Origin of the sequence: Paraburkholderia sp. HP33-1 (genome assembly GCF_021390595.1) — a bacterium.
Classification (GTDB): Bacteria; Pseudomonadota; Gammaproteobacteria; order Burkholderiales; family Burkholderiaceae; genus Paraburkholderia.
The window spans coordinates 1,826,672-1,942,014 of record NZ_JAJEJR010000001.1 but is presented as its reverse complement, the minus strand read 5'-3'; the positions used below and the strand labels follow the sequence as shown (position 1 = coordinate 1,942,014).

The following is a 115,343-nucleotide window of genomic DNA, read 5'->3' as shown; positions in this document are numbered from 1 at the left end:
CTTCAGTGAGTTGCGCAGCCGCAGCCGCTTCCGTTTAGGCGCTGCAGTCTCGATTGCGGCTGTTTCGGCGCTTTCTGCGATTTCGGCGCCGCGTGCTGCCGTGAGACGCGCGACGGCTTCGGCGGTGGCCACTGCCTGTTCGTCCTGCTCTGCCGCGAGCGCGGCGGCGACGCCCGCGGGAAGCAGCGGCGGGGGCGAATCCACGGCATCTGCCGCGCCGGCAGCCCCGTTGGCCGCAGCGGCGTCGCCAGACGCAGCGGCACCATCCGTCTCGTGCGCTTGCAACGACATCGGCAGGGCAGCCCGCGCATAGCGCGTACCGCGCGCGACACGCTGCAGAGCCGCGTTAAGCGCATCGGGCGCGCGCGGCGCGCGCAGCCGGTCGACGATACTCGCGGCCTTGACCTGCTCGCTGGTCGCGCCGAAGCTCAGCACCGCGCGCCGCATCAGTTCACTGACGCTGATGCCCAGATCCTCCGCGGTCGCGGTAATCGCACGTTTCTGCGCGGTCGTGACGAATACGACGATCCGCTCGCTGGGCTTGGACATGATCGACTCGCAGTATTGTTGGCATGGGCGGGTCGGCGCGTGCCTCCGGATGCGGTGTCGGAACCCGTCATTGGAGCTGCCGCTGGAACCCGCCGATGGGGTCGCCGTCGCGCGCATCGACCTGCTCGGGCGCGCGGGGTTCATCATATGACGAGTTGCGCCGTCACGGAACAAGCGCAGCGCGAAAATCCCGTGACATCAATGAGTTGTAGTGTTTGCGGGCGGTTTGTCCACAGCCCTTTCAACAGAAAATGTTGATAACCCCGCATAAGCCGCGTATCGCGCCCAAGCTGCACCGCGCGCTGCCCGAAATTACAGGCACTGACTAGAAAAAGGCGGTCCGCGAAGGGAATTCTTACAAAAAAACTGCGTTGGACCGCTGCCGATTTCTTTTAAAATGCGCTGTTACGTTGCGCCGGACATGGTCCGAGGCGTGCCGTGCGGCCGGCCGGGGGCAAGGTCCGCAGGGCGGCGTACGTCCCGGCCAGGATGTCGAACACGACCCATGCGCGCGCCGCGCGCGTGCAGACAGGCGCTCCGTTGCGGGCCCATTATTCCAGTCATGCCAATCATCAAACGACCGCATTCCTCGAACTCTCCGGCCGGTGAAGACCGGGACTCCCACCAAGGCACGCCTCCACGCAACGCCGCTTCGCGCGACGCCGGGCGCGGCCGTCGCTCGATCGGTGCGTCGCTCGTGCTGTGGTTCTTCGGCCTGATCGCGACCCTTGTCGTGGTCGGCGCGCTGATCCTCGGCTATGCACTCGTCGTGATGGGGCCGCAATTGCCGTCGCTCGACGCGTTGACCGACTATCGCCCGAAAGTGCCGCTGCGCGTCTATACCGCGGATCACGTCCTGATCGGTGAGTTCGGCGAGGAGCGGCGCAGCCTCGTGCGCTTCCAGGACATTCCCGACCAGATGAAAAAAGCGGTGCTCGCGATCGAGGACTACCGCTTTTACGAACACGGCGGCGTCGACTTCGTCGGCATTCTGCGCGCCGGTTTCGCCGACCTCGCGCACGGCGGCGCGTCGCAGGGCGCGAGCACGATCACGATGCAGGTCGCGCGCAACTTCTTCCTCTCCAGCGAGAAAACCTACACGCGCAAGGTCTACGAGATGCTGCTCGCCTACAAGATCGAGCGCGCGCTGACGAAGGACCAGATTCTCGAGCTGTACATGAACCAGATCTATCTGGGCGAGCGCGCGTACGGCTTCGCGGCGGCCGCGCGCGTGTACTTCGGCAAGGACCTGAAGGACATCACGCTGGCGGAGGCTGCGATGCTCGCGGGTCTGCCGAAGGCTCCGTCCGCGTATAACCCGGTCGTCAATCCGAAGCGCGCGAAGATCCGTCAGGAGTACATCCTGCGACGCATGCTCGAGCTGAACTACATCACGCAGCAGCAGTACGACCAGGCTGTGAAGGAAGAAATTCACACGAAGAATCCGGGCAACGAGTACAGCGTGCACGCCGAGTACGTCGCCGAAATGGTGCGGCAGATGATGTACGCCCAGTACAAGGACGAAACCTATACGCGCGGCCTGAACGTGACCACGACGATCGACTCCGCCGATCAGGACGCGGCATATCGCGCCGTGCGCAAAGGCGTGATGGACTACGAGCGGCGCCACGGCTATCGCGGACCGGAAGGCTTCGTGCAGCTGCCCGAGGCGGGCGACGACCGCGATCAGGCGATCGACGACGCGCTGACCGATCACCCCGACAACGGCGAGATCATCGCCGGTGTAGTGACGGACGCGAGCGCGAAACAGGTGGTCGCGCAACTGGTCGACGGCACGCAGGTGACGGTATCGGGCGACGGCCTGCGGTTCGTCGCCGCGGCGTTGAGCCCGCGCGCGAACGCGACGCTGCGCATCAGGCCGGGCTCGATCGTGCGCCTCGTCGCCGACGACAAGGGCAACTGGCAGATCACGCAGTTGCCGCAGGTCGAAGGCGCGCTGGTCTCGCTGACGCCGCAGGACGGCGCGATTCGCGCGCTGATCGGCGGCTTCGACTTCAACAAGAACAAGTTCAACCATGTGACGCAGGCGTGGCGGCAGCCGGGTTCGAGCTTCAAGCCGTTCATTTACTCGGCGTCGCTCGAAAAGGGACTCGGCCCGGCGACGATCATCAACGACGCGCCGCTGTACTTCCCGCCGAGCACACCGGGAGGCGACGCATGGGAGCCGAAGGATGACGACCAGCCCGACGGTCCGATGTCGATGCGCCTCGCGCTGCAGAAGTCGAAGAACCTCGTGTCGATCCGCATCCTTTCGTTCATCGGCACCAAATACGCGCAGGACTTCGTCACGCAGCGCTTTGGCTTCGACGCCGACAAGACTCCGCCGTATCTGCCGATGGCGCTGGGCGCGGGCCTCGTCACGCCGTTGCAATCGGCGGGCGCGTACTCGGTGTTCGCGAACGGCGGCTACCGGATCAATCCGTATCTGATCAACGAAGTGACCGACGCGCGTGGCGTGGCGATCTCGCGCGCGCAGCCGCTCGTCGCCGGGCGCGACGCGCCGCGCACGCTCGAGCCGCGTAACGCGTACATCATGAACAGCCTGCTGCATTCGGTCGCGACCGCAGGTACGGGGGCGGGCACCAACGTGCTGCATCGCTCGGACCTGCACGGCAAGACCGGCACGACCAATGACGCGAAGGACGGCTGGTTCGCGGGCTATCAGCAGTCGCTGGTGGCGGTCGCGTGGATGGGCTACGACCAGCCGAAGAGCCTCGGCAGCCGCGAATTCGGCGCGCAGCTCGCGCTGCCGATCTGGGTCGAGTACATGCAGCGCGCGCTGCGCGGCGTGCCGCAGGCCGAGCCGCAGCAACCCGACGGCGTGACGGTGATGGACGGTGAGCTGTTCTTCAGCGACAAGCTGCCGGGGCAAGGCTTCGTCGCGAGCATCGGTCTCGATTCGGGCAATCCGATGGCCGGCGCGACCGACGCGCTCGGCGGTGTCGGGCCGGCCGGCATGACGCCGCCGGTCGTGCCGCCGCCGAGCGTGTCGACGACCGAGAAGAAGCAGATCATGGATCTCTTCGAGTCGAACAAGCCTTGATGTCTTTGACAATGCGTGCGCGGTTGGCTTCGGCAGGCCGCGCACGGGTTGAACCCTCCAGGTCGGATTCCTGACCAGATTCTTCTTTGCGCGCTGCGTGCGCGAATTCATCGGTGTCTGAAAATCATCCGTCGCCCATTCCTTGTCCTCCCGTTGCCTGTTAATTTGGCAGGCTATTTAACGGTCTACCGCGCAAGAGCCCGCAAAGCGTCGCGCTTGGTTCATAACAGGAAGAAGAATGGGCAACAATCGTTACACATACGGGATACACACGGGCCTGACTCCCCCTGAACTTTTCTTCTATGTCACTCTGGAGGAGGCGCGCAAGGAGCTTGGATTGACGGATCTGGCGGGCGTGGCGGCGATATTGCTTGGTCAGGCAGACGTCCCGGTATCGGGCAAGGTCGCCGGGGCGACTAAAGGAACCTCCGTCGCATCAATGGTGTCACGGCGCGTTTTGCCGAATCGCGTGGCGATGCGCTTGCCGATGATTACGGGTGTCGGTCTGCGGGGGATGAAAATTGCATTCACTCGAAACCTGGGCGCTTGGGTCGGTCGCACTATTCCGATCGTCGGCGAGGTATTCATGGCGGCCGAGGCATTCCAGATTCTGCGCCGATCGATCACGGCTTATAACAGACTCGTTCAACCGGCGGATCGGGTGTTGGGATGAGCGATGATACTTGGGTGAAGTTTGAAGCGTTTGCCCGTGAAGAACTGGGTCGGCCATTGTTTGGCGGGCAGTTGGAGCTGAAGCCTGAGACCCGCCTGGAGCAGGATCTCGGTGTGACGGGACAGGACGGTGCGGAGTTCATCGAGAACTGGGCGAAGGAGTTTCACGTCGACGTCGCTGGTTTCCCGTTCCGCCGATACTTCAGCCCGGAGGGGCAAGCGTTGCTATCGTCATTCCTCGGGCTGTTCTCGAATCGGCTCAGGCGCGAGCCGCTGGTCCCATTGACCCTTGGCATGCTGCTCGAAGCAACGCGCCGAGGTCGGTGGGATACCGCCGAAATCGAGGCTGCCACGGGCAGGCACACTTGACGAACGGCCACGCATATTTGTTCTGCCGGCGCATGAACCGACCTTTCGTTGACTCGGTTGCTCCGAAATTGCTTCCCCGCGGAACGCGCAAGGCAAAGCGATTCGCTTCAAGCACTTAGGCGCTTCGCCCCAGGGTTATCAACAAGTCTGTCAACACAAACTGGGGATAACGTTGAGGCATCCCAGGTGCTTGCGCGATAGACAAAGCCGTCTCGCGGCACCCGCTGTGCGATTTCGCGCCTCATCGACAAATCCTCGCGCGCTCAATGCGTTAGCCCGTTTTTCAGATAGTTTTCAACAGGCTCATCAACACGAACTGGGGATAAGTGCGCCGCATTCCATACGGAATCCCAGGTTTGGTTGGATGCGCGATTGGGCCGTCGCCCATGTACAGGACAACCTGTCGTGGAGTGTTTATTTGATCGGTGCCTATCCGGGCAACGACTTCAAACAGAACGGCGACACACTCATGTCTTTGTCCATATGCGAAATGAATGACGGTGTGACATGAATGAGAATGAAACCTTGACGCGCCGCCGTTTGGTGGCAGTGGCACAGGCCATGTTAGCCGGCGATCTATCGTTTCTTGAGGCGGGCAGCGCAGGTACTCGCTCTTCACTGAACACGCTCGAGGTCGTGCGGACCCTCATGTACGCAATGAAGGGAATACTTCCGCTCCTCGTCGGAAGCTTCGTTATCAGCGCAGCCGCGGCGGACAAACCATTTTCAGGCAAGTTTGATGGAACAGGCCGAGCGTGTTCGGGATCGCTTGTAGTACGCCCCAGAACCATCGAATGGAATTCGGCGTTCAGTGTTTGCAAGCCAGTGCAATACGAGGTGCTCGAACAGAATTTTGGCGGTAAGCACAGACGAATTGTTTTTCGCCTTAAGAAGCGCAGCAGTCAATGCCGCTTCGAGGTCGTGGAGATTGAACACGCGAGCGGTTATAACTGGAACGTAAGTGGCTATCGATCCGTGGAAGAATTCCAGAAGAGAGGCCTGGCCGACTGGAGCAATTCTCCGTTGCCCGAGCGTCAGGTCTTGTCGTGCTTGATGGTGGGGCCGAACTGATAGGGTTCCGTCTTAATTGGATGCGGTTGTGTTCGTTGTACCGACAGACTCAGAAGCAGAAGCAGAAGCAGAAGCGGGAGCAGAAATAGCCGCCCCCGAAGCGCCCGGCGCACCGCCCTGATCGACCGGCGGATTCCCCATCGCCTGAAACAGCGCGGCCGTATCGGTCAGCCGCGCGCTCGTATAGCGGATCTCGTCGAGCTGCGCATTGCGCCATTGCTGCTCGCTCGAACGCGTCGACGCGACGGGCAGCGCCCCCAGCCGATAGCGTGCCGATGTCTCGTTGAACACACCTTGCGCCGAGCGCGCGGCGACGTTCGCGGCATCGAGCGACTGTGCGTCGTGCTCGAGCGAGGCGAGCGTATCGGCGACATTCTGGAACGCGGCCAGCACGGTCTGCTTGTATTGCGACACGCTCGCCTCGTACGTGTGCTGCGCCGCGCGGCGCTGCGCGACGAGCGCGCCGCCATGAAACAGCGGTTGCGACAGCGCCGCGCCGATGCTCCAGATCGCCCCCGCACCCGACACCGCGACCGGCCAGCTAAAGCCGCCTTGTCCCATCGACGCGGACAGCGACAGGCTCGGGAACATCTGCGCGGTCGCGGCGCCGACATCGGCCGAGGCGGCCTTCAGCGCGGCGTCGGCTGCCTGAATATCGGGCCGCGTGCGCAGCAGCTCCGACGGCACGACGACCGGCACCTGCTCGGGTACATGCAGTTGTGCGAGATCGATGTCATCCGGCGCGGCATCGGGCGTGCGGCCGAGCAGCACCGCGAGCGCGTGACGCGTCGTCAGCCACTGTTGCCTCAGCGCCGGCAGACTCGCCGCCACGCTCGCCGCGCTTTGCTGCGCGTTCAGCAGATCGGCATGCGATACCGCGCCGAGCTCAAAGCGTCGCCCGGTATCGCGCGCCTGATCGTTGGCGAGGGTCACGAGCCGCTCGGTCGTGTCGATCTGCGCGTGCAGCGCGGCACTCGTGATCGTCGCGGTCACGATGTTCGCGGCAAGCGCGCGTCGTGCCGCATCGAGCTGGTAGACCTGCACGTTCACGCGCGCGGCGAGCGCCGCGTTCGCGAGACGCGAGGCGCCGAACAGATCGAACGTGTAGTGCGCCTGCAGTTGGCCGACGAACACGTTGTACAGAAACGTGTTGGGTCCGATCTCGGGAATCGCGAGCGCGCGATTGCGGGTGACCTGGCCGCCGGCGTCGATGGTCGGCAGCAGCGAGCTGCCGATCTGCGCGCGCAGTTGCTCGCGCGCGGCGGCGAGACTGCGGTCAGTTGCGGCGAGCGTCGGACTATTGCGCAGGCCTTCGTCGACGAGCGCGTTCAGCGCATCCGAGCGGTATAGCTTCCACCATTCGGGCACCGGCTGCGCGCCGCTCACGAACTGCTGCGTGACGCCTTGCGCGGGCACGGTTTGCGTCGGCAGCGCCTCGGCGCCGTAGTGCGCGGGCTGCGGCATCGCGGGCGCGTCACCGTTTGGCCCGAACGAGCAGGCCGTGAGCATACAGGTGAGGCTCGCGATGCTCGCGGCAATCGTGGTACGGACCAGCGCGTCGAAGCGTGCGCGTTGAGAGAGGGCAGAAATAGTCATGCTCGTACTCATGCTCAGTTACCCGTGTACGGGGCGCCGGAACCGGTCGGCGCGGGCGGCTCGCGCTCGTCGGTGCGCACGCGGAACGACGCGGCGTACAACGCGGGTAGATAGAACAGCGTCAGGATCGTCGCGCTCGTGATGCCGCCCATCAGCGCGGTCGCCATCGGCCCGAAGAAGTTCGAGCGCAACAGCGGGATCAGCGCGAGCACGGCGGCTGCGGCGGTCAGCGTGATCGGCCGGAACCGCCGCACGGTCGCGCCGACGATCGCATCGAAACGCTTCTGCCCCGACGCGATGTCCTGCTCGATCTGATCGACGAGAATCACCGAGTTGCGCATGATGATGCCGAACATCGCGATCACGCCGAGCATCGCGACAAAGCCGAATGGCTTGCCGAACAGCAGCAAGGTGAGCACGACGCCGATCAGGCCTAGCGGCGCGGTCAGCACGACCATCAGCACGCGCGCGAAGCTCTGCAGCTGGATCATCAGCAGCGTGAGCACGGCGATCACCATGATCGGCAACTGCGCGTAGATCGATGTCTGGCCCTTGCCGCTTTCCTCGACCGAGCCGCCGATCTCGATCCGGTAGCCGACCGGCAGCGACGCGCGGATCGGGCCGAGCACGCGGTCCACCGCATGGGTGACGTCGATGCCTTGCGCGCCGGCCATGACGTCTGACTGTACGGTGATGGTCGGCTGACGGTCGCGCTCCCAGATCACCCCGTATTCGAGGTCGTTGCGCAGATGCCCGAGCGTGCCGAGCGGCACCGGGCCATTCGGCGTCGGCATCGCGAGCGCGGTCAGCTGCGACGGGTCGACGCGTTCCGCGCGCGGCGCGCGCAGATCCACGCTGATCAGTTTGTCGCGCTCGCGATACTGCGTGACGGTGTACCCGGACATCGTCAAGGCGAGGAAGCTGGAGATGTCTTCGGAAGTCACGCCGAGCTCGCGCGCGCGTTTCTGGTCGATCTCGAAGCGCGCCGAGCGCTCGGCGGGTTCGTCCCAGTCGAACTGCACGTTGCGCGTGCCGCGATTCGCGCGCATCGTCGCGGCCACCCGTTCGGCGATCGAGCGCACGGTCGCGATGTCGTCGCCGCTCACGCGGAACTGCACCGGATAGCCGACCGGCGGCCCGTTCTCGAGGCGCGACAGGCGCGTGCGGATCGCCGGGAAGTTGTTGAATAACTCCGGTTCGAGCCACTGCGCGAGCTTCTCGCGATCCTTGACCGACTTCGCGGTGATCACGAACTGCGCGAAGTTCGGCTGCTGCAATTGCTGATCGAGCGGCAGATAGAAGCGCGGCGCGCCCGTGCCGACGAAACTGACCGTGTGATCGATCTCGGGGCGGCCCTGCAGCGCTTTTTCGAGGCGTTGGGCCTGACGCAACGTGGCGTCGAACGACGCGCCTTCGGGCAGCCGCACGTCCACCAGCAATTCCGGCCGGTCCGAGCTCGGGAAGAACTGCTGCGGCACCAGCGAGAAGCCGGCCATCGCGATCACGAACAGCAGCACGGTGATCGCGAGCACGACGAAGCGCCGCTCGATGCACCAGCCGATCCAGCCGCGCAGACGCGTGTAAAAGCGCGTGTCGTAGATGTCGTGCTCGTGGTCGTCGGGCTCATGCGCGTGGCGTTTGCGCTCCGGCAGCATGTGATAGCCGAGCAGCGGAATCAGCACGACCGCCGCGAACCACGACGCGATCAGCGCGATCGCGGACACCTCGAAGATCGAGCGCGTGTACTCGCCGGTGCTCGATTTCGCAAGCGCGATCGGCAGGAAGCCCGACACGGTCACGAGGGTGCCCGTCAGCATCGGAAACGCGGTACTCGTGTACGCGAAGGCTGCGGCGCGCGCGCGGCTCCAGCCTTGCTCTAGTTTCACAGACATCATTTCGACCGCGATGATCGCATCGTCGACGAGCAGGCCGAGCGCGAGCACGAGTGTGCCGAGCGACACCTTGTGCAGACCGATGTCGAACAGGTACATGCACAGTGCGGTGACCGCGAGCACCACCGGAATCGAGATCACGACGACCATCCCCGTGCGCACGCCTAGCGAGACGAGGCTCACGATCAGCACGATCGCAACGGCTTCGGCGACCGCTTCGAGGAAGTCGTTGACCGAGCGCGCGACCGCGTGCGGCATGCTCGATACTTCCACGAGATTCAAACCGACGGGCAGTGCGGCGCGCAGTTGGGTCATCTGCTGATCGAGCGCGCGGCCAAGGCGGATCACGTCGCCGCCCGGCTGCATCGTCACGCCGATGCCGAGCACCGGCTTGCCGCCGAAGCGCATCTGCGTGACGACCGGGTCGTCGTAGCCGCGCCTGATCGTCGCGATGTCGCCGAGACGGAACGTGCGGTTGTTGATGCGGATCAGCATGTCGGCGAGCGCGTTGACGTCGTTGAACTGGCCGCTCGGACGCACGAACACGCGGTCGTCCTTGGTGGTCAGCGTACCCGCGGGCGCGATCGTGTTCTGCGCGTTGATCGCCTGGCCGAGCTGCTGCGGCGAGATGCCGAGGCGCGTCAACTGCGTGTTCGCGATCTCGATGAAGATGTGCTGATCGGGGTCGCCGAAGTAATCGACCTTGCCGACGCCCGGCACCCGCAGCAGCACCGTGCGCAGCTGGTCCGCGTAATCGTGCAGTTGCGCGGCGGAAAAGCCGTCGCCTTCGAGCGTGTAGATGTTCGTGTAGACGTCGCCGAATTCGTCGTTGAAGAACGGGCCCTGGATGCCCGGCGGCAAGGTCGACGCGATATCGCCGACTTTCTTGCGCACCTGGTACCACGTCTCGGGCACCTGGCTCACTGGCGCCGAGTCCTTCATCGTAAAGAAGATCAGCGATTCGCCGGGGCGCGAGTAGCTGCGCACGAAGTCGATATACGGCGTTTCCTGCAGCTTGCGGCCGATGCGGTCGGTCAGTTGATCCTGCACCTGGCGCGCGGTGGCGCCTGGCCAGAACGTACGGATCACCATCACGCGGAACGTGAAGGGCGGGTCTTCGGACTGCGCGAGCCGTGTGTACGCGAGGATGCCGAACGCGGTGGCGAGCGCGATCAGAAAGACCACCAGCGCCTGATGACGCAGCGCCCACGCGGACAGGTTGAAGCGTCCTTCGTCGTGCGCTGTGCTCATGAAGCGAAGTCCTCGGGATGCAGCGGCGCGATCACGCGGACTTTCTGGCCGGCGCTCACCGTGTGCACGCCTTGCAGCACGACACTTTCACCATCTTTCAGGCCATCGCTCACGATGAAGGTGCGCTCGTAGTAGCGCGTGACCGTCACGCGACGCAGCTCGAGCGTATTGTCCGCGGCTCGCACGACCCAAACGGCCGGCTCGCGCCCCTCGTGGAACAGCGCGGTGACCGGCAGCGTGAACATGCCGCGCTGCGCGGCCGCCTGAGCGAGCGGCACGGCTGGCGTGACGTCGGCGGTCATGCCGAGACGCACCTCGGCGCCGGCATCGATCAGCGTCAGACGCGCGCGCCACGTGCGGCTTTGCGGATCGGCGGCCGGCGACAGCTCGCGCACGCGCGCGTTGAACTTGCGACCTGCCAGGGCCGAGAGCGTGACGCTCGCGTTCTGGCCAACCGCGAACGCCGCGAGGGCGCTTTCGGGCACGTCGCACAGCACGTCGACGTCGCCGCTCCATGCGAGGTTGTAGACGGCCTGACCCGCCGACACGTTCTGGCCCGTGTCTGCCTGTTCGGCCGTGATGACGCCCGCATGACCGGCGACGAGCGTCGTGTACTGCAACTGGTTGTTCGCGAGCGCCGCCTGCTGCTGCGCCTGATCGCGCTGCGCGAGCGCGGATGCGTACGCGTTGGTGGTCTGTTCGAGCTGCGCCGGCGCGATCAGGTTCTCTTTGGCTTGCGCCTTGTCGCGTTCGAGCTGCTGTTGCGCATAGACGAGGGTGTGCTGCGCGGCGTCGAGTTGCGCCTGCGTGGCGGCGGCGTTTTTCTGCGCATCGGCCGGGTCGAGCAGCGCGACGACTTCGCCGCTCTTCACGGTGTCGCCGAGCCGCACGCGCCGCTCGATGATCTTGCCCGCGACGCGAAACGACAGCGGCGTCGAGTAGCGCGCCTGCACTTCACCGGGCAGCGACGCTGCCTGCAGCGCATAGCCGTCCGCATGCATGGCGAGCGCGACCACCGGGCGCGGCGCGGGCGCCGCGGCTTCCTTCTTCGAGCAGGCCGCGAGCGCGAGCGCGCCTGCCAGCGCCAGCGCGCACGTTTGTCTGGAGAAACCGCGGTGGGGGGATGGAGGAGACTGCTGGCGCATCGCAGACGATGCGGGAGAACCGGGACGCTTCACAATTACCCCAACTGGAGACAGCGAACGAACACGGCAAGCCGCGCGGCCCGCCAGCGAAGACCTGCACACCGTGTCATGCAATTGGCATACAGATATGGCTTTGAATGATGAAGCGCATTCTAATACACTCCTGTATTTGAATGTCTACGTGAATTCGAATTCTTTTCGATGCTAGACTGGCGGCCATGAAACGGCAAAGACTAACGAGAGAGCAGAGCAAGGACCAGACGCGGGAGCGCCTGCTCGATGCTGCGCAGGCCACTTTCATGAAGAAAGGCTTTGTCGCGGCGAGCGTCGAGGACATCGCGGCGGCTGCCGGCTATACGCGCGGTGCGTTCTATTCGAACTTCCGCAGCAAGACCGAGCTGTTTCTGGAGCTGTTGGGGCGCGATCACGAAGCAATGCAGGCGGGCCTGCACGCAATCTTTGAAAATGCGGCGTCGCGCGAGGAAATGGAGGCGCGCGTGCTGCGCTATTACAGCTCGCTGCATCGCGAGAACAAGTGTTTTCTGCTGTGGGTCGAGGCAAAGCTGCTCGCGGTGCGCGACGGGCGCTTCCGGCCGCGCTTTAACGCGTTCATGCACGAGAAGCTCGAGCAATTGAGCGCCTATGTGCGCGAGTTCTCGGAGCGCGTGGGCACGCCGATGTCGATGCCGCCCGAGCAGCTCGCAATCGGTCTGATAGGCCTGTGCGACGGCGTGCAATTCTTCTACGCGGTCGATCCTCAGAATGTGCCGACGGAGATGGCCGAAATGGTGCTGGCGGGGTTTTTCTCGCGCGTGGTGTTCGGGCGCGATGCGTGAGAGTTGGCGTTAAGCCTGGATGCGCAAACGCGCGACCTTGGCGGATCGCGCGTCAAATTCGGCGAAAACCAGAAAAATCAGTCGATCGGAAGTTGCGCGCAGGCCGCGGCGGCGGGCGCCGCGCAAGCGAACGCGTATTGGCTGCTGTAGCTGAGGAACTTCTCCCCGGCGTGCAGCGCGGCCTTCATATCCGGGCAGCGCTCGTAACCGATATAGGCCGAACTTGCGGCGGCCGACCAGCAAACCAGCGAAAACGCGATTTTTTCCAGCAGATGAAAACGATGTGGCATGGCGGTGTAGCGGTCATTTCCTTTGGCCGCTATGGTACCAGTAGACTAGGGTTTATACCTAGTCAAAATCCGCAGTAGACGCCTTGATCGTGGCGCGATGGACACGCCGCGTCGAACCTGACCGGAATGTCATGTCTGGGTCAGGGTTGGGACATGTCGGCTCGATAGAATCGGTTGCATAGGGCAAGCCCGCGCGCGCCCATGCCGCGCGGGTCGACACAGGCGCCAACGGATGCGCCGGCCCGGCTTTACCGAGGCAGGAGTCGTCCCATGAATCAACTGCAGTCGATGCGCGTGTTCGTCAAGGTGGCCGACCTCGGTAGTTTCGTCGGCGCGGCGGGCGCGCTGGACCTGTCCACGGCGGTCGTCACGCGGCACGTCGCGGATCTCGAAGCGCGGCTCGGTACGCGGCTGCTGAACCGTACGACACGGCGTCTGTCGCTGACCGAATCCGGCGCGACCTACCTGGAGCGCGTACGCCACATCCTCGCCGACCTCGAAGGCGTCGAGCAGATGGTGGTGGCGCGCAATCACGAGCCGGTCGGCACCCTGCGTATCGTTGCGCCGGTCGTGTTCGGACTGCATAGTCTCGCGCCGGTCGTGCAGTCGTACGCGGCGCGCTACCCGGACGTCGTGCCCGATGTCACGCTCGCCGACCGCCACGTCGATCTCGTCGAAGAGGGTTTCGACGTCGGCATTCTGGTTGCGCGGCCTATGCGCGGCGCGAGCATCGTCACCCGGCGGCTGACGACGGGCTATATGACGGTCTGCGCGACGCCCGACTATCTGGCGCAACACGGCACGCCAGTGCGCCCCGAGGATCTGTCGCGGCATTCGTGCCTGAGCCGGCCGGCCGAGCAGGGCGGCGGCGAGGAACGCGCGTTCATGGGTCCGGATGGTGAGGTGCGGGTGCGGCCGACCAACGCGATCGCGGCCAACAATGCCGAGATGCTGCGGCAGTTCGCGCTGCTGGGCATGGGCGTGGCGATCCTGCCGAGCTACCTGATCGGCCGGGATCTGACGGCGGGGCGGCTCGTGCGCCTGCTCGACGACTACAGTCTGCCGCCCATCGAAATCACGATTGCGTATCCGAGCCGGCTGCATCTGCCGGCGAAGGTGCGCACGTTTATCGACCATCTGGTCGAGCATTTCCAGCCGGGCAGCAGGTTGGTGCAGGATTCTCGCGGCGAGGCGCAGGTGCGGGCGGTGGCGGAGGTGACCGGGTCCGATGATCTGACTGCGCCTGACATGGCCGACCACGCGCTCGAAAGCCGCGGCACGACGCGCCGTCTGACGCGTGTGCCGCGCACGCGGATCGCGGCGTCGGGGTTCTAACGTGTGTGGTGGCGCGCGGCGCGTCTAGATTCCCAAGCCGGGACCATAATTGCCGCCGATCAACCGCGTGACCGACTCAATGTCGACATAATCCTGCTCCGGCATGCCATCGAGCATCGCCAGCACCTCGTTGCTCGCGCCGGCTTCGCGCGCCGCGTCGACGAGCGCATCCTTGTTGGTCGGGAATTCGACTTCGCCAAGAAGATCGGCGATCTGCAGATCGATCGATTCGCCGGGGAGGTCCGAGGCTGTCATTCGCGTGCTCCTGTTGTGCTCAAGTTAGTCAAGTTGTTATTACCGCCGCGAAGAGCCAGGGGCTGGTCGCAGTGAGCCTCTCGCAGTCCCGCGCGGTGCAGCGCCCGTCCTCAGGTGGTCAGATGCTCGTTCTGCCCGGTCAGGCTGCGCTCCAGATGCCGGGACTTCGGCAGCGCAATATGGTCCCATTGCTGCGGATGGTTCTCGTCGATGCTCGAGACGTCCGGGGCCGGCGGCGCGACCGGCGCGGCGTTCGCGCGTTGGTCAAACCTGGTGGAATCCGCGCTGTCCGGGGCGGTATGGACCGGCGCGGCAAAGCACGAGGCCGACAGCGTCACCATGGTCAACAGTGTCGAGGTTTTCATCGCCCGACCTCCTAAAGCTCATGCGGCGCTGACAATGGAGCAAACCCTGAGCCGTCCCGCGTCGAAAGGACGGTGCAAGCTACCGGCCGCGTGTCGCTGTGTGGCCCATGCTCTTTACATCTTAGATGGCAAATTCTGCAACGCGCGCCCATTTGCGGCAACACCATATTGCGTAGGCTCCATGATGGCACCAACGGCCCACACGCGTTAGCGCAGCACGTCGAAGCGCGTCCATGGCCACGAGGGGCGGTCGCGCATATAGCCGTTCAGCCAGTTCCACTGCGGATGCCGCTTCATGAACGCCTGCGCGTCGAACGGCCGGCCGCATGGATGACCCCAGCGCGCGGTGAACGCCATCTCACGCGCCATTTCGCTGTCGACCACTTTGCCGTCGTTCGCGCCCCACGGATTGAACGGCCCATGATCGGTGCCGCCGAAGCGCGCGTCGTCGAGCTCCAGATGCCCGCAGATCGTGCGCGAGCACGGATTGTCGTTGCGATCGAGATAGACGTCGTGATGATCGGCGATCATCTGCTTCGCGAGTTCGACGTCGATCCTGCCGCGATGCATTTCCTCGAGCTGCATGAAGCGCAGACGCCGCGCACCGTTCTTGCGCACGTCGGTATAGTCCTCGCCTTCGCCGATGCATTCCTGGTTGCGGATCTTCAGATCCGTCGCGGTGTTGTAGCCACTGTAGAAACCGTTCTTCGTGGTCTCGAAGCCGGAGTAGTGCAGCCCGAGTTCGTAACGCGCGATCTCGCCGGTCTTCGTGTCGCCGAGCAGCCAGCTGTTCGCGTAGCCGCCGTTGTTCGCGAGCGAGAACATGTCGCACCATTCCTTGATGCTGTTCGCATATTGCGACGCGCGCCGCGAGCGATAGAACTCGGGCGCGCCGGCCGCGTTGTAGCCCGCGAAGCTCGAGATCGTCGTTTCGGTGATCATCAGGCCGGCCGCCGTGACCCAGAAATCGGTCAGGCTCGAGATGCAGCCCGGCAAGCCCTGCATCAGGATGCGGTTGCCGCGGTCCGGCACGATGTCGAACACGACGTTGAACGCGTCGCCCGCCGCGTAGCGATCCCACGAGTTGTGCGCCATCACGATGCGGCCGTCGCGCGTTGCGTTGCCGGACGCGATGAACGCACTGCAATGATGGCCGCGCCGGCCGCGCCACAGTTTTGCGCCCAGCTGCGGTTGCTGCTGCGCCGCGTGCGTCGGCCACCAGCTTTGCAGCAGATCCATGTAGCCGTTCCACGCAAGCACTTCGGCGAACGGCAGCTTCGCGCCGTCGGCAATGCCCTGGATTTCGTCGGCGAATTCGGTGTCGAGCTTGCTCGCGAACTGGCTCGTCGCGGCGTTGACGAAGACGTCGAACTCCTCGCCGGTGTCCCACTTCGCGAGATAGCGCGCGGTGCGGATCGCGTTCCTGATTTCGTCGGCGAGCAACTGGCCGTGCTGCTCGCCGCGATCGTACGGCTCGCCTTCGATATGCACGAAAATCCAGCCGGCCTGATCGCGGCGTACGGCCTCGGGGTCCGGTTCGCTCATCTTCGCTCCGACGATACGGTGCTCGCTGTTGCTGCGCCCATGCTGGCCTCACGCGTGCCGGCCGCATGAGCGGCCGGCACTCTGTCCATTGTAGAGAATCCGTACGGCTTTGCACTGCGCCCGCGAAGAGCTCGTGCGCGGACCTTGGGCGACTGTTCTAGCGCGACGGATTCATGCGGAAGTACGCGTCGAGCAGCGACGTCTTGTAGACGACGCCGGCGAGCTTCGGGTGCGCGGTGCTTTCGATCACCGGCAAGCGTTCGCCCTGGAACGCCATGAAGTGCTGCAAAGCGTCGCCGAGCGACATGTCCGGCGTCAGCACGTCGAAATGCGGCTGCAGATAATCGGCAGCGGTCTTCGTCGAGGTGTCGCGCTCTTCGAGCAGGTCGGACGTGATGTCCTTCAGCGCGACCACGCCGAGAAACGCGCCCGAGTCGTTTGCGACATACAGATACTTGACCGGATATTCGAGGAACACGCGCGTCATGTCGTGCACGGTCGCGTTCGGCGGCACGACCGTCTGCGCGGGGCGGATCAGCTCGCGCATCTGCGTCGCGCGCAGACGTGAGCGCTCCTGCTCCTCGCGATTGCGGCGCAGCGTGATTTCGTACATCGAGGTCTTGCCGATCGCACGCGCGATGAAATACGCGACCACGCACGACAGCATCAGCGGCAGCACGACCTGATAGCTCAAGGTCATCTCGAAGATCATCAGGATCGCCATCAGCGGCGCCTGGGTCGCGCCCGCGAGGAACGCGCCCATGCCGACCATCGCATACGCGTAGGCGGCCGACGTCGCATCCGGCCACAACGCGTGCATGCCCTGGCCGAACAGCGAGCCGACCGCCGCGCCGACGAACAGCGTCGGCGTGAACACCCCGCCGACCGCGCCGGAGCCGGCCGTCGCCGCGGTTGCCGCGAGCTTGCAGACGAGCACCAGCACGAGCGCGGACCATGTCCACGGCGAATGCAGGATCGAGTTCACGACGCTATAGCCGTTGCCCCACACCTCGGGCTCCGCGACCGAGATGATGCCGACCACGAGACCGCCGAGCGCCAGCCGCATCGGCAGCGGCACGGGCAGTTTGCGAAAGGCCGCCTTCGACGCATCGAGCAGCCGCAGGAACTGCGGCGCGGCCGCGCCGCACAGGGCGCCGAGCGCGACGAACAACAGCACCTCGAGACCGGTCACGGCCGGAAACTCCGGCATCTCGTAGGGCGGCTTGTAGCCGGCGAACTCGCGCATCGTGATGTTCGCGACGACGGCCGCGACCAGCACCGGCCCGAAGCTTTCCATCGCAATCGAGCCGAGCACGATTTCGGTGACGAAAAACGCGCCCGCGATCGGCGCGCTGTAGGCGGAGGTGATACCGGCCGCCGCGCCGCATGCGACGAGCAGGCGCAGCCGCGGCGGATCGAAGTGGACCCAGCGACCGATCAGCGACGAGGCGAGCGCCGCCAGCTGCACCATCGGACCTTCACGGCCGATCGAGCCGCCGCTCGCGATCGTGAACAGCGACGACACGCTGCGCCACAGGCTCAGGCGCACCGGCACGACGCCGTCGCCGATCGCGACGGCTTCCATGTAGTCGGTGTGCCTGTTGGCGTCGGCGTGGCGCTGCGCGATCAACAGAAACACGCCGGCGACGAGGCCACCGGCGGCCGGCAGCCAGATGCGCATGGTCCACGGCAGGCTGCGAGCCAGTTCGACGAAGCTGCCGGACTGGCCGGTCATCGCCAGTTGCAACAGTTCGATGCACCTGCGAAACACGACGGTCGCGAACGCGCCGGCGATGCCGACCACGACCGACCAGACCAGCATCGTGTGGGCTTCGGAGAGGCGGAAAACGCGTTGGGCGCGGGTGCGCAGCTTCAGCAGGAATGAAAGCACGTCGACGGTTCGAGGCGTGAAGGAGGGTTGAAAAAAACGCGCGACGACAGCCGCGCGCCCGCCTCGAATGGCGGGCGCGCGGTAGCGGGCGGGCGGGGGCGGGCGGCGCGGTTCAAGTCGCCGCCTTGTCGAGTTCAGGGTAGTGCCGGAAGATGCAACTTTCGTTATGGCCGATGCGCCGGTCCGAGTCCAGATACGCGGCGATCTTCGGTCTGGCGATCACGTTGTCGTGCAGCGCGGCGAGCCGCGGATAGTGCTCGCCAAAGCGCTTCAACGCGCGCGGAAACGCGTACAGCAGACCGTCGATCAGCTGGAACATCGACAGGTCGACGTAGGTCAGTGTGTCGCCGACCATGAAGCTGTCGCCGGCCGGATTCTGGGCGAGCACGCGCTCGAAGTACGACATGAACTTCGGAATCCGATGGTCGATGAAATCGTGCGCGCGCACCTTCGCCGCGTCTTTCTGATCCTCGTAGTAGCGGCCGCTCGCGAGCGGATGGTGGGTGTCGTGCGCTTCGGTGACGACGTCGGCGATCGTTAGCTGCAGGGCGTTTGCGACGTAGCGCAGGCTGTCGATCGCGGGCGCGAGTTTCAGCCGCGGGCCGAGATAGAACAGGATGTTGGCGGTCTGGGAGATCACCAGATCGCCGTCTTTCAGGAACGGTGGCGCGAACGGCGGATACGGCTCGTCGGGGCTTTGCATCACCGCCATCATCGCTTTGGTGCCAAGGCCCTTCGAAGCCTTGCCGCGCGTGACTTCGACATAGTCGACACCGGCTTCTTCCAGCGCGAGCCGCACGAATTCACCGCGGCCTTGCAGGCCATCCCAGTAGTACAGTTCCAGGCTCATCGATCGATCCTCATTCCGGTCGCCCGGACGCGTCGCGCCAGCGCGGTTTCATCGCTGCGAGCGGACGTCGCGCACGGGCGGGTTTTGGGAGCAAAGTTCGCAGCAACGAGTATGCCGTGTGATCGGCCGGGATGGGGCGCCAGAAAGCGCAAAACCCCGCGCGCGGCGGGGTGTCGGGCAAGGCGGGGAAGCCGGCGGCGGCTTAGCGGAACAGGTGCTGGACGGTCCATGTGATGCCCAGACCGCCGGCGATCAGCCACACGTACAGAATCAGGCCGGTGGTGAGCGCACGCGGACCCGCTTCGCGAATCTGCGAGATGCGCGTTTCGATGCCGAGTGCGGTCATTGCCATCGTCAGCACGAAGGTGTCGAGCAGGTTCAGCGTCGAGGTGGCGCTTTCCGGCAGCACGTGCATCGAGTTGATCACGACGCAGGCGAGGAAGCCGAGCGCGAACCAGGGGATCGCAAGCTTGCGCGGGGCCGCGCCGTCCGCGCTGCCGTTCTGGGAGCCGCGCGCCGCACGGTTCACCCACAGGCCGACCACCAGCAACACGGGCACGAGCAGCATCACGCGCGTCATCTTGACGATCGTCGCGATGTGCGTCGCTTCCGGGCTCACGTTGCTCGCCGCGCCGACCACCTGCGCGACCTCGTGGATCGTGCCGCCGAAGAACAGGCCCGCGCCGACCGTATCGAGATGCAGCCAGCCCGCTTTGAACAGCACCGGGTACAGGAACATCGACAACGTACCGAACAGCACGACGCTGCCGACGGCCATCGCACTCTTGTGCGGCTTGGATTGCAGCGTCGATTCGAATGCGAGCACCGCGGCCGCGCCGCAGATCGCGCTGCCGGCCGCTGTCAGCAGCGCGGTGTCGCGATCGAGCTTCATGATTTTCATGCCGGCCCAGGTGCCGATCACGAGCGTGCTGACGACGATCAGCACCGACTCCGCGAGACCGGGCAGACCGACGTGCGCGATTTCCTGGAGGCTCACGCGCAGTCCAAAGAACGCGACCGCGATACGCAGCAGCTTGCGCGCGGAGAAGTTGACGCCGGCCGCCCAGCTGGCCGGCATGCCGTCACGCAGCGCGTTGCCGTAGATCGCGCCCGCGACGATACCGACGATCAGCGGACTCAGGCCGAGGCCGGCAATCGCCGGAATCTGCGCGATGCGCGTGACGGCGGCGGCGAACAGCGCGACGAACAGCACGCCGTTGAGCTGCCCGCGGGTGGACAGCGCGGGAGAGGCGGCGGTAAGCGGGACGGTGGGTGTGGACATGATCGGATGCCTGACTTCGTGACTGACTGCATGGGCAGCAACGGGGCTAATCCTAAATTAGATATATCGATATGAAAAATCATGATTTAGAATGTGAAATATCGGCTCAACGGATACTTAATCGAGATGACCCCGGATCAACTTATAACGTTCGCTGCCGTCGCCGAACATCGCAACATCAGCCGGGCCGCGGTGGCGCTGCATCTGTCGCAGCCGGCGGTGTCCGGCCAGTTGAGGCAGTTGCAGGACGAGTTCGGCGAGCCGCTGTATCAGCGTGATGGCCGCGGCGTGCGGCTGACGCCCGCGGGCGAGCAGCTCGCCAGCTATGCGGCGCGGCTGCGCGATACGTGGCGGCAGGCGCATGCCTATCGCGACGCGCTGCGCGGTCTCGAGCAGGGCACCTTGCGGATCGGCGCGAGCACGACGCCGGCGAGCTACCTGCTGCCGTACCTGATCGCCGAATTCCATCGCCGTTTCCCGGACGTGACCGTCCATACTTCCCACGGCAACACGGCGGAGATCGTCGGCGCGCTCGGCTCGGTCGATATCGCGATGATCGAGGGCCCGGCCGGCGCCGATCTGCCGCCGGACACGCTCGTCCATGCGTGGCGCGAGGACGAAATCGTCGCGATCATGCCGCGCTCGCATCCGCTTGCGCAGGCGGACAACGGCGGGCGCGCCGAACTGGTCGCGTTCGGCGCCTATCCGCTGGTGCTGCGCGAGGAGGGCTCGGGCGTGCGGCAGACGGTCGAGCGCGAATTCGCGCGCGCGGGCGTGCCGATGCGCGTCGCGCTCGAAATTGCGGGAGTCGAAGGGGTGAAGGAAGCAGTGCGGGCCGGCATGGGCGTCGGCTTCGTTTCGGCGATGTCGATGCGGCACGAGGACGGCGCGCTCCGTCTGCTGTCGCTGAGCCCGCAGCCGCTGACGCGGCGATTGTCGATTCTGGTGCCGCATGCGAGCGCGCCGTCGCGAGTGGTGGAGCAGTTTCTGGCGATGTGTGTCGCGGACGAAGCCGGCTGAATCGCGCCTGGGGATTTCCTCTATGGTGCGTGATGGCTGTCCCGCGCACTATTCGCACATCGCGGCGCCTCGGCGCTTTTTTTCGAAGCGCGTTTGGAACCGGTTCCAAACGCGAGTTTTACGACAGAAATGAGCGAATTCAACATGGCTGATGCAGTGGAGATCGTGATCGTCGCCAGCGCGTTCGGTATGAACGCGGTGCGCGCCGACGGCCATCTGAAATGGGCCCAGGCGGCAAAGCGTGCCGGCGCGGCGGGTTTCGAAGTGCGCCGCGAACTGTTCGCGAGCCACGCGGACGCGGAACCGCAACGGCTGCGCGCGCTCGGCGCGGCGCTGGGCGATCTCGGCCTGTGGTCGGTGTTTTCGACACCGGCATCGCTGTACGCGACGCACGGCCAGCTCGATACCGACGCACTGGGTCTCGCGCTCGATGAAGCGGCCGCACTCGGCGCGCGCTTCGTCAAGCTGCAACTCGGCGGCTTCGCTGGCGAGGCGGACGGCGCGGCTATCGCTGCGCATGTCGCGAGCGGGACAGGCAGCGCGGCCGACGCGCATCCGCGGCTCGTCGTCGAAAACGGGCAACTGGCGCAGGGCGGCTCGCCCGCGCAGTTCGTCGGGCTGTTCGACGCGCTCGCACGCGAAGGCCACAAGGACGTGCTCGGCATGACCTTTGATATCGGCAACTGGGCGTGGCTCGACGTCGCGCCGCTAGAGATCGCCCCACAGCTCGCGCCGCACGTCGAGTACATCCACTGCAAGACCACGGCGGGCGAGGGCGCGCGGCGCTTTGCGCTCGCCCCGGCCGAGGGCGACACGCAATTCCGCGTGGTCCTCGAGCGCCTGCCGCGCAACGTGCCGCGTGGCATCGAGTTTCCGTTCGACGCGAGCCGGATCGACGCGGATGCCGCGCGTTGCGTGAGCTGGCTCGCGCGCGTGTAGACACGCGACACAGCATCACGAAGCGGCATATCAGATGCACCACCAGGAGCCCAGCATGACCCACCCGTACCCCGCCCTCGACGTGATCACGTACGGCGAGGCCATGGCGATGTTCGTCGCCGCCGAAACCGGCCCGCTTGCGGGCGTCGGGCACTTCACGAAGCGCATCGCCGGCGCGGACCTGAACGTCGCCATCGGCCTCTCGCGGCTTGGCTTCAGGGTGGGCTGGATGAGCCGCGTCGGCGACGATTCGTTCGGCCAGTACGTGCGCGACACGCTGACGAAAGAGAGCATCGACCAGCGCTGCGTGAGCACGGATGCGCGCTATCCGACCGGCTTCCAGCTGAAGTCGAAGAATGACGACGGCAGCGACCCGGCGGTCGAGTACTTCCGCAAAGGAACGGCGGCGAGCCATCTGTCGCTCGACGACTACGTCGCCGATTACGTGCTGCCCGCGCGTCACCTGCATCTGACTGGCGTCGCGCCGGCGATCTCGGCGAGCTCGCGCGAGCTGGCGTTCCACCTGGCCCGCGAAATGCGCGCGGCAGGAAGGACGATCTCGTTCGACCCGAATCTGCGCCCGACGCTGTGGCCGTCGCGCGCGGCGATGGTCGAAGGCGTGAATGCGCTGGCCGCGCTGGCCGACTGGGTGCTGCCCGGCATCGGCGAGGGCGAGATTCTGACCGGCTACACGCAGCCGGAGGACATCGCGAAGTTCTACCTGGCGCGCGGCGCGCGCGGCGTGATCGTCAAGCTCGGCGCGCACGGCGCGTATTACCGTACCGCGACCGACGCCGCGACGATCGCAGGCCAGCCGGTTGCGAACGTCGTCGATACGGTCGGCGCGGGCGATGGCTTCGCGGTCGGCGTGATCAGCGCGCTGCTCGAAGGCCGCACGCTCGCGCAGGCGGTCGCGCGCGGCAACCGGATCGGCGCGCTCGCGATCCAGGTGATCGGCGATTCGGAAGGTTTGCCGAGCCGCGCCGAACTCGACGCGCTCGAGCTGGCCGAGGCGCTGGGCGTCGCGAGCGCGACCTGACTTTTCATCATTGATTCGGGACGACGCCGTCCAGGGAGACTTCCATGACCTCATCGCTTGCGATTCGCCGCTGGTGGACGATCATGCCGATCGTGTTCATCACCTACAGCCTCGCGTATCTCGATCGCGCAAATTTCGGCTTTGCCTCGGCGGCCGGTATCAACCAGGATCTCGGCATCAGCAAGGGGCTCGCGTCGTTGATCGGCGCGCTGTTCTTTCTCGGCTATTTCTTCTTCCAGATTCCGGGCGCAATCTACGCCGAGCGCCGCAGCGTGAAGAAGCTCGTGTTCTGGAGCCTCGTTCTGTGGGGCGGCTGCGCGGCGCTGACCGGGATGGTCAGCAACATCCCGTCGCTGATGGCGATCCGCTTTTTGCTCGGCATCGTCGAAGCCGCTGTGATGCCGGCGATGCTGATCTTCATCAGCAACTGGTTTACGAAGCGCGAGCGCTCGCGCGCGAACACGTTCCTGATTCTCGGCAATCCGGTCACGGTGCTGTGGATGTCGGTCGTGTCAGGCTATCTCGTGCATTCGTTCGGCTGGCGGCAGATGTTCATCGCCGAGGGCGTGCCCGCGATCATCTGGGCGATCTGCTGGTGGTTCCTCGTGAAGGACAAGCCCGAGCAGGTGTCGTGGCTCACGCAGCAGGAAAAGGACGCACTCGCGCAGACGCTGCGCGCCGAGCAGGCCGCGATCAAGCCGGTGCGCAATTACGGCGAGGCGTTTCGCACGCCCGCGGTCATCAAGCTGTGCGCGCAGTATTTCTGTTGGAGCATCGGTGTGTACGGCTTCGTGCTGTGGCTGCCGTCGATCCTGAAGAACGGCGCGCAGCTCGGCATGGTCGAAACCGGCTGGCTGTCGGCGCTGCCGTATCTGGCCGCGACGATCGCGATGCTTGCAGCTTCGTGGGCATCGGATAAACTCAACCGCCGCAAGGTGTTCGTGTGGCCGTTCCTGCTGATCGGCGCGATCGCGTTCGCGGCGTCGTACGGGCTCGGTTCGACGCATTTCTGGGTCTCGTATGCGCTGCTCGTAATCGCGGGCGCCGCCATGTATGCGCCGTACGGGCCGTTCTTCGCGATCGTGCCGGAACTGCTGCCGAAGAACGTCGCGGGCGGCGCGATGGCGCTGATCAACAGCATGGGCGCGCTCGGTTCGTTCGTCGGCTCGTACGTGGTCGGCTATCTGAACGGCGCGACCGGATCGCCCGCGGCATCGTATGCATTCATGAGCGTGGCGCTGGTCGCCGCGGTGATCCTGACGCTCGCCGTCAAGCCGGCCAGCACCGAACAACGCGACCCCGCTCGCCCCACCGTCGCAAGGAAAATGAGCTGATGAAGAAGATCGTCGCCTGGAAGTCACTGCCCGAGGATGTGCTCGCGTATCTGCAACAACATGCGCAGGTCGTGCAGGTCGATCCATCGCAGCATGATGCGTTCGTCGCGGCGCTGCGCGATGCCGACGGCGGCATCGGCGCGAGCGTGACGATCACGCCCGCGATGCTCGAAGGCGCGAGCCGGCTGAAGGCGCTCTCGACCATCTCGGTCGGCTACGATCAGTTCGACGTCGACGACCTCACGCGCCGCGGCGTCGTGCTCACGCACACGCCAGACGTGCTGACCGAATCGACCGCCGATACCGTGTTCTCGCTGATCCTCGCGTCGGCGCGGCGCGTCGTCGAGCTGGCCGACTGGGTCAAGGCGGGCCAGTGGCGCACGAGCATCGGGCCCGCGCAGTTCGGGCTCGACGTGCAGGGCAAGACGATCGGCATCGTCGGCCTGGGGCGGATCGGCGGCGCGGTCGCGCGCCGCGCGGCGCTCGGCTTCAACATGAAGGTGCTGTACACGAACCGCAGCGCGAATCCTCAAGCGGAACAGGCGTATGGCGCGCGGCGCGTCGAACTGGCCGAGTTGCTCGCGCATGCCGATTTCGTCTGTCTGCAGGTGCCGCTCACCCGAGAGACGCGGCATCTGATCGGCGCGGCCGAACTGCGCGCGATGAAGAAGAGCGCGATCCTGATCAACGCGTCACGCGGCGCGACCGTCGATGAACCCGCGCTGATCGAGGCCTTGCGCAACGGTACGATTCACGGCGCGGGCCTTGACGTGTTCGACACCGAACCGTTGCCGGCCGACTCGCCGTTGCTCTCGATGCCGAATGTGGTCGCGCTGCCGCATATCGGCTCGGCGACGCACGAGACCCGTCATGCGATGGCGCTCAACGCGGCCGAGAATTTGGTCGCCGCGCTTGACGGCACGTTGACGACGAACATCGTCAATCGTGAAGTGCTGGCGAGGTGAGTCGCGGCGCAGCGCGCGACCTGCCGCTTCTCTACCGACACGAGCGATGAGCGAATGAGCACGACCCCGCCCAGCACGCCACCTGGTACGTCACCCCCGGCGACGCGCCGTGCGACGATCACCGATGTCGCGCGCGAAGCCGGTACCGGCAAGACCAGCATCTCGCGCTATCTGAACGGTGAGATGAGCGTGTTGTCGCCCGAGCTGCGCGCGCGCATCGAGGCCGCGATCGCGCGGCTCGACTATCAGCCGAACCAGATGGCGCGCGGCCTGAAGCGCGGCCGCAACCGGCTGATCGGCATGCTGCTCGCCGACCTGACCAATCCGTACTCTGTCGAAGTGCTGCAAGGCGTCGAGGCCGCGTGCCACGCGCTCGGCCTGATGCCGCTGATCTGCCACGCGGCGAACGAAGTCGAGATGGAGCGGCGCTATCTGCAGTTGCTGACGACGTATCGCGTGGAAGGCGTGATCGTCAACGCGCTCGGCGTGCGCGAGGAGACATTGCGGCCGGTCGGCGGCAGCGGGATACCGGCGGTGCTGGTCGATCGACGGGTGGAGGGACTGGTCGCCGACATGGTCGGTCTCGACAATGGCGCCGCCGCTGAACTGGGCACGCGGCATCTGCTCGAACAGGGCTTCGAGCACATCTGGTTCGTCGTGCAGCCGTTCGAGCAGGTCAGCTCGCGGCAGCTGCGCGTCGAAGCGTTCGATCGCGCGATGCGCAATGCTGGCCGCGCGCGCGGTCATACGCTGGTGCTCGATCTCGCCGACGCGGACGCGCTCGGGCGTGGCCTCGCGGAGCTGGATCGTGCGATCGACGCATCGAGCGGGGACGGTGCCGGGCTCGCCGGCGCATCACCACGCGTCGCGCTGTTCGCGGCCAACGCACCGGTCGCGTTGCGTCTCGCGCTGCATCTGAAAGCGCGTTATGGCGAGCACTGGCAGACCCGCGTCGCGCTGCTTTCTATCGACGACCCGGATTGGGCCGAACTCGCCGGCATCACGACGATCCGTCAGCCGACCTACGACATCGGTTATCGTGCGGTCGAATTCCTGCACGAGCGCATCGAAGGCGTGCAGACGGGCGCGCGCGACTGCCTGCTGCCCGGTGAGCTGATCGTGCGTGCGTCCACGGCGCGCTGAGATTGCGAACGATCCGCGGGCAATCTGCGATCATTCGGGGTTGCGGCGCGCAGCGGTTGCGCGCCGGGGATCGCACGGAACACCCGCAAGGATACTCATGGTCGTCGCACCGCTTACCCTGGCGAGCTTCGCGCTCGCCACGCTCGTCATCGCCGCCTTACCGTTTCTGATTTACCGGCAGTTGCGCCGGCCGCTCGCGCTCAGGCCGCGCGACGCGATAGCGGGTGTCGCGGTGTTCGCGCTGTTCGCAATGGTGATCGAGCGTGCGCTGAATGACTATCTGCTGCGCGGCAACGAGACGACGGCGGCGTTCCTTTCACAGCCGCTGGCGTTCGTTGTCTACGGTGCGCTGGCCGCGGGCATCTGCGAGGAAGTGGGGCGGTTCGTCGGGATGCGGCTGCTCGTGAAGCGCGCGGCGCGGCGGCCGGCGGTGCGCGGAAAGGCGAACGCAGACTCGAACGCCGGCGTTGATGCCAGCGCGGGCACTAGCACCGTTGCCAGCACGACGGCCAACCCGCGCACCGCCGCCTTGCGTACCGACGATGGCGCCGCGCTCAGCTACGGCCTCGGCCACGGCGGCGCGGAAGCTTGGATGGTCGGCGTGCTCGTGCAGTTGCAGTGGCTCGTGTTCGCGGTCCTCGAAAACCGCGGCCGGCTCAGCGATTACCTTGCCAATCTTCCGCCCGAAGCGGTGATGCGCGTGCATCTGATTCTCGCGAGCCTGACGCCGCAACTGGCCGGCATTTTCGCGCTCGAACGCATCGCGGCGCTAGTGTTCCAGATCGGCCTGTCGGTGCTGATGTGGCGCGGCGTGCGCGCCGGCTCGCGCGCCATCCTGCCGGTTGCGATCGTGGCGCATGCGCTGATCGACGTGCCCGCCGCCATGACGCAGGCGGGGCTTCTGCCGCTCGCGGCGGTCGATACGATCTATGCGGTGGCGGCGGTGTTCGTCGTGGGGCTGCTGATACGGATTTACCGGCGGCCGGACGCGGCGTGACCGGATGGGGGCGCGGCCGCAGCCACGCGCCTCGCTATCCCTCGAGCCTTTCTCTAAAATGCGCCTACGTTTCAGGATCTTTAATTCCCGGCAGCCTTCATGGAAGCTTACCAATACGACTGCGCGCATCCGGAGTTCGAAGAGCTCGCGCGCGTCATCAGCGATCTGTTTCCCGAGCAGACGCAGTTCATCGAGCGTGCGGCCGACGACGGCACGCCCGCGCTGACGATTCACTGGGTAGCGATGCGCTTCGGTTCGACCGCGCGCCGTATCGTGATGACGGTCGCGATCGCGCCGGCGGCGCTCGCGCGTTATCGCGCGATGCCGGCGCGGCTGCGTGGCCGCAGCTTCGCGGTATTGCGCGCGTACGTCGAAGCGAGCCTGGGCTCGCTCGAAGAAATGTACGCGAACGGCGAGGCGGTGCCGCGCGAAGTCACGGTGGATCTCGGCGACGAGTTCGCGTGACGTAGGGTAGAAGCAGTTTCAATCCGCGAGGCGATAGACCTTCTCAAAGCGCGCGGCCTGCACGACGCCATAGTCGCCGGGCGCGTACTGCATGACCCAGTCGCCGGCCGCGCCGTTCAGCACGTCGCCGCCGCCGGCCGAGCGCGCGAGCGAGAAGGCCTCGTCCATCCGGCGAGCCAGCACGACCGCCGGGCGGTTGCGATAGGCACCGGCTTCGCCGTGCGCGAGCGCGGCATCGGCGGGCACGTACTTCGGGTCGAAACGCTCGCGCGACACGACCCAGCGGTCGCCGGTCGAGCCGGTGATCAGCGCGTCGCCGCGCACATAGCGGTTCGGGCCTTCGAGGCTCATCAACTGGCCTTCGGCGGCGGCGAATTCGACGCTTACCGTTTCGTCCTTGACGACGCGTTGAGCGTGCGGATCGTCACGCAGATCGAGATTCCTGAGTTCGGTCATGAAGCGGGGGAAGTTAGGGGGATGGGAGGCGTTGCGGTGAGGCTCGTCGCGTTGCGGCGATCGTGTGCCGAGTCGCCGGGACGGATAGCCGGTCCAGACACCGCGCACCCGAATCATGCCAGATGCATGGAGCGGGCGGGGCGTTTTGAGAGGCGGAAGAGCGGTGGGGCCGAAATCAATGACGTCCGACCGGAACCGCGCCCGCAACGCGGCAATCTCTGCTGCGGGCGCGTCCTTTCGTTACGGCTTCTCGGTGGCGTCGCTAGCGGCATCGGCCGCGGGTTTGCCGCCGTTGCCATGGTGGCCGCGATGATGACCACCCTCGGGGCCGCCCCGGTGGAACGTCGCGTCGGCGAGTTTCTTCTGCTCCGGCGACAGGCTGCTATACAGCGGATCGAACGCATCGACGAGCTTCTTCATGCCGTCCGCATGCGCCTGCGCGATCATTGCGTACTGTTTCATGTCGTCGAGCGCGCTCACGTTGGTGGCCTCTTTGCGCTGCTGGAACAGCTGGCTCATCGTCTCGCCGTTGCTGCGCATGACGTCGGCGAACGTCTTCCATTGCGCTTCCTGAGCAGGGGTGATCTTCAGTTGCGAGTGCAGATAGGCGATGCGGTCTTCGACGTTGCGTTCGTGGCCGGCTTTAGCCGCCGAGGCCGAGGCCGCGGTGTCCGGCGCCGCGGCCGGCGCGGCGGTTTGGGCGAACGCGCCGCCCATCGAAACGGCCGTAGCCAGCATAACCAGTGCTTTTTTCATCGAAACTCCTGATGTCTGTTCGTATTGAGACCCGGCGCGCGGCGGGCGGGCCGCCTCGCGTCAGCGGCGAATAGCGGCGCACGGCGACGCGGCTGCCGCGTTCGCCCGTCGCCGCTATTAGTAACACGATATCCCTACAATCCGGTTCCTGTGCGACAAACGCTTACAACCGAAACGAAAGGGAAACGGCTCGCGACTCACCGGCGTTTGCGCCGAGCTATTGCGCCGCGGCCGCTCCACAGTGTGCCTTGCACCTGTTACCGCACACCGTGACACAGCGCCGCTGCCCGCGCAGACGCGCGATAATCCGCGACATTCCAGACCAACTTCCTTTCCCCTTCGATGAGACCTCCGCGCCTCGACCAGCTCGACGACCTCGACCGTAACCTCGTTGCATTGCTGCAAGCCAACGCGCGTGAAAGTGTCGCGAATCTCGCGCGGCAGCTCGGCGTCGCGCGCACGACCGTGATCGCGCGCATCGCGCGGCTCGAGCGCAGCAACGTGATCGCCGGCTACAGCGTGCGGCTTGGCCAGGACGTGCTCGATTCGAGCATCGTCGCGTATGTCGGCATCATCATCGCGCCGAAGCACGGGCCGGCCGTGCAGAAGCGCCTCGCCAAAATGCCCGAAGTGCAACTGCTGTGCGCGGTGAGCGGCGAGTTCGACTATGTGGCATGGCTGCGCGCCGATTCGCCGGAACGGCTCAACGATCTGCTCGATCAGATCGGTGGGCTCGAAGGCGTCGAGCGGACCACGACGTCGATCATTCTCGCGCGCAAGATCGACCGCGGTACGGTCTGAGTCCGCGCTTCTTTGTGAGTCCCTCGTTAGCGCCTTTTTTACGATTTTTCGACGAATCGTTTGGCCGGTTCGTCAAAACGTCGAACCTGATGGTCATACCGCAGCATTTTGCGCGTATGAACTGTTTTTGCTTCTTCCTACACTGTCGTTCAAGGGTTCGGCCCGCAGGCGCCGCGCGCAACGCGCGGCCCACTTCCCAAGCTCAGAGACAGCACAGATAACAAGGAGAAGCACATGAAAGTAGCGATCGTTGGCGCAGGTCTGATCGGACACACCATTGCCCATATGTTGCGCGAGACGGGCGACTATGAAGTCGTCGCGTTCGACCGCGATCAGCACGCGCTCGACAAGCTCGCCGCCCAGGGCATTCCGACGCGCCGCATCGATTCCGCCGACGCCGCCGTGCTGCGCGCCGCGATCCAGGGCTTCGACGTGCTGATCAACGCGCTGCCGTACTACCTTGCGGTCAGCGTCGCATCGGCCGCGAAGGGCGCGGGCGTGCATTACTTCGACCTGACCGAGGACGTGCGCGCGACGCACGCGATCCGCGCGATCGCCGAAGATGCCGATCACGCCTTCATGCCGCAGTGCGGTCTCGCGCCGGGCTTTATCGGCATTGCCGCGCACGAGCTCGCGAACCGCTTCACGGAAATCCGCGACGTGAAGATGCGCGTCGGCGCGCTGCCCGAATTTCCGACCAATGCGCTGAAGTACAACCTGACGTGGAGCGTCGACGGCCTGATCAACGAGTACTGCCAGCCGTGCGAGGCGATCCGCGACGGCCGCACGCAGTGGGTGCAGCCGCTCGAAGGACTCGAGCATTTCTCGCTCGACGGCACCGAGTACGAAGCGTTCAACACGTCGGGCGGCCTGGGCACGCTGTGCGAAACGCTGTCGGGCCGCGTCGAATCGCTCGACTACAAGTCGGTGCGCTACCCGGGCCATCGCAACCTGATGCAGTTCCTGCTGGAAGACCTGCGTCTGTCGAGCGACCGCGATACGCTGAAAACCATCATGCGCCGCTCGGTGCCATCGACCGCGCAGGACGTCGTGCTCGTGTTCATCACGGTGAGCGGTATGCGCGACGGTCAGCTCGTGCAGGAGGTGTTCACGCGCAAGATCTTCGCGAAGACCGTTTGCGGCGTGCCGATGAGCGCGATTCAGATCACGACCGCCGGCGCGATGTGCGCGGTGCTCGATCTGTTCCGCGAGCGCAAACTGCCGCAAAAGGGCTTCGTGCGCCAGGAGCAGGTGTCGCTCGGCGATTTTCTGGAGAACCGCTTCGGCAAGCTGTACGAAGGGCAGTCGCTGGAGGCGATGGCGACGGTTTGAGGTTCAGGTTGCGATCATCCGCTACGGCGTCGCTGGGCGGGCTGTTATCACTCAGCCACGATCCGCGCAACGAGCGCTTCGTAGTCTGCCGGCGTCGGCGCGGTATTGTCGAACGTGAGCAGACCTTTGCGGCTCGCGCCGCTCGGCACGAAGCGGCGCTGCCGGTAGTCGTCCCAGTGCGCGAGCTTGTACGCATCGTTGGGATCGGCGCGCGCGACGATCCGTTGCCGCGCCACGTCCTCCGACGTCTGCACCCACACGACGCGCAGGTTCACGTCCGGCGCGACGCCCAGCCACGCATGATCGAACAGACGCCGCTCGCGCACCTCGCGCGAGAGCGGGCCGACGACCAACGCGCTGACGCCAAGTTCGAGATTGTCGCGCGCGGTGTCGATGAGGCCGCGATACTCGGGCTCACGTAGATGCTGGAGGAACAGGGGACTGTCGCGATCGTTCGGATCGCCGGTCAGCATGCCCATCGCGGCCGCGCTGTAGCGGCCGTACAGCGTGTCCTTGTCGAGCAGGCAGAAGGGGGTGCCGCTCGCTTTCATCAGCGGGCCGAGCAGCTTTTTCGCAAGCGTCGTTTTGCCCGTGCCCGCATGGCCGCAAAAGAAAACCAGCAAACTCACGCAGGCTTGTCCTCATGTGGTGCTGCGGCGGCATCGGGGCGCGGGTCGCGCGCGAACTTGCCGTTGGTCTCCAGCCACATCACGTTGATGATGCCGAAGGCGAGCGCCACACCCACGCCGAGAATCCAGGTGAAATACCACATCGCAGTCTCCTTGATCGTGCGGCTACCTTTGCGGCGATCATGAAGGGGAACGCCGCGCCACGCAAGTGGCGCGGCGCCAGGATCGGCGCACCCGGCTGGTGCCATAGTCGCGCGTTGCTATCATGCGGGACATGTGAACGCCGGACCACGGGAGAACCAGCATGCCGGTGCGCCTGTCTTGCCGCGGCCGAGCCGCACGGATTGCCGGGGCCGCACGCTGCGCCAGCCTGGCCGCATGCGTCGTGCTCACCGCGTTCACGCTGGCCGGCTGCGAATCGACCCCCGCCGAGCCGGTGCCGTTCAAACCGGTGCCGGCCGAGCGCATCGTCAGACAGGGCTATACGCAACCGGGGCCCGGCCTCGTCGCGGTGGACGTGCGGCGCGAGCGTTCGCGCGACGTGATCGTGCGGTTCCGCAACGCGCTCGTTTATCTCGACGGCGAGCGCGTGACCGACCTGATGAACGGCGAGCACGTGGTCTTCTATCTGCCGCCCGGCGCGCATCGGATCGGCGTCTCGACGCAGTTCGATCCGGTCGTCGAGCTGAACTTCATGGTGACGGCCGACCCGCGCTACACGAACCGCGCATCGGTCACGTTCAACGACGATCATCGCATCGGCCTGCAGCGGGTCGCGCAGTAGCGTGCGGCCGCTCATTAACAATCGGATACCCGCGGCTTGCGCATCGCGCCTTAACATGGCGGCTGATGCAAGCCGTCTGGAAGCGTGCTTGTCCGTCCACCAGAGACCCGCCGCCCGTCTTACGCAATGCTTTCGCGAGAGAGCGGCGCGGTCTGCTTCTGTATGCAAGGTAATCCGAACATGCTGATCAATTGTGCCGCCTATCAGGACGGCCGGAAACTTGCTGACATCGATATCGACAGCATCAGCGACTACGTCGCGCGGCCCGAATGTTTCGTCTGGGTCGCGCTGAAAGACCCAAGCCCCGACGAACTCGCGGTGATGAAAGACGAGTTCAATCTGCACGAGCTCGCGATCGAAGACGCGCAGCACGGCCATCAGCGCCCGAAAATCGAGGAGTACGGCGATTCGCTATTTGCCGTGATGCACACGGTCGAGATGGACGAGCAAGGCGAACTGGTGATCGGCGAAGTCGCTGTGTTCGTCGGCGCCAACTACGTGCTGTCGGTGCGCCGCGGCGCGCGCACCGGCTTTCAGAGCGTGCGGGCACGTTGCGAGCGCGAGCCGCATCTGCTGACGGAGGGCTCGGCGTTCGTGCTGTACGCGCTGCTCGACGACGTGGTCGACCGTTATTTCCCGGTCATCGAGACAATGAGCGCTGAGCTCGAAGCGCTGGAAGACCGCATCTTCGACAAGAACGATTCGGCCGCCTCGCGCGAGATCATCCAGGACCTGTACACGATGAAGCGCCGGCTCGTGAGCATGCAGCACCATATCGTGCCGTTGCAGGAGGCGATCGGCAAACTGACGGGCGGGCGCGTTCCGAGCATCTGCGCGAGCATGCAGGAGTACTTCCGCGACGTCTATGACCACCTCGACCGGATCGCCAGGAACATTGAAGGGCGACGCGAAATGGTCGTTACGGCGGTGCAGGTGAACCTCGGCATGATCTCGCTCGCCGAGAGCGAGATCACCAAGCGGCTCGGCTCGTTCGCGGCGCTTTTCGCAGTGCCGACGATGATCGCCGGCATCTACGGGATGAACTTCGAGCGCATTCCCGAGCTGCATTTCAGGTACGGCTATCCGGTCGTCCTCGCGGTGATGCTGGCGATCGACTTCGTGCTGTATCGGCGATTTCGCAAGGCCGGCTGGCTGTAGCGCTCGCACCTTTGAACTTGCTCGAAGTTTCGCTTGCGGCGCGCTCGATACCAGGCCAGCATAAACGGCCTGTGCGTCGCGCCGCGTGCGGCGCACAGGCGATATCGACTGCACGGACTGAGCGAGGAACCCTTGCCACACGCTGCCCGGATCGATCGAGCGCATTGCGGTGCCACGGAAGTTGCGCGCCGGTGCATTGCAACACCGCGATTCGTTGACATTCCGAAAGGCTTGCACCGAGAATAGCCCTCGCAAACGTTTGCGCAGCACAAAAAATACGGCTCGCCCGTGAGCCTGAAAACCTGGAGATACGCATGAGCCATCGAACCCGCCGTCGCATTCTTGCCGCCGCAGTTCTCGCCACCGCCTCCGCTGTCCTGCCTTTTTCCGCCGCCTACGCGCAGAACGCGCCGGCTCATAAGCCCAAGGTCGCGCTCGTGATGAAGTCGCTCGCCAACGAGTTCTTCCTGACCATGGAGACCGGCGCGAAGGACTATCAGAAGCACAACCCCGACAAGTTCGACCTGATCACGAACGGCATCAAGGATGAAACCGACACCGCCAACCAGATCCGCATCGTCGAGCAGATGATCGTGTCGAAGGTCGACGCGATCGTGCTCGCGCCGGCCGATTCGAAGGCGCTCGTGCCGGTCGTCAAGAAGGCGGTCGACGCGGGCATCATCGTCGTCAACATCGACAACCGGCTCGATCAGGACGTGCTGAAGTCGAAAGATCTGAACGTGCCGTTCGTCGGCCCTGACAACCGCAAGGGCGCGCGCATGGTCGGCGATTACCTCGCGAAAAGCGTCAAGTCCGGCGATGAGGTCGGCATTCTCGAAGGCGTCTCGACCACCACCAACGCGCAGCAGCGTACCGCGGGCTTCAAGGACGCGATGCAGACAGTCGGCACGAAGGTCGTGTCGGTGCAGTCGGGCGAGTGGGAAATCGACAAGGGCAACGCGGTCGCGTCGGCGATGCTCAACGAATATCCGAACCTGAAGGCGCTGCTCGCCGGCAACGACAACATGGCGATCGGCGCGGTGTCGGCCGTGCGTGCGGCCGGCAAGCAGGGCAAGGTGCTGGTGGTCGGCTACGACAACATCAACGCGATCCATCCGATGCTGAAGGATGGCCGCGTGCTCGCCACCGCCGACCAGTTCGCGGCGAAGCAGGCCGTGTTCGGCATCGATACCGCGTTGAAGGCGTTGAGCGAAAACAGGAAGCAGTCGCAGTTGTCGGGCGTCGTCGAAACACCGGTCGTTCTGGTGACGAAGGACACCCTTAAATAAGTGCACGGCGCCCGGCTTTCGTTTTTATTCAACGAACGCTCAAGAATCCCACCGCGCCGCCGTTAATCCCAGAGATAAGCGTCATGACGGCGGCTCGCGTGGTGAGAGGAAACGCGAGCCATGAGCACCTGCGCATTTCGCGCAGTGGACCGGCATGACTCGTGGCAGCCCGGAGCGGTTTGCCGTGCGGCAAGCGCCGCGGGCCGCCCATGTGCCACGAAGGCGCCAGAAGCGCCATGCAACCAGGAGCGCGATGGATTCAACCGACCACGACGCCTTGCCTGTCGTGCTGACCGTCAGCGGTATCGGCAAGACCTATGCGGAACCGGTGCTCGCCGACGTGTCGCTGTCGCTGCGAGCGGGAGAGGTATTGGCGTTGACCGGCGAGAACGGCGCGGGCAAGAGCACGTTGTCGAAGATCATCGGCGGGCTGGTCGAGCCGAGCGCCGGCACGATGCGGCTTGCCGGCGCGCCGTACGCGCCCGCGAGCCGTACCGAGGCCGAGGCGCTCGGCGTGCGCATGGTGATGCAGGAGTTGAATCTGCTGCCGACGCTGTCGGTTGCCGAGAACCTGTTCCTGAACCGGCTGCCGCGCGCGGGCACGTTCAGCTTCGGCTGGATCGATCGTCGCAGACTGCGCGAGAACGCGCGCGAGGCGATGGCGCAGGTCGGGCTCGATGCGATCGATCCCGACACGCTGGTCGGCGAACTCGGCATCGGTCATCAGCAGATGGTCGAGATCGCCCGCAACCTGATCGACGACTGCCGCGTGCTGATCCTCGACGAACCGACCGCGATGCTGACCTCGCGCGAGGTCGATCTGCTGTTCGAGCAGATCGATCGGCTCAAGGCGCGCGGCGTTGCGCTCGTCTATATCTCGCACCGGCTCGAGGAGCTGGCGCGCGTGGCCGAACGGGTCGCGGTGCTGCGCGACGGCCGCCTCGTGCAGGTCGACGCGATGGCGAACCTGACGAGCGAGCAGATCGTCACGTCGATGGTCGGCCGCGAACTCGGCGAGCATATCGATCTCGGCGAGCGCAACATCGGCGCGCCGCTTCTGAAAGTGGAGCGTCTCGCGCGCGGCAAGGTCGTGCGCGACGTGTCGTTCGAGGTGCGCGCGGGCGAGATTTTCGGCGTGAGCGGCCTGATCGGCGCGGGCCGCACCGAGTTGCTGCGGCTCATTTACGGCGCCGATCCGAAGGACGGCGGCAGCGTGTCGCTCGCCGCGACGCCGGGCGCGCCGCCCACGCCAGTGCCGATCGACTCGCCTGCGGACGCGGTGCGCGCGGGCATCGCGCTGATCACCGAAGACCGTAAGGGCGAAGGCCTGCTGCTGCCACAACCGATCGCAGCCAACGTATCGCTTGGCAATCTCGGCAGCGTCGCGCGGCACGGCGTGGTCGACGCGAAGCGCGAGAACGCGCTGGCGCTCAAGCAGATCGCCGCGATGCGCATTCGCAGCTCGGGGCCCGCGCAGATCGTCGGTGAACTGTCGGGCGGCAACCAGCAGAAAGTCGTGATCGGCCGCTGGCTCGCGCGCGACTGTCGCGTGCTGTTGTTCGACGAACCGACGCGCGGCATCGACGTCGGCGCGAAGTTCGATATTTACGGCCTGATGGGCGCGCTCGCTCGCGAGGGGCGCGCGCTCGTCATGGTGTCGAGCGATCTGCGCGAGCTGATGCTGATCTGCGACCGGATCGGTGTGATGTCCGCAGGCCGCATGACGGGCGTGTTCGAGCGCGCGAGCTGGAGCCAGGATGCGCTGCTCGCGGCCGCGTTCGCCGGCTACCGGGGCCGCGAAGCGCTCCTGCACACGCACACCGCCGACGAAGCAGGGAGTCTGTGATGACCGATCAATCGTGGCGCGATGCGGCTGGTGTCAAACAGGGCGGCAAACAGGGCGGCAAGCAGGGCGGCCAGCAGGCTGGCGCGCCGGACGCGCCTCTTGTGACGCCGCCCGCCGACCCGTCGGCGCCGCTCGCGAGCGGCAAGCCGGCCGGCACGCGGCTCGGCTTTTCGAACTACCTCGGACTCGCCGGCGCGCTGCTCGCGATGATCGTGCTGTTCTCGCTGCTGAGTTCGCACTTTCTGACCTACGACACGTTCAGCACGATCGCGAACCAGATTCCGGATCTCGTCGTGATGTCGGTCGGCATGACCTTCGTGCTGATCATCGCGGGAATCGATCTGTCGGTGGGTTCGGTGCTCGCGCTCGGGGCGTCGGTGGTCAGCGTCGTGACGCTGAAGTGGGGCTGGGGGCCGGCCGCGGGCGCGTTGCTCGGTGTAGCGGTCGCGGCGCTGACCGGCACCGTGACCGGCGCGGTGACGGTGGGCTGGCGGATTCCGTCGTTCATCGTGTCGCTTGGCGTGCTCGAGGCCGCGCGCGGCCTGGCGTATCAGATGACCAATTCGCGCACCGCGTATATCGGCGATGCGTTCGATTTTCTGTCGAACCCGATCGCGCTCGGCATCTCGCCGGCCTTCCTGATCGCGGTCGCGGTGATGGTGATCGCGCAGCTGGTGCTGACGCGCACGGTGTTCGGTCGTTATCTGGTCGGCATCGGCACCAACGAGGAAGCGGTGCGGCTCGCGGGCGTCAATCCGCGGCCGTACAAGGTCATCGTGTTCGCGTTGATGGGCGCGCTGTCGGGACTCGCGGCGCTGTTCCAGATCTCGCGGCTCGAGGCGGCCGATCCGAATGCGGGCGTCGGCCTGGAGCTGCAGGTAATCGCGGCGGTCGTGATTGGCGGCACGAGTCTGATGGGCGGGCGCGGTTCGGTGATCAGCACGTTCTTCGGCGTGCTGATCATTTCGGTGCTGGCGGCTGGCCTCGCGCAGATCGGTGCGAACGAGCCGACCAAGCGGATGATCACCGGCGCGGTGATCGTGGTGGCGGTGGTGCTCGATACGTACCGCAGCCGCCGCAAACGCGCCTGAGGTGCGCGCTGCGGCGCAACGATGAATGAATGAGTGTGGTCTGTCTTCGATGAAGAGGTCCGGCGGATCGCCAGGCGGCGCGGCCGCAGGGAACAACAGACCGTGACGGTTTTGCACGGGATCGGAGTAAGTGCCAAAGCACTAACTCGGATCGACAGCGATGAGACTGCATGGGACCCGAGTAAGTGCTAAAGCACTAACTCGGATCGACAGGAGAGCAACAGGTTATGGCGACGATCAAGGATGTGGCGGCCGTGGCAGGTGTGTCGTTTACGACGGTATCGCACGTCGTAAACAACTCGCGGCCGGTGTCGGCCGATGTGCGCGCGAAAGTCGAGCACGCGATCCGTCAACTGCACTATGTGCCGTCGGCGGTCGCGCGTTCGCTGAAGGCGCGCTCGACCGCGACGATCGGACTGGTGGTGCCGAACAGCACCAACCCGTATTTCGCGGAGCTCGCGCGCGGCATCGAGGACGGCTGCGCGCGCAACGGCTACTGCGTGTTCTTCTGCAATTCCGACGACGACCCCGCGAAGCAGCGCAACTATCTGCGCGTGCTGCAGGAAAAGCGCATCGACGGGCTGATCGTCGCGTCCGCCGGCGACGACGCGGTCCTGGCGCAGACGCTTGCCTACTCGCGCGAGCCGCTGGTCGTGGTGGACCGCAACATCGAAGGGATCAACGCGGACCTCGTGCAGATCGATCACGAGAAGGGCGCGTATCTGGCCACGCGGCACCTGCTGGAGCTCGGGCATGTGCGGATCGGCTGCATCACGGGGCAGGTGCATACCGCGGTCAGCGCGATGCGCGTGCACGGCTTCATTCGCGCGATGGCCGAGTGCGGCATCGAGATTCCGGCCGATGCGATCGTCGAAAGCGATTTTTCGGGAGCGGGCGGATACCGCGCGGCCGCGCAGTTGTTCGACACGGTCAGGCCGTCGGCGATTTTCGCGGGCAACGACATGATGGGCATCGGCGCGCTGCGCGCGGCGGCTGAGCGCAATATCAGCGTGCCGCGCGACTGCTCGATCATCGGTTTCGACGATATCGAACTGGGCCGCTTTACGTTCCCGGCGCTGTCGACGGTCGGGCAGTCGGTGCGCGCGCTCGGCGACACGGCCGCGCAAACGCTGATCGAGCGCATCGCCGAGGCATCGTCGAATAACACCGCGCGGGCGCCGGCGCGCCGGCACGTGGTGTCGCCGCGGCTGATCGTGCGCGAATCCACCGCGACATGGGCGGGCGACGTGCACCGAGATCTGGCGGCTTGATGGGTTGCAGGAGGGACGCGCGCGCGGGATAGCAACCCCACCCGCCGCGCAACGGAGGACACTCAAGTGGCAAGCAACGATGTGCGCGCACGCGTGACGGTGGTCGGCAGTCTGAACATGGACCTCGTGGTGCGCTCACCACGTCTGCCGCAGCCGGGCGAGACGCTGGCCGGCCGCACGTTCGCGCAGGTCGCGGGCGGCAAGGGCGGCAATCAGGCCGTTGCGGCCGCGCGGCTCGGCGCTCAGGTGTCGATGCTCGGCTGCGTCGGCGCCGATGCGAACGGCGCGCAACTGCGTGCGGGCCTCGAAGCGGAGCGGATCGACTGCGCGGCGCTCGAAACTGGCCGCGAGCCAAGCGGTGTCGCGCTGATCGTCGTCGACGACGCGAGCCAGAACACCATCGTGATCGTCGCGGGCAGCAACGGCGAGGTCACACCAGCGACGATCGCGCGGCATGAAGCGACGCTCGCCGCCGCCGCTGTCGTGATCTGCCAGCTCGAAACGCCGCCCGAGTCGGTGCGCGCGGCGCTCGCCGCGGCGCGGCGGCTCGGCAAGACCGTGATCCTGAACCCGGCGCCCGCCACCGGACCGTTGCCGGCCGACTGGCTGCCGCTGATCGACTACCTGATTCCGAACGAACTCGAAGCCGCCGCGCTGAGCGGCCTGCCCGTCGACTCGCCCGACGACGCCGCGCGGGCCGCCGCCGCGCTGCGCGCGGCCGGCGCGCGTAATGTGCTGGTCACGCTCGGTGCGCGCGGCGTGCACGCGGCGCTCGAAGGCGCGGCCGCGACGCTGTACGAGGCGCCGCGCGTCGAGGCGGTCGACACGACCGCGGCCGGTGACACCTTCATCGGCGGCTTTGCTGCGCAGCTCGCGCAGGGCGCGAGCGTCGAAGCGGCGATCCGCTTCGCGCAGCGCGCCGCCGCGCTATCGGTGACGCGCGCAGGCGCGCAGCCGTCGATTCCGACGCGCGCCGAGGTCGACGCTTTCAGCTGATGCCGTCGCGGCGTTAGCACGCTCGCACGCTGCCTGAACGAACTGTTGCGCCACCGCGCTGCTGGGCAACTCTCCACTCTCGCGCCACGACCAAACCCCCGCCGCTGCTACATCAAAACGCGTGCTTTGACAAGTCACTCAGCGTTGCCCCAAAGCGCCGCGGCCGCACGCGTCTCCAGTCAATTCTCTTTCAACGTCTTTCAACGTCATTGTTCATACCTTTTAAATGCTTCAAGTCTCTGCGAGTACTGCCGTAAACAGCAATTAGAGCGTTTGTTCAAAAAAGCGCCGGACTCGAAACACGCCGCCCAACCCTGCGCAGGCAGCCTCTCAGTCAGTACGGAACACAGGACCAAGCATGTTGAATAAAGGCATCACGATCAAGGCGCGAATCGGTCTCACGATGGCGTTCCTCGCCGCGTTGCTGGTCGCGATCAGCGTTTTCGGTCTGTTCGGCATGAGCCGTTCGAACGACGCCTATATGGACACGTACACCAACGCGATGCCGAGCGCGGTGAACATCGGCAATGCGGAAATGTACGCGGCGCGCGAACGTCTCGCGCTCGACCGCGCCGCGTTCGAGGTCGGCACGCCGGATGCGGCGTCCACCGTCGAGCGCGCGCGCATGCTCGGCGGCACGTCCGAGATGTGGTGGAAAAAATATCTGGATCTGCCGCGCAACGCGGACGAAGACCGGCTCGCGCAGGACGTCGCCGCGAAGCGCAACACACTGCGTCAGAAGCTCGATGCGTTTGCGGCGGCGATCACGGCGAACGATCAGACGAAGGTGGTCGAGGACGCGAAGAATCTGCAGGTCGCGTTCAACGACCTCGTCGGCTCCGACGACGCGCTGCGCAAGTTCCAGTTCGATTCGGCCAGCCAGGGTTACGACTCCGCGCAGAGCAACTTCGAGATGTTCCGCATCGTCAGCACCGGTGCGCTGGTGGTCGGCGTGATCGCGGCGGTGCTTTCGTATCTGACGCTGAGCCGCGCGATCGCGCGTCCGCTCGGCGCAGCGCTCGGCCTTTTTGACGCGATCGCGGCCGGTGATTTGCGTCGTTCGGTGAGCGTGACGTCGCGCGACGAAATGGGGCAGCTGCTCGAAGGAATCGCCAGAATGCAGCGCAGCCTCACCGAAACGGTGCGCAGCGTGCGCGGCGGCAGCGAGTCGATCGCGACCGCGACGCGGCAAATTGCGGCGGGCAACATCGACCTTTCTTCGCGGACCGAGGAGCAGGCGTCCGCGCTGCAGGAAACCGCGTCGAGCATGGAGCAGCTGACCGGCACCGTGCGCCAGAACGCGGACAACGCCCGCCAGGCCAGCGCGCTAGCGGCCAACGCGTCGGAGATCGCCAACCGGGGCAGCGCAGTGGTCGGCCAGGTGGTCGGCACGATGGGCGAGATCAACCAGAGCTCGGCGAAGATCGCCGACATCATCTCGATCATCGAGGGCATCGCGTTCCAGACCAACATCCTCGCACTGAACGCGGCGGTCGAGGCGGCGCGTGCCGGCGAGGAAGGGCGCGGCTTCGCGGTCGTCGCGGGCGAGGTGCGCAGCCTCGCGCAGCGTTCGTCGGCGGCGGCCAAGGAGATCAAGGAGTTGATCGATACGTCGGTCGAGCGCGTGCACTCGGGCTCGGCGCTCGTCGATGAGGCCGGGCGCACGATGAGCGAGATCATCGGCGCGGTCCAGCGCGTGACCGACATCATGGGCGAGATCGCGGCGGCGTCGGAGGAGCAGAGCGGCGGCATTGACCAGGTGGCGCGGGCGGTCACGCAGATGGACGAGGTAACACAGCAGAACGCGGCGCTCGTCGAGGAAGCGGCGGCCGCGGCGTCGTCGCTCGAGGAGCAGGCGGGCCGGCTGCGCAGTGTGGTCGCCGTGTTCCAGGTCGACGACAGCGGCCGCGGCGCTCACGAAGCGTCGTCGGCGCCCGTCGCGCCGACGCGCGTGGTCGCCGCGAGCCCGATCGCCACGCGCGCGCGCAAGCTCACGCATGGCACGGCGCGGGCGGCTGCGCCGGCCAAGGCATCGATTCCGGCCACAGCCGCGGCCGCTGTTGCGCCGCAGGCGCTGGCCGCGCCCGTGCGCGCAGCGGCCAGTTCCGCGGCGACGGCCGGTGGCGATCAGGAATGGGAGACGTTCTGAGATTGCTCAGGTCCAGGTGAACATGGGCGGCGGCGCTGTCGCGCGTTAGGTGATCTGACACGCCGCAGCTCGGCGCAACATCCGTTCCCGATTGCGGTCTTGCTGTCTGGCGCATGCGCCGCGCAAGCGTCGATCGTTTCGCAAAAAGCCGCGCATGCATCCGCATGCGCGGCTTTTTTACGGCGTGCACACGATTTAACGTTTGCGCGCCATTGGCTTTTTGCCGTCGCGCGCCGCGATCCGGTACATTGACGGGCACGGCCCCGATCCGCGTGCGCGGCGCGCGCCTGCCCGCACCTCGAACAGGTGGCTCCCTCTTATCGCCAAGCCCTGTGAACCCCGCCATGAGCCAGCCACAAAGAACCGACATGACGCGATACGACCTTGCGCAACACCTCGTCGAGGCGCGTCGGCAGCATCGTCCGATTGATGCGCCCGCGCCCGACAGTCTGCCGCCCGATGCGGCGACCGCCTACGCGATCCAGCAGGCCGTGATCGTGGGCCTCGGCGAGTCGACCGGCGCGTGGAAGATCGGCGCGAAGTCGCCGGGCGGCGCGGCCTCGGGCGCGCCGATTCCGGCCTCGCTGGTGGTGCCGTCGCCGGCGCGGCTCGCGCATGACGGATTCTTTCGCGTGCTGGTCGAACTCGAGATCGCGTTCCGCTTCGATGTGACGATCGAGCCGCGCGCCAAGGCGTATGCGCGCGACGAGGTGCTGTCGAAGCTCGGCGCCGTGCTGCCGGCCATCGAGATCGTCGACAGCCGCTTCGCCGAGTGGCCGAACGTCGCGCCGCTCGCGCAACTGGCCGACGCCCAGAACAACGGCGCGCTGGTCACCGGTCATCCGGCCGTCTATGCGAGCCTCGCGCGCGGCTTCGACTTCGTGTCGCCGGAGTTGGAGCTGAGTCTGAATGGCCATTCGCTGCTGCCGGAAGTGACCGGCAATCCGGCGGGCGATCCGCGCGAGCTGCTCGTGTGGTTCGTCAACCATTGCGCGGCGATGGGCATCACGATCGAGCGCGACTGGACCTTGACCACGGGTTCGTATGTCGGCGCGCACAAGATCGACGAGCCGGGCATCGTGCGCGGTCACATCGACGGACTCGGTGAAGTGGAAATCGAATTGACCTGACCGATGCGGCGGCGGTTGTTACCGCAAATTGCGACGCAACATTGCAGACGGCTGCCCGCGGGCAGCCGTTTTTATTTTGGCGAATGCGAAAGGGTGGCAGCCTTTGAGTCGTTAACCTGTTCGAACGCTTTGTTGCAACTTTGCCTCGCCTTTCCGTATACACCTATGAGGGCGACGCGAGTTGCTGTCGTGAGGGAGCAGGATGAGCGGCGGGCAGCGAAAACGTCATTACGTGCATGCTTGTTGTGAAGAAGTGTGCGTGCGCAGACGGCCGCTTTTTGATGACGGGGTGACGGTGCAGGTACGGTACGTGCATTAGCCAAGCGACGACATGGCGTGATGCAGCGGTACAGCGAAGTCGTACAGGAGCACTGAATAGCAATGCAGTGCTGACGAAAGCAACAGTACAGCGGAGCAACAGATGATGCGATTCGTTACAGCGCGAGTGAAAAATTGTAGATGGTCGAATCTTTGTTTCCAAGTGGAGGACTGTGGCGGGGGCGGTCACGGCGCGATTTTCGCAACGTAGTCCGTGAAAAAAAATTTAAAAGGGTTTAGGATGAATTCGAGCGATGTCGTTTCCGAATAGCGCGCCGCGCACGACATCGCTCCAGACTTCGGCGAGGAGGTAGCATGGATATCTACAGCAGTTTCGCGACCCGCTTCGAGAAAACACGGGAGGATGAACTCTCGCTCGAGGAGTATCTCGCGCTCTGCAAAGACAATCCCGCCGCGTACGCCACGGCTGGCGAACGCATGTTGACGGCAATCGGGGAACCGGAACAGATCGACACCCGCAACGATCCGCGGTTGTCGCGTATCTTCGCGAACAAGGTCATCAAGGTATACCCCGCATTCCGCGAGTTCTACGGAATGGAAGAGGTGATCGAGCAGGTGGTCGCCTACTTCCGGCACTCGGCCCAGGGGCTCGAAGAAAAGAAGCAGATCCTGTATCTGCTGGGACCGGTCGGCGGCGGCAAGTCGTCGATCGCGGAACGTCTGAAGCAACTGATGGAACGCGTGCCGTTCTATGCGATCAAGGGCTCGCCCGTCAACGAATCGCCGCTCGGCCTGTTCGATTACGAGGAAGACGGTCCGATCCTCGAAGAGCAATATGGCATTCCTCGCCGCTACCTGAAAAACATCCTGAGTCCGTGGGCGGTCAAGCGCCTGCATGAGTACAACGGCGACATCCGCAAGTTCCGGGTGGTGCGCCGCTTTCCGTCGATCCTTCGTCAGATTGGTATCTCGAAGACCGAACCGGGCGATGAGAACAATCAGGACATCTCGTCGCTGGTCGGCAAGGTCGACATCCGCAAGCTCGAACAGTACGCGCAGGACGACGCTGACGCCTACAGCTATTCGGGCGGCCTGTGCCTCGCCAATCAGGGCATGCTCGAATTCGTCGAAATGTTCAAGGCGCCGATCAAGGTGTTGCACCCGCTGCTCACCGCGACCCAGGAAGGCAACTTCAAGGGCACGGAAGGCTTCGGCGCGATTCCGTTCGACGGCATCATCCTCGCGCACTCGAACGAATCGGAATGGAAGGCATTCCGCAACAACCGCAACAACGAGGCGCTGCTCGACCGGATCTTCGTCGTCAAGGTGCCGTACTGCCTGCGCTATAGCGAAGAGGTCAAGATCTACGAGAAGCTGCTGCGCAACTCGTCGCTGTACAACGCGGTCTGCGCGCCGGGCACGCTGAAGATGATGGCGCAGATGTCCGTGCTCACGCGTTTGCAGGAGCCGGAGAACTCGAGCCTGTTCTCGAAGATGCAGGTCTACGACGGCGAGAATCTGAAGGACACCGACCCGAAGGCGAAGTCGTACCAGGAGTACCGCGATTTCGCGGGCGTCGACGAAGGCATGACCGGTGTGTCGACGCGCTTCGCGTTCAAGATTCTGTCGCGCGTGTTCAACTTCGACTCGACCGAGGTCGCGGCCAATCCGGTGCATCTGATGTACGTGCTCGAACAGCAGATCGAACGCGAGCAGTTCCCACCGGAAACCGAACAGAAGTATCTGTCGTTCATCAAGGACGTGCTCGCGTCGCGCTACGCGGAGTTCATTGGCAAGGAGATTCAGACCGCGTATCTGGAGTCGTACTCGGAGTATGGTCAGAACATTTTCGACCGCTATGTCACGTATGCGGACTTCTGGATCCAGGATCAGGAGTTCCGCGACCACGATACTGGCGAAAGCTTCGACCGTGCCGCATTGAACGCCGAACTGGAGAAGATCGAGAAGCCCGCGGGCATCAGCAATCCGAAGGACTTCCGCAACGAGATCGTGAATTTCGTGCTGCGTGCGCGTGCTGCCAATGCGGGCAAGAACCCTGCGTGGATCAGCTACGAGAAGCTGCGCGTCGTGATCGAAAAGAAGATGTTCTCGAATACGGAAGAGCTGTTGCCGGTGATCTCGTTCAACGCGAAGGGCTCGGCCGAAGAGCAGCGCAAGCATGAAGACTTCGTCAATCGCATGGTGGCGAAGGGCTATACGCCGAAGCAGGTGCGCTTGCTGTGCGACTGGTATCTGCGCGTGCGCAAGTCGTCGTGATGCTCGCGTGATACATATGGTGTGCCGCCCGTACGGTCTGGCCGTACGGGCAACCGGCGAGGCGCAAGCCGCATAGCATTGCGCTCAGTGGCGGGCGTCTCGCACACCCGAAATATTAGTGCGGCCGCAGCGGATCGCGGTTGCATGGGACGGGAGACCGGGCGTGCTTCATCAAATCATCGACCGCAGGTTGGCAGGCAAGAACAAGAGCATTGCGAATCGCGAGCGCTTTTTGCGCCGCGTGAAAAACTATATTCGTCGCGCTGTTTCGGAGGCGGTGCGCGATCGCAGCATCAAGGACATCCAGAACACCCAGAGCATCACCATTCCGCGCAAGGACATCGCGGAGCCGTCGTTCCGTCACGGACCGGGCGGCCGGCGCGAGATGGTGCATCCCGGCAACTCGGATTACATCCGCGGTGACAAGATCCAGCGCCCGCAAGGCGGCGGTGGCGGCGGGGGAGGGAGTCAGGCCAGCAACGAGGGCGAGGGTCAGGACGACTTCGTGTTCGAGTTGAGCCGCGAAGAGTTCATGCAGTATTTCTTCGACGACCTCGAACTGCCGCGTCTCGTCAAAACCCATCTGATGGCTGTGCCGACGTGGAAAAGCGTTCGCGCGGGCTGGGCCGCCGAGGGCACACCCAACAACATCGACGTGGTGCGTTCGCTGCGCAGCGCGCTCGGCCGGCGCATCGCGCTCGGCGCGCCGCTCGTCAACCAGTTGCATGAGATGGAGCGGCAGCTCGAAGAGCTGAAGGCCGATCCCGCCGATCGTCGCGAAGAGATCAAGCTGCTCGAAGACGACATCCATCATCTGAAAGGACGCATCTGGCGGATTCCGTTTATCGATCCGTTCGATTTGCGCTACGTGAATCGCGTGAAGCAGCCCACACCGTCGAGCCAGGCCGTGATGTTCTGTCTGATGGACGTGTCCGGTTCGATGGACGAGCAGCGCAAGGATCTCGCGAAACGCTTCTTCATCCTGCTGTACCTGTTCCTGAAGCGTAACTACGAGCGCATCGAAGTGGTGTTCATTCGCCACCATACGCGCGCCGAGGAAGTCGACGAAGACACCTTCTTCCACTCGACCGAGAGCGGCGGCACCGTGGTGTCGAGCGCGCTCGAACTGATGCGTAAGGTCATGGAGGAGCGCTACTCGCCGGCTGAATGGAACATTTACGGAGCGCAGGCTTCCGATGGCGACAACTGGACCGACGACTCGCCGAAGTGCCGCAAGATACTCTCGGATGACATCCTGGAGAAGGTGCGGTATTTTGCGTATATTCAGGTGACGCCCGAAGAGCAGAATCTGTGGCTCGAGTACGCCCAACTGGCGCTATCGCAACCGCATATGGCGATGAAGAAGGTCGAAACTGCGGCCGATATTTATCCGGTGTTTCGCGAGTTGTTCGAGAAGCAGGCGGCGACTTCGTGATAGAACGCCGGTTACCCCTGAAGCACCTGAGCGACGAAGCGCGCGGCAAATCGTGCGACTTGGGGCAACCCGTCGCATGACCATGCCGCAGCGCAACAAAGGCGTGCCGCAGCAACAGTCGGGGCATGCCGAGGCAGGAGCGGCCAACACGGGAGCCGCTCGCACCGGAGCGGTCCACGATGCTGCAGCACAGGACACACCGGAACGCCCCTCGATGGGCAAAGGGAAGTCCGTATGAACGTAGCCGATAGACGGCCTCTGCCGTGCCCGTCCGACTGGACCTTCGACCTGATCGAAGAGTACGACTCGCATATTGCCCGTGTTGCGGAGCAATACGAGCTCGACGTGTATCCGATCCAGCTCGAACTCATCAGCGCCGAACAGATGATGGATGCCTACGCGTCCGTCGGTATGCCGGTGAACTACCGTCACTGGTCGTTCGGCAAGCATTTCCTTGCGACCGAAAAAAGCTATCGTCGCGGCCAGATGGGGCTTGCGTACGAAATCGTCATCAATTCGAATCCGTGCATCGCGTATCTGATGGAAGAGAACACGATGACGATGCAGGCGCTCGTCATCGCGCATGCGGCCTATGGCCACAACTCGTTCTTCAAGGGCAACTATCTGTTCCGCTTGTGGACGGACGCTCACGCGATCATCGATTACCTCGTCTACGCGAAGAACTACATCGCGGAGTGCGAGGAGCGCTATGGGCTCGATCGCGTCGAGGAGCTGCTCGATTCGTGCCACGCGCTGATGAATTACGGTGTGGACCGCTACAAGCGGCCGCAGAAGCTGTCGCTCCAGAAAGAGTTCGCCGCGCGTCGCGAACGTGAGGCGTATCTGCAGTCGCAGGTCAACGAGTTGTGGCGCACCTTGCCCACGCGCCATACGCCGCTGCCCGAAGAGGTCGAAGAGCGCTATCCGCCCGAGCCGCAGGAAAACCTGCTGTATTTCGCCGAGAAAAACGCGCCGCTGCTCGAGCCGTGGGAGCGCGAGGTGATCCGCATCGTGCGCAAGATTGGTCAGTACTTCTATCCGCAGCGGCAAACCCAGGTGATGAACGAAGGCTGGGCGACGTTCTGGCACTACACGCTGCTCAATACGATGTACAACCAGGGCAAGCTGGAAGACGGCTTCATGATGGAGTTTCTCCATTCGCACAGCAACGTCGTCTACCAGCCGCCGGTCACGAAGCCGTATTACAGCGGCATCAACCCGTATGCGCTGGGTTTTTCGATGATGAGCGACATTCGCCGCATCTGCGAATCGCCGACCGAGGAAGACCGCAGATGGTTTCCGGAGCTGGCCGGCAGTCCGTGGCTGCCCGCGATGCACTACGCGATGCGCAACTTCAAGGACGAGAGCTTCGTCGCGCAGTACCTGTCGCCGCATCTGATCCGCGAAATGCGCCTGTTCTCGGTGCTCGACGACGACATGCGTGACGCGCTCGAAGTGTCCGCGATTCACGACGATAGCGGCTACCAGTACGTGCGCCAGGCGCTGTCGCGGCAGTACGACATGCATCACCGCGAACCGAACATTCAGGTGTGGGCCGTCAATACGCGTGGTGACCGCAGTCTCACGTTGCGGCATTTCATGAGCGACAACCGGCATCTGTCGCACGATAGCGACGAAGTGCTCAAGCACATGGCGCGTTTGTGGCAATTCGACGTGTACCTCGAGAGCGTCGACGAAAACGGTACCGTCAGAAAACGCTATGACTGCCGGTATATGCCGCCATCGGTGAGAATCTGAGCGCCGCCTGAGCGGTTCGCCTCACGCATGAAGCCCCTGCCGGTCCTCCAACCGGCAGGGGCTTCGTTTTTGTTGCAGCGCAATTTCATCCCCGCTTGCACCCCAGGGCTTTCATCAGGTTCGTCTGACAAGACCTCATCTTCTGCTTTCATCTATGTAAAATTCGCTCACCCGCGACGGCCGGTCAGGCCAGGCGCGTGACATCAAGGCGGCGCCACGACCGTCCTCCTCGTTTAAATAAGGAAAGACACCAGCATGAACGACCAAACAGAGCAGATCGTCGTTGCTTCGGCGCGCGATACACGGCGCCGCATTTTTGCAATCGTCGGCGCTTCATCGGGCAATCTCGTCGAGTGGTTCGACTTCTATGTGTATTCGTTCACGGCGCTCTACTTCGCGCCGTCGTTCTTCCCGAGCGGCAACACGACTACGCAGTTGCTGAACACGGCCGGCGTGTTCGCCGCCGGCTTCCTGATGCGGCCGATTGGCGGCTGGTTCTTCGGGCGGTTCGCCGACAAACGCGGTCGCCGCACCGCGATGATGGTGTCGGTATTCATGATGTGCGGCGGCTCGCTGGTGATCGCGATGCTGCCCACCTACGCGCAGATCGGCGCGCTCGCGCCGTCGTTGCTGCTCTTCGCGCGGCTGTTGCAGGGGCTTTCGGTGGGCGGCGAATACGGCACCAGCGCGACCTATATGAGCGAGGTCGCGCTGAAGGGCCGGCGCGGCTTCTTCGCGTCGTTCCAGTATGTGACGCTGATCGGCGGCCAGCTATGTGCGCTGCTCGTGCTCGTGATCCTGCAACAAACGCTGACGACCGAAGAGCTGAAGGCGTGGGGCTGGCGCGTGCCGTTCGCGATTGGCGCAATCGCCGCGTTGATCTCGCTGTATCTGCGTAAATCCCTCGATGAAACCACCACCGCGGAGACGCGCCAACGCAAGGAAGCGGGCACGCTGCGCGGGATGTGGGAGCACAAGAGCGCGTTCATGACGGTGCTCGGCTTCACGGCCGGCGGCTCGCTGATCTTCTATACGTTCACCACGTACATGCAGAAGTACCTGGTCAACACGGCCGGCATGCACGCGAAGACCGCGAGCTCGGTGATGACCGCCGCGCTGTTCGTCTACATGCTGATGCAGCCGGCGTTCGGCGCGTTGTCGGACCGCATCGGCCGGCGCCGCTCGATGCTGTGCTTCGGCCTGTTCTCGACCCTCGGCACGGTGCCGCTGCTGCATGCGCTGAAAGACGTGACGAGTCCGTACGCGGCCTTCGCGCTGGTCGTGGTGGCGCTCGCGATCGTCAGCTTCTATACGTCGATCAGCGGCCTGATCAAGGCGGAAATGTTCCCGCCACAAGTGCGCGCGCTCGGGGTGGGCTTGTCGTATGCGGTCGCGAACGCGATCTTCGGCGGCTCGGCGGAATACGTCGCGCTGTGGCTGAAGCAGGCCGACGTCGAGTCGATGTTCTTCTGGTACGTGACGGTGATGTGTGCGATCGCAGGCCTCGTGTCGTTGCGCATGCGCGATCCGTCGACGGATGGGTATTTGCGTCACGAGCCTTGAGCGGGCAGGGGGACGAATCGTCGTGCGTGACACTTGTCAACGCATGACGGTTCACAGACGCTCGTGCAATTCCAGCGGCTCGTGCCGTTCGCTCACCAGTTCGTTGACGAACTCCTTGACCGCCGCGGCCTGATCCGCGGCGACTGACGGCGCGGCCGCGACGGCCGCGACCGCGGCGGCGGCCGCATCGGTCGCGGCGCTGGCGACCGACGGCCGTGCCCGCAGTGCCGCGCGCGCGAGCATCGCCAGATGGTAGTAGAGCCGCGCGTTGAATCCATAGTGGTAGGCGAACAGATGCGCGAGCGCGACTCGCAGGCCCGCGCGCGGCTGGCCGTTGCGCGCGTGAATCGACACGACGATTGGCGCGAGCCGCCGCAGTGCGAGCCGCCGCGACGGCTCCAGTTGTGCCGGCAGGTCGAGCGACTTCACGTAGGTGTAGGCGTTCAACGAGGCGGCCGTGGTCGTGCCGCGCGTGCGGTGCGAGATCGACGTGGCCGTCTTGCGATACACGGATAGGTAGTCGTGCAGATAGAACACCTCGCGCGCGGCGAGGCACAGCCTCGCGCCAAAGACGAAATCGCAGCACATGCCGTGCTGATCGGAGTAGCCGATCCGCTTGACGAGCCGCGCATCGGCCATCCAGCCATTGTTCGGAAACATCTGGATCAGGCCGGTACGGCCCGCGAGCGGCTGCAGACCCTCGTTGGCCTTCGTGCGCCGGAACGCCGTGTTCAGGCGCACGCTCGCATCAAGGTCGATCACGCCGTCGTGATCCGCTTCGTACTGCGCGCCGAATGCCGCATCAAGCCGCGGATAGCGCTGCCATAGCGACACGAGTTTATCGACGGCGTCGGTCGTCAGCAGATCATCGTCGTGGATCAGCAGGATCTTGTCGCCGCGCGCCTGAGCGAACAGGCTCGACACATTGCGCGCCTGGCCAAGCGGCGGCTCGTGCAACGTGTAGCGCACGCGCGGCTCGTCACGGTAGCGCTGCGCGATCAGTTCTCGCGTGCGCGTGTCCGTCGAATCGTCGCCAATCACGATTTCCAGATGCCGGTAGCTTTGCGCGAGGCACGAGTCGACGCATTCGACGAGCAGATCGGGACGATTGCAGGTGGGCACGCAGATGGAGACAACGGGCCCACAGACGATGGGAGAACTTGACGCGTTGGACATGGATGATGACGCCTTTTAACGATCGGAAGCGGCATAAAGCGGCGCAAAGCGGCGCGGCCGGGCGGCCGGTTCGCCGGGCGCACACCTTGCTCCAAGCAGCAAAATAGTCCAACGCGCCGAAAAATAATCACCAAAAATAAGAAAGAAATGTTTGCTTACAGAAAGGCGCTGGAAGGAAAAAGTGATGCGACCTGGATGCAAGACATATCCAGGCCGCTTTGGGACGGGGTTTTAGTGCCGCAACTGACTCATGTGCTGACGCGCGAACCTGATGCCCGAGCGCGAATCACGCGCGTGCCCGACGGGTCGTCGAGGTGGCGGAAAATCCACGCGGACACGAGCGTGATCGCGCCGACACACACGAACGCGAACCGGAAGCCGAGTTCCGCCGAGCCCCATTGCGCCGCGAACAGATTCACGAGCCCGCCGCCGATCGACACGCCGAGCCCGATCGCCAGCATCTGCACCATCGAGAACAGGCTGTTGCCGCTGCCCGCGTCTTCGTGCGACAGGTCTTTCAGCGTGACGCTGTTCATGGCCGCGAACTGCATCGAGTTGGCCGCGCCGAACACCGCGAGGATCGCGATTTCGATCACGAGCGGCGTGCCGCGCGAAATCAGCGAGAACGCGACGATCGCCGAACCAACGATGATCGTGTTGACGAGCAGGAACGTGTCGTAACCGTAGCGGCGCACGAGCGGTGCGATCCAGCGTTTCGCGAGCGTGCCGGCGAGCGCCGCGGGCAGCATCATCAGACCGGAGTGCAGCGGCGAATAGCCGAGCTGCAATTGCAGCAGCAGCGGCACGAGAAACGGCACCGCGCTCGAACCGATCCGGCACACGAGGTTGCCGATCAGGCCGACGCTGAAGTTCGGCTCGCTGAACAGCGACAGCTTGAACAGCGGATCGCGGCGGTGTTTCGCGTACGGAACGTAGGCGAGCGCGCTCGCGACGGCCAGCGCGAACAGCCCCGCCGACCACGCCGCGCGATGCGAGGGGACAGGTGCGTCGATCGCGAGCGAGAACGCGATCATGCACAGCGACAGCAGCGCGCAACCGATGACATCGAACGGTGGCGCCTGCGCTTCGTCATGTGACGGCAAGAAGCGGTGCACCGCATACAGACCGACCGCACCGATCGGCACGTTGATCAGGAAGATCCAGTGCCACGTGATCGCCTGCACGAACCAGCCGCCGAGCGTCGGACCTGCGATCGGCCCGAGCTGGCCCGCGATCGAAATGAACGCGAGCGCCGACACGTACTGCTCGCCCGACACGCTGCGCAGCACCGCGAGCCGTCCGATCGGCAGCAGCATCGAACCGCCGAGGCCTTGCAGCACGCGCGCCAGCACGAGCTGGCCGAGCGTGTGCGCGCTCGAGCAGCAGATCGAGCCGAGCACGAACACGAGAATGGCGGCGAAATAGACGCGGCGGGTGCCGAAGCGGTCGGCGAGCCAGCCGGAGGCGGGCGTGAGCATCGCCATCGTCAGGGTGTAGGCAACGACCACCGGTTGCATCGCGAGCGGCGCGACGTGCAGGCTGTTCGCGATCGACGGCAGCGCGGTGTTGACGATCGTCGTGTCGAGCGACTGCATGAAGAAGCCAGCGGCGACGATCCACAGCAGGGCCGTGTGGGAGGAATCCTTGGTCATGTTTTCAACGGCGGGCGCGGCGGCGGCAAAGCGCCACCCGAGCGGGACAAGCGGAATTCCGTCATGTTATTGAGATCCGCATCAATCGGGAACCCCACTGGGATCGCTGACTGTTATCGACATTGCCGATAAGCAGCGCGACAATCACGTATGCTCAATCCAATCTGGCTCAAGACCTTCTCGACCGTCGCGGCCTGCCACAGCTTCACGGAAGCGGGGCGGCGGCTCGATCTGACGCAGTCGAGCGTCAGCGAACATATCCGGCGTCTCGAACAGAGCGTGGGCCGGCGCCTGTTCGTGCGCGACACCCATTCACTCGCGATGACGCCCGACGGCGAAGCGATGCTCGCGCATGCGAGCGTGATCCTGCAGGCGCTGTCGCGTGCGGAATCGCAGTTTCGCGCGCCGCGCCTGAAGGGACGCGTGCGGCTCGGTTCGTCGGACGACATCGCGCTCGGCCCGCTGCCCACTGTGCTCGCCGCGTTTCGCAACGCGCATCCCGACGTCGAACTCGAAATCACGATCGGCATGACGGGCAGGCTCTACGAGCTGCTCGACGCGGGCGCGATCGATCTGCTGGTCGGCAAGCGCCGGTTGGGCGACCGGCGCGGCGTGCCGCTCTTCACAGGGCGCCTCGAATGGCTCGCGCGGACCGGCACGCTCGTCGATCTGAGCCAGCCGCTGCCGCTGATTCTGGTCGCCGAGCCGAGCGTGACGCGCGCGGTCGTGCTCGATGCGCTCGCCGAAGCCGGTGCAAGCTGGCAGATCGTCTGCACGAGCAGCAGTCATTCAGGCTGTATCGCGGCCGCGCGGGGCGGACTCGGCATTACCGTGCGTCCGCAGTATCTGGCCGCGCGCGGGCTCGCGCCGCCGCTGAATGCGGCCGCACTGCCGACGTTGCCGTCGGTGGAATTCATCGCGCTTGCGGCGAAGCGCTTGAGCCGCCCCGCGGGCACGCTGTTGCAGTTGCTGCATGACAGCGATCTGCGCGGGTCGTGGATTGGCGAGTGAGGCGATGCCGTGCGTCGTTGGGTCTGGCGCCCCGCCTCATGCCCGCCGGTCATGCCGCCGCTCAGGCCGGCATCTTGCGGAACGAGATCGCAAAGCGGTTCCATGCATTGATCGCCGAGACGAGCAGCGTCAGATCGACCAGCTCTTCGTCGCTGAAATGAGGCCGCACCGAGTGCCATACCGCGTCGGGCACGTGATCGTGCGACACGAGCGTCAGCGCTTCGGTCCACTCTAGCGCCGCGCGCTCGCGGTCCGTAAAAAACGGCGTTTCGCGCCACGCGACGACGGTCGCGAGACGCCGCTCGGTTTCGCCGCCTTTGCGCGCGTCGCTCGCGTGCATATCGACGCAGTACGCGCAGCCATTGATCTGCGACGCCCGCAGCCGCACGAGTTCGGTCAGCGATTTTTCGAGCGCCGACTTGCCGATGCGCTCTTCGACGCCGAGCAGCGATTTGATCGCGGCGGGGTTGGCTTTGTAGAAGTCGAGACGTTGTTCCATGATGGGCTCCGGGACGGGTGGGGCGATGCGGTGCATCGGATAGCTGTCAGCTTAGTCCGCCACATGGACTGGAAAAATGGCCGCTTCCAGATATTTGCAGGTAGCCACTTTCGTGGCGCAGAGCGTGCGTGCCGAGCATCCTTACCGTCGACAATGGCATCGTTGCCGCGTACGGGCCGATTCGGTATGGTGGGCTATCGATCCTGCCGTTGCGCCGCTTACCGTGATCCGGAGACCCGACCCATGACCCTTGCCGCCGACGCACCTGCACCGCACACGCCGCCGATCCGCACCGATGTCCTGATCGTCGGCGCCGGTCCCGTGGGTCTGTTCGCGGCATTCGAGGCCGGTGTGATCGGCCTCACCTGTCAGATCGTCGACGTGCTCGCACGCGTGGGCGGCCAGTGCATCGAGCTGTATCCCGACAAACCGATCTACGACATTCCCGCGATTACGTCGTGCACCGCGCGCGAACTGGTCGAGCGGCTGCTCGCCCAGTGCAAGCCGTTCGACGTGCCGATCCATCTGGAACAGCGCGTCGAAACGGTCGAGCAGCGCGACGACGGACGCTGGACCGTGCGCACCCAGCGCGGCCTCGTGTTCGACGTCGCGGCGATCCTGCTCGCCGGCGGCAATGGCGCGTTCGTACCGCAAAAGCTCACGCTCGCCGAAGCCGAGCCGCTCGAAAAGCGCCACGTGCACTACAGCGTGCCGCGTCTTGCCGATTTCGCCGACAGGAACGTGGTCGTCGCGGGCGGTGGCGATTCGGCGCTCGACTGGGCGCTGGCGCTTCGCAAGGTCGCGGGGCGCGTGACGCTCGTGCATCGGCGTGCCGGCTTCAGCGCGGCCGATTCGAGCGTCGAGCGGGTGCGGCGCGCGGTCGACGCGGGCGAGATGGACTTCGTCGTCGGTGGGATCACGGCGCTCAATGTGGAAGACGGTGTGCTGCGCTCGCTGACGCTGCGGCAGATCGACGGCGAGCTGGAACTCGAAGCCGAGCATCTGATCGCGCTGTATGGACTCGTCGCCGATCTCGGCCCGATCGCGCAGTGGGGACTGACGATTCACGGCGGACGTGTCGATGTCGATACTTCGAACTACGAAAGCTCGCGGCCTGGCATCTTCGCGGTCGGTGATATCGCGAACTATCCGAACAAGCAGAAGCTGATCCTGTCGGGCTTTCACGAGGCGTCGCTCGCGCTGCGCAAGGCCTACGCGTACGCCTATCCCGACAAGAAGCGCGTGCACGTCCATTCGAGCTACGACGCGAAGCTCGCTGAAAAGATCGGCGCGGCGGGTTGACTCGCGGCGGCCGCTCAGCACGGCGGCGAGGGCGAGCCGGGGCGCGAAGTTCATGGCGAAAGCCGTGAATAGCTTTTTCAATTGGCATTGCTATTTTTGCTAACGAACGGCAATGCGAAAACCGGAACCGCAACGCGGCGAGGTCTGCCGTGACGACCCGCTAGCGATCACGAAGCCCGCCGTTATCAGCTTTGCGCCTTGCGAACGGGCGCAAGCGGGCTCCGCCGTCGGTCAGGCGCGACGTTTGCTTAAAACGAAAACCCCATTGCGCGCCCCCGCCATGACACAGCTCGATGCTTCTTCTTCCCGCGACGACGGCGGGCCCGCCCGAGTGCAGGCCGAGGCTGCGCGCTCAGCGCCCGTCAGCATCGATTATTCGTCGCTCGTGCAGGCCATCTCGGACTACGCGATCTTTCTGCTCGACGCGACCGGACACGTGGTGAGCTGGAACGCCGGCGCGCAGAAGCTCAAGGGCTACACGGAAAGCGAGATCGTCGGCCAGCATTTCTCGCGGTTCTATACCGAGGAAGCCGTCGCACGCGGCTGGCCGACCTACGAACTGGAACAGGCGACGCTGACCGGCCGCTTCGAGGACGAAGGCTGGCGCGTGCGCAAGGACGGTACGACGTTCTGGGCGAACGTCGTGATCACGGCGGTCCGCAATGAAGCGGGCACGCTCACGGGCTTCGCGAAGATCACGCGCGATCTGACCGCGCAGCGCGCTTATCTCGAAGCGTTGCGGCAAAGCGAGGAGCGCTTCCGATTGCTGGTCGACAGCGTGAAGGACTACGCGATCTTCATGCTTGATCCGCAAGGCTGCGTTGTCAGCTGGAACTCGGGCGCCGCACGCATCAACGGCTATACGCACGATGAAATCGTCGGCCGGCATTTCTCGCTGTTCTACGTGCCGGGGGAGGCGGCGGCCGGCAAGCCCGCGCGCGCGCTCGCCATCGCGCGGCAGATCGGCACCGTCGAAGACGAGGGCTGGCGCGTACGCAAGGACGGCTCGACCTTCTGGGCCAACGTGATCATCACCGCCGTGTACGACGAAGCGCGCCGGCTTCGCGGCTTCGCGAAGATCACGCGCGATCTGACCGAGCGGCGTCGGCGCGAGGAGCTTGAACGCTCGAGCGAGCGCATGCGCGATTTTCTCGCGACGCTCGCGCACGAGCTGCGCAATCCGCTCGCGCCGGTGCGCAACGCGCTCGGCACGATGCAGATGGAAACCGGTCTGAGCCCGGTGCTCGCGCGGGCGCGCGATCTGATCGACCGCCAGGTCACGCACCTGACGCGGCTCGTCGACGATCTGCTCGATATCGGCCGCATCATGTCCGACAAGGTCGAGCTGCGCATCGCGCGCGTCGATCTTGCCGAGCTCGTCGCGCGCGCGATCGAAGCGGCGCGGCCGTTCACCGACGCGCGCGAGCAGCGCGTGGTCGCCCATGTGCCCGACGACCCCGTGGTGATTCGCGGCGACATGACGCGGCTCGTGCAGGTGCTGCAAAACCTGCTGCACAATGCGTCGAAGTTTTCGCCGGGCGGCAGTGTGATCGACGTGCTGGGCCGGATCGACTTTCGCATGGCGGTGCTCGAAGTGCGCGACCCCGGCTGCGGCATTCCAGTGCGCTCGCTCGACAGGATCTTCGAGCTGTTCGCGCAGGAGAAGGAGGGGCAAAACTTCGGCGAGAGCGGCCTCGGGATCGGTCTCGCGCTGTGCAAGTCGCTCGTCGAAATGCATGGCGGCAGCATCGTTGCGAGCAGCGAAGGCCCGGGGCTCGGCAGTAGGTTCACGCTGAGTCTGCCGCTCGCGGCCGCGCAGTCCGAAACCACGGAGAGCGGCACGATCACGGCCACTCCCGACGTACAGCCGCTGCGGATTCTGCTCATCGACGACAATCACGATTCGGCCGACAGCCTCGCGATGCTGCTCGAACTGAAGGGCCACGAGGTGCGCATCGCGTATGAGGGCGAGCAGGCGCTGCAGATCGCGCCGCGCTTCACGCCGCATCTCGCGCTGATCGACCTTGCGATGCCGAAGATGGATGGCTATGCGACGCTCGCGGCGATGCGCGCGCTGCCCGAGATGACCCGCACGATGTACGCGGCGATGACGGGGTTCAGTCATGTAAGCGATCTCGATCGCACTCGCATGGCGGGATTTCATGCGCACCTGGTGAAGCCCGTCGAGATGGCGGTCCTCGACGCGCTGCTCGCGAAGGCCGATGGGCGTCTCAGCGCAAGCGGGCGGACCTAGCCGCTGTTTCGAGCCGGTGCAGGGCGGCCGAATACCGCTCAGCCGCGCCCACCTCGTGAAATCTCGTGGCCCGCGCCGCGCGGCAAGCGCTGCGTGACCGGAATCGACGCGAACGAGCACAGACCGACCACGAGGAACGCGGGCCAGAAGTCCGACCACATGATGCCCGAGTGCCCATGCAGCACGCGCGAGATCTGCAGCACGATACCGCCGACTGTCACACCGAGCCCGAGCGACATCTGCTGCACGACGCTGCCAAGGCTCGTCGCGCGGCCGACGTCGCGGGTCGCGATTTCCGCGTAGGTCAGCGAATTGAGGCTCGTGAACTGCAACGCGGGGAAGAAGCCGCCGAGCAGCACGACGACCCAGATGATCCACGTCGGCGTGTGCGGAAAGAAGAGCCCGCACGCGGCGATCGAAATGCCCGATAGCGCGGCGTTGAACACGAGCACCTGGCGAAAGCCGAACCGGCGCAGCACGGTGGAGGCGATCACGCGCGTGAACATGCCGCCGAACGCTGACGCACAGGTGATCAGCCCCGACTGGAACGCGCTCATGCCGTGACCTTCCTGCAGCAGCAGCGGCAGCAGGAACGGCAACGCGCCAAGACCGATGCGAAACAGCGAGCCGCCGAGCACGCTCGCCTGGAAGGTCGGCACCTTGAAAAAGCGCAGATCGAGCAGCGGCAACGCGACGCGCTGCGCGTAAGCGACGTAGATCGCGAGCAGCACCGCGCCGACCCCGCACATACCGAGCGCATCCAGATTCGAAATCAGTTCGCCACCGACCAGTGACAAGCCGAGCAGCAGCAGCACCGCGCCCGCCGCCGACAGCAGGAAGCCGATCCAGTCGAGCGGGCCGGGGTCGGGCTCGCGCGTATTGGCGATATAGCGATTGGTCAGGTAGATACCGAGAATGCCAATCGGCACGTTGATGAAGAAGATCAGCCGCCAGTGCAGATACGTCGTGATGAATCCGCCGAGCAGCGGACCGGCGGCGGGGCCCAGCATCGCGGGCACGCTCAGATAGTTCATCGCGCGGATGAAGTCGGCTTTCTCCACCACGCGAAAAATGATGATCCGCCCGACCGGCACCATCATCGCGCCGCCGACGCCCTGAATGAATCGCGCAATCGTAAAGGTGGCAAGCGAGTCCGACGCGGCGCACAGCAGCGAGCCGGTCACGAAGATGCCGATTGCCGTGCGAAATACCGTGCGCGCGCCGAATTTGTCGGCGAGCCAGCCGCACACGGGGATGAACACGCCGAGCCCGAGCACATAGCTCGTGACCGCGATTTTCAGCGTGACCGGATCGCGCCCGAAATCGCGCGCCATGGCCGGCAGCGCGGTGACGATCACGTTGGCGTCGACGCTTTCCATGAACATCGCGCACGCGACGATAAGGGGCGCAATCAGTGCTTTCTGAGTCTCGGCGACAGACATGACGGCGGGCTGCGGCAAGGCGTCGCAGGCAAAGGGGTCATTATTGCACCCGTATGGTGCGGATTGTTAATACTGGCGCGGCCGATGCCGCCTTCTTACGATTTTTCGTATCGGAGACGCGACTCCGATGTCGCGGTGACGCGAAAAACTTTTAATTTTTGTTGCGGTGCGTCACGAGGAGACTATAATCGGGTCATTACGTAGGTATAAACCCTAGTACGGAGCCCGCCATGAACACCGCATCGAACGTTGTCCGTTCCACCCCCGCCGCCAACACCTTCTTCGGCAAGCTGCGCGCGCTGGCGCTGCACGCGCTGAACCTGCATCTGCAGAACTGCGCGGTGATCGCCGAAGCGCATCGTCGCCCGAACTAAGCGCGGGAAGCGTTACCCGGGGGCCGCGCAGGCTCCGGCTGTCGTGTCAATGCCCGCTCGAGTAGCGGGCATTGTGCTTTGTGGCCCTGTTAAGCAGACCGCACGCCGGTCGTCACTGGCGCGTTCGCGCCGTCGCCATTCTCCTTCCAGGTGTCGCGCTCCTGATCCTGATTACGGCACGCGCAACCGGCATCTTGATGCCGCGCCTCGCGCGAGGAAGCATTACAATCGCGCCCTTTTGACGCGCGCCGAGCAAGTGGATCGACAGCAAAATAGCTAATGCTGTCAACCTTTTGCATCTTTTGCCGTTATCTCTTTGTAATCGCTGCCACAGGCGATACCGCGCGGGACGACCCGTCGCCGCGACCGCTCCTCGCAAGGCCCGCATTGACCATGTTTCACCGACTTCAAAACAGGTTCGAACGCCTCGGCACGCTGCTCGGCCGCGCATGGAAAGCGCTTGGCAACCGGGGACTTCTGTCACCTGTGCTCGCGCTTGTCATTTGCGGGCTGTTGCTGGTCGTGCTGCAGCATCTGTCGGAGGCGGTCAATTACCGGTCGGTGATCCGCGAGCTGCGCGGTCTGTCGGCGCGCGAGTGGATCGGCGCGCTCGGCGCGACCGCGCTCAGCTACGTCGCGCTCGTGGGGCGCGACGCGGTCGGTCTGCGCTATCTCGGCGCGAAAGTGCCGCGTGCGGCGCTGTGGGTCGGCGCGACCGCCGGTTCGGCGCTTGGCAATGCGACCGGTTTCGGCGCGCTGACGGGCGGGGCGGTGCGCGCGCGCGTGTACGGCGTCGCGAATATCACGCCCGCGCAGATCGGCCGCATGACGGTGTTCACGAGCGTGTCGCTCGCGCTCGCGCTCGTGTTGATGACCGCGCTCGGCATGGTCGGCATGGCCGGCCAGCTTGCGCCGATGCTGCATCTGTCGCCGGACGTGCTGCGCTGGAGCGGCGTGACGCTGCTTATCGCGCTGGCGCTGACCGCCGCCGCGTGCCGCCGCGAAACCCGGCCGATTCGCACGCGCTGGCAGTGGCTGTCGTTCGATATCCCCGCGCGCCGCGATCTGCTCGCGCAGGTCGCGCTGGCGGTCCTCGACGTGATCGCCGCGGGCCTCGCGCTGTGGGCGTTGCTGCCGCATGCGAACGTGAGCTTCGCCGGCTTCATCACCGTCTACGCAGCCGCGATGCTGCTCGGCCTGATCGGCCATACGCCTGGCGGCGTCGGCGTGTTCGAGGCGGCGATGGCGTTCACGCTGAGCGGCAGCGTGCCGATGCATCAGATGGTCGCCGCGCTGCTTGCTTATCGCGCGATCTATTTCGGTGTGCCGCTGGTTGTGTCGGCGGCGCTGCTCGCGGGCTTCGAAGGGCGCGCGCTGAAGAACCGTCTGTCGCTGTTGCAGGCGGAGCGCGTGTCGGAGCTCGCGCCGCTGTTTCTGAGCCTCGTCACGTTCGTGGTCGGCGGCATGCTGGTGATTTCGAGTGCGACGCCGGCGTTCTGGCAGCGCATCCATATGCTGCGCGACCTAGTGCCGCTGTGGGTGCTCGAAAGCTCGCAGATGCTGTGCAGCGTGGTCGGCGTGCTGCTGCTGTTCGTCGCGCGCGGACTGCTGCGGCGGCTCGACGCGGCGTGGTGGATGACGCTCGCGCTCGCGGTGCTGAGCCTCGCGCTGTCGCTGACCAAAGGTCTCGCGTTCGTCGAGGCCGGCGTGCTCGGCATGCTGATCGTCCTTCTGCTCACTACGCGCAAGCGCTTCAATCGTCATTCGTCGCTGTTCGCCGAGCGCTTTACCGCGGGCTGGCTGGTATCGGTCGCGATGGTGCTGATGCTCGCGACCTGGGTCATGCTGTTCGCTTTCCGTGACGTGCCGTACACGCGCGACCTGTGGTGGCAATTCGCGTTCGACGAGCGCGCGCCGCGCGCGCTGCGGGCGACGCTCGCCGCGAGCCTGTTCGCCGCGACGTTCTCGTTCTGGCAATTGCTGCGTCCGGCACCGGGCCGCTTCGTCATGCCGGCGCCCGAAGATCTGCACGACGCCGCGCGCATCGTGCGCGCGCAGGAGCGCAGCGATGCCGGTCTCGCGCTGATGGGCGACAAGAGCTTCCTGTTTTCGGAGTCGCGCGGGGCGTTCCTGATGTACGCGAAATACGGGCGCACGTGGGCCGCGCTGCACGATCCGGTGGGCCCGCGCGAAGAGTGGGCTGGCCTCATCAGCAAGTTCGTCGCGCTCGCGCATGCGCACGGCGGCCGTGCCGCGTTCTACCAGGTACGCGCGAATGCGCTGCCGCTGTATCTCGACGCCGGCCTCACGCTGATGAAGCTCGGCGAGGAAGCGCACGTCGTGCTCGACGATTTCGATCTGAAGGGCTCGCACCGCGCGCATCTGCGCTATGCGCTAAAGCGCGGCGAGCGCGACGGCTTTAGCGTCGAAGTGATCGATCAGGCGCATGTGCCGGCGTCGCTCGAAATGCTGCGCGGCATTTCCGACGGCTGGCTCGACAGCCATGATGCACGCGAGAAAAGCTTCTCGGTCGCGGCTTTCAATGACGAATATCTCGCCGCGCAATCGGTGATGCTGGTGCGCCAGAACGGCGAGCCGGTCGCGTTCGTGACCTTCATGACGACCGATATGAATACCGAGGCGACCATCGGCGTGATGCGTCACGTCGAAAGCGCGTCGTCGTATGCGATGGAATATCTGTTCACTCAGCTCGCGTTGCATCTGAAACAGGCGGGCTTCCGCTCGCTCAGTCTCGGCATTGCGCCGCTCTCGGGCGTGCAACCGACGCCGCTCGCGTCGCGCTGGCATCGGCTGGCCGGCATCCTGTGGCGCTTCGGTGGCCGCTTCTATAACTTCCGCGGACTGCGTGCTTTCAAAAGCAAGTTCCAGCCGCGCTGGGAGCCGCGTTATCTCGCGGCATCCGGCTCGGGCGTGTTCTTCACGCTCGCGGACCTGTCGCTGCTGGCTGGAGGCCGGCGTTCATGAAATTGCATCCGTTGTTCCAGCTCGCCGTCGCGGCGAGCGTTCTGAGCTGCGGCGCGCTCGCGCACGCGGCCACCACCACCGTGCCTGGCGGCCGCTTTGGCGACGTTCGCGTCACGCAACCCGAGGGGCCGCTGCGCGGCTTCGTCGTGCTGTATTCGCAGGCGAGCGGCTGGAGTGCGGCCGATCAGCAGAGCGCCGATGCGCTCGCGAAAGCGGGCGCGTTGACCGTCGGCGTCGATACCGCACGCTACGCAGCCAACCTTGCTGCCCAGAAGGAAACCTGCCATAAGCTGGTGGGCGATGCCGAAGCGCTGAGCCATCAGCTCGAACGGCAATCGCAGTCGAGCAACTATTTCGCGCCGATCGTCGCGGGTACGGGGCAGGGCGCGACGCTCGCGATGCACGTGCTCGAGCAGGCGCCGTCCAATACGGTTGCGGGCGCGGTGTCGGTGGATGCCGAGCCCACACTCGACCCGCGCTTTGAGCCGTGTTCGCCTGATCCGACCGTGATTCGCGACAAGGTGCCTGGCTTCGTCGAAAAGGCGGGCACGGGCAATGCCGATCGCGCGCGTCTGGTCGGGTTGCTGACGCCGCATCTGCAGTCGGTATCGACGAGCGACGACGACGTGTCCGACTTGCCGCTGATCGAATTGCCGGTTGCGCATCCGAACGGCATGATGGCGATCGTGATTTCCGGCGATGGCGGCTGGCGCGACCTCGACAAGACGATCGCGCTGGCGTTGCAGAAAGACGGCGTGTCGGTGGTCGGCCTGGACAGCCTGCGTTATTTCTGGAGCGAGAAGCCGCCCGCGCAAACGAGCCGCGATCTCGCGCGCGTGATGCAAACCTATAGTGCGCGCTGGCACGCGCAGCACGTCGCGCTGATCGGCTATTCGTTCGGCGCCGACGTGATGCCTTTCGCGTACAACCGTCTGCCGCAGGCGCAGCGCGATAAGGTGTCGCTGATTTCGCTGCTCGGCTTCGCGCCCGACGCCGATTTCCAGATCCGGGTCGGCGGCTGGCTCGGCATGCCCGCGAGCGACAAGGCGCTGAACGTGCGGCCCGAGTTGACGCATGTGCCGCCGTCGATCGTCCAATGTTTCTATGGCGCGAGCGAAACCGACACGCTGTGTCCGACGCTCGACAAGACCGGTGTCGAAGTGATCCGCACCTCCGGTGATCATCACTTTGGCCGCGATTACAACGCGCTGGAGCAGCGCATTCTCGTGGCGTTCAAAAAGCAGAGCGGCGTGCGCGATTGATCGCGGCGTTGGTCGTATCAGCGGGGCGCGCTTGCCGGCGCGCCCCGTTATTCGTTGGGCCGTTGCGGCCGAAATGTTTTAGGAAGACTGATTAATGTCGGCGGGCCAGTGGTCGACAAGATATTGACGATGGTCCGCAGGGATTGACAAAGCCCGCCAACTCGACGAAGATCGCCGACATGAACTGCCTCGACATCCGTATTGCGCTGATTATTAGCATCATTCATCGAATGGTGGGTTAGCGCGCGTCGACTTGCAGTGACACATAACCCGCCAAACGAGGCGGGTTTTTTTATGTCCGCTTTCAGGTTCATTCTTTACCTGCCTCCTGGCGAACAGGCTGCGATCGAGATCGATCGCCGTTGACTCGTTGCTGCATCGAATGTTGCCACCCAGGAGCTTGCCGTGCTGTTAACCGAACTCGAACAGGCCGCCGCAGCGGCCGGGCGCATCGCGCCGTCCCACGACTACCTGAAAAAGACCCTGACCGCGCGCGTCTACGACGTGGCGCGCGAGACCGAACTCGAACGCGCGCCGAACCTGTCGGCGCGGCTGCGCAATCCGGTCTATCTGAAGCGCGAGGACAACCAGCCGGTGTTCTCGTTCAAGCTGCGCGGCGCGTACAACAAGATGGCGCATATTCCGGCCGAGGCGCTCGGACGCGGCGTGATCACCGCGTCGGCGGGCAATCATGCGCAGGGTGTGGCGTTGTCGGCGGCACGCATGGGCGTGAAGGCGATCATCGTCGTGCCGGTGACGACGCCGCAGCTCAAGGTCGATGCGATCCGCACGCACGGCGGCCCGACCGTCGAGGTCGTGCAGTTCGGTGAGTCGTATAGCGATGCCTATGGCCACGCGGTCAAGCTGCAGGAAGAACGCGGCCTGACCTTCGTGCATCCGTTTGATGATCCCTACGTGATCGCCGGCCAGGGCACGGTGGCGATGGAAATCCTCAGCCAGCACCAGGGCCCGATTCACGCGATCTTCGTGCCGATCGGCGGCGGGGGTCTCGCGGCCGGTGTGGCTGCGTACGTGAAATCGGTGCGCCCCGAGATCAAGGTGATCGGCGTGCAGACCGATGACTCGTGTGCGATGGCGGCATCGCTGAAGGCAGGCGAGCGCGTGACGCTGAACGAAGTGGGCCTGTTCTCCGACGGCACCGCGGTGAAACTCGTGGGCGAAGAAACCTTCCGCCTGTGCAGCGAATATCTCGACGAAGTGCTGCTCGTGAATACGGACGCCCTGTGCGCCGCGATCAAGGACGTGTTCCAGGACACGCGCAGCGTGCTCGAACCGGCAGGCTCGCTCGCGGTGGCCGGCGCCAAGCAGTACGCCGAGCGGGAAGGCATCGAGAATCAGACGCTGATCGCGATCACGTCGGGCGCGAACATGAACTTCGACCGCATGCGCTTCGTCGCTGAACGCGCCGAAGTGGGTGAAGCGCGTGAGGCCGTATTCGCGGTGACGATTCCCGAAGAGCGCGGCAGCTTCAAGCGCTTCTGCGAACTGGTCGGCACGCGCAGCGTCACCGAATTCAACTACCGGATTGCCGACGCGAACTCGGCGCATATCTTCGTCGGCGTGCAGATCCGCAATCGCAGCGAATCGGCGCAGATCGCCGGCGCATTCGAAGCGCACGGCTTCGCCACCGTCGACCTGACCTTCGACGAACTGTCGAAGCAGCATATCCGCTACATGGTCGGGGGCCGCTCGCCGCTCGCGCGTGATGAACGTCTGTTTCGCTTCGAGTTTCCGGAGCGTCCGGGCGCGCTGATGAAGTTCCTGTCGTCGATGGCGCCGAACTGGAACATCAGCCTGTTCCACTATCGCAACCAGGGCGCGGACTACAGCTCGATTCTGGTTGGGATTCAGGTGCCCGAGAGCGACCACAATGCGTTCGACCGTTTTCTCGCGACACTCGGTTATCCGTACTGGGAAGAGACGAAAAATCCTGTCTACGGGCTGTTTCTTGGCTAGTTGAACCTGGCTTGGCAGATTGGGGTTTACCTAAGGAGCACGCCGCGCCGGCAGTACCAGCAGCGCGCCGTTCGAATCGCCGGTAAGCCCCGCCAGTCTTGCGTTTTCGGCCGGCACAACCGCGCGGCGCGCGCACCTGCCCCACACCTTCTATCGCTTATCGAGATACGGCCTATCCGCCATATCGCGTTGCGGGATAGATGCCGCAATCGTCACACTGTGCGCAAATTTCATCGCCGCATTCAGGAGACTTACATGCGCACGCAAGTCGGCATCATCGGTGCCGGGCCCGCTGGCCTGCTTCTTTCCCATCTGCTTCATCTGCGCGGTATCGACTCGGTCGTGCTCGAAACGCGCACGCGCGAGCAGATCGAATCCACGATTCGCGCCGGCGTGCTCGAGCAGGGCACGATGGACCTGCTGACGCAAACCGGTCTCGGCGAACGCATGAAAGCCGAAGGCGCGCTGCATCACGGTTTCGAACTCGCGTTCGAAGGCAAGCGTCGCCGCATCGATCTGACGGCACTCACCGGTCACGCGATCACGGTCTACGCCCAGCACGAAGTGATCAAGGACCTCGTCGCGGCGCGCGTCGCCGCGGGCGCCGAACTGCGCTTCGGCGTGTCGGATACGTCGGTGCACGGCATCGATACCGACAAGCCGTCGATCCGCTACCACCACGAAGGCGCGGAGCACGAGCTGCAATGCGACTTCGTGATCGGCTGCGACGGCTCGCAGGGCGTGTCGCGTCAGGCGATTCCGCAGGCGCTGCGCAAGGATTTCGAGCGCGTCTATCCGTTTGGCTGGTTCGGCATTCTGTGCGAAGCGCCGCCGTCGTCGGACGAACTGATCTACGCGCGCCACGAACGCGGCTTCGCGCTGATCAGCACGCGCTCGCCGAACGTGCAGCGCATGTATTTCCAGTGCGATCCGAAAGACTCGGTCGAGAACTGGTCCGACGATCGCATCTGGGCCGAACTGCATGCACGCGCCGATTCGGAAGAAGGTCACAAGCTCATCGACGGCAAGATCTTCCAGAAGAACATCGTCGGCATGCGCAGCTTCGTGTCGACGACGATGCAGTGCGGCCGCCTGTTCCTCGCTGGTGACGCCGCGCATATCGTGCCGCCGACCGGCGCGAAGGGCATGAACCTCGCGGTCGCCGACGTGAACGTGCTGAGCAAGGCGCTGGACGCGTTCTACAAGGAAAATCGCAACGATCTGCTCGACCGTTACAGCGAGACCGCACTCAAGCGCATCTGGCGCGCCGAGCACTTCTCATACTGGATGACCAGCATGCTGCATCGCGTCGATGGCGCTTCGGCGTTCGAGCAGCAGTTGCAGGTCGCCGAGCTCGAGTACGTGACGACCTCGCGCACGGCCGCGACGGTGCTCGCAGAGAACTACGTCGGCGTCGCCGGCGCACAGATGCAAAGTCTGTAAATCACGCGCGTTGATCGGGACCGCTAGTTGATCGACAGGTCCCGATGCGCGGCCGCCTGGAACTCCTTGGGCGTGACGCCGGTCTGCTTGCGGAAATAGCGGCTGAAATAGGCCGCATCTTCGAAACCGAGCGCGTGCGCGATCTGTTTGATGCTCGAACCCGAGTACACCAGATCGCGCTGCGCCTCGCGTATCAACTGGTCGTTGACGAGCGACAGCGGCGAATGGCCGAGCTCCTCACGGCAGATGCGGCCCAGCTGCGCCGCTGTCACACCAAGTTTCTCCGCATAAAAATCGACTGGATGATGCTCGCGCACGTGCGCGGCGATCAGCTCGCGTAGCCGTTTGATCTGCGCCGCGCGCCGGTCATTGATGGTTGCGCCCGCGCTCGACGCGGCATCGGTGAGCCGCGCGACTTGTACAAAAAGTGCAATCATCAGCGACATGCCCGCGGCGATATGGCCGCGCGCGCCGCCGCGAAATTCCTCTTCCAGCAAACCAAACAATGGCATCAACGTGCGCTCGCCGATGGCGGGCCGAACAGGTATCAGCGCGGGCCGTTGCAGCACCGGCACGAGGCCCGGCGACACCGCGTTCGAAATCGACTCCAAGGCGCGCTGCGCGGCGGTGATCACGAGCCCATCGATCTCTGGCGAAAACGCGAAACCGTGCACCGTTTGCGCCGGAAGCAGGATCAGGCATGGCGCTTCGATCGTGAGCTTCTCGCTTTCGATCAGCACGTAGCCCGAGCCACTGCGGATATAGAGAATCTGCAGCAGCGCATCGTGACGGTGCGCGGCGATATGCCAGTCGTTCGGACGGCTGCGCTCGGCGATCCATTCGAAATTGAACGCGTCGTACCACGGCGGCCGCGCGGACTCCCCGTACAGATCGTAGTTAGGGATATTCCTCATGCGGTTTTGTCTCCTATGTTCGAATTGTCCTGCGATGCGCTGCCTTTGTCCAATTTCGATCCGACGCGCATGGCTATACTTTTTTCCATCAAAGACGCGGCCGGATAAACAGGTCGGCGAGGCCAGCCAACGTGTTTTCGCCGCGGTCATCAATATGGAGATTTGGAGGACTAAGCAAATGAATCAGCAGGAAGATCGACGCTACGAACACAGCAATGGGCGACACTGGCTCGGACTCGAAGGCCGCGTCTGCGTGGTGAGCGGCGCGGCGGGCGGCATCGGCAGCGCGATCGTTAAGGTGCTGGGCGAAGCCGGTGCACGCGTGGCGCTGCTCGATCGCGATGAGCAAAAGTGCCGGGAGGTCGCACAGGCGCTGAACGCGAGCGGCGTCGAAGCGCTGGCGCTCGCCTGCGATATCGGCGACATCGATAGCGTGCGCGGTGCGGTGGCGGAGATCGAAGCGCGTCTGGGCGCCGCCGATGTGCTCGTGAACAACGCGGGTCTGCTGCGACCGGGTGGCATCGAAGAGATTGGACTCGATGCATGGAATGCAATGCTGCGCGTGAATCTGACCGGCTACATGCTGTGCTCGCAGCAATTCGGTCAAGGCATGTTGAAGCGCGGCGCTGGCGCGATCGTGCACGTCGCGTCGGTGGCCGCGCATCATCCGCAGACCTATAGCGGCGCCTACAGCGCAGGCAAGGCCGGCGTGACGATGCTGTCGAAGCAGATCGCGGCGGAGTGGGGCGCGCGCGGTATTCGCAGCAATACCGTGTGCCCCGGCATGATCCGCACGCCGCTGTCCGCGGCGTTCTACGAGCACGGCGATATCGAACGCCGGCGCAGCGAGATGACGGCGAGTCGCCGGATCGGCGAGCCAAACGATATCGCCGATGTCGTCGCGTTTCTCGCAAGCGAGCGTGCCGCCTACGTGAACGGCGCGGAAGTCGTCGTCGACGGCGGCTTCGAAAGCATGCTGATGGACCTCGTGCCGCGTCCCGGCTTCGAAGCCACGCAAGCCACCCAGACCACGCAAGCCGGCCGCCAGGTCCGCACGTAAGGAGACCATCATGACCAACGCAATACTCAGCGCGACACTCACGTGTGACGTGCTCGTGATCGGTTCAGGCGCGGGCGGTCTGTCGACCGCGATCACCGCGCGCAAGCACGGCCTCGATGTCGTCGTGATCGAGAAAGAAGCGTTTTTCGGCGGCACGACAGCGTTTTCTGGTGGCGTGCTGTGGATTCCGGGCAACCGTCACGCGAGGAGCAACGGCGTTAGCGATTCGCGCGAAGCGGCGCTGACCTACATGCGCAACGAAACGGGCGCGTGCTTCGATGCCGCCGCCGTCGACGCCTTTCTCGATACGGGTCCGGAAATGCTCGACTTCTTCGAGCGCGAGACCACCGTCAAATTCGTGCCGACGCTGTATCCCGACTATCACCCGGACATCGGCGGCGGCGTCGACATTGGCCGCTCGGTCGTGGCCGCGCCGTTCGACGCGCGCGCGCTCGGCAAGGACATCACGCGGTTGCGTGCGCCGCTCAAGACGATCACGTTCATCGGCATGATGTTCAACTCGTCGAACGCGGACCTGAAGCACTTCTTCAATGCGACGCGCTCGCTCAAGTCCGCCCTGTATGTCGCGAAGCGGCTCGCTAGCCATCTGAAGGATCTCGCGCTGTACCGGCGCGGTGTGCAGATCACGAGCGGCAACGCGCTCGCCGCGCGGCTCGCGAAGTCCGCACTCGATCTCGGCATTCCGATCCATACGAGTACGGCCGCTCGCGAGCTGACCGTGACGAACGGCCGCGTGAGCGGCGCGCTCGTCGCGGGACCGCAAGGCGAGATGCGCATCGCCGCGCGACGCGGGGTCGTGCTCGCATGCGGCGGCTTCTCGCATGACGTCGCGCGGATCAAACGCGCGTATCCGCATCTGCGGCGCGGCGGCGAACACGTGTCGCCGGTGCCGACCGGCAATACCGGAGACGGCGTCGGCATGGCCGAACGTCTCGGCGCGCAGGTGGCGATCCGCTATCCGCAGCCCGCCGCATGGATGCCGGTGTCGCGCGTGCCGATGCGTGACGGCAGCGTCGGCGTGTTTCCGCACCTGGTCGATCGCTACAAGCCTGGCGTGATCGGCGTGACGCGCACGGGCAAGCGCTTTACCAACGAATCGAATTCGTATCACGACGTGGGTGCCGCGATGATCGAGGCCTGCGCCAACGAGCGCGAAACCGCGATGTGGCTGATCTGCGACCACGCGACGATCCGCAAATACGGGCTCGGTTATGCGAAGCCGGCGCCCGTGCCGCTTGGTCCGTTGCTGCGCAACGGCTATCTGAGCCGCGGCCGCACGCTTGCGGAACTTGCGCGCAACGCAGGTCTCGACGGCGCGGCGCTCGAAGCGACCGTGAAGCGCTATAACGCGGACGCGGTACGTGGCGAAGACAGCGAGTTCGGCCGCGGCACGACGTCGTTCAACCGCTATCTGGGGGACCCGGAGCACGAGCCGAATCCGTGCGTCGCGCCGATCGGCGACGGTCCGTATTACGCGCTGAAGGTCGAGATGGGCGATCTCGGCACCTTCGACGGCATCACGACGAATGTCACCGGCGAAGTGCTCGACATGAAAGGCGCGCCGATCGCGGGCTTGTACGCGGTTGGCAACGATCGTGCGAGCGTGATGGGCGGCAACTATCCGGGCGCGGGTATCACGCTTGGGCCGATCATGACCTTCGGCTATATCACCGGGCGTTGTCTCGCGGGCGTGAACGTGAAGAGCGCAAAGAACGCAACGAGCGCAAACAACGCGGACACCCGCGCATCCCAAACCGTAATGAGGACCGGCACATGAGCCAGGGCAAACCTTTCGTCGATCATCGTATCTACACGATCCGTCCGCGTGGCATGGCGGAATTCATCGACGTCTTCGACCGGCTCGCGATGCCGATTCAGCTCAAGTATCTGGGCGCGCCCGTCGGCTTTTACATGAGCGATATCGGCGCGCTGAACCAGGTCGTGCATCTGTGGGGCTACGACAGCATCGGCGATTACGATCAGCGCCGCACGGCGCGCGATGCCGATCCGGAGTGGCCCGCTTATCTGCAGGCGTCCGCGCACCTGATCGTCGCGCAGGAGAGCCGCATTATCAGGCGCGTCGACTTCAGAACGCTGGCGATGCTGCGCTAGCTGCGGGTTCGGCGAGGAGACGGCGCGGCAGGCGACCAGAACCCCATTTCAGATAGCGCGAGCCAAACCAATAAGAAAACACCTCGTCATTTCAAGGAGACATTGCAATGAACAAGCTGAAAGGAGCACGCACATGACCCGCTCCGAGCGCAGTGTAGATGTGCAGGCCTTTATCGACGCGCGGCGCTTTTCGCCGTTTCAATGGACGATTCTCGTGCTGTGCTTCCTCGTCGTCGCGGCTGATGGTTTCGACACCGCCGCGATCGGCTTCATCGCGCCGTCGCTGGTGCAGCAGTGGGGCATCGCGCGCAGCGCGCTCGGTCCGGTGATGAGCGCGGCGCTGGTCGGACTCGGCATCGGCGCGCTCGCGGCAGGCCCCTGCGCAGACCGGGTCGGACGCAAGACGGTGCTGGTGCTGTCGGTGTTCTTCTTCGGGCTGTGGAGTCTCGCGGCGGCGCGCGCGAGCTCGATCGAATCGCTGACCTTGCTGCGCTTTTTCACCGGCCTGGGTCTTGGCGCGGCGATGCCCAACGCGGTTACGCTGATGTCCGAGTACGCGCCCGCCCGGATTCGCGCGGTCGCGGTCAATGCGATGTTCTGCGGCTTTTCAGGTGGCCTCGCGATCGGCGGTCTGGCCTCCGCATGGCTGATTCCGCATTTCAGGTGGCCGAGCGTGCTGATCGCGGGTGGTGCCGGTCCGCTCGTGCTGACCGCGCTGTTGATGCTGCTGCTGCCTGAATCGGCGCAATTCCTCGCGGTGCGCAAGCAGGCCGATCAACGGATCGCGCGGATCCTGCAACGCATCGCGCCCGCCGAGCGTTTCGACGGATGCCGCTTTTTCGCGGTCGACGTGCGCCGCAATACGGGCGACAGCCGCGCGCAATGGGCGCTCGGGATCATCTTGTCGGCGCGCTACCGCTTTGGCACGCTGATGCTGTGGCTCGCCTATTTCATGGGTCTGCTGATTTATTACCTGCTGACCAACTGGCTGCCGACGCTGTTCAAGGACACCGGTTTTTCGGGCGAGAAGGCCGCGTTGATGACCTCGCTGTTTCCGCTCGGCGGCATCCTCGGCAATCTGTGCGTCGGCTGGGTGATGGATCGCTTCGCCGGGCATCGCGTGATCGCGTTCACCTATGTACTGGTTGGCGCGCTGGTATTGCTCGTGGGGCAGGGTGTCGGCCATCAGGTCTGGCTCGGCACGCTGATCTTCCTGACCGGCACGGTCGCGACCAGCGCGGTCACGTCGATGTCGGCGCTCGCGGCGAGCTTCTACCCGACCCGGGCGCGCGCGACGGGCGTTGCGTGGATGCTGGGGATCGGCCGCGTCGGCGGCGTGGCGGGCGCGCTCGTCGGTGCCGCGTTGATGGGGCTCGGCTGGCAGTTCGGCGCGGTGTTCAGCCTGCTGGCGGTGCCTGCCGTGATCGCGGCGGCCGGGGTGGTACTGATGATGCGGCGCGAGCCGCTCGATCACGCATCGGCCGATGAACGCGTCGGCGCCGTTGCGATCGAATGAACGCTGTCGCCGGGCGTGAGATTACGCGCGACGGCTCACGACGCGCGCAGCAACGCCATTTCGTTGTGCAGCAGCGCGAGCAATTCGTCGTCGGTTGGCCGCGTGCCCCAATGGCGCGCGCCGGCCACCGACGCGATCGCCATCCACGAATGCGGCGGAAACCATTCACGCAGTAGCGTGCCGTCCTGGCGCAGGCACAGCTGGCCGGTCAGCTCGCTGTATTCGGCGCAGATCTGCGCGCCGTCGACTTGCGCCGTTACTCGTCTCGGATCGTTGCGTAGCACGTCGTCGCTCCTGTCGAAGGGGTGGCGCGGATGCCAGCGCGACAGGGTGGCGTGATGGACGCCACCTGTCGTCTACCAACGGTCATGCCCGCGATCGTCACGCCCATGATCGTCATGTCCATGATCGTGCCAGTCACGGTCGTGCCAGTCGCCGTGCGGGCCGCGCCCGTCGTGCGCCTCGCGCCATTCGTCGTGATGACGCTCCCACTCGCGACGCTCCCAGTAGCGATGACCATCGTAGTAGCGTTCACCGTACCAGCCCGGCGCGATCACGACCGCGGGCGGCGGCGCAGGCGCATACACAGGCGCGGGCTCCACGTAGACGGGTGGAGGAGGCGGAGCCTCGACCACGGCAGGCGCGACCGCGATGCCCGGCAAGCCGATGTTCACGCCGACATCGACGTGCGCGAAGGCGGCCGATGATGCGCCGATCGCGAGACCCGCGACGAGCGTCAACGATATCCAGCGGTTGCGTGAATGACTCATGATTGTTCTCTGTGTGGAAGTCTTTGATGGAATGGAGAGCCGTGTGCTCATTGCACGTGATGACCCGTTCAATAGCGTTCGTAGTAGTGGTCGTGATGCGGATGATCCTCGGGGACCACGATGCAGCCGCTCAACGCGCCGCCGAGCGTGACGGCAAGAATGACCAGTGCGAAGATTTTTTTCATGTTGTTGCTCCCTGATATCCGTGATGCGAGTGCCTGTCGTGCAAAGCGTTTCATGTGAACCGCTTTCGTTTGAACCGAACTCTACCGAGCGGCGCGGTTACCGGTGTGTTTGTGTGTAACAGGACGTGTCGATTCGAACCCGCGTCGATACGGCGATGCGAGCGCATCAAACGAAGAGGAGACGCACGGGGGGCTACGCGTCGAAATGCCAGGCGATGCTCAAGTGCGCGGGCAAGCCCTTGAAGGCGCTATGAAAAGGACCGCATGCAAAGGCATGCGGCACATCGACGTGAAGCATCGGTTCGGCGCATCGATTGCTGAAAAAAGAAGCGGGGCGGATTTTGCCCTGGCGATGCCGCACGGATACATTCGGTTGCAGACTAGGGTCTGTTGACGTATGGAGCGCGCGTGCGCAACTTACCGCGCGGCCGCAGGTTCCGGTGCGCTCGCTTCGCGATAGCCGAGCCGCGTCGAAATCGCGAGACCCGCCTCCTTGAGCAGCGCGACGTAATGCTGCTTCGTGTCGGCGCCGCAGCGCATCGTCGGAAACGAAATCGACAGACCGGCGATCACGCGGCCGAAGCGGTCGAAGACCGGCACCGCGATGCATTGCAGGCCTTCTTCCTGCTCCTCGTTGTCCTCGCCGTAACCCTGCTCGCGCACGCGCGGCAGGATGTTCAACACCGCTTCCGCGCAGGTCAAAGTCCTTTGCGTCGACTTGCGGAATTCGATGTGCGAGAGCACGTCGCGCGCGTCAGCCGGGTCCATCCAGGCGAGCAGCACCTTGCCGATCGCCGTGCTATGCAGCGGATTGCGCCGGCCGATCCGCGACTGCATGCGCAGCCCGTAGTCGGCGTCGATCTTGTGGATGTAGATGATCGCGTCGTCGTCGAACGCGCCGAGGTGTACCGCTTCGCGCGTCATGTGGCCGATGCGGCGCATGTCGATGTCGGCTTCGCGCACGAGGTCGGCGCTTTCGAGCGCTTTCGCGCCGAGTTCGAACAGACGGATGGTCAGCCGGTAGCGCTCGGTTTCGACCTCCTGCGTCACGTAGCCGAGTGCCTTCAGCGTTTGAATGACGCGATGCACGGTCGTCTTCGACATGCCGAGACGTTGCGACAGTTCGCTGATGCCGATCTGTCCGGTGTCGCCGATCGCGCCGAGAATCGCGAACACGCGGCCGATCGACGACGCCGATTCGCCGCGCTCGGCGCTGCGCGCGTTATCGTGCGCAATGTTCCTGTGTGTTCCCGTTGCCGCCATGTCCGTCATTCCCTGTCCGTGCGAATCCGCGCCGCCGCCGCATTCAGTCGATGCCCGCCGATGTTGATCGCGCGTCGCGTAGCCTTGCCTCGTGCCCGAGACTGTAACGCAGAACCGCAGTTTCGGAACGCTGGTCCGAATATGTTGTGTCGTTCGACCTTGGGGCGCAACGCATAGCGCGAATAAGCGGGTAAACGATAGCCAGATTCAGGAAAACAAAACGGAACGGCGTTCCTTTCATGGTGCTATATTGCGCCGGACAGGGAGAGCCCGGCGCAGAACGGGACATCACCGCGGGTCATCCGCCCGTCAACGGGACGTCACCGTCCATGGAGGAGGCATGAAGATCAAGAAGGCCATCGACCGTATTCCTGGCGGTCTGATGCTGGTGCCGCTATTGCTCGGCGCCTGTGTCCATACATTCGCGCCGGGCGCGGGCAAATATTTCGGCTCGTTCACGAACGGTCTGATTACCGGCACCGTGCCGATCCTCGCGGTGTGGTTCTTCTGCATGGGCGCGACGATCAACCTGCGCGCGACCGGCACCGTGCTGCGCAAGTCGGGCACGCTGCTCGCCACCAAGATGCTGGTCGCGTGGGTCGTCACGCTGATCGCGGCACGCTTCATTCCGATCGATGGCATCAAGACCGGGCTCTTCGCGGGGCTGTCGCTGCTCGCGATCACGACGTCGATGGACATGACCAACGGCGGTCTCTACGCGGCGGTGATGCAGCAGTACGGCACCAAGGAAGAGGCGGGCGCGTTCGTGCTGATGTCGGTCGAATCGGGGCCGCTCATCAGCATGATCATTCTCGGCGCGACGGGCGTCGCGTTCTTCGAGCCTCGCCTGTTCATCGGCGCGGTGCTGCCGTTCCTGATCGGCTTTGCGTTGGGCAACTTCGATAGCGAGTTGCGCGAGCTGTTCGGCCGCTGCGTGCATCCGCTGATTCCGTTTTTCGGCTTTGCGCTCGGCAACGGGATCGATCTGAACGTGATCGTCACGAGCGGCCTGCCGGGCATCGTGCTTGGGCTGGGCGTGATCGTCGTGACCGGCGTTCCGCTGATTCTCGCGGATCGCTGGATCGCCGGCGGCAATGGCGCGGCGGGGCTCGCGGCGTCGTCGACGGCGGGGGCCGCGGTCGCGAATCCGGCGATCATCGCCGACATGATCCCGAGCTTCAAGCCGCTGGTGCCGGCCGCGACCGCGATGGTCGCCACCGCTTGTCTCGTGACGGCGATTCTGGTGCCGATTCTCACGGCGCTGTGGGTGCGCCGGCGTCATGCGCGCGATGCGCTGCGCGAAGAATTCGCGTCGGCGACGCAGGCAGCGCTGCTCAATGAGCAGCGCGACGCGCCCGTTTGAGTGAGTCAGTCGCAGCAAGCTGGCGCGCCGCTCAGCGCGCCAGCTTTGCTTTGAGCATCGCCTTCACCGCCGGCCATTCGTCGTCGATGATGCTAAAACGCACCGAGTTGCGCTTGCGTCCATCCGGCATGATCCGCTCGTGCCGCACGATGCCTTCCTGCTTCGCGCCGATGCGCAGGATGGCCGCGCGCGATTTGTCATTGAGCTCGTCGGTCGTGAACTGCACGCGCACGCAGTGCATGACGTCGAATGCATGGCACAGCAGCAGATACTTCGCCTCGGTGTTCACGGCCGAGCGCTGCGCCGAGGCGCTCAACCAGGTATGGCCGATTTCGAGCTTGCGATTGGCTCGATCGATCTTCCAGAACCTCGTGCTGCCGACGATCCGGCCAGCGGCGCCATCTTTGTCATCTCCGTCGCGCCGCACGATCACGAACGGCATCACCTTGCCGGCCGCGCGGCCGGCGAGCGCGGTGGCGATATAGGCGTCTATCGTCGCCGGTCCCGGCACGATGGTCAGCTTCATGTCCCACAGTTGTCCGTCGGCGGCGGCGTTGACCAGTGCCTGCGCGTGGTCCTCGCGCAGCGGCCGCAGTTCGACGATCGAGCCGCTCAGCGTGGGCTGCATCGATTCGGCTGAAATATCGTTCATGGCAATAAAAAAGGTCCGCGAGCGGAAGACTCGTGGACCTGTCAGATCAGTTGACCCGTGCCCAGGAACGATGCGAGCGGCCAACCCGCCGCGCCGTTCCTGACGCGCGTGATTAAACCGCCATGATCGTGACCGCCTTGGTCACGAGGTAGGCTTCCATCGCCTCAGGGCCGCCTTCCGAGCCGTAGCCGGAATCCTTGACGCCGCCAAAAGGCATTTCCGGCGTCGGCGTGGCCGGCTGGTTGATCCACAGCATGCCGACTTCCATCCGCTGCGACAGCAGATGCACGTTGGCGAACGACTTCGTATACGCGTAGCCGGCGAGGCCGAACGGCAGACGGTTCGCTTCGGTGATCGCTTCTTCGAGCTTGTCGAAGCCGCGGATCGCGGCGACCGGGCCGAACGGCTCGTTGTTGAACACGTCTGCTTCGAGCGGCACGTCGGTCAGCACGGTCGCCGCAAAGAAGTTGCCTTCCGAGCCGACGCGCTCGCCGCCCGTCGCGACCTTCGCGCCGGTCTTGCGGGCGTCTTCCACGACTCTTGCCATCGCGCTCAGACGGCGCGCGTTGGCGAGCGGCCCGAGCGTCGTGCCTTCGGCGAGACCGTCGCCGAGCTTCAGGCTTTCAGCGTGCTTGACGAGCGCGGCGGCGAACTCTTCGCGGATGCTGTTGTGCACGAGGAAGCGCGTCGGCGAGATGCAGACCTGGCCCGCGTTGCGGAACTTGGCGGCGCCGGCTGCCTTGACGGCGAGCGCGACGTCGGCGTCTTCCGCGACGATTACCGGTGCATGACCGCCGAGCTCCATCGTCGCGCGCTTCATGTGCATGCCGGCCAGCGCGGCGAGCTGCTTGCCGACCGGCGTCGAGCCGGTGAACGTGACCTTGCGGATCACCGGATGCGGGATCAGGTAGCTCGAAATTTCAGCGGGATCGCCGAATACGAGGCCGACCGTGCCGGCCGGCACGCCGGCTTCGACGAATGCCTGCAGCAGGGCTGCCGGCGACGCCGGGGTTTCTTCCGGCGCCTTCACGAGGAACGAGCAGCCGCAGGCGAGTGCCGCCGACAGCTTGCGCACGACCTGATTGACCGGGAAGTTCCACGGCGTGAACGCCGCGACCGGGCCGATCGGCTCCTTGAGCACCTGCGATTGCTGGGCGAGGTTGCGCGACGGCACGATCCGGCCGTACACGCGGCGGCCTTCGTCCGCGAACCATTCGATGATGTCCGCGGCTGCCAGCACTTCGACGCGCGCTTCGGCGAACGGCTTGCCTTGTTCCTGTGTCATCAGGCGGCCGATGTCGGCGGCGCGCTCGCGTACGAGGGCGGCGGCTTTGCGCATGATGGTGGCACGCTCATTGGCCGGCACCTTGCGCCAGGCTTCGAAGCCGCGCTGCGCGGCGTCGAGCGCGCGGTCCAGATCGGCGATGCCCGCATGCGCGACCTTGCCGATGGCCTGGCCGGTCGCGGGATTGATCACGTCGAGGGTCTTGCCGCTGGCGGCGTCGCACCATTCGCCGTTGATCAGAAGACGGGTATCGGTATAGCTCGAGATGGCCATGCTGGGTTCCTGTGAGTGGGAAAACAACTGGCCGCGCGGTCGTGCGGCACGGAGGCGACACACCTGCGCGGCCATGAATGAATTGCCGATAGGAACTATATTATCTGATTAAGCCCAATCGCACCGGGCGTGGCCGGCAGCGCCCGGTCGCGGCACGCGGCTTGCTAAGGGCTTGGCACCGGGCTGGCTTTGCGGCTCGAACCGGGGCGCTGCGTCAGCGCCGCACGAATGATCTGCGCGACGTGGCGCTTCATCCATTCAATCGTTGTTAGTACAGCGCATCACGAGGACATCGCCATGCCAACCGGAACAGTGAAATGGTTCAATGACGCAAAGGGCTTCGGCTTCATCACCCCCGATGACGGCGGCGAAGACCTGTTCGCCCATTTTTCGGAGATTCGCTCCGAAGGATTCAAGTCGTTGCAGGAAAATCAGAGAGTCAGCTTCGAAATCAAGCAGGGGCCCAAAGGCAAGCAGGCGGCCGACATCAAGCCGGTGTGACGCCGGCGCGGGGGCTCACCCGCTTGCGAGGTTTCAATGGAAAAGGAAGCCGCCTACGCGGAGATCGAGCGCAACGGCGGCGGCGCCTATGCGAAAGATTTCGCCGCGCGCCATCCTGACGATCCGCTGACACCGTTCTGCCATCGCTACCTGTTCGAACAGGCGCAGCGCGACGAAGCGGAGCATGAGGCGGCAGCGGCCACGCACGACGACGAGCGTGGTTTCGCGCTGAGGTCGCTTGCGCGCATGGAGGCGTCGTCGCATATCGCGCAGGCGGCAGCGAGCGCGTCGCGCGATGCGGCAACCGCCGCCGACACGTCGGCGCGCGCGGCGCGGCGCTCCGCCTTCTGGACGATGATCGCCGCGCTCGCATCGGCGCTCGGCGTAGTGGTAAACGCGGCCCTTAATCTCGGCTGGCTGGAGTGGGCGAGGCATATCGCACGATAAGCCTCCCGTAAGACTGCGCGTTTGCGCGCATCACACCGATACCACATTGATACGACATCGATGCGACGCGGCGACGCCAACCGGTCAATCGCAACAAATCGGCGCATCAGAGCCTGCCGCGCGCGGTCTGAACGCAGTATTATTCTTCAGGTTTCCTTCAGCTTTGCTCCGTACTATTTGCGCCACTGCCCGTGGCCTTTCTGGACCGCGGCCGTTGCTACGTGCGTGTCGTGCCCAGGCTTTCCCGGCTTGCGTTTGGGCAATGGAACAAATAGATTCCCGACTGAAAACCGAAAGCGCCGATTACGGCTTGCTGGAGCATCCATGAAAACCCTGTTCTTGCAGGCGCCGTCGTACGACGGCTTCGATGGTGGTGCGGGTTCGCGCTATCAGGCCAAGCGTGAAGTCCGCTCGTTCTGGTATCCGACGTGGCTCGCACAACCCGCCTCACTCGTTCCGGATAGCCGCGTGCTCGACGCCACGGCAGATGGTTTGTCCGTCGAAGCTGCGCTCGACATCGCCACGCAATACGAGCTGGTAGTAATTCACACCAGCACGCCGTCCTTCCCGACCGACGCCCTGTTTGCCCAGGATCTCAAGAAGCGCAAGCCGTCGCTGCTGATCGGCATGGTCGGCGCGAAGGTCGCGGTGGATCCGCATAATTCACTGATCGCGACCGAAGCCATCGACTTCGTGTGTCGCGAGGAATTCGATTTCACCTGCAAGGAAATCGCCGAGGGCAAGCCGTTCGCGCAGATCCTGGGCTTGAGCTATCGCGCACCCGACGGCTCGATCGAGCATAACGAAGCGCGCCCGATCCTCGAGAACATGGACGAACTGCCGTTCGTCGCGCCGATCTACAAGCGCGATCTGACGATCAAGAACTACTTCAACGGCTACCTGAAACATCCGTACGTGTCGCTCTACACCGGTCGCGGCTGCCGCTCGAAGTGCACGTTCTGCCTGTGGCCGCAAACGGTCGGCGGCCATCGTTATCGGGTGCGTTCGGTCGAGAACGTGCTCGAGGAAGTCAAGTGGATTCGCGACAACATGCCCGAAGTCAAGGAGATCATGTTCGACGACGACACGTTCACCGACTTCAAGCCGCGCGCGGAAGAAATTGCGCGGGGCATGGGCAAGCTGGGCGTCACATGGTCGTGCAACGCGAAGGCGAACGTCCCTTTCTCGACGCTGAAGATCATGAGGGAAAACGGCCTGCGCCTGCTGCTGGTCGGCTACGAATCCGGCGACGACCAGATCCTGCTGAACGTCAAGAAGGGCTTGCGTACGGACATCGCGCGGCGCTTCGCGCAGGATTGCCGCACGCTGGGCATCAAGGTGCATGGCACCTTCATTCTCGGCTTGCCGGGCGAGACGCAGGAAACGATCCAGAAGACCATCGAGTACGCGAAGGAGATCAATCCGCTGACCATCCAGGTGTCGCTCGCCGCGCCGTACCCGGGCACCACGCTCTATAACCAGGCGGTCGAAAACGGCTGGCTCGCGGAGAACAAGGTCATCAATCTCGTCAGCAAGGAGGGCGTGCAGCTGGCGGCGATCGGCTACCCGCATCTGTCGCGCGACGAGATGTATCACCAGCTCGAAAACTTCTATAAACGTTTCTATTTCCGGCCGTCGAAGATCTGGGAGATCTTGCGCGAAATGCTGACGAGTTGGGACATGATGAAACGGCGCCTGCGCGAAGGCGTCGAGTTTTTCCGCTTCCTGCGCGCGCACGAGGCGTGAGCGCCGCACACCTCGCCGCCGTTACGCTCGCGTATGCGTGCGCGGCGGCGACCGTTGTCGGCATCGGCTACACCGTGCTCGCGAGCGCGCTGATCGGGCGCTTCTTCGCGAGGACGGTGGCCGAACCCACCAGCTTTCCACCCATTACGGTTATCAAACCATTGCACGGCAACGAGTGGGCGTTGCTCGACAATCTGTCGAGCTTCTGCGCCCAGGATTATCCGGGGCCCGTGCAATTCCTGTTCGGCGTGCACGACTCCGCCGACCCCGCGTTGCAAGCGGTCGACGAGTTGCGGTGCGTCCATCCGAACGCGGACATCACCGTCGTCACCGATGCGCGTCTGTACGGCCCGAACCGCAAGATCAGCAACATTCTCAACATGCTGCCGCAGGCGCGCCATGACGTGCTCGTATTCGCCGACAGCGACGTGTGCGTCGGCCCGGACTATCTGCGCAATGTGGTCGGGGAGTTGCAGAAGCCGGGCGTCGGGCTCGTCACCTGCGCGTATCGAGGTCAGCCCGATCCGGGGTTCTGGCCCCGGCTGTCGGCGATCGCGACCAACTACCAGTTCCTGCCGGGCGTCGTCACCGGACTGGCGCTTGGGCTCGCGCAGCCTTGCTTCGGCCAGACCATCGCGATGCGGCGCGACACGTACGAGCGGATCGGTGGCTTCAAGCCGTTCGTGCGGCATCTGGCCGAGGACTACGAAATCGGCGCGGCGGTGCGCGCGGCGGGCGAGCAGGTATCGATTCCACCGTTCGCGATCGCGCATGCGTGTGTCGAAGCGAACGTGACGCAGCTCATGAGGCACGAGCTGCGTTGGAGCCGCACGATTCGCCGTATCGATCCGCTCGGGCACTTCGGCACGGCGCTCGTGCATCCGGGGGCGTTCGCGCTGCTCGCGCTCGCGTCGTCGGGCGGGGCACTGTGGGCGTGGCTGCTCGCGGCGGTGACGGTGCTCGCGCGTCTCGCGTTGAAGTGGCGCACGGATCGGGCGCTGGGCCAACGGTGTCGCGATCTGTGGCTGCTGCCGTTATGGGATATCGTATCGTTTGCGATTTTCGTCGCGAGCTTCCGCTCGTCGCGTGTGATCTGGCGGGGCTTCAGCTTCAAGGTCGACGGCGACGGGCTGCTGTCGGCGGCGCAGGACGAATGACGAACGAACGGCAGATTGGGCAGGCAATGATCGAAGAGGTTTTGAGCGGGCGCCACGAGAGCGCCTCGAAGGCGAGCGTGAGCGCTCCGGCGGTGCGGGCAACGGCGAGCGGGGCGCGGCAGACGGTCTCGCGCACCGTGCGATGCACGATGCTGATTGGGGTCGCGTGCGAGGTGCCCGCATGATGAAGCATCTGGGTCGCGCGGCCGCGCTCGCCGGTTTGCTCGTCTCTCTGTGGCTGGTGTGGCGCGAAGATCCGCGTGCGGTGCTCAGCGCGTTGCGCGCGGCTGGAGGAGGCCTCGTGCTGGCGGCGTTGGCGCACGTGCTGCCAATGATCGCCAACGCCTGCGACTGGCGGTCGCTGATTCGCGGCGCCAACCGCCCCAGCCTCGGCAAGATGCTGCATCTCGTGTGGGTGCGCGAATCGGTCAACTGCATGCTGCCGGTCGCACGGATCGGCGGCGAGCTCGTGTCGTTCCGCATGCTCAAGCGCTGGGGCGTCAAGCCATCGACAGCGGTCGGCAGCACCATCGTCGACATGCAGCTGACCGTGATCAGTCAGCTGATGTTCACGATGGTCGGGATCGGTTTTCTCTTCGCCAATGCCCAATCGGGCGCATTGCGGCTCGCAGGGCAGCTCGCCTGGGGCGTGGTCGCGTTGACGCCGGTGCTGTTGCTGTTCGGGCTCGTGCAGCATGCGAACCCGTTCGAGCGCATCACGCGCGCGCTCAATCATATGACGAGCGGCAAGCTCGCTTCGCTGGTCGGCCAGTCCGCGCAGATCGATCAGTCGATCAAGCTGATCTGGCGCCGCCGCGCGGTCGTGCTGCGCTATCTGTTCTTCTGGCAGCCGCTGCAATGCGTGCTGACGTCACTCGAAATCTGGCTCGCGCTGTATTTTCTCGGCGTGCGCGTGACGCTCGTCGAGGCGGTCGTGATCGAATCGCTGATCCAGGCGATCAGCAGTGCCGCGTTCTTCGTACCGGGCGGCCTTGGTGTGCAGGAGGGCGCTTTCGTGCTGATCGGCGGCGCACTTGGGCTCGACCCCGCCACCAGTCTCGCGCTCGCGGCCGCAAGGCGAATTCGCGATCTGCTGATGTTCGTGCCGGGTCTGATCGCGTGGCAGTTCACCGAGGCGTCGGGCAGCACGCCGGCACATGTCGCGCCGCACGGCGTGCGCGCCGAACTGGCCGAGCAGCGTTCGAGCGTCGCCGAAACGGAGCGGCGCTGAGTATTCGACACGCGAGCTAAACCGGCTTCAGCGCGGCGCACGATAAGCCGGAAACGATACCCCGACCGCAAGCCCGCGCTCGCCGATCCCGGCGCCCAACTGCAGACTCGCCCCGAAATGCTCGGCGATCCGCGCAACGATCGACAAACCCAGCCCGCTACCGGTCGCCTGATTGCCGGTCGCGCGGAAAAAGCGGTTCGTGAGCCGCGCGAGATCGTCGGGCGCGACGCCGGGGCCGTCGTCGCGCACGGTCACCTGCACGCGCTCGTCGGTATGGTGCACCGCCACTTCGACATTACCGCCCGTGCGTCCGTACTTGATCGCGTTATCGAGCAGATTGTCGAGCAGGATACCGATCAGCACCGGCTCGGCATCGATCTCGGCGAGCATGTCGCCGACCAGCATCACGTTGATGTGCTTCTGCTGCGCATTGCGTCTGTTCGCGAGCAGCGCGTGCTTCGCGATAGCCGCCGGCTTCAACGGCTCGGTCGGCAGCTTTTCCTGCACGTCGAGCCGCGCGAGCAGCAGCAACTGCTCGGCGAGCCGCGCGCTGCGATCCACGCCTTGCACGACACGCTCCATCGCGAGCCGCTGCAACGCAATATCCGGCTCCGCGAGCGCGACCTGCGCCTGCACCTTGATCGCGGCGAGCGGCGTCTTCAGTTCGTGCGCGGCGTCGGCGGTGAAGGCTCGCTCGAGTTCGAGCGCATGATGCAGACGCGCGAGCATCTGGTTGATCGCATCGACGAGCGGGCGCACTTCGAGCGGCGTGCGGCCGATGCCGACCGGTTCCATGCGGTTGACGTCGCGCGAACCGAGCGCGGCCGACAGCACTTTCAGCGGCGCGAGACTCCAGCCGATGCTGAACCACACGAGTAGTGCGAGCACCGGCACCGCGATCAGCGTGGGCCGCGCAATGCGGCTCGCGACACCGCTCACCAGGTCGCTGCGCGTATTGGCTGGCTCGAATACACGCACGCTGTGACCGAGCAACGTGTCGCGCAACGTGAACGAGTGATAGAGCTGCCCGCCGAGCGTGACGTCCTGCGCGCCGCTGCTGGCCGGCAGCGGCAAATCCCACGCATCGACCGCACGCAGTTGCGGACTGCCCGCCAGGATGGCGCCGTCGGCGGCGCGCACCTGGAAAAGGGCGTCGCGCGGTAGCGTGTCGTCGTCGTCGGAATCGCTTGCGCCGGGCTCGCCGCCTCTCTCTTCTTCGCGCACGTCGATGCGCGCAGTGGCGAGCGTCATCAGATTGGCAGGGTCGAGCAACGCGAGAATCTGCGCGAGCTCGGCGAGGCGCGCTTCTTCCCATTGGGCGACTTCGCGCGCCGCCTGCCGGTAGCTCGACACGAGCGCACCGCCCCATACGATCGCGATGCTCGCGAGCACGAGCAGCACGAGGCGCCGGCGAATCGACGGGCCGATCATTCTTTCTCCATCACATAGCCGATGTTGCGCACGGTCTTGATCAGGCTGGCGCCGAGCTTCTTGCGCAGGTTCGACACGTGCACCTCGATCGCATTGCTTTCGATTTCTTCCTGCCAGCCGTAGAGGCTTTCTTCGAGCCGGGAGCGCGACTGCGGAATGCCGAGATTGGTCAGCAGTTGCAGCAGGATCGCCCATTCGCGCGACGTGAGCGCTACGCGCGCCGCACCGACCTGCACCGTTTGCGCGGCGGGATTCACTGTCAGATTCTGGTAACGAATCAGATCGATACTGCGACCTTGTGCGCGGCGCAACAGCGCGCGGCAACGCGCGACGAGTTCGGTGAGATCGAACGGCTTGCCGAGATAGTCGTCGGCGCCGGCTTCGAGACCGCCGACACGATCGACGACCGTGCCCCTCGCGGTCAGCACCAGCACCGGCACGTCGTTGCCGGCGTCGCGCACGCGTTTGAGCAGTTCCGTGCCGCTCACGCGCGGCAGGCCGAGGTCCAGCACCACCAATGCATATTGAGTCGTGTCGAGCGCGAGCCCGGCCTTGTGGCCGTCGCGTGCCCAGTCGACGGTGAAGCCGGCCTGGCGAAGGCCCGCTTCGACACCGCAGCCGATGAGCTCGTCGTCTTCTACGAGGAGTAAGCGCATGAGGCAAATCTTCCGTTGAGGGGTTTTATTGCATAACGGCCAGGGTTTTTGTGCAAGCGCCATTGATGCACGTGGGCGCATAATCTGCCGTGTTCCGAAGTGTAACCACGCCGTTCGTTAGCCGGTTTATGCCATGCGTCTGCTTAAGGTTTCCTTCAGCTTGAATCGATACCATCGACGCGCTATAAAATGGTCGTCGCAGATCGTGATGCATACGCGAGACCATACCGCCGTCAGATGATCGCAACCTCATCGTAAGGACTTCGATGGAATGACGCGCGAGGCATTCTTTATGCTAGTCAATGGCGTCAGTGGACGGCATCGATGAGTCCCGCCCATTGCCACGCACCCGGTCAGGCCGCAAGGCCATGCACGAGGCACGTTATGAAGCGAGTCACCATTGACATGCTGCGAGCCCATTTGCTGGTAGCCTCCCTGACGGCCGTAGGCGCCGAAGCGTTGCTGTGCGTCGCGCTGCCGGTGCTGCCGGTGTCTGAGTCTTTTTTCGGTTCCACCTCATTCCGGATGTTTGCGCTCGTGCTGATCGTCGGCAGCGTGGTGGTCGCGCGCGAGTTCGCGCAGGTCGCCTTCGAGTTCGCGGTGCGGCGCGACTACGCGATTCGCGCCGTGCGCGACGCATGGCCAGCCGTGATCGCGGCGAACTGTCCGCGCCGGTGGCTCGTCGTGCTCCATTTACGCCTCACGGGGCAACCGTTCGTGCTGGCCGAGCACTAACGGATACGGACGACACACAATGGTGCCCCACGCGTTGATTGCATTCCAATGGCTTCTGTTAGCCGGTTGCATTAGCGCTTCGATCTACACGGTGACCGCCGCGCTCGCCATGCCGTTTTTCACCTCGCGGCATAAATCGCACCATCATGGCGGCAGAGCAATCAATCGCCCGCACGGTCGTTCGCCAATGGAGTCACTTGACTGCCCGGCCGATCCGTTCGCGCAGGTCGGTGTCAGCGTTCTCAAACCGTTATGCGGCGCCGAGCCGCGTCTCTACGAAAATCTGCGGACCTTCTGCGAGCAGCGGCATCAGCATTTTCAGCTGGTGCTGGGTGTCTCGTCGCCGCACGATCCCGCCATCGCAGTGGTGCGCCGTTTGCAGGCGGCCTATCCGAAGTGCGACATCGAACTCGCGATCGACACGCGTGTGCACGGCAGCAATCTGAAAGTCAGCAACCTGATCAACATGGCGGCGCGCGCGCGCCACGACGTGATTGTGATCGCCGACAGCGACATCGCCGTTGATTCGGACTATCTCGACAGCGTCGCCGCGCCGCTTGCGGACCCGAACGTCGGCGTGGTCACGTGCCTGTACGTCGCGCGCGGCGTGGGTGGCTTCTGGCCGCGAGTCGGTGCGCTGTTCATCAACGAATGGTTCGCGCCGTCGGTGCGGGTCGCGCACGCGATGGGCTCGCGCCGCTTCGGTTTCGGCGCGACGCTCGCATTGCGGCGCGCGACGCTCGAGCGCATCGGCGGCTTCGAAGCGCTGAAAAACCGCCTCGCCGACGACTACTGGCTCGCCGAACACGTGCGCGCGCTCGGTCTGCAAACGGTGCTGTCGCGCGTGATGGTCGCCACCGACGTGATCGAGCCGACCTTCGCCGCGCTGTGGCAGCGCGAAACGCGCTGGCTGCGCACGATCCGTTCCGTCAATCCGCCCGGTTTCGTGTCCTTGCTGATCACTTTCCCCACGCCGTGGCTGATGACGAGCGCGTGGCTGACCGTGTCGCTCGCGACGTGCACCTGTACGCATGCGTCGGTCGCGGCGGTGATCGCGAGCGCGTCGGCGACATCGGTGTGCGTTGGCGCGCGCCTGCTGCTGCATCTGCGCGCGGCACGCCGCGCTCGCACGTTCTGGCGCGATCTTCCCCTCGTGCCGTTGCGCGATACGCTTCTGGCGCTCCAGTGGCTCGTCAGCGCGTTCGGTTCGCACGTCGTGTGGCGCGGCGCGCGCATGCAGGTCGGCAGGCCGACCGCCGAGCGCAGCGGCCAGCTGGACAGCCTCACGTAATGGAGAACGCGAAGCCGGCGCAGCCGCGCGGACTGATCATCACCGCCGACGATTTCGGCCTGCATCAGCGCGTCAATTTTGCGGTCGAGCGCGCGTATCGCAACGGTGTGCTGCGCGCCGCGAGTCTGATGGTCGGCGCACCGGCCGCCGGAGACGCGGTCGCACGCGCGCGTGCGCTGCCGGAACTACGCGTAGGCCTGCACCTGGTGCTGGCCGACGGCGCCGCGCTGGCGCCGCGCGAGCAGATCGCCGCGCTGCTCGATGAAAATGGCCGCTTTGGCAGCAACATGGTGCGCGACGGCGTGCGCTTCTTCTTTCTCCCGCACGTACGCCGGCAACTCGCGCACGAGATTCGCGCGCAGTTCGAAGCCTTCGCCGCGACCGGCCTCACGCTCGACCACGTGAACACGCACAAGCATTTTCATCTGCATCCGACCGTGCTCGGCCTGATTCTCGACATCGGCCGCGACTACGGCATGAAGGCGGTGCGTCTGCCGTTCGAAGCGAACGCGCCGCTGTGGCTGCGGCCGTGGATCGCGCAGGTGAAGACGCGGCTCGAGCGCGCGGGCGTCGCGCATAACGACTACGTGGTCGGCATCGCGGCGAGCGGGCGCATGGACGAGGCGACGTGGCTCGCCGCGCTCGCGAATCTGCCGCGCGGCGTCGGCGAAATCTACTGTCATCCGGCGCTGGCGGGCGAGGCCTTGAGCGAGGGCATGCACGACTACCGGCACGCCGACGAGTTGCAGGCGCTGCTCTCGCCGAGAGTGGCCGCCGCGATCCGCGCGCTTGGCGCGCGGGTCGGCGGGTTTGCGGATGTGCTGGCATAGCGCAGTGCTTTGCGAAACCCGCAAAGCCTGGGCGGCGCTCACACCGGCTGCTTTTTCATCAACAGCTTCAAGAGCGCCGGCAGCAGCAACAGCACGAGCGGCAGCTGCACGATCAGCCCCGAAATGATCGCGATCGCGAGCGGTTGCTGCATCGCCGAGCCTTGCCCCAGCGCGAACGCGAGCGGCAATAGCGCGAGGATCGCGGCGATCGTGGTCATCGCGATCGGCCGCAGGCGGTTGCGCCCGGCGGCCTGCAAAGCGTCGTCGAATGGCATCTCGTCGTCGCGCACCAGCGCCTGCAATTCCGACACGTAGAAGATCGCGACCTCGGTCACGATGCCGATGATCATCGTCATGCCCATCATCGCGGAGATGTTCAGCTCGATGCCGGTGATCCACAGACCGATGAACACCGCGCCCGCCGCGAGCAGCGGCATCACCAGCACGGCGAGCGCGACGCGCAGGCGTTCGTACAGGAACAGCAGCAGGCCGAACACGAGCGCGATCGCGGCGCCGAACACGGTCAGCAGACCCTTGAAGGCGATCTGCTGTTGCTGGTACAGGCCGCCCAGTTCGTAATAGACGCCCGAGGGCAGCAGGTTCGCGTCGCCGAGCGCCTTCTGCACGTCGGCGATCGTCGAGCCGAGATCGCGCCCGTCGATGCGCGCGGTAACCGCGACCATCCGCTTCAGGTTCGAGCGGCTGATCTCGGGTTGACCGGTGACGGTCACGCGATCGGCGACGCGCTTCAGCGCGAACAGATGTCCGTCCGGCGCGCGAATCTGTAACTGACCCAGTTGCGTATCGGTCAACTGGCGCGCGCCGTTCACGCGCACGCGCACGCCGACCGTCTTCGGGCCGCTCTGGAACTGCGTCGCGACATTGCCTTCGAGCATATCGGTGACGGCCTGGGAGATCGCTTGCGGGTCCATGCCCTCGGCTGCGGCCGCGGCGGGCTGGATATGCAGTTCGATGGCGTCGCCGGCCGGGTTGATGCCGTCGTTCACGTCGACGATGCCCTGAATCTGGCCGATGCGCGCCGCGACCTTGCGCGCGGTGGTGTCGAGCGTGTGCGGGTCGTCGGAGAAGATCTTGATCTGCACCGGTTGCGGCACCGCGGTCAGGTCGCCGATCAGGTCTTCCATCAGCTGCGCGAGCTCGATGCTCACGCCCGGCACCTGCGTTTCGATCTGCGAGCGGATTTCTTCCATCACGGTGTCGATCGGCTCGCGCTTGCCGGACTTCAGCCGCACGAAGAAGTCGCCCCGGTTGGGCTCGTTCAGATCGCCGCCGAGACCCGCGCCGGTGCGGCGCGAATAGGTCGCGACATTCGGATTCGCGCGCACGATGCGCTCAATCTGCTTCATCAGCCGGTCCGTTTCGGTGATCGACGTGCCCGGCTGCGTGTGATAGTCGAGCACGAAGCCGCCTTCGTCCATGCTCGGCATGAAGCCGCTGCCGACACGCGTGAACGCGAACGCCGCGATGATGATCAACGGCACGACGCCCAGCAGCACGAGCGGCGGCCGCGCGATCACGCGCCCAACCGTGACGGCATAGCGCCGGTTCAGCCACGCGGCGAAGCGCGTTTCCTCGTGCTCGTCGGCGTCTTTGGGCTTCAGCCAGCGGTCGCACAGGATCGGCACCGCGAGCCACGTCACCAGGAACGAAATGAACAGCGCGCTCGCCATCGTCAGCGACAGCGCCTTGAAAAAGGCGCCCGTCACGCCAGACAGAAACGCGAGCGGCACGAAGATGATCAGCGTCGCCGCCGATGAACCCGCCAGCGGTCGCGTGAATTCGAGCGCCGCAGCCATCACGCGGCCATGGAACGCGCGTGCGCCAGCCTCGCGCATGCGCCGCACGATGTGCTCGATCATCACGATCGCGTCGTCGATCACGAGGCCGACCGCCGCTGCCATGCCGCCCAGCGTCATGATGTTGAAGCCCATGCCGAAGACGTCGAGCAGCAGGATCGTCGCGGCCATCACGACCGGCACCAGTGCAACCGCGATCGCGGTGATCTTCCAGTTGCGCAGGAATACGTACAAAGTCAACGCCGCGAGCACGACGCCGATCATGATCGCGTCGCGCACGCTGGTGGCCGACGCGATCACGAGTTCGCTCTGGTCGTACCAGTTCGACAGATGCACGCCCGCAGGCATCTGCGGCTTGAACGCGGCGAGCTTCGCGCGGATCGCGCGCGCCATCGCGACGCTGTTCGCGCCGGGCTGCTGATACACGTTGAGTAGTACGGCGTCCTGACCGTCGGCGGTGACGCGCATCCATTGCGGCACCACGCCCTGGCTCACCGTTGCGACGTCGCCGAGACGGATCTGCGCGCCGTTTGCATTGCCGTTGGCGGACACGACGACGTTGCGCAGTTCGTCGAGCTGCGTGATCGTCGAGTTGGTGACGACGAGGTACAGCTTGTCGTGATCCTCGATGCGGCCGTTCGCCATCAGCACGTTGCTTGCGCCGATCGCCTTCGACACGTCCGAGAGCGACAGCTTGAACGCGGCGAGGCGGGCCGGGTCGACCGCGACTTCGAACTCGTCCTGGGCGCCGCCGGTCACCTCGACGCGCGCGACGCCTTCCACCGACGACAGCAGCGGCCGCATCTGGAACTGCGCGAGATCGCGCAGCGCGGAGAGCGACTGCTGCGTCGACGTGAGGCTGTAGGCGAGCACCGGGAACACGGTCGGGTCCATGCGCTTGACCTGCATCGTCGTGCCGGGCGGTAGCGTCGCGAGAATTTCGCTGATCGCCGATTGCGCCTGCAAGGTCGCCTGCGCCATGTCGGTGCCCCAGTCGAAGTTCAGCGATATCTCCGCGGCGCCACGGCTCGTCGTCGATTCGACCTCACGCACGTTCGGCACGCGCCGCAGCGCTTCCTCGACCGGCATCGTGACGAGCGTCGTCATCTGCTCGGCGGGCCGGTCGCCCGCATCGAGCGAGACGACCGCGCGCGGAAACGCGACGTTCGGAAACAGCGAGATCGGCAGACGGAACGCGCTCAGCGCGCCGGCGATCGCGAGCAAGGCGATCACGAATAGCAGCGAGCGGCGATGCGTCTGCATCCATTGGCCGAAGTTCATCGTGCGCTATCTCCGCCGGTGCGTACCGCCATGCCGTCCTGGAGCTCGTAGTTGCCGCTGGTCACGACGCCGAGCGCGGGGTCGAGCGGACCGTCGACGCCGTAGCGCTCGCCGTTTTCGATCGCGATCGTGACGGCGACGCGGTGCGCCTTGTTTTGCGGCGTGATCTGGAACACGTAGGCGTGCTGGCCGTCCTGGAGCACGGCCGCGCGCGGCACGATCCAGTGAGTGCCGGTGCGCGTGGCGATGTCGGCGGCGACGCGCGTGCCGGGGATGAACGGCGTTTGCGCGAGCGGGACCGTCGCGCCGATGTTGACCAGTTGGGATTGCTGATCGATTGCGGCGCCGACGAGCACCACGCGGCCTTCGATCGATGTCTTCGCGAGCGCCGTGGAGAGGCCGTGCAGCGTGAGCGCATCGCCGGGATGGATCGCCGCGGCGTCACTGGGCTCGACGCCGAGCGTCACGTTGGCGCGCGCGTCGCGGCCGCTGCCGCTTGCGAGCTGCAGGATCGCCGCGCCCGCCTGCAACTGGTCGCCTTGCGCCGCCGACAACTGCAGGACCACGCCGTCGAACGGCGCGGTCACGACCTTGTTGCCGCTTGCGATGCCGGTCTGATTCTGCGCGGCGAGCGCTTCACGGGCATCGTCGACGGCCTTGCTCGCGCTGGCCAGTTGCGATTGCGTCGCGAGGCCCTTGTCGTATAGCGACTGGGTTCGCGCGAGTTCACCTTGCGCGAGCGTCAGCGCGCTTCTGGCTTGCGTCGCGGCAAGCACCGCGGCGGGATCGGCCTGCACGACGAAAAGCGGGGTGCCGCGTTTGACGGTCTCGCCCGCCTGCACGCGCATCTGCACGATACGCGCGACATAGGGAAGATTGATCGTCGTCACGTTCGACGCGGTGGCCGCGACGATCCCGTAGCCGCGCACCGGTTGAGCGATGGCGGCGCGCTGCACGCGCACGGTCTGCACCGCGACCGACGGTTGCGCTTCGCTGGCCGCGCTGTCGTCCGCGTGAACCGGATGGACCGATGCATACAACAGGATCGCGCCAACGAGCGGCGCGGCGATGGCGGCAACGCGCGGCCACGGATGGCGCGAGGAAAACAGGCTATTTCGCATGAGTGTCGATGAAAGTCTGGTCGGGTAGAAAGGCGTCGGGAATCGCGCTGCCGAGCAGGGCCTGCAAGCCGACGCGTTGTTCGGCGAGCGTTTCTCGCAGGGTCGCGACGTCGATGCGTTTGGTGAGCGCGGCGCTTTGCGCGTCGGTGTAGGCGCCGAGCACGAGGTTGTGTTCCGCGTAAGCCGCCGCGGCTTCACGCGCGGCTCGCTCGACCTCCGGCAGCGCGGCTTCGGTCTGCTGCAATTGGCGCGTGAGAATCGCGCTGTCCTCGCGCAGGCGAGCGACGTCCGCGTACGCCTCGTTCAGGCGGGTCTGGTACTCGTCGCGCAGGCGCTGGCGGGTCGCTTTTTCGATCGCGACGTTGCCCTGGTTGCGGTTGAAGATCGGCAGGCTCAGGTTGATCTGAAAGCCGCTCGTGTAGATGTTCGACGTGTCGCGCGCACGCACGAAACCGACCGACAGACTGGGGAACTGGCTCAGAATCGCCGCGCGGTATTTCTGCTCCTGCGCTTCGTAGCCGGCCTGCAGCGCGATCAGGTCGGGGCGGCGGCGGGCGAGCTCGGCGAGGGCCGCGTCGAGCGTGGTGTCGGAGAGCGGCGCGACGTCAGTGTCGCTGTCTGCTTGCAATTGCAATTGCACGTCCGGCGCCAGGCCCAGCAACGCATTCAGATCGTGATGCGTTTGCGCGGCCGCGCGTTCGGCGTCGGCGTATTGCTTGCGGGCGTCGCTATAGGCGAGGAGGGCGGCCGCGAGCGTATCGTCGGTCAGGTTGCCGTCAGCGCGCGCCGCGGCCATGCGCTCGTAACGCGTGCGCGCGAGGTCGCGTTGCTGTTGCAACAGCGGCAGCGTGCGCTGCTGGAAGCAGGTCTTCACGAACATTTGCCGCGCTTGCGCGACGATCTGCCATTCCTGCCACAGCAGGCCGAGATCGGTCTTCGCGACCGTCGCGTCGGCGGACTGTTTGTTCGCGCTGCGCAGCACGATCGCCATCACGTCGATGCTGAGGCCATAATTGAACGCGCGCGTGGTGCCGGTCGCGCCCGGATAGTCGCTCGATACGCTCAGTTGCGGATCGGGCAGCAGACCCGCCGAATAAGCCTGCGCGCGGGCAATGCCGAGATCGTCGCGGGCGAGCTTGAGGTCGGGGTTGTTGGCCACCGCGAGCATCGCGACTTCATCGATGTCGAGCCCATCGGTGGGATCGAAACGATGCGCGGCCAGCTCGGGCAGCGGCATGCTCGCGGGATCGATGCGGATGCGTTCGAGCGAACGCGCGGACGTCGAGGTGTCCTGCGGCGCGAGCGGTTCGCGGTGATACGTCGCACAGCCGCTCACCAGCAGCGCGCACAACGGCATGAGCGCGCGCCGGCGCAGCGCGGCAACGGCATGGAAAACAGGCAAAATCCGGCTCCTGCGATTCGTATGAAGGGACGGGCGACTCGCGAACGAGGCCTCGCAACGGGAGCCGATTTTGCGAAGCGGGTGCTTAAGACAGGCTTAACGCCGAATCGCGGGCCGCGAGCAGCGCGAAATCGAGGCGCGCTCGGCGGCCCGTAAGGAATCTTTAAGCTGCCGCAACCGATAATGCGGCGGCCAGAATCGCACGAAGGAGGGGAGAGGCCATGCGGCTGCTACTGGTCGAAGACGACGACATGATCGCGGAATCGGTGCTGGGCGCGATGCGCCGCGCCGGCTATGCGATCGACTGGGCCGAGGACGGCCGCGCGGCGGAACTGTCGCTCGATAACGGCGTGTACGACCTCGTGCTGCTCGACCTCGGTCTGCCGAAAAAAGACGGCATCGATGTGCTGAACGCGTATCGCCGCAACGGCGGCGCGGCACCGGTCATCATCCTGACCGCGCGCGACGCGGTCGACGAACGCATCCGCGGTCTCGACGCCGGTGCCGACGACTACCTGGTCAAGCCGTTCGACCTCGACGAGCTGGCCGCTCGCATCCGCGCGCTGCTGCGCCGGCGCACCGGCCAGAAGCAGCCGATCTACAGCCACGGCGAACTGACGCTCGACCCCGCCGCTCACGAAGTCACCAAGGACGGCGTGCCGCTGCCGCTCGTGCCGCGCGAATTCGCGCTGCTGCAGGCACTGATCGAGGAGCCGACACGCGTGTTCACGAAAGCCGAGCTCGAAGAGAAGCTGTACGGCTGGGGCGAGGAAGTCGGCAGCAACACGATCGAAGTGCATGTGCACAGTTTGCGGCGCAAGATCGGCGCGGACCAGATCGTGACCGTGCGCGGCGTTGGCTACCGCCTGAAGAGGTACGGATGAGGTCGATTCGCCGCTGGCTGCTCGGCTGGCTGATTTTCGGCATGGCGGCGACCTCGGTGGTCGCGGCCTATGCGATCTTTAACACCGCGCGGCGCGAGGCAAGCGAGCTGTTCGACTACGAGTTGCGCACCGTCGCGCTGTCGTTGCCGGCGACGCTGAGCGGCGCTGGCACCGGCGAGCGGCGAGGCCCCGACCTCGGCGATCTCGCCGACGACCGCATCGTGATCGAGATCTGGAACAGCAGCGGCGCACTCGTTTATCACTCCGCGCAGGCGCCGGTGTTCGAGCGTCTGCCGCCGGGCTTCAACACGGTACCGCGCGGCGACTATCACTGGCGCACCTTCGGCGTCGAGCAGAAAGACCGCTTCGTGCAGGTCGCGCAGCCGGTCTCGGTGCGCGAGGACCTCGCGTTGAACCTTGCGCTGCACACGCTGTGGCCGCTCGGCGTGCTGCTGGCGGTGACGATGGCGCTCGTGCTGCTGGTGGTCGCGCGCGGGCTCGCGCCGATCGGCGGGTTGTCGCGCGCGCTCGCGACGCGTTCGATCGATTCGCTCGAACCGCTGCAGCTCGACGGCACCGTGCCGGTCGAAATCCGGCCGCTCGTCGAAGCGCTGAACGATCTGCTGCAACGGCTGCATACCGCGTCGCAGGCGCAGCGCACGTTTATTGCCGATGCCGCGCACGAATTGCGTTCGCCGCTCGCGGCGCTGAAGCTGCAACTGCAGTCGGCGTCGCGTGATGGCTCGCTAAAGGGCGAGGGGCAGACGCTCGAGCGCGTCGAGCAGCGCGTGAACCGGATCATCCACCTCGTGCAACAACTGCTGACGCTCGCGCGCGAAGACGCGCAGCCGGTTACGTCGACGGTGCCGGTCAGCCTGCGCCGCATCGGCGAGCAGGCGGTCAGCGATTGTTCCGTGCTCGCGGAGCTGCGCGAGATCGATCTCGGCCTCGAATGCGAACACGCGCGCACACCGAACGACGCCTATACGGTGCTCGCCGAGCCGCACAGCATCAGCGTGCTATTAGGAAACCTGATCAATAACGCAATCCGTCATACGCCGCCGGGCGGTCGCGTCGATGTCGTGCTGCGGCGCGAGGGCGAGCGGGTCGGCTTTGATGTCGTCGATAGCGGCTCGGGAATTCCAGAGGCGGAACTCGAACGCGTGTTCGACCGTTTCTATCGCGGCGAGGAGTCGAAGGGCGAGGGCAGCGGGCTCGGCCTCGCGATCGTCGCGCGGATCGCCGAGCGGCATCAGCTCGGGCTGTCGTTGCGCAATAATGTTGGCGCGCCGGGATTGCGGGTGTCGGTCACGGGGCTGCGCGCGCACGATGCCGAGGCGTCCGTCGCGGCCGCGAATTGACGATCGTCGCCCGGGCTTGGGGTTGGCGGGAGCGTGAGGGCGCACGCTGATACAATTCCAACTTTACGAATCGACAGATTGGTTGTGCACTATGGGTTTCGAACAACTCGCTGAACTGAAGAAGCAACTGGCCGCGGCGCGCGCCGCCGCCGAGTCCGCCGGCAAGCCCGATCGCAAATCGGGCGCGCGGCCCGCTTCGAAGTCCGCTGGCAAGCCCGCTTCACATCCTGGCTCACATCCCGAGCGTGGCGCCAATCCCGGCACGAAGCCTGGTGGCCGGCCCGCCGCGAAGCCGGCGGCGCAGGCCGGAGGTCGCCCGGACGGCAAGCCGGGCACGGGGCCTCGCCGCCCGCATCCGGCGCGCCACGCTGCATCCGCAGGCGCGGCGCCCGGAAGCCCTGCGCCCGCGAAGCCGCCGGTGGACGCGAAGCCGGTGGACCCGGTGGTGCGCTCGATCGGTCGTCTGCAAAAGCGTTTCCCGGTCGCTTTCCCGAAGAATCCTGCACCGAAACTGCCGCTCAAGATCGGCATTTTTGAAGACCTCGTCGTGCATGCGAAGGAGCTGTCGCTCACCGAAGCCGAGCTGCGCGACGCGATCAAGACGTGGTGCCGCGGCGGCCGCTACTGGAAGAGCCTCGTCGAAGGCGCGGCGCGCGTCGATCTGGCGGGTGTCGAAGCCGGCAAGGTCACCGCGCAGGAAGCCGCGGGCGCGCAGCGCCTGCTCGCGCATCGCGCGGCGAAGGGCGCGCAGAAGGCCGCCGAAACTCCGGCAAACGCGAATGCGCCGGCCGCTGCAGGCGCGGCAGGTGATGATGCGGCGGCTGGCAAGCCGCAGGCCGAAGCCGCGGCATCGGCGGTCGCGGAACCGGCGATTCCGCAAGCGGATGCCGCTGAAAGCACCGCTCCCGCCTCCACCCCCTCCCAGGCTTAACCTCGGCCTAACCCGTCACGGCCTCGGTCATGAGGCCATGACGGGCCGCGCAGCCGTCAGACGGCTGCGCACGAACCCCACATGCTCACGCAGCACATAAAACGCATCCGCATACGCGAGTGGCATGCGCAGGTGGTTCAGCTGTGTCTCGATCTCGTCGAGTTGACCTAGCAGCTGCGTGCGCTCTTCGTCGGTTGCGCCGGCGAGCGCGTGCCGCTCGATCGCAATCAGCGAACCGTAGTAGCGATAGATACGCGAGCGCGCCCGCCATTGGTATAGCGCCGGAATGATCCGCATCGCGGGCACCAGCAGCACGGCGATCGGCAACAGCAAGACGAGCGTGCGATCGCCGATGCTCGCGAGCCAGAACGGCAACGCCCGATATAGAAAGCCTTTGCCGGTCCGGTAATAGCGCTGTGCGTCCTCGCTGATCGGGTACTCGTGGGCGGCCGGGTTCGGGAACTGCCCAGCGTGCTGCAACAGTCCCGCGGTACCGTGCACTTCCTGTGCCGCCTCGATCAATAGATCCGAAATGGCGGGATGCAGCGTGCTGCGCGCGACGAGCTCCACCGTCGGGCTGATCAGATGCACGGTCTCGCGCGGAACGCGCCGCTTCAGATCGAGTACACCAGGCGGCAGGTCGATCTGGTCGAGAAACGGAAAGTCGCGCGTATAGGCGCTCGCTTCGTCGAAATTCATCACCGAAATGCCGGGAACGCGCAGGAGCCGTAGCATCAGGCCACGCGTCGCCGAGTCGCCGCTCAGGAACGCCACGTCAACTTCGCCAGCGACCAGTTGCGTGGCGGCTTGCAGGCCGTCGCTCGGCACCAGCGTCGTATTGCCACCAGGCTCGATGCCGTTCGCCGCAAGCAGTTGCAGCGCGAGCAGTCGCGTGCCGCTGCCTTCGCGGCCGATCGCGACGCGCTTGCCTTCGAGCTGGCCGAGTTCCGTGAGTCCCGAGCCGCGATAGAACACGACGATCGGCACATAGAACACGCTGCCAAGCGACACCAGCGACGAGGTGTCGATCCCTTCGGCCGCCCCGCCTTGCACGAGCGCGATATCGACGTGCTGCTTCGGGTCCAGTAGCCGCTGCAGGTTCTGCACCGAGCCATCGGATTCGAGCACGTTCAGGCGGATGCCGTTGCGCGCGAGGATCTTGCGGTACTGATTCGCGGTGACGATGAACGAGCTGTCGCGTGGGCCGGCGCTGATCGTGATCGTGTGCGGCGGCGCCGGATTGGCGATCCAGACGATCAGCACGACCGCGAACGCGATCAGCAGCGCCGTGATGAAGTAGGGCAGCAGATGGTCGCGCCATTCGGCGCGCGTAGGTTCGCCAGGAAAGTGCGGAGGATGCGGACGCTGCGCTTTCATGAAGTCTCCGTGCCATAAGCCGGGATCACGCATTGTCGCCTGCGCGGGGCGGTTTTGCCGTTGGCGGTTTACCGGAAAAATGACGCGAGTGGCATAATTTGCCGCAAATCCCAGTCTGCCAGTAGCGGACTAAAAAACTCGCGGCGTGGCGCAGGGCGCATGTCTAAACGTTGGCACAGGAAAGTCGGCAGCTGGCTCGGATTGCTTGCGATCCTGATGACGACGCTCGCGCCGACGATCTCGCAGACGCTTGCCGCCCATTATCACGCCGACGCGCTGCCGGGCGAGCATTGCCAGATGGCATCGATGGACGACATCGCGTCGATGCCGGGCATGCAAATGCCGGACGACACGCCCGACGCCACCCAGGCCGCCGCCAACCCCTCCGACGAGTCCGACGCCGCCGACCATCCCGCTAGCAAGCACGCGCAGATGTCCAGCGACGCCTGCGGCTATTGCAGCCTGCTCGCGCATCTGCCGGTGATGCCGAGCGTCGGCATGCTGTTCGTCGCCGCGGTCCGTGCGCTACAACATACTGCCGCGACGCGCTTTGATAGCGTGCGCCGCGTCGAACCTCTGACCTTTGCGCAGCCGCGCGCTCCGCCTTCCGCTTCCTGATTCGAATCACGTATGACGCGATGCGCTAACCCGTATCGCACATGCTTGCGCGCGTCCATTCGACGGCGTGCGCCGGCGATGTCACAACCGATCAGACAGGATGCACTCATGCACACACCCTCAACGCGCAAAGGCCGTCCGCCGCGCGCGGCGCCGCTCGTCGCGGCCGCCACCTATGTCGCCTACACCGCTTACGCCGCGTGCGGCCTGGCCGGCCTGTTCGCAGCACCGTCCATCGCACAGGCGCACGCGATCGCGGGCGACCGCGTGTTCCCCTCGACGCTCGCGGTCGACGACCCCGGCGTCGGCGACGAAGCCAACTTCGAGTACGGCCATCAGCGCGTGCCTGGCGACAACGGCGACCAGAGCATCAACACCTTCAGCTTCGAGTACGACAAGCTGATCACGCCGCGCCTCGCGGTGTCGATCGACGGCGCCTATCAGATGCAGAACAACCCGCGCGCGGCCGGCTTCAACAATTTCGGCGTCGGCCTCAAGTACCTGCTGTACGTGAACGAGCCGCATGAGCTGATGACGTCGATCGGCGTCAATGCGGAGCTTGGCGGTACCGGCAGCCGCGCGATCGCCGACAACTTCTCGACGATCTCGCCGACCGTCTACCTCGGCAAGGGCATGGGCGATCTGCCCGATTCGCTCGCGTATCTGCGCCCGCTCGCGATCACAGCCGAGGCGGCCACCGCGCTGACCACCGGCGCGGGTCAGCCGAACGCGTTCAACTACGGCTTCACCGTGCAGTACAGCCTGCCGTATCTGCAGCAGCACGTGCACGACGCGGGTCTGCCGCAGCCGTTCGCGAACCTGATTCCGCTCGTCGAGATTCCGCTGTCGCGCAGCCAGGGGCAGACGACCGGCACGGTCAATCCGGGTTTCATCTGGATCAATCGCTACGGACAGTTCGGCGTCGAGGCGCAGATTCCGATCAACCGCGCGAGCGGCTCGCATGTCGGCATTCTGATGCAGGTGCATCTGTTCTTCGACGATATCGCGCCTACCACGCTCGGCAAGCCGCTCTTCCAGTAAGGAACATGATGATGAACACGATCTTCAGAAATCACGCGATGCGCGCGGCGGCACTCTTCGCCGGTCTCACGCTCGCGAGCGCGGCGTTCGCGCATGTATTTCCACAGAAGCAGGAGCCGGGCGCGGGCGCATCGGTGGCCGCGCCCGCGCAGGTCAAGCTGACCTTCGACGGGCCGCTTGAGCCGGCGTTCAGCTCGCTCACCGTCAGCGATGCGAGCGGCAAGCAGGTCAGCGCGCAGAAGTCCTCAGTCGATGCGCAGCGGCCCGCGGTGATGACGGTGCCACTGCCGACCCTCACGGCCGGCCACTACACCGTGCACTGGGTCGCGGTGGCGTCGGATGGGCATCGGACGCACGGGGATTACGGGTTTGATGTGAAGTAGGGCGGGGTGCCGCCGTGCTCGCGCGGGCGCCGCTCAAACCCGCCTGAACAACTGCCGCGCGAGCGAGCACATCAGAGTCGTCGCGGGCGATTCGTCCTGCAGGCGCCGGCTCATGATGATCGGCGAGGCCGCGTTGGCCGACGGAATCGGCCGGTAGGCCACGCCATGCGCGCGCAAGCCTTCGACGCTCTCCGGCACGAGACACACGCCGACTTGCGCGGCGACCAGACCCAACGCGGTCTGCAATTCCCTCACTTCATGGATCGCCTTCGGCTCCAGCGCCTGATCGTGCATCGCCGAGATCTGTTGGTCCGCATAGCTCGGCCGCGGCGTGCTCGGATAGACGATCAGCGTTTCCTCGGCGAGCGCCGCGAGCGTGAGCGGCTTCTTCTGCCGCGCAAGCGGATGGTCCTGCGGCAACGCGGCGATCATCCGTTCCTCGACCAGCACTTCGCGCGCGAGCTGTGCATCGTCGAAGCGCAGCCGGCCAAAGCCGACGTCGATGCGGCCGCCCTTCAACGCGGCCAGCTGCTCGATCGTGAACATCTCGATCAGCGACAGCTCGATATGGGGAGCGGCCTCGCGAAACGAACGGATCACCGCGGGCAGCGCACCATACAGCGTCGATGGCACGAAGCCGATCACGATGCGCTCCGCGAGTTGGGCGAGCCGGCGCGTGAGCGGCGCAAGCTCCTCGGCTTCGTCGATCAGCCGTTTCGCCTGGGTGTAGAAAATACGGCCGGCTTCGGTGAGCCGCAGCGGCCGCGAGCCGCGCTCGAACAGCGGCAGGCCGACGCTTTCCTCGATCTGCTGTATCTGTCGCGACAGCGGCGGCTGCGTCATGTGCAGACGATTGGCCGCCCGCGTGATGTTCATCTCCTCGGCGACCGCGATGAAGTAGCGAAGTTGGCGAAATTCCATGCGTGCCCCTGAGGTGTGATGCGTCGGTGATCGGTATTGCGTTGGTCCGGTACGGTGCCCGCTGTGGCGCTGCGCGAGGGCAACGAATGATAGCAATAGAGCCATTCAATGGCCGCCGGATGCCGTACGAATGCCTTTTATCGATTGTTCGTCGGAACCGGCGTATTAATTCGTCGCAAGCCGCTTTATCCCGCGCGGCCAGATGCCTACATTCATGTCCAGTGACAGCGCCACTGCGGTTCCAGCGATCGCAGCGTGGACCTCGCGGCTCCTCGCGAGGCACGCCGGCGCGAACCCTTTCAAGGACACGATCATGAGCAAGCTCACAGGCAAGGTAGCGGTTGTAACGGGTGCATCCAAGGGCATCGGTGCGGCGATTGCGAAAGCATTGGCCGCGCAGGGCGCGTCGGTCGTGGTGAACTATGCGTCGAGCCGGGCGGGCGCTGAAAAGGTGGTGGCCGATATCACCGCGGCGGGCGGCAAGGCGGTCGCGGTCGGCGGCGACGTGTCGAAGGCCGCGGAAGCGAAGGGCATCATCGATGCGGCGATCGAAACCTATGGCCGGCTCGATGTTCTCGTCAACAACTCGGGTGTCTATGAATTCGCGGCGATCGAAGAGATCACCGAAGCGCATTTCCATAAGCACTTCGATATCAACGTGCTCGGGCTGCTGCTCGTGACGCAGGCGGCGGTCAAGCATCTGGGCGAAGGCGCCAGCATTGTCAACGTGAGCTCGGTCGTGACCCGCATTACGCCGCCGACCACCGCGGTCTACTCCGCGACCAAGGGCGCGGTCGATGCGATCACCGGCGTGCTTGCGAAGGAACTCGGTCCGCGCAAGATCCGCGTGAATTCGGTGAACCCGGGCATGGTCGAGACCGAGGGTGTTCACAGCGCCGGCGTGATCGGTTCGGACTTCGAACAGTACGCCATCAGCACGACGCCGCTCGGCCGGATCGGCCAACCCGACGATATCGCGGATGTCGTCGCGTTCCTCGCCTCGGACGATGCACGCTGGCTGACGGGCGAGAGCCTGATCGCGAGCGGCGGGTCGCGCTGAGTCTGACGGGGTTGCCGACGCCTCTGGCAACCCGTGCAAAAGTTCGAGTGCGATAGCAGGCGGCGCGGCCGGTAACACGAAGGCCGCGCCGCGTTGCGACGGCGCGCGAGCTAGGTGCCTTGGACTTCACCGCTCGCGCCCCCCAGTTCCGCTCCCGGCAACTCCACCGCAAACAACGCGTCGAGCAGATTCGACCCCGGCCGCTCGGTGAGGCGGGTCAGCGATTCGATCATCTGCACCCGGCAATCCAGCAGCGGCACCATCCGGATACGCCGCGACTCCTTGAACTCCGCGCGCGCGATCACACCGACGCCCATCCCTTGCGCGACCGCTTCCTCCAGCGCCTCGCGGCCATCCACGTAAAGCACCGGCTCCACCTGCAACGACTCGCGCACGAGCTCGGTTTCGAGCAGCTGCTGGGTGACCGATTGCGGCTCGCGAAAAATCATCGGCTGCTTCACGAGCTCCGCGTAGCTGAGCCGGCGCTTCTTCGCGGCCGGGTAGCTGAGCGGCACCATCGCGACGAGCGGGTCGCGCCGCAGCACACGCGACTGCAACCGGCTATGCACCTGCGGCGCGGCGGTGATCGCCGCGTCGACCGCGCTCGACAGCACCCGCTGCATGCACTCGGCCGCATTGGCGATCGACAGCGTGACGACGATGCCCGGATGCCGCTGGCGAAACGCGCCGATCAGCGCGACGGCGAGATCGGGCGCATCGGCCGCAAGCGATAGCGAACCCGACTCTAGCCCGCCTGCCGATTCGAGCAACTGGCGCGCGTCGCGCTCGCAACTGAGCATATGCCGCGTCACACTGAAGAGGCGCAGGCCGAGCTCGGTCGTCTCGACGCCGCGCGGCCCGCGCTCGAACAGTTTGACGCCGTAATCCTGCTCGAGCCGCCGCACGTGATCCGACACCGCCGGCTGCGTCAGCGACAACGCCTGCGCCGCTTTCGAAAAGCCGCCGTGTTCAGCGACCGCATGAAACGCCCGCAATTGCGCGTATTGCACGTGTGCTCCGCCGTTGAATAAGTTTTTGCGATACTGTCATCGATTATATCGATTTTACCGATGGACAGATTTTCTGTACCGTGTGAGGTATCGACATTAGCGATATCGGAGTTCCGCACATGGAAAGCGCGATCGGCGGTTCGGCGGCGGCATCGGCCGTTGCAGCCGCGGCAACATCGGTCACCCGTTGCACGACACCCTGCGCCGCGCCGGCGGGCGGCGAGCCTTATCTGCTGACGCCGGGTCCGTTGACCACGGCGCTGTCGACCAAGGAAGCGATGCTGCGCGACTGGGGCTCGTGGGACGGCGACTTCCGCGCGATGACCGCGCAGTTGCGCGCGAGCCTGCTCGAGATCGCAGGCGACACCGCCGGCGACTACGACTGCGTGCCGCTGCAGGGCAGCGGCAGCTATTGCGTCGAAGCGATGCTCGGCAGCCTGATTCCGCGCGACGGCCACGCGCTCGTGCTCGCGAACGGTGCGTACGGCAAGCGCGCGGCAACGACGCTCGCCTACCTCGGCCGCGCCTGCACGCTGCTCGACAAGGGTGATTACCTGCCGCCGCGCGGCGCCGAAGTGGAGCGCATGCTCGCCGCCGATCCGTCGATCACGCACGTGGTCGCGATCCATTGTGAAACGAGCTCGGGCATCCTCAATCCGCTCGACGAAATCGCCGCCGCGGTCGCGAGGCACGGTCGCAAGCTGCTGATCGATTCGATGAGCGCCTTCGGCGCGGTGCCGCTCGACGTGCGAGAGATTGCGTGCGAGGCGTTCGTCTCGTCGGCGAACAAGTGCATCGAGGGCGTGCCGGGCTTCGGCTTCGTGATCGCCCGCAAGAGCGCGCTCTGCGAAGCGAAGGGCCGCAGCCATTCGCTCGCGCTCGATCTGTACGATCAATGGGACGTCATGAATCGCACTGGCCAGTGGCGCTTCACGCCGCCCACCCATACGGTGGCCGCGTTCATCGAGGCTCTGCGTCTTTTCAGGCTCGAAGGCGGGCAGCCGGCGAGGCTCGAGCGCTATGCGAACAATCGCGATGTACTGGTCGCGGGCATGCAGGAACTCGGCTTCGAGCCGTTGCTCAACGCGCGCTGGCGCTCGCCGATCATCGTGACGTTTTTCTCGCCGGCGCATCCATCGTTCGAGTTCGAGCGGTTCTATGAACTGATGAAGGCGCAGGGTTTCATCATCTATCCGGGCAAGCTGACGGTGGTCGACAGTTTCCGCATCGGCTGCATCGGCCAGGTCGACGAGCACGTGATGCGTCGCGTGGTCGATGCCTGCGCGCAAGCGCTGCGGACCATGGGCGTCACGCACGCGGCGCCGCCCCCCGCCGCGCTCGACGAACGCAAGGCGCTCGCGTAGGCAGCCTGACCCGTCGCAGCAGCGCCAATACATTCAGATTCCAGAGGATCGAAGCAGATGAAACACGTGAAGGCAGTGATTTTCGATTGGGCCGGTACGGTGGTCGATTACGGTTCACGCGCGCCGATGGCCGCGTTCGTCGAGACCTTCGAGCAGTTCGGCGTGCCGATCACGATCGACGAAGCGCGCGGTCCGATGGGCATGGCCAAGCGGCCGCATATCGCGGCGCTGATGGCGCTGCCGCGCGTCGCCCAAGCGTGGGCCGAGCGCCACGGCCACGCGCCGACCGACGCCGATATCGACGCCGTGTACGACGTGTTCGTGCCGAAGAACATCGCGGTCGCTGCGAGCTATAGCGCGGTGATTCCGGGCGTCGCCGAGGTCGCGAGCGCGTTGCGTCAGGACCACGTCCGCATCGGCACGACGACCGGCTATACCCGCGAGATCATCGACGAAATCGTGCCGGGCGCGGCCGCGCAGGGCTTTTCGCCGGACAGCATCGTGTGTACCGGCGATACGCCGGAAGGGCGGCCGTCGCCGTACATGATCTACCGGACGCTGCCGCTGCTCGGCGTGTGGCGCGCGAGAGAGGCGATCAAGGTCGACGACACCGAGGTCGGCATCGAAGAGGGCATCAACGGCGGCACGTGGGCGGTTGGCGTCGCGGTGAGCGGCAACGCGTTCGGCATGAGCGAGGCCGAGGTGAAGGCGCTACCGGCCGACGAATTCGCCGCGCGCCGCAACGCCGCTACGGCCAGGCTGAAGGCGGCGGGCGCGCATTACGTGATCGACAGCGTCGCGGATCTGATGCCGGTGGTGTACGAGATCGACGCGCGGCTTGCGCGCGGCGAGCGGCCCTGACGCGTCAAGCCGATAGCGTCGCCCGGCGTCACTTGAAGAAGCCGACCGCGAGATCGATAAACTCGCGCACCTTGCGCGGCACGAACTCGCGGCTCGGATACACCAGCGACACCGCCACGTCGCCATTGAGCACCGTATAGGCGTCGAGCACGCGCACCAGCGTGCCGGCACGCAGCTCGTCCTCGACCATTTCGAGCGGCAGCAGCGCGATGCCCATTGCGCCGAGCGCGGCCTGCTTCTGCATGATCATGCTGTTGACCGTGAACGAAGCATCGATCGCGATGCTCTCGCCGTCGTCGCCATCGCCCTTGCGGAAGATCCACATCGGGCCGGTCGTGTCGAACGGCGCGCCGATCAATCGATGCCCCGCCAGCTCGGCGGGCGTTTGCGGATGACCGGCCTGCGCAAGATACGCAGCCGCCGCCACCGGCACCACGTGCGAGTTGATCAGACGCCGCACCACCAGCGACTCCGAGCGGATCATATGCTCGGTCACGATGCCGACATCGAAGCCGCCTTCGAGGAGATCGACTCGTTTTTCGGTCAGCGTGACGCGCAGGTTCACCTGCGGAAAGCGCGCCTGATATTCGGCGAACAGCGGCGTCAGCCGAAACAGCGAAAAACTGCCGAGCGCGACGATGCGCAGATCGCCGGCCACTTCGCGCGACGCCGTGGTCGCGCGCGACTCCACTTCCTCCAGCTCGGCGAACAGCACGCGGCAGCCGTCCGCGTATTGCGCGCCCGCCTCGGTCAGCACGACCTTGCGCGTGGTGCGCTGAAACAGGCGAATGCCGAGATGCTGCTCGAGGCTCGACACATGGCGCGTGACGACCGACGTCGACACGTTCAATTGCGCGGCGGCCTGCGCGAAGCTGCCGACATCGGCGACCTTGACGAAGGCCTGCATGGCCTGAAAAAGATTGATCATCTGAATGCGAAAAACGTTTTTGTTGTGGCGGCCAGGCGGTGGCGCAATGCGCGATGGTACGCGTAGTCGATAATAAATCGGTCCCTGTCAGGACAAATAAAGCGTGAATTAAACCGCGAATCCGGCACGGCGATGTCGCGGCGCAAGGCCGCGCCAGCCGGCAAAATCCAAGGCTGCAAGGCGGTTCACGGTATACTCCCGCGTAACTTGCCTGATCGCCAGGCTTGCCCGATACTCAGCTGTTACCCCAAATCTCCCCGTACGTCGAGTTTAACGCTACTGCTTATGAGTACAATCCTTGAAAGTCTTCCGATCGGCCAGAAGGTCGGTATCGCGTTTTCTGGCGGCCTCGACACCAGCGCCGCGCTGCACTGGATGCGCAAGAAGGGCGCCGTGCCATACGCCTACACGGCCAACCTCGGCCAACCCGACGAAGACGATTACGATTCGATCCCGCGTCGCGCCACGCAATATGGCGCCGAAGGCGCGCGCCTGATCGACTGCCGCGCGCAGCTGGTCGCGGAAGGCATCGCGGCGCTGCAGAGCGGCGCGTTCCATATCTCGACGGCGGGCGTCACCTACTTCAATACGACGCCGATCGGCCGCGCCGTGACGGGCACGATGCTCGTCGCCGCGATGAAGGAAGACGGCGTCAACATCTGGGGCGACGGCAGTACGTACAAGGGCAACGACATCGAGCGCTTCTACCGCTACGGTCTGCTCGTGAATCCGGACCTGAAGATCTACAAGCCGTGGCTCGACCAGCTGTTCATCGACGAACTCGGCGGCCGCACGGAAATGTCGGAGTTCATGCGCCAGTCGGGCTTCGACTACAAGATGTCGGCTGAAAAAGCGTATTCGACCGACTCGAACCTGCTCGGCGCGACCCACGAAGCGAAGGATCTCGAAAGCCTGGAGTCCGGCATCAAGATCGTGAACCCGATCATGGGCGTCGCGTTCTGGCGCGACGACGTGCAGATCGCGAAGGAAGAGATCACGATCCGCTTCGAGGAAGGCCAGCCGGTCGCGCTGAACGGCCAGACGTTCCCGAACGCGGTCGATCTGCTGCTCGAAGCGAACCGTATCGGCGGCCGTCACGGTCTCGGCATGAGCGACCAGATCGAGAACCGCATCATCGAGGCGAAAAGCCGCGGCATCTATGAAGCCCCGGGCCTCGCGCTGCTCAATATCGCCTACGAGCGTCTCGTCACCGGCATCCACAACGAAGACACGATCGAGCAGTTCCGCGAGAACGGCCGCCGCCTCGGCCGTCTGCTGTACCAGGGCCGCTGGTTCGATCCGCAGGCGATCATGCTGCGCGAAACCGCGCAGCGCTGGGTCGCGCGCGCGGTCACGGGCGAAGTGAGCGTCGAGCTGCGCCGCGGCAACGACTACTCGATCCTCAGCACGAAGTCGCCGAATCTCACGTATCAGCCCGAGCGTCTGTCGATGGAAAAGGTCGCCTCGACGTTCTCGCCGCGTGACCGTATCGGTCAGCTGACGATGCGCAACCTCGACATCAACGACACGCGCGACAAGCTGCGCATCTACTCGCAGGTGGGGCTGCTGTCGTCGAACGAGGCGGCGGCGCTGCCGCAGCTGAAGGGCGACAAGGAGTAAGACTGCACGTTCGTTCACCTGAACGTCGCATCAATCGATGGGCCGGCTCGCAAGAGCCGGCCCATTTCTTTTGGGCGGACGGCTGGGCTGCGGCGCTGTCACACGACCCCATTTTCCGTGCTCAAGTTTTGCGCGCCTAAGCCGTTGACATAAGCTAAGCCCATTCTGGAACACCGCCGTGCAACTCGCTCACCGTAACGATCGGCTCGCTAGCCGGATGCCAGTCGACTCGCCCGCCAGCGGCGAACCCGAAGTGGAATCTTCGGTCATCGAGTGGCTATTGCACGACGATCAGGTGATGCGCGAGTGCTTCACGCACGCGGCGGAGATTCTGAAGAGCGTGACCGGCGCGGCGATTACCGCGATCGTGTTGCTCGACGAGGAGCACCAGCACTATCGCGCCGAGGTCGGCATGACGATGCCGCTCGTTACTCGGGCTCGTTCGCTCGCCGACTACGCGGTGCGCGATGCCGATCTGTTCGTGATCGAGGATACGCGCAATGACAGCCGCTTTGGCGAATGCATGCTGGTCAAGCGTCATCCGTTCGTGCGCTTTTACGCGGCGATCGCGTTGCGCGCGCCGAACGGCGAGATCGTCGGTGCGCTGTGTGCGATGGACCCGGCGCCGGGCCGGCTCGATGCGGGCCAGCGCGGCGTGTTCCATCACCTGCGGGCGATGATCGAAAACGATCTGAAGATGCGCACGGCCACCGCGATCGATCCGCTCACGCAACTGTACAACCGGCGTTTTCTGCTCGAAAGCATCGCGCGCCGCTGGAAGGAGGCGCGCGACGGCGATGTGATGGGCTCCGCGGTCGTCGACGTCGACTGGTTCAAGCAGTACAACGATACCTACGGTCATCAGGCCGGCGATCATTGTCTGCGCATGGTCGCATCGGTGATGCAGGCCGCCGTCGACAGCGAGCGCATCGTGGTCGGGCGCATGGGCGGCGAGGAGTTCGGGCTGCTCGTGCTCGAAGCGCAGCCGGCGGTGCTCGAAGACACGCTCGAAACGCTGCGCCAGGGCGTGGCGGACCTCGCGATCGAGCATCGCGCGTCGCCGCTTGGCGTGGTGACGGTCAGCGTCGGCGCATCGCTCACGCGTATCAGCGATCTGTCGCGGCCCGCGCATCGCGACGGTTTCGCGAGCGCGGATCGGGCGTTGTATCGCTCGAAACACAATGGACGCAATCGCGTGACGATGGCGTAGTTGGCGCTGGCGATGACGTCGATAGCGCTCGATCTTCAGTCATCCTGAGGGGCGGGCGCGAACGGTCTTTTGGCCCACTCTGGTGCCGCACCCCAAAAAAAAGCGCCGCAGACGTTCAGCCTGCGGCGCCATTTCGTGGCGCTACGGCGAGAACAACACGCCGTAGCCCATCAGCACGCTTACATCGCGACGGTGTCAGCCACTTCCTTGAAGTCCTCGATCTGGTCGAAGTTCATGTATTGGTAGATCTTGTCGCCGTTGGCGCTGAGCACGCCCATATCGGCCATGTACTCTTCGCGGGTCGGGATCTTGCCCAGACGCGAGCAGATCGCGGCCAGTTCCGCCGAGCCGAGGTACACGTTCGTGTTCTTGCCCAGGCGGTTCGGGAAGTTACGGGTCGAGGTCGACATGACCGTCGCGCCTTCGCGCACCTGCGCCTGGTTGCCCATGCACAGCGAGCAGCCCGGCATTTCGGTACGGGCACCGGCCGTGCCGAAGACGCCGTAGTGGCCTTCCTCGGTCAGCTGCTTCTGATCCATCTTGGTCGGCGGGGCCACCCACAGCTTGACCGGAATGTCGCGCTTGCCTTCCAGCAGCTTCGACGCGGCGCGGAAGTGACCGATGTTGGTCATGCACGAACCGATGAACACTTCGTCGATCTTGGCGCCGGCGACATCAGACAGCGTCTTCACGTCGTCCGGATCGTTCGGGCAGGCCACGATCGGCTCGTGGATATCGGCCAGATCGATCTCGATGACGGCTGCGTACTCGGCGTCCGCATCCGGCGACAGCAGTTGCGGGTCGGCCAGCCACTGCTCCATCGCCTTGATGCGGCGCTGCAGGCTGCGCGGGTCCTGATAGCCCTGGGCGATCATCCACTTCAGCAGCGTGACGTTGCTGTTGAGGTATTCGATGATCGGTTCCTTGTTCAGGTGCACCGTGCAACCAGCGGCCGAACGCTCGGCGGAAGCATCCGACAGTTCGAACGCTTGCTCGACCTTCAGGTCGGGCAGGCCTTCGATTTCGAGAATACGGCCCGAGAAAATGTTCTTCTTGCCTTGCTTGGCAACCGTCAGCGTGCCTTGCTTGATCGCATACAGCGGGATTGCGTTGACGAGGTCACGCAGGGTCACGCCCGGCTGCATCTTGCCCTTGAAGCGCACGAGCACCGATTCCGGCATGTCCAGCGGCATCGTGCCGGTAGCAGCGGCAAAGGCGACCAGGCCCGAACCGGCCGGGAAGCTGATGCCGATCGGGAAGCGCGTGTGCGAGTCGCCGCCGGTGCCCACGGTGTCGGGCAGCAGCATGCGGTTCAGCCACGAGTGGATCACGCCGTCGCCCGGGCGCAGCGCGATGCCGCCACGGTTGCTGATGAAGTTCGGCAGGGTCTGGTGGGTCTTCACGTCCACCGGCTTCGGATAAGCGGCGGTGTGGCAGAACGATTGCATCACGAGGTCGGCCGAGAAGCCGAGGCATGCCAGGTCCTTGAGTTCGTCGCGGGTCATCGGGCCCGTCGTGTCCTGCGAGCCGACCGAGGTCATCTTCGGTTCGCAGTACGTGCCCGGACGGACGCCCTGGCCTTCCGGCAGACCGCAGGCGCGGCCGACCATCTTCTGGGCCAGCGAGAAGCCCTTACCGCTGTTGGCCGGCTGCTGCGGCAGGCGGAACAGGGTCGACGGGGCGAGACCCAGCGCTTCACGCGCCTTGGCGGTCAAGCCGCGGCCAATGATCAGCGGAATGCGGCCGCCGGCGCGCACTTCATCGAACAGCACGTCGGACTTGACCTGGAACTCGGCGATCACTTCGCCGTTCTTGAGCGCCTTGCCTTCGTACGGGCGCAGTTCGACCACGTCGCCCATTTCCATCTGCGACACGTCGAGTTCGATCGGCAGGGCGCCGGCGTCTTCCATCGTGTTGTAGAAGATCGGGGCGATCTTGCCGCCGAGGCACACGCCGCCGAAGCGCTTGTTCGGGATGAAGGGGATGTCTTCACCGGTGAACCACAGCACCGAGTTGGTGGCCGACTTGCGCGAGGAGCCGGTGCCGACCACGTCGCCCACGTACGCGACCAGGTGGCCTTTTTCCTTCAACGACTCGATGAACTTGACCGGGCCACGCTTGCCGTCTTCTTCCGGGGTGATGCCGGGACGGGCGTTCTTCAGCATCGCCAGCGCGTGCATCGGAATGTCCGGACGGGTGGTGGCATCCGGGGCCGGCGACAGGTCGTCGGTGTTGGTTTCGCCCGTCACCTTGAAGACGGTGATGGTCAGGCTTTGCGGCACTTCCGGACGGCTGGTGAACCATTCGGCGTCGGCCCAGCTTTGCATCACGGCCTGGGCGTTGGCGTTGCCCTTGTCAGCCAGTTCCTTGACGTCGTGGAACTGGTCGAACATCAGCAGGGTTTTCTTCAGCGCGTCGGCGGCCACCGTGCCCACTTCGGCGTCCGACAGCAGCTCGATCAGCGGCTGGATGTTGTAGCCGCCCAGCATCGTGCCGAGCAGTTCGGTGGCGCGAGCGCGCGGGATCAGCGCGCAGGCGGTCTCGCCTTTGGCCACGGCGGCGAGGAAGCCGGCCTTCACGCGGGCGGCTTCGTCCACGCCGGCAGGCACGCGGTGCGTGATCAGCTCGAGCAGGGTCTGCTCTTCGCCGGCGGGCGGATTCGTCAGGAGTTCCACCAGCTCGGCGGTCTGCTGAGCCGTCAGCGGGAGGGGAGGAATGCCGAGCGCGGCGCGGGCGGCCACGTGTGCGCGAAAGTTTTCAAGCATGGGGGACCTGCTGGTATTTGCGTTTCAGGGGAAGGCTTCCAAGGCACTCCAAGGCTGTGCCGGGCACTGCTTTGGTCGCGATTTTAATTGCAATACCAGTGTCAGGTCAAATGTCTTATGTCTTATATAAGAGTTGAGGGTAAAAAGCGTTGAAAATCATGGTGCACTTCTGAACGCTTCAAGGAAGCTGCGGACTTCAGCCTGGCTTGCCATCGGCTCGGGCAAGAACAAGCCACGCCGCGTATCGAACGCAATAGAGAAGCAGCGCGGCCGCCCAGCATAGGCCGGATGCGTAGATCCAGGCCATCGTGAACTGCGGCGAGAGCCATGGGCCGAGTACGCGGATCAACGTCGCCAGAATGAAGAGGCCGTAGCAGGCGAGTTCGATCCGACCGGCCACGAGCTCGCGCCCGGTATGGCCGCGCGCGGTGCGCGTGATCATGGCGATGATCGCGCATCCGATGACGCCAACGGTGAACGTATGAATCGCGACCGAATGCGGAGCGACACCGAGCGCGGCGAGTGCCAGCATGACGAAGCCCGCCGGAATCCCCGCATAGGCGATATGCAGGATCAGGAGGATGGGGCGATTGCCGACGCGCCACGATCGCCATCCGCCGAGGCGAAGCCCGTGAATGGCCGCCGCTGCAACGCAGGCGGCAACGATTGCCGCCGACGGCGCATCGAGCGAGTCCAGCACAAACGCGAGCAGCGTCGCCGGCATGACGGTCGCTTCGACGAAACGCCAGCGCTTCGCGCTAAAACCCGGAACGGCATTGGCGGTGAACGAAGGAATGATGCGCCCGCCGATGATCGTCACGAACAGCACGAGCATACCGACCGCGAGCCACGCGCTGCGCAGCGCCCAGTCGCCGTGAGCATGGCTTGCCCAGGCATGGAAGAGGACGTTGAGAAGCGCGAGCAAGCCGACCGCGACCGGCAGAAAGATGTTGTGACGGTTCTTCGCCGTTAGGAGCACGCGCAGCAGAACCAGCGCAACGATGGGTAGAAACGCCACGTCCACGAGGGCGCCGAGCGGACTCGAACCGCGCCACATCATGATCCGGCCCGCCAGCCAAAGGAGCCATAGCGCTGCGAGACCGGCGCCACGGGCGGGATTCGTGCTGGTCCACGCACGAACCGCCGTCAGCAGAAATCCCACGACGATTGCGGCGCCAAATCCAAAGATCATTTCGTGGACGTGCCACAGCGTTCCCGACATGTACGACGCGGAGTCCAACAGAGGCCACCCTGCCAGCGCGCCGAGCCAGAGCAGCATGGCAATGCTGCCGAACAGGGCGCCGGCCAGATAGAAAGGCCTGAATCCGAGCGCCCACAGAGCGATGCGCGGTGGTGTGTCGACTTGATGTGATTCGATCTTGATGGCGGGCTTCATGAATGCTCCGAACGGC

At 65.1% G+C, this 115,343-nt stretch carries 99 protein-coding genes and 1 pseudogene (1 of these 100 cut by a window edge); 62 read left to right on the top strand and 38 right to left on the bottom strand.

Features of this window, described 5'->3' with window-relative positions; translation table 11 throughout:
- Positions 1-549, bottom strand: partial view of a hypothetical protein gene (locus L0U81_RS08810; RefSeq protein WP_233804271.1) — the 5' portion only. The gene continues 78 nt to the left of window position 1, outside the view; 549 of the gene's 627 nt are visible here — the first part of the coding sequence; it begins with the start codon at positions 547-549; its stop codon lies beyond the left edge, outside the window.
- Positions 550-1,111: 562 nt separating this feature from the next.
- On the opposite strand from L0U81_RS08810, the gene L0U81_RS08805 reads away from it, so the two are divergent.
- From L0U81_RS08805 to L0U81_RS08790, 4 genes are all read left to right on the top strand, one after another.
- A complete protein-coding gene (locus L0U81_RS08805; RefSeq protein ID WP_233801806.1) occupies positions 1,112-3,613 on the top strand; it encodes a penicillin-binding protein 1A in 2,502 nt (833 codons plus the stop codon).
- A 238-nt stretch (positions 3,614-3,851) separates the two neighbouring features.
- Positions 3,852-4,286, top strand: a complete 435-nt coding sequence (locus tag L0U81_RS08800) for an STM2901 family protein (RefSeq protein WP_233801804.1) — start codon at positions 3,852-3,854, stop codon at positions 4,284-4,286.
- Positions 4,283-4,654, top strand: coding sequence for a DUF1493 family protein (locus L0U81_RS08795; RefSeq protein WP_233801802.1), 372 nt, complete (start codon positions 4,283-4,285; stop codon positions 4,652-4,654). Before L0U81_RS08800 ends, L0U81_RS08795 begins: the two co-directional genes overlap by 4 nt.
- Positions 4,655-5,161: 507 nt before the next feature.
- Positions 5,162-5,725 (top strand): hypothetical protein, encoded by a 564-nt coding sequence (locus tag L0U81_RS08790; protein WP_233801800.1) that lies wholly within the window; start codon positions 5,162-5,164, stop codon positions 5,723-5,725.
- 12 nt (positions 5,726-5,737) lie between these two features.
- Here the strand turns inward: L0U81_RS08790 and L0U81_RS08785 are convergent, their stop codons facing one another.
- From L0U81_RS08785 to L0U81_RS08775, 3 genes are read right to left on the bottom strand one after another with little or no spacing between them, the layout of a single operon-like run.
- Positions 5,738-7,321 carry an efflux transporter outer membrane subunit gene (locus tag L0U81_RS08785; RefSeq protein ID WP_233801798.1) on the bottom strand — a complete coding sequence of 528 codons (1,584 nt, stop codon included), beginning with the start codon at positions 7,319-7,321 and terminating at the stop codon, positions 5,738-5,740.
- A gap of 14 nt (positions 7,322-7,335) precedes the next feature.
- Entirely contained in the window at positions 7,336-10,464 is a 3,129-nt protein-coding gene (locus L0U81_RS08780; protein WP_233801796.1) for an efflux RND transporter permease subunit, read from the bottom strand.
- Positions 10,461-11,609, bottom strand: a complete 1,149-nt coding sequence (locus tag L0U81_RS08775; protein WP_233801794.1) for an efflux RND transporter periplasmic adaptor subunit — start codon at positions 11,607-11,609, stop codon at positions 10,461-10,463. The genes L0U81_RS08780 and L0U81_RS08775 overlap by 4 nt, the downstream gene beginning before the upstream one ends.
- A gap of 218 nt (positions 11,610-11,827) precedes the next feature.
- Between L0U81_RS08775 and L0U81_RS08770 the strand changes: the two genes are divergently transcribed.
- Positions 11,828-12,445 carry a TetR/AcrR family transcriptional regulator gene (locus tag L0U81_RS08770; protein ID WP_233801792.1) on the top strand — a complete coding sequence of 206 codons (618 nt, stop codon included), beginning with the start codon at positions 11,828-11,830 and terminating at the stop codon, positions 12,443-12,445.
- A gap of 77 nt (positions 12,446-12,522) precedes the next feature.
- Here the strand turns inward: L0U81_RS08770 and L0U81_RS08765 are convergent, their stop codons facing one another.
- A complete protein-coding gene (locus L0U81_RS08765) occupies positions 12,523-12,735 on the bottom strand; it encodes a hypothetical protein (protein ID WP_233801791.1) in 213 nt (70 codons plus the stop codon).
- Between the two features lie 270 nt (positions 12,736-13,005).
- Here L0U81_RS08765 and L0U81_RS08760 point away from each other — a divergent pair, with 270 nt between their 5' ends.
- Positions 13,006-14,070, top strand: a complete 1,065-nt coding sequence (locus tag L0U81_RS08760; RefSeq protein WP_233801790.1) for a LysR family transcriptional regulator — start codon at positions 13,006-13,008, stop codon at positions 14,068-14,070.
- Between the two features lie 24 nt (positions 14,071-14,094).
- Here L0U81_RS08760 and L0U81_RS08755 read toward each other — a convergent pair whose 3' ends face one another.
- From L0U81_RS08755 to L0U81_RS08730, 6 genes are all read right to left on the bottom strand, one after another.
- Positions 14,095-14,325: a DUF2795 domain-containing protein gene (locus L0U81_RS08755; protein ID WP_233801789.1), complete on the bottom strand. Its 231-nt coding sequence runs from the start codon at positions 14,323-14,325 to the stop codon at positions 14,095-14,097.
- 110 nt (positions 14,326-14,435) lie between these two features.
- A complete protein-coding gene (locus L0U81_RS08750) occupies positions 14,436-14,690 on the bottom strand; it encodes a hypothetical protein (RefSeq protein WP_233801788.1) in 255 nt (84 codons plus the stop codon).
- Between the two features lie 207 nt (positions 14,691-14,897).
- Positions 14,898-16,235: a C45 family autoproteolytic acyltransferase/hydolase gene (locus L0U81_RS08745; protein WP_233801787.1), complete on the bottom strand. Its 1,338-nt coding sequence runs from the start codon at positions 16,233-16,235 to the stop codon at positions 14,898-14,900.
- A gap of 157 nt (positions 16,236-16,392) precedes the next feature.
- Positions 16,393-18,126 (bottom strand): ClcB-like voltage-gated chloride channel protein, encoded by a 1,734-nt coding sequence (locus tag L0U81_RS08740; RefSeq protein WP_233801785.1) that lies wholly within the window; start codon positions 18,124-18,126, stop codon positions 16,393-16,395.
- A 112-nt stretch (positions 18,127-18,238) separates the two neighbouring features.
- Positions 18,239-18,976, bottom strand: coding sequence for a glutathione S-transferase (locus L0U81_RS08735; protein ID WP_233801783.1), 738 nt, complete (start codon positions 18,974-18,976; stop codon positions 18,239-18,241).
- Positions 18,977-19,178: 202 nt separating this feature from the next.
- Entirely contained in the window at positions 19,179-20,258 is a 1,080-nt protein-coding gene (locus tag L0U81_RS08730) for a YeiH family protein (RefSeq protein ID WP_233801781.1), read from the bottom strand.
- Positions 20,259-20,384: 126 nt separating this feature from the next.
- Between L0U81_RS08730 and L0U81_RS08725 the strand changes: the two genes are divergently transcribed.
- The 8 genes from L0U81_RS08725 to L0U81_RS08690 all read left to right on the top strand — a co-directional run bounded on the left by L0U81_RS08725 (position 20,385) and on the right by L0U81_RS08690 (position 28,160).
- Entirely contained in the window at positions 20,385-21,278 is an 894-nt protein-coding gene (locus tag L0U81_RS08725) for a LysR family transcriptional regulator (RefSeq protein ID WP_233801779.1), read from the top strand.
- A gap of 144 nt (positions 21,279-21,422) precedes the next feature.
- A complete protein-coding gene (locus L0U81_RS08720) occupies positions 21,423-22,217 on the top strand; it encodes a sugar phosphate isomerase/epimerase family protein (protein WP_233804270.1) in 795 nt (264 codons plus the stop codon).
- 55 nt (positions 22,218-22,272) lie between these two features.
- Positions 22,273-23,256 (top strand): sugar kinase, encoded by a 984-nt coding sequence (locus L0U81_RS08715; RefSeq protein ID WP_233801777.1) that lies wholly within the window; start codon positions 22,273-22,275, stop codon positions 23,254-23,256.
- 44 nt (positions 23,257-23,300) lie between these two features.
- Positions 23,301-24,590, top strand: a complete 1,290-nt coding sequence (locus L0U81_RS08710; protein ID WP_233801775.1) for an MFS transporter — start codon at positions 23,301-23,303, stop codon at positions 24,588-24,590.
- Positions 24,590-25,555 carry a 2-hydroxyacid dehydrogenase gene (locus tag L0U81_RS08705; protein ID WP_233801773.1) on the top strand — a complete coding sequence of 322 codons (966 nt, stop codon included), beginning with the start codon at positions 24,590-24,592 and terminating at the stop codon, positions 25,553-25,555. Before L0U81_RS08710 ends, L0U81_RS08705 begins: the two co-directional genes overlap by 1 nt.
- A 54-nt stretch (positions 25,556-25,609) precedes the next feature.
- A complete protein-coding gene (locus L0U81_RS08700) occupies positions 25,610-26,698 on the top strand; it encodes a LacI family DNA-binding transcriptional regulator (RefSeq protein WP_233801771.1) in 1,089 nt (362 codons plus the stop codon).
- Positions 26,699-26,795: 97 nt separating this feature from the next.
- A complete protein-coding gene (locus L0U81_RS08695) occupies positions 26,796-27,695 on the top strand; it encodes a YhfC family intramembrane metalloprotease (protein WP_233801769.1) in 900 nt (299 codons plus the stop codon).
- Between the two features lie 99 nt (positions 27,696-27,794).
- Complete coding sequence (locus L0U81_RS08690) at positions 27,795-28,160, top strand: DUF3022 domain-containing protein (protein ID WP_233801767.1); 366 nt, start codon at positions 27,795-27,797, stop codon at positions 28,158-28,160.
- 18 nt (positions 28,161-28,178) lie between these two features.
- Here L0U81_RS08690 and L0U81_RS08685 read toward each other — a convergent pair whose 3' ends face one another.
- Positions 28,179-28,616 carry a PGDYG domain-containing protein gene (locus L0U81_RS08685; protein ID WP_233801765.1) on the bottom strand — a complete coding sequence of 146 codons (438 nt, stop codon included), beginning with the start codon at positions 28,614-28,616 and terminating at the stop codon, positions 28,179-28,181.
- Between the two features lie 240 nt (positions 28,617-28,856).
- Positions 28,857-29,372 carry a Spy/CpxP family protein refolding chaperone gene (locus L0U81_RS08680; protein WP_233801763.1) on the bottom strand — a complete coding sequence of 172 codons (516 nt, stop codon included), beginning with the start codon at positions 29,370-29,372 and terminating at the stop codon, positions 28,857-28,859.
- Between the two features lie 342 nt (positions 29,373-29,714).
- Here L0U81_RS08680 and L0U81_RS08675 point away from each other — a divergent pair, with 342 nt between their 5' ends.
- Positions 29,715-30,173 (top strand): Lrp/AsnC family transcriptional regulator, encoded by a 459-nt coding sequence (locus L0U81_RS08675; RefSeq protein ID WP_233801761.1) that lies wholly within the window; start codon positions 29,715-29,717, stop codon positions 30,171-30,173.
- A gap of 234 nt (positions 30,174-30,407) precedes the next feature.
- Complete coding sequence (locus L0U81_RS08670) at positions 30,408-31,505, top strand: saccharopine dehydrogenase family protein (protein WP_233801759.1); 1,098 nt, start codon at positions 30,408-30,410, stop codon at positions 31,503-31,505.
- Between the two features lie 47 nt (positions 31,506-31,552).
- On the opposite strand, the gene L0U81_RS08665 is transcribed toward L0U81_RS08670, so the two are convergent.
- Together L0U81_RS08665 and cydX are read right to left on the bottom strand one after the other, a co-directional pair.
- On the bottom strand, positions 31,553-32,134 hold the full coding sequence (locus L0U81_RS08665) for an AAA family ATPase (RefSeq protein ID WP_233801757.1): 582 nt from the start codon (positions 32,132-32,134) through the stop codon (positions 31,553-31,555).
- Positions 32,131-32,277 (bottom strand): cytochrome bd-I oxidase subunit CydX, encoded by a 147-nt coding sequence (cydX, locus tag L0U81_RS08660; RefSeq protein ID WP_233801755.1) that lies wholly within the window; start codon positions 32,275-32,277, stop codon positions 32,131-32,133. The genes L0U81_RS08665 and cydX overlap by 4 nt, the downstream gene beginning before the upstream one ends.
- A 161-nt stretch (positions 32,278-32,438) precedes the next feature.
- Between cydX and L0U81_RS08655 the strand changes: the two genes are divergently transcribed.
- The 13 genes and pseudogenes from L0U81_RS08655 to L0U81_RS08595 all read left to right on the top strand — a co-directional run bounded on the left by L0U81_RS08655 (position 32,439) and on the right by L0U81_RS08595 (position 51,160).
- The gene (locus L0U81_RS08655; protein ID WP_233801753.1) at positions 32,439-32,918 is read left to right on the top strand and encodes a DUF2846 domain-containing protein; all 480 of its coding nucleotides are present in this window, start codon (positions 32,439-32,441) and stop codon (positions 32,916-32,918) included.
- Between the two features lie 180 nt (positions 32,919-33,098).
- The gene (gene corA / locus L0U81_RS08650; RefSeq protein ID WP_233801751.1) at positions 33,099-34,076 is read left to right on the top strand and encodes a magnesium/cobalt transporter CorA; all 978 of its coding nucleotides are present in this window, start codon (positions 33,099-33,101) and stop codon (positions 34,074-34,076) included.
- Positions 34,077-34,390: 314 nt separating this feature from the next.
- Positions 34,391-35,365, top strand: coding sequence for a sugar ABC transporter substrate-binding protein (locus L0U81_RS08645; RefSeq protein ID WP_233801749.1), 975 nt, complete (start codon positions 34,391-34,393; stop codon positions 35,363-35,365).
- 253 nt (positions 35,366-35,618) lie between these two features.
- The gene (locus L0U81_RS08640) at positions 35,619-37,211 is read left to right on the top strand and encodes a sugar ABC transporter ATP-binding protein (RefSeq protein WP_233801747.1); all 1,593 of its coding nucleotides are present in this window, start codon (positions 35,619-35,621) and stop codon (positions 37,209-37,211) included.
- Positions 37,211-38,302, top strand: coding sequence for an ABC transporter permease (locus L0U81_RS08635; protein WP_233801745.1), 1,092 nt, complete (start codon positions 37,211-37,213; stop codon positions 38,300-38,302). The genes L0U81_RS08640 and L0U81_RS08635 overlap by 1 nt, the downstream gene beginning before the upstream one ends.
- Before the next feature lie 227 nt (positions 38,303-38,529).
- Positions 38,530-39,573, top strand: a complete 1,044-nt coding sequence (locus L0U81_RS08630) for a LacI family DNA-binding transcriptional regulator (protein WP_233801743.1) — start codon at positions 38,530-38,532, stop codon at positions 39,571-39,573.
- A 66-nt stretch (positions 39,574-39,639) separates the two neighbouring features.
- Positions 39,640-40,569, top strand: coding sequence for a ribokinase (gene rbsK / locus L0U81_RS08625; protein WP_233801741.1), 930 nt, complete (start codon positions 39,640-39,642; stop codon positions 40,567-40,569).
- A gap of 358 nt (positions 40,570-40,927) precedes the next feature.
- The gene (locus tag L0U81_RS08620; RefSeq protein WP_233801739.1) at positions 40,928-42,718 is read left to right on the top strand and encodes a methyl-accepting chemotaxis protein; all 1,791 of its coding nucleotides are present in this window, start codon (positions 40,928-40,930) and stop codon (positions 42,716-42,718) included.
- 368 nt (positions 42,719-43,086) lie between these two features.
- Entirely contained in the window at positions 43,087-43,848 is a 762-nt protein-coding gene (locus L0U81_RS08615; RefSeq protein WP_233801737.1) for a 2-keto-4-pentenoate hydratase, read from the top strand.
- 633 nt (positions 43,849-44,481) lie between these two features.
- On the top strand, positions 44,482-46,404 hold the full coding sequence (locus tag L0U81_RS08610; RefSeq protein ID WP_233801735.1) for a PrkA family serine protein kinase: 1,923 nt from the start codon (positions 44,482-44,484) through the stop codon (positions 46,402-46,404).
- A 163-nt stretch (positions 46,405-46,567) separates the two neighbouring features.
- Entirely contained in the window at positions 46,568-47,839 is a 1,272-nt protein-coding gene (locus L0U81_RS08605; RefSeq protein WP_233801733.1) for a YeaH/YhbH family protein, read from the top strand.
- Between the two features lie 76 nt (positions 47,840-47,915).
- A pseudogene (locus tag L0U81_RS08600) lies at positions 47,916-49,597 on the top strand (SpoVR family protein).
- 255 nt (positions 49,598-49,852) lie between these two features.
- Positions 49,853-51,160: an MFS family transporter gene (locus L0U81_RS08595; protein ID WP_233801731.1), complete on the top strand. Its 1,308-nt coding sequence runs from the start codon at positions 49,853-49,855 to the stop codon at positions 51,158-51,160.
- A 51-nt stretch (positions 51,161-51,211) separates the two neighbouring features.
- Here L0U81_RS08595 and L0U81_RS08590 read toward each other — a convergent pair whose 3' ends face one another.
- Genes L0U81_RS08590 through mdtD form a run of 3 tightly spaced genes read right to left on the bottom strand, consistent with a single transcriptional unit; the run spans position 51,212 to position 53,988 of the window.
- Positions 51,212-52,336 (bottom strand): glycosyltransferase family 2 protein, encoded by a 1,125-nt coding sequence (locus L0U81_RS08590; RefSeq protein WP_233801730.1) that lies wholly within the window; start codon positions 52,334-52,336, stop codon positions 51,212-51,214.
- A 15-nt stretch (positions 52,337-52,351) separates the two neighbouring features.
- Positions 52,352-52,537, bottom strand: a complete 186-nt coding sequence (locus L0U81_RS08585) for a hypothetical protein (protein ID WP_233801728.1) — start codon at positions 52,535-52,537, stop codon at positions 52,352-52,354.
- A gap of 47 nt (positions 52,538-52,584) precedes the next feature.
- Positions 52,585-53,988, bottom strand: a complete 1,404-nt coding sequence (mdtD, locus tag L0U81_RS08580) for a multidrug transporter subunit MdtD (protein ID WP_233801726.1) — start codon at positions 53,986-53,988, stop codon at positions 52,585-52,587.
- Between the two features lie 150 nt (positions 53,989-54,138).
- On the opposite strand from mdtD, the gene L0U81_RS08575 reads away from it, so the two are divergent.
- Complete coding sequence (locus L0U81_RS08575) at positions 54,139-54,999, top strand: LysR family transcriptional regulator (RefSeq protein ID WP_233801724.1); 861 nt, start codon at positions 54,139-54,141, stop codon at positions 54,997-54,999.
- A 61-nt stretch (positions 55,000-55,060) separates the two neighbouring features.
- Here the strand turns inward: L0U81_RS08575 and L0U81_RS08570 are convergent, their stop codons facing one another.
- A complete protein-coding gene (locus L0U81_RS08570) occupies positions 55,061-55,498 on the bottom strand; it encodes a carboxymuconolactone decarboxylase family protein (RefSeq protein WP_233801722.1) in 438 nt (145 codons plus the stop codon).
- 243 nt (positions 55,499-55,741) lie between these two features.
- On the opposite strand from L0U81_RS08570, the gene L0U81_RS08565 reads away from it, so the two are divergent.
- Both L0U81_RS08565 and L0U81_RS08560 read left to right on the top strand, forming a co-directional pair.
- The gene (locus L0U81_RS08565) at positions 55,742-56,800 is read left to right on the top strand and encodes an NAD(P)/FAD-dependent oxidoreductase (RefSeq protein ID WP_233801721.1); all 1,059 of its coding nucleotides are present in this window, start codon (positions 55,742-55,744) and stop codon (positions 56,798-56,800) included.
- A 280-nt stretch (positions 56,801-57,080) separates the two neighbouring features.
- Positions 57,081-59,054, top strand: coding sequence for a PAS domain-containing hybrid sensor histidine kinase/response regulator (locus L0U81_RS08560; RefSeq protein ID WP_233801719.1), 1,974 nt, complete (start codon positions 57,081-57,083; stop codon positions 59,052-59,054).
- A gap of 38 nt (positions 59,055-59,092) precedes the next feature.
- Here the strand turns inward: L0U81_RS08560 and L0U81_RS08555 are convergent, their stop codons facing one another.
- Positions 59,093-60,496, bottom strand: a complete 1,404-nt coding sequence (locus L0U81_RS08555) for an MFS transporter (RefSeq protein ID WP_233801717.1) — start codon at positions 60,494-60,496, stop codon at positions 59,093-59,095.
- Between the two features lie 230 nt (positions 60,497-60,726).
- Here L0U81_RS08555 and L0U81_RS08550 point away from each other — a divergent pair, with 230 nt between their 5' ends.
- From L0U81_RS08550 to L0U81_RS08540, 3 genes are all read left to right on the top strand, one after another.
- Positions 60,727-60,870 (top strand): hypothetical protein, encoded by a 144-nt coding sequence (locus tag L0U81_RS08550; RefSeq protein WP_233801715.1) that lies wholly within the window; start codon positions 60,727-60,729, stop codon positions 60,868-60,870.
- 393 nt (positions 60,871-61,263) lie between these two features.
- Positions 61,264-63,855: a bifunctional lysylphosphatidylglycerol flippase/synthetase MprF gene (gene mprF, locus L0U81_RS08545; protein ID WP_233801713.1), complete on the top strand. Its 2,592-nt coding sequence runs from the start codon at positions 61,264-61,266 to the stop codon at positions 63,853-63,855.
- The gene (locus tag L0U81_RS08540) at positions 63,852-65,117 is read left to right on the top strand and encodes a virulence factor family protein (RefSeq protein ID WP_233801711.1); all 1,266 of its coding nucleotides are present in this window, start codon (positions 63,852-63,854) and stop codon (positions 65,115-65,117) included. The genes mprF and L0U81_RS08540 overlap by 4 nt, the downstream gene beginning before the upstream one ends.
- Positions 65,118-65,164: 47 nt before the next feature.
- Here the strand turns inward: L0U81_RS08540 and L0U81_RS08535 are convergent, their stop codons facing one another.
- On the bottom strand, positions 65,165-65,431 hold the full coding sequence (locus tag L0U81_RS08535) for a hypothetical protein (protein ID WP_233801709.1): 267 nt from the start codon (positions 65,429-65,431) through the stop codon (positions 65,165-65,167).
- Positions 65,432-65,522: 91 nt separating this feature from the next.
- Between L0U81_RS08535 and ilvA the strand changes: the two genes are divergently transcribed.
- A complete protein-coding gene (gene ilvA / locus L0U81_RS08530; protein WP_233801707.1) occupies positions 65,523-67,094 on the top strand; it encodes a threonine ammonia-lyase, biosynthetic in 1,572 nt (523 codons plus the stop codon).
- 255 nt (positions 67,095-67,349) lie between these two features.
- Positions 67,350-68,537: a 4-hydroxybenzoate 3-monooxygenase gene (locus L0U81_RS08525; RefSeq protein WP_233801705.1), complete on the top strand. Its 1,188-nt coding sequence runs from the start codon at positions 67,350-67,352 to the stop codon at positions 68,535-68,537.
- A 23-nt stretch (positions 68,538-68,560) separates the two neighbouring features.
- Here L0U81_RS08525 and L0U81_RS08520 read toward each other — a convergent pair whose 3' ends face one another.
- Entirely contained in the window at positions 68,561-69,451 is an 891-nt protein-coding gene (locus tag L0U81_RS08520) for a helix-turn-helix domain-containing protein (RefSeq protein WP_233801703.1), read from the bottom strand.
- 178 nt (positions 69,452-69,629) lie between these two features.
- On the opposite strand from L0U81_RS08520, the gene L0U81_RS08515 reads away from it, so the two are divergent.
- From L0U81_RS08515 to L0U81_RS08500, 4 genes are all read left to right on the top strand, one after another.
- Positions 69,630-70,511: an SDR family NAD(P)-dependent oxidoreductase gene (locus L0U81_RS08515; RefSeq protein WP_233801701.1), complete on the top strand. Its 882-nt coding sequence runs from the start codon at positions 69,630-69,632 to the stop codon at positions 70,509-70,511.
- Between the two features lie 10 nt (positions 70,512-70,521).
- Positions 70,522-72,309 (top strand): FAD-dependent oxidoreductase, encoded by a 1,788-nt coding sequence (locus L0U81_RS08510; protein ID WP_233801699.1) that lies wholly within the window; start codon positions 70,522-70,524, stop codon positions 72,307-72,309.
- Positions 72,306-72,644, top strand: coding sequence for an NIPSNAP family protein (locus L0U81_RS08505; RefSeq protein WP_233801697.1), 339 nt, complete (start codon positions 72,306-72,308; stop codon positions 72,642-72,644). Before L0U81_RS08510 ends, L0U81_RS08505 begins: the two co-directional genes overlap by 4 nt.
- A 133-nt stretch (positions 72,645-72,777) precedes the next feature.
- Positions 72,778-74,160 (top strand): MFS transporter, encoded by a 1,383-nt coding sequence (locus L0U81_RS08500; protein WP_233801695.1) that lies wholly within the window; start codon positions 72,778-72,780, stop codon positions 74,158-74,160.
- 35 nt (positions 74,161-74,195) lie between these two features.
- Here L0U81_RS08500 and L0U81_RS08495 read toward each other — a convergent pair whose 3' ends face one another.
- The 3 genes from L0U81_RS08495 to kdgR form a co-directional block, all read right to left on the bottom strand.
- Entirely contained in the window at positions 74,196-74,444 is a 249-nt protein-coding gene (locus tag L0U81_RS08495; protein ID WP_230563633.1) for a hypothetical protein, read from the bottom strand.
- Positions 74,445-74,516: 72 nt separating this feature from the next.
- Positions 74,517-74,930 carry a hypothetical protein gene (locus tag L0U81_RS08490; protein WP_233801693.1) on the bottom strand — a complete coding sequence of 138 codons (414 nt, stop codon included), beginning with the start codon at positions 74,928-74,930 and terminating at the stop codon, positions 74,517-74,519.
- Positions 74,931-75,532: 602 nt separating this feature from the next.
- Positions 75,533-76,378 (bottom strand): DNA-binding transcriptional regulator KdgR, encoded by an 846-nt coding sequence (gene kdgR / locus L0U81_RS08485; RefSeq protein WP_442793395.1) that lies wholly within the window; start codon positions 76,376-76,378, stop codon positions 75,533-75,535.
- A 340-nt stretch (positions 76,379-76,718) separates the two neighbouring features.
- Here kdgR and kdgT point away from each other — a divergent pair, with 340 nt between their 5' ends.
- A complete protein-coding gene (gene kdgT, locus L0U81_RS08480; protein ID WP_233801689.1) occupies positions 76,719-77,741 on the top strand; it encodes a 2-keto-3-deoxygluconate transporter in 1,023 nt (340 codons plus the stop codon).
- Positions 77,742-77,772: 31 nt separating this feature from the next.
- On the opposite strand, the gene L0U81_RS08475 is transcribed toward kdgT, so the two are convergent.
- A complete protein-coding gene (locus L0U81_RS08475) occupies positions 77,773-78,393 on the bottom strand; it encodes a GNAT family N-acetyltransferase (RefSeq protein ID WP_233801687.1) in 621 nt (206 codons plus the stop codon).
- A gap of 112 nt (positions 78,394-78,505) precedes the next feature.
- Positions 78,506-79,951, bottom strand: a complete 1,446-nt coding sequence (locus L0U81_RS08470; RefSeq protein ID WP_233801685.1) for an NAD-dependent succinate-semialdehyde dehydrogenase — start codon at positions 79,949-79,951, stop codon at positions 78,506-78,508.
- Positions 79,952-80,248: 297 nt separating this feature from the next.
- On the opposite strand from L0U81_RS08470, the gene L0U81_RS08465 reads away from it, so the two are divergent.
- The 6 genes from L0U81_RS08465 (at position 80,249) to L0U81_RS08440 (ending at position 85,033) form a co-directional block, all read left to right on the top strand.
- Positions 80,249-80,452 carry a cold-shock protein gene (locus L0U81_RS08465; protein ID WP_233804268.1) on the top strand — a complete coding sequence of 68 codons (204 nt, stop codon included), beginning with the start codon at positions 80,249-80,251 and terminating at the stop codon, positions 80,450-80,452.
- A gap of 36 nt (positions 80,453-80,488) precedes the next feature.
- Complete coding sequence (locus L0U81_RS08460) at positions 80,489-80,899, top strand: hypothetical protein (protein ID WP_233801683.1); 411 nt, start codon at positions 80,489-80,491, stop codon at positions 80,897-80,899.
- Between the two features lie 324 nt (positions 80,900-81,223).
- Complete coding sequence (gene hpnJ, locus L0U81_RS08455) at positions 81,224-82,645, top strand: hopanoid biosynthesis associated radical SAM protein HpnJ (RefSeq protein WP_233801680.1); 1,422 nt, start codon at positions 81,224-81,226, stop codon at positions 82,643-82,645.
- A complete protein-coding gene (hpnI, locus tag L0U81_RS08450; RefSeq protein WP_233801678.1) occupies positions 82,642-83,802 on the top strand; it encodes a bacteriohopanetetrol glucosamine biosynthesis glycosyltransferase HpnI in 1,161 nt (386 codons plus the stop codon). Before hpnJ ends, hpnI (L0U81_RS08450) begins: the two co-directional genes overlap by 4 nt.
- A complete protein-coding gene (locus tag L0U81_RS08445; RefSeq protein WP_233801676.1) occupies positions 83,799-83,987 on the top strand; it encodes a hypothetical protein in 189 nt (62 codons plus the stop codon). Before hpnI (L0U81_RS08450) ends, L0U81_RS08445 begins: the two co-directional genes overlap by 4 nt.
- The gene (locus L0U81_RS08440; protein WP_233801674.1) at positions 83,984-85,033 is read left to right on the top strand and encodes a lysylphosphatidylglycerol synthase domain-containing protein; all 1,050 of its coding nucleotides are present in this window, start codon (positions 83,984-83,986) and stop codon (positions 85,031-85,033) included. The genes L0U81_RS08445 and L0U81_RS08440 overlap by 4 nt, the downstream gene beginning before the upstream one ends.
- Positions 85,034-85,060: 27 nt before the next feature.
- On the opposite strand, the gene L0U81_RS08435 is transcribed toward L0U81_RS08440, so the two are convergent.
- Positions 85,061-86,464, bottom strand: coding sequence for an ATP-binding protein (locus L0U81_RS08435; RefSeq protein ID WP_233801672.1), 1,404 nt, complete (start codon positions 86,462-86,464; stop codon positions 85,061-85,063).
- Positions 86,461-87,120, bottom strand: a complete 660-nt coding sequence (locus tag L0U81_RS08430; RefSeq protein ID WP_233801670.1) for a response regulator — start codon at positions 87,118-87,120, stop codon at positions 86,461-86,463. The genes L0U81_RS08435 and L0U81_RS08430 overlap by 4 nt, the downstream gene beginning before the upstream one ends.
- A 384-nt stretch (positions 87,121-87,504) precedes the next feature.
- Here L0U81_RS08430 and L0U81_RS08425 point away from each other — a divergent pair, with 384 nt between their 5' ends.
- The 3 genes from L0U81_RS08425 to hpnK are packed head-to-tail and all read left to right on the top strand — an operon-like array spanning position 87,505 to position 89,976.
- Positions 87,505-87,855, top strand: coding sequence for a hypothetical protein (locus L0U81_RS08425; RefSeq protein ID WP_233801668.1), 351 nt, complete (start codon positions 87,505-87,507; stop codon positions 87,853-87,855).
- Between the two features lie 19 nt (positions 87,856-87,874).
- Positions 87,875-89,146, top strand: coding sequence for a bacteriohopanetetrol glucosamine biosynthesis glycosyltransferase HpnI (gene hpnI / locus L0U81_RS08420; RefSeq protein ID WP_233801666.1), 1,272 nt, complete (start codon positions 87,875-87,877; stop codon positions 89,144-89,146).
- Complete coding sequence (hpnK, locus tag L0U81_RS08415; protein ID WP_233801664.1) at positions 89,146-89,976, top strand: hopanoid biosynthesis-associated protein HpnK; 831 nt, start codon at positions 89,146-89,148, stop codon at positions 89,974-89,976. The genes hpnI (L0U81_RS08420) and hpnK overlap by 1 nt, the downstream gene beginning before the upstream one ends.
- A gap of 38 nt (positions 89,977-90,014) precedes the next feature.
- Here hpnK and L0U81_RS08410 read toward each other — a convergent pair whose 3' ends face one another.
- From L0U81_RS08410 to L0U81_RS08400, 3 genes are read right to left on the bottom strand one after another with little or no spacing between them, the layout of a single operon-like run.
- Positions 90,015-93,074, bottom strand: a complete 3,060-nt coding sequence (locus L0U81_RS08410; RefSeq protein WP_233801662.1) for an efflux RND transporter permease subunit — start codon at positions 93,072-93,074, stop codon at positions 90,015-90,017.
- Positions 93,071-94,195 (bottom strand): efflux RND transporter periplasmic adaptor subunit, encoded by a 1,125-nt coding sequence (locus L0U81_RS08405; protein WP_233801660.1) that lies wholly within the window; start codon positions 94,193-94,195, stop codon positions 93,071-93,073. The genes L0U81_RS08410 and L0U81_RS08405 overlap by 4 nt, the downstream gene beginning before the upstream one ends.
- Positions 94,185-95,597 (bottom strand): TolC family protein, encoded by a 1,413-nt coding sequence (locus L0U81_RS08400; RefSeq protein ID WP_233801658.1) that lies wholly within the window; start codon positions 95,595-95,597, stop codon positions 94,185-94,187. Before L0U81_RS08400 ends, L0U81_RS08405 begins: the two co-directional genes overlap by 11 nt.
- A 221-nt stretch (positions 95,598-95,818) precedes the next feature.
- Between L0U81_RS08400 and L0U81_RS08395 the strand changes: the two genes are divergently transcribed.
- The 3 genes from L0U81_RS08395 (at position 95,819) to L0U81_RS08385 (ending at position 98,773) form a co-directional block, all read left to right on the top strand.
- On the top strand, positions 95,819-96,481 hold the full coding sequence (locus L0U81_RS08395) for a response regulator (protein WP_233801656.1): 663 nt from the start codon (positions 95,819-95,821) through the stop codon (positions 96,479-96,481).
- Positions 96,478-97,842 (top strand): ATP-binding protein, encoded by a 1,365-nt coding sequence (locus tag L0U81_RS08390; RefSeq protein ID WP_233801654.1) that lies wholly within the window; start codon positions 96,478-96,480, stop codon positions 97,840-97,842. Before L0U81_RS08395 ends, L0U81_RS08390 begins: the two co-directional genes overlap by 4 nt.
- Before the next feature lie 91 nt (positions 97,843-97,933).
- Positions 97,934-98,773 carry a ProQ/FinO family protein gene (locus tag L0U81_RS08385; protein ID WP_233801652.1) on the top strand — a complete coding sequence of 280 codons (840 nt, stop codon included), beginning with the start codon at positions 97,934-97,936 and terminating at the stop codon, positions 98,771-98,773.
- A gap of 27 nt (positions 98,774-98,800) precedes the next feature.
- Here the strand turns inward: L0U81_RS08385 and L0U81_RS08380 are convergent, their stop codons facing one another.
- Entirely contained in the window at positions 98,801-100,150 is a 1,350-nt protein-coding gene (locus L0U81_RS08380; RefSeq protein WP_233801650.1) for a TAXI family TRAP transporter solute-binding subunit, read from the bottom strand.
- Positions 100,151-100,309: 159 nt separating this feature from the next.
- Between L0U81_RS08380 and L0U81_RS08375 the strand changes: the two genes are divergently transcribed.
- The 3 genes from L0U81_RS08375 (at position 100,310) to L0U81_RS08365 (ending at position 102,192) form a co-directional block, all read left to right on the top strand.
- A complete protein-coding gene (locus L0U81_RS08375) occupies positions 100,310-100,768 on the top strand; it encodes a DUF2946 domain-containing protein (RefSeq protein ID WP_233801648.1) in 459 nt (152 codons plus the stop codon).
- 108 nt (positions 100,769-100,876) lie between these two features.
- The gene (locus L0U81_RS08370) at positions 100,877-101,809 is read left to right on the top strand and encodes a hypothetical protein (RefSeq protein ID WP_233801646.1); all 933 of its coding nucleotides are present in this window, start codon (positions 100,877-100,879) and stop codon (positions 101,807-101,809) included.
- 11 nt (positions 101,810-101,820) lie between these two features.
- The gene (locus L0U81_RS08365; RefSeq protein ID WP_233801644.1) at positions 101,821-102,192 is read left to right on the top strand and encodes a copper resistance CopC family protein; all 372 of its coding nucleotides are present in this window, start codon (positions 101,821-101,823) and stop codon (positions 102,190-102,192) included.
- A gap of 33 nt (positions 102,193-102,225) precedes the next feature.
- Here the strand turns inward: L0U81_RS08365 and L0U81_RS08360 are convergent, their stop codons facing one another.
- Entirely contained in the window at positions 102,226-103,113 is an 888-nt protein-coding gene (locus L0U81_RS08360) for a LysR family transcriptional regulator (RefSeq protein WP_233801642.1), read from the bottom strand.
- 313 nt (positions 103,114-103,426) lie between these two features.
- Here L0U81_RS08360 and L0U81_RS08355 point away from each other — a divergent pair, with 313 nt between their 5' ends.
- A complete protein-coding gene (locus tag L0U81_RS08355) occupies positions 103,427-104,173 on the top strand; it encodes a glucose 1-dehydrogenase (RefSeq protein ID WP_233801640.1) in 747 nt (248 codons plus the stop codon).
- Positions 104,174-104,283: 110 nt separating this feature from the next.
- On the opposite strand, the gene L0U81_RS08350 is transcribed toward L0U81_RS08355, so the two are convergent.
- Positions 104,284-105,183 (bottom strand): LysR substrate-binding domain-containing protein, encoded by a 900-nt coding sequence (locus L0U81_RS08350; protein ID WP_233801638.1) that lies wholly within the window; start codon positions 105,181-105,183, stop codon positions 104,284-104,286.
- Between the two features lie 119 nt (positions 105,184-105,302).
- Between L0U81_RS08350 and L0U81_RS08345 the strand changes: the two genes are divergently transcribed.
- Both L0U81_RS08345 and phnX read left to right on the top strand, forming a co-directional pair.
- The gene (locus L0U81_RS08345; protein ID WP_233801636.1) at positions 105,303-106,547 is read left to right on the top strand and encodes a 2-aminoethylphosphonate--pyruvate transaminase; all 1,245 of its coding nucleotides are present in this window, start codon (positions 105,303-105,305) and stop codon (positions 106,545-106,547) included.
- Between the two features lie 57 nt (positions 106,548-106,604).
- Positions 106,605-107,408 (top strand): phosphonoacetaldehyde hydrolase, encoded by an 804-nt coding sequence (phnX, locus tag L0U81_RS08340; RefSeq protein WP_233801634.1) that lies wholly within the window; start codon positions 106,605-106,607, stop codon positions 107,406-107,408.
- Positions 107,409-107,436: 28 nt separating this feature from the next.
- Here the strand turns inward: phnX and L0U81_RS08335 are convergent, their stop codons facing one another.
- Entirely contained in the window at positions 107,437-108,336 is a 900-nt protein-coding gene (locus L0U81_RS08335; RefSeq protein ID WP_233801632.1) for a LysR family transcriptional regulator, read from the bottom strand.
- 285 nt (positions 108,337-108,621) lie between these two features.
- Here L0U81_RS08335 and argG point away from each other — a divergent pair, with 285 nt between their 5' ends.
- Positions 108,622-109,956: an argininosuccinate synthase gene (argG, locus tag L0U81_RS08330; protein ID WP_233801630.1), complete on the top strand. Its 1,335-nt coding sequence runs from the start codon at positions 108,622-108,624 to the stop codon at positions 109,954-109,956.
- Positions 109,957-110,134: 178 nt separating this feature from the next.
- Positions 110,135-111,166 (top strand): diguanylate cyclase, encoded by a 1,032-nt coding sequence (locus L0U81_RS08325; protein ID WP_233801628.1) that lies wholly within the window; start codon positions 110,135-110,137, stop codon positions 111,164-111,166.
- Positions 111,167-111,345: 179 nt separating this feature from the next.
- On the opposite strand, the gene acnB is transcribed toward L0U81_RS08325, so the two are convergent.
- On the bottom strand, positions 111,346-113,931 hold the full coding sequence (gene acnB / locus L0U81_RS08320) for a bifunctional aconitate hydratase 2/2-methylisocitrate dehydratase (RefSeq protein WP_233801626.1): 2,586 nt from the start codon (positions 113,929-113,931) through the stop codon (positions 111,346-111,348).
- 196 nt (positions 113,932-114,127) lie between these two features.
- Positions 114,128-115,327: an NnrS family protein gene (locus L0U81_RS08315; protein ID WP_233801624.1), complete on the bottom strand. Its 1,200-nt coding sequence runs from the start codon at positions 115,325-115,327 to the stop codon at positions 114,128-114,130.
- Positions 115,328-115,343: the final 16 nt, after the last annotated feature.

Coding starts and splice junctions, on each gene's coding strand:
- L0U81_RS08805 (WP_233801806.1), top strand. CDS start 1,112: ATGCCAATCATCAAACGACCGCATTCCTCGAACTCTCCGGCCGGTGAA.
- L0U81_RS08800 (WP_233801804.1), top strand. CDS start 3,852: ATGGGCAACAATCGTTACACATACGGGATACACACGGGCCTGACTCCC.
- L0U81_RS08795 (WP_233801802.1), top strand. CDS start 4,283: ATGAGCGATGATACTTGGGTGAAGTTTGAAGCGTTTGCCCGTGAAGAA.
- L0U81_RS08790 (WP_233801800.1), top strand. CDS start 5,162: ATGAATGAGAATGAAACCTTGACGCGCCGCCGTTTGGTGGCAGTGGCA.
- L0U81_RS08785 (WP_233801798.1), bottom strand. CDS start 7,321: ATGACTATTTCTGCCCTCTCTCAACGCGCACGCTTCGACGCGCTGGTC.
- L0U81_RS08780 (WP_233801796.1), bottom strand. CDS start 10,464: ATGAGCACAGCGCACGACGAAGGACGCTTCAACCTGTCCGCGTGGGCG.
- L0U81_RS08775 (WP_233801794.1), bottom strand. CDS start 11,609: ATGCGCCAGCAGTCTCCTCCATCCCCCCACCGCGGTTTCTCCAGACAA.
- L0U81_RS08770 (WP_233801792.1), top strand. CDS start 11,828: ATGAAACGGCAAAGACTAACGAGAGAGCAGAGCAAGGACCAGACGCGG.
- L0U81_RS08765 (WP_233801791.1), bottom strand. CDS start 12,735: ATGCCACATCGTTTTCATCTGCTGGAAAAAATCGCGTTTTCGCTGGTT.
- L0U81_RS08760 (WP_233801790.1), top strand. CDS start 13,006: ATGAATCAACTGCAGTCGATGCGCGTGTTCGTCAAGGTGGCCGACCTC.
- L0U81_RS08755 (WP_233801789.1), bottom strand. CDS start 14,325: ATGACAGCCTCGGACCTCCCCGGCGAATCGATCGATCTGCAGATCGCC.
- L0U81_RS08750 (WP_233801788.1), bottom strand. CDS start 14,690: ATGAAAACCTCGACACTGTTGACCATGGTGACGCTGTCGGCCTCGTGC.
- L0U81_RS08745 (WP_233801787.1), bottom strand. CDS start 16,235: ATGAGCGAACCGGACCCCGAGGCCGTACGCCGCGATCAGGCCGGCTGG.
- L0U81_RS08735 (WP_233801783.1), bottom strand. CDS start 18,976: ATGAGCCTGGAACTGTACTACTGGGATGGCCTGCAAGGCCGCGGTGAA.
- L0U81_RS08730 (WP_233801781.1), bottom strand. CDS start 20,258: ATGTCCACACCCACCGTCCCGCTTACCGCCGCCTCTCCCGCGCTGTCC.
- L0U81_RS08725 (WP_233801779.1), top strand. CDS start 20,385: ATGACCCCGGATCAACTTATAACGTTCGCTGCCGTCGCCGAACATCGC.
- L0U81_RS08720 (WP_233804270.1), top strand. CDS start 21,423: ATGGCTGATGCAGTGGAGATCGTGATCGTCGCCAGCGCGTTCGGTATG.
- L0U81_RS08715 (WP_233801777.1), top strand. CDS start 22,273: ATGACCCACCCGTACCCCGCCCTCGACGTGATCACGTACGGCGAGGCC.
- L0U81_RS08710 (WP_233801775.1), top strand. CDS start 23,301: ATGACCTCATCGCTTGCGATTCGCCGCTGGTGGACGATCATGCCGATC.
- L0U81_RS08705 (WP_233801773.1), top strand. CDS start 24,590: ATGAAGAAGATCGTCGCCTGGAAGTCACTGCCCGAGGATGTGCTCGCG.
- L0U81_RS08700 (WP_233801771.1), top strand. CDS start 25,610: ATGAGCACGACCCCGCCCAGCACGCCACCTGGTACGTCACCCCCGGCG.
- L0U81_RS08695 (WP_233801769.1), top strand. CDS start 26,796: ATGGTCGTCGCACCGCTTACCCTGGCGAGCTTCGCGCTCGCCACGCTC.
- L0U81_RS08690 (WP_233801767.1), top strand. CDS start 27,795: ATGGAAGCTTACCAATACGACTGCGCGCATCCGGAGTTCGAAGAGCTC.
- L0U81_RS08685 (WP_233801765.1), bottom strand. CDS start 28,616: ATGACCGAACTCAGGAATCTCGATCTGCGTGACGATCCGCACGCTCAA.
- L0U81_RS08680 (WP_233801763.1), bottom strand. CDS start 29,372: ATGAAAAAAGCACTGGTTATGCTGGCTACGGCCGTTTCGATGGGCGGC.
- L0U81_RS08675 (WP_233801761.1), top strand. CDS start 29,715: ATGAGACCTCCGCGCCTCGACCAGCTCGACGACCTCGACCGTAACCTC.
- L0U81_RS08670 (WP_233801759.1), top strand. CDS start 30,408: ATGAAAGTAGCGATCGTTGGCGCAGGTCTGATCGGACACACCATTGCC.
- cydX (WP_233801755.1), bottom strand. CDS start 32,277: ATGTGGTATTTCACCTGGATTCTCGGCGTGGGTGTGGCGCTCGCCTTC.
- L0U81_RS08655 (WP_233801753.1), top strand. CDS start 32,439: ATGCCGGTGCGCCTGTCTTGCCGCGGCCGAGCCGCACGGATTGCCGGG.
- corA (WP_233801751.1), top strand. CDS start 33,099: ATGCTGATCAATTGTGCCGCCTATCAGGACGGCCGGAAACTTGCTGAC.
- L0U81_RS08645 (WP_233801749.1), top strand. CDS start 34,391: ATGAGCCATCGAACCCGCCGTCGCATTCTTGCCGCCGCAGTTCTCGCC.
- L0U81_RS08640 (WP_233801747.1), top strand. CDS start 35,619: ATGGATTCAACCGACCACGACGCCTTGCCTGTCGTGCTGACCGTCAGC.
- L0U81_RS08635 (WP_233801745.1), top strand. CDS start 37,211: ATGACCGATCAATCGTGGCGCGATGCGGCTGGTGTCAAACAGGGCGGC.
- L0U81_RS08630 (WP_233801743.1), top strand. CDS start 38,530: ATGGCGACGATCAAGGATGTGGCGGCCGTGGCAGGTGTGTCGTTTACG.
- L0U81_RS08620 (WP_233801739.1), top strand. CDS start 40,928: ATGTTGAATAAAGGCATCACGATCAAGGCGCGAATCGGTCTCACGATG.
- L0U81_RS08615 (WP_233801737.1), top strand. CDS start 43,087: ATGACGCGATACGACCTTGCGCAACACCTCGTCGAGGCGCGTCGGCAG.
- L0U81_RS08610 (WP_233801735.1), top strand. CDS start 44,482: ATGGATATCTACAGCAGTTTCGCGACCCGCTTCGAGAAAACACGGGAG.
- L0U81_RS08595 (WP_233801731.1), top strand. CDS start 49,853: ATGAACGACCAAACAGAGCAGATCGTCGTTGCTTCGGCGCGCGATACA.
- L0U81_RS08590 (WP_233801730.1), bottom strand. CDS start 52,336: ATGTCCAACGCGTCAAGTTCTCCCATCGTCTGTGGGCCCGTTGTCTCC.
- mdtD (WP_233801726.1), bottom strand. CDS start 53,988: ATGACCAAGGATTCCTCCCACACGGCCCTGCTGTGGATCGTCGCCGCT.
- L0U81_RS08575 (WP_233801724.1), top strand. CDS start 54,139: ATGCTCAATCCAATCTGGCTCAAGACCTTCTCGACCGTCGCGGCCTGC.
- L0U81_RS08570 (WP_233801722.1), bottom strand. CDS start 55,498: ATGGAACAACGTCTCGACTTCTACAAAGCCAACCCCGCCGCGATCAAA.
- L0U81_RS08565 (WP_233801721.1), top strand. CDS start 55,742: ATGACCCTTGCCGCCGACGCACCTGCACCGCACACGCCGCCGATCCGC.
- L0U81_RS08560 (WP_233801719.1), top strand. CDS start 57,081: ATGACACAGCTCGATGCTTCTTCTTCCCGCGACGACGGCGGGCCCGCC.
- L0U81_RS08555 (WP_233801717.1), bottom strand. CDS start 60,496: ATGTCTGTCGCCGAGACTCAGAAAGCACTGATTGCGCCCCTTATCGTC.
- L0U81_RS08550 (WP_233801715.1), top strand. CDS start 60,727: ATGAACACCGCATCGAACGTTGTCCGTTCCACCCCCGCCGCCAACACC.
- mprF (WP_233801713.1), top strand. CDS start 61,264: ATGTTTCACCGACTTCAAAACAGGTTCGAACGCCTCGGCACGCTGCTC.
- L0U81_RS08540 (WP_233801711.1), top strand. CDS start 63,852: ATGAAATTGCATCCGTTGTTCCAGCTCGCCGTCGCGGCGAGCGTTCTG.
- L0U81_RS08535 (WP_233801709.1), bottom strand. CDS start 65,431: ATGAACCTGAAAGCGGACATAAAAAAACCCGCCTCGTTTGGCGGGTTA.
- L0U81_RS08525 (WP_233801705.1), top strand. CDS start 67,350: ATGCGCACGCAAGTCGGCATCATCGGTGCCGGGCCCGCTGGCCTGCTT.
- L0U81_RS08520 (WP_233801703.1), bottom strand. CDS start 69,451: ATGAGGAATATCCCTAACTACGATCTGTACGGGGAGTCCGCGCGGCCG.
- L0U81_RS08515 (WP_233801701.1), top strand. CDS start 69,630: ATGAATCAGCAGGAAGATCGACGCTACGAACACAGCAATGGGCGACAC.
- L0U81_RS08510 (WP_233801699.1), top strand. CDS start 70,522: ATGACCAACGCAATACTCAGCGCGACACTCACGTGTGACGTGCTCGTG.
- L0U81_RS08505 (WP_233801697.1), top strand. CDS start 72,306: ATGAGCCAGGGCAAACCTTTCGTCGATCATCGTATCTACACGATCCGT.
- L0U81_RS08500 (WP_233801695.1), top strand. CDS start 72,778: ATGACCCGCTCCGAGCGCAGTGTAGATGTGCAGGCCTTTATCGACGCG.
- L0U81_RS08490 (WP_233801693.1), bottom strand. CDS start 74,930: ATGAGTCATTCACGCAACCGCTGGATATCGTTGACGCTCGTCGCGGGT.
- kdgR (WP_442793395.1), bottom strand. CDS start 76,378: ATGGCGGCAACGGGAACACACAGGAACATTGCGCACGATAACGCGCGC.
- kdgT (WP_233801689.1), top strand. CDS start 76,719: ATGAAGATCAAGAAGGCCATCGACCGTATTCCTGGCGGTCTGATGCTG.
- L0U81_RS08475 (WP_233801687.1), bottom strand. CDS start 78,393: ATGAACGATATTTCAGCCGAATCGATGCAGCCCACGCTGAGCGGCTCG.
- L0U81_RS08470 (WP_233801685.1), bottom strand. CDS start 79,951: ATGGCCATCTCGAGCTATACCGATACCCGTCTTCTGATCAACGGCGAA.
- L0U81_RS08465 (WP_233804268.1), top strand. CDS start 80,249: ATGCCAACCGGAACAGTGAAATGGTTCAATGACGCAAAGGGCTTCGGC.
- L0U81_RS08460 (WP_233801683.1), top strand. CDS start 80,489: ATGGAAAAGGAAGCCGCCTACGCGGAGATCGAGCGCAACGGCGGCGGC.
- hpnJ (WP_233801680.1), top strand. CDS start 81,224: ATGAAAACCCTGTTCTTGCAGGCGCCGTCGTACGACGGCTTCGATGGT.
- L0U81_RS08445 (WP_233801676.1), top strand. CDS start 83,799: ATGACGAACGAACGGCAGATTGGGCAGGCAATGATCGAAGAGGTTTTG.
- L0U81_RS08440 (WP_233801674.1), top strand. CDS start 83,984: ATGATGAAGCATCTGGGTCGCGCGGCCGCGCTCGCCGGTTTGCTCGTC.
- L0U81_RS08435 (WP_233801672.1), bottom strand. CDS start 86,464: ATGATCGGCCCGTCGATTCGCCGGCGCCTCGTGCTGCTCGTGCTCGCG.
- L0U81_RS08430 (WP_233801670.1), bottom strand. CDS start 87,120: ATGCGCTTACTCCTCGTAGAAGACGACGAGCTCATCGGCTGCGGTGTC.
- L0U81_RS08425 (WP_233801668.1), top strand. CDS start 87,505: ATGAAGCGAGTCACCATTGACATGCTGCGAGCCCATTTGCTGGTAGCC.
- hpnI (WP_233801666.1), top strand. CDS start 87,875: ATGGTGCCCCACGCGTTGATTGCATTCCAATGGCTTCTGTTAGCCGGT.
- hpnK (WP_233801664.1), top strand. CDS start 89,146: ATGGAGAACGCGAAGCCGGCGCAGCCGCGCGGACTGATCATCACCGCC.
- L0U81_RS08410 (WP_233801662.1), bottom strand. CDS start 93,074: ATGAACTTCGGCCAATGGATGCAGACGCATCGCCGCTCGCTGCTATTC.
- L0U81_RS08405 (WP_233801660.1), bottom strand. CDS start 94,195: ATGCGAAATAGCCTGTTTTCCTCGCGCCATCCGTGGCCGCGCGTTGCC.
- L0U81_RS08395 (WP_233801656.1), top strand. CDS start 95,819: ATGCGGCTGCTACTGGTCGAAGACGACGACATGATCGCGGAATCGGTG.
- L0U81_RS08390 (WP_233801654.1), top strand. CDS start 96,478: ATGAGGTCGATTCGCCGCTGGCTGCTCGGCTGGCTGATTTTCGGCATG.
- L0U81_RS08385 (WP_233801652.1), top strand. CDS start 97,934: ATGGGTTTCGAACAACTCGCTGAACTGAAGAAGCAACTGGCCGCGGCG.
- L0U81_RS08380 (WP_233801650.1), bottom strand. CDS start 100,150: ATGAAAGCGCAGCGTCCGCATCCTCCGCACTTTCCTGGCGAACCTACG.
- L0U81_RS08375 (WP_233801648.1), top strand. CDS start 100,310: ATGTCTAAACGTTGGCACAGGAAAGTCGGCAGCTGGCTCGGATTGCTT.
- L0U81_RS08370 (WP_233801646.1), top strand. CDS start 100,877: ATGCACACACCCTCAACGCGCAAAGGCCGTCCGCCGCGCGCGGCGCCG.
- L0U81_RS08365 (WP_233801644.1), top strand. CDS start 101,821: ATGAACACGATCTTCAGAAATCACGCGATGCGCGCGGCGGCACTCTTC.
- L0U81_RS08360 (WP_233801642.1), bottom strand. CDS start 103,113: ATGGAATTTCGCCAACTTCGCTACTTCATCGCGGTCGCCGAGGAGATG.
- L0U81_RS08355 (WP_233801640.1), top strand. CDS start 103,427: ATGAGCAAGCTCACAGGCAAGGTAGCGGTTGTAACGGGTGCATCCAAG.
- L0U81_RS08345 (WP_233801636.1), top strand. CDS start 105,303: ATGGAAAGCGCGATCGGCGGTTCGGCGGCGGCATCGGCCGTTGCAGCC.
- phnX (WP_233801634.1), top strand. CDS start 106,605: ATGAAACACGTGAAGGCAGTGATTTTCGATTGGGCCGGTACGGTGGTC.
- L0U81_RS08335 (WP_233801632.1), bottom strand. CDS start 108,336: ATGATCAATCTTTTTCAGGCCATGCAGGCCTTCGTCAAGGTCGCCGAT.
- argG (WP_233801630.1), top strand. CDS start 108,622: ATGAGTACAATCCTTGAAAGTCTTCCGATCGGCCAGAAGGTCGGTATC.
- acnB (WP_233801626.1), bottom strand. CDS start 113,931: ATGCTTGAAAACTTTCGCGCACACGTGGCCGCCCGCGCCGCGCTCGGC.
- L0U81_RS08315 (WP_233801624.1), bottom strand. CDS start 115,327: ATGAAGCCCGCCATCAAGATCGAATCACATCAAGTCGACACACCACCG.